This is a genomic window from Botrimarina colliarenosi, assembly GCF_007859955.1.
Taxonomy (GTDB): Bacteria; Planctomycetota; Planctomycetia; order Pirellulales; family Lacipirellulaceae; genus Botrimarina; species Botrimarina colliarenosi.
Genome location: NZ_SJPR01000001.1, coordinates 935590 through 1050932 on the forward strand (window position 1 = coordinate 935590; position 115343 = coordinate 1050932).

Consider the following 115343-nt stretch of genomic DNA (forward strand, 5'->3'; position numbering starts at 1 on the left):
GCCTCTTGGTCCGCAACGAGAAGCACGCCGAGAACTACCTCGCCCTCTTCCAACTCGGCTGCCTCCTGCTCTGGTACCGAAGGTTACGACAACTGACCGGATAAGGCACTTCTGGGATAGTTACTTAATGGGAGGCGGCCTGGCTGAGGGCGACCAGCGGGTTGTGGCCTCTGCGTTTGAGGGTGCGGAGGACGGTCATCAACACGGCCCGCGTTTCCGCGCCGCGGGGCCGGCGTTCTGGTAGGAGTTCTTCCGCATCGACAAGGCCGGCCGGACCTTGCGTTCGGCGTGATTGTTGGTCGGATCGACGTTCTCACGCCACAAGAACGTGAACAGCTCGCCGGCGTGCCTCGCGCAGCGGCCAGCGTCACGCCCGCGACGTAGTGCAGCCATGCGCTCTAGCAGCGCGTGCATAAGCCGAGCTGGCACTTGGGCAACGCGTCGAGGACGTGGAGCTCGATATGCTTCTGGCGCTTGCCGCACCAGTCGCGGTGGATCACATGCTCGATGGCGACGGGCTTCAGGTCGTCTGGCGCGTCCTCGGCATAAGTTGGGGCGGGGAGGGCTTCCCATTCCGGCGCCAACGCGGTCCCTACCGTAGCAGTTACTCCACCCGCTTCTTGTCGAGGTTTTGGGTGGGGGTGTCAGGTTCTGAGGGTCTGTCGATTCCCTACCCAAAAGGCCGCCGCACGCACTTATTTGGCGGCAAACGGGGGCTTTGCCTCGATTGCGAGCGCTTCGCCAGCTGCTGAGGCAGCACGCCATCATAAAGACTTACATCTCTCTGCAACTCCGAAATCCCCATGAGGGGTGGTAGTTTCCAGCCGCCTTGCCATAGCGGATTCCACCAGTCTTCCGTCGGTATTACACAACGCGTTAGCAGGATCGCTCCAACTTGCGCAGAGGCGCGGTAACTCGCATTCTAATCCCCCAGAAGACCAGTCACGGTTGATTGGCAAGGGCCGAAGTGCATTCACTAAGGGACGAATGGTTGGAGGGCTAGTCGCCGACGCGCCTCGATTCCCGATGCCGAAGTCGATCGTGAGTGCAAATAGTCTTCGTGGAGGATACGAACATCATGTCCGTCGAAAGAGACAAGCTGATCGCTCAGCCCAACAACGAGATCGACCAGCTGTGTGCTGTTGGCCGCATCCCAGTGGTCTTGAGCAAGGCGGATGCGGGTTACGAGATTGCGCACTGCGCGGGGTGCTTACGGACGCTATCTTGGCCTTCGCCGCGTCCCGACGCTTGGGCGGCGCCAGTCCCGTGCCCCGAATGCCAACGCATCTACTTTACGGCGGCGCGCAATCGATCGGGGATCGAGATCCCGAAGGACGAAGCCAGTCAGGTGAACGACGCGCAGCAGGCGTCGCGCACGGCCCCCGATTCTCCGCCGCTGCCGATCGCTATTCAGCTGCTCTCGAATTTCTTCGGTGCGGGGCTGGTCGTCGACGAACGCCGCCAGTCAGCCCGTTACGCCCTTTCGGCGCCGGTGGTTGTCGTGCCGTTAAGTAACGATGGAATGCCCGTCGCCGAGGCGTACAGCATGACCCTCTTGGACATATCGGCGTCCGGCATGGGACTGATGCGGACCGGTCAGGCGATCGGCAGCTATTTGCTCATCGACTTCGCTGCCGCGGGCGCGCCGGGCACTCAGTGCCTTATCAAGGTGTGCTGGCGGAACGAAGCCCATGGAATCACTAAACTGGGCGGCGAATTCATTCCCTTCGTGCGGTGAATCCTCCCCGGGCCGCACCGCGGCTGGCTGTGGGGCTGGAAGGTAGAGAGAGACGCGGGGGAATCTCGCACGACCGGGGCGTTCGACGCCGCTAACCGCCGAAGGGGGGATGGGAAGGACTCGACCGGCCCCCCGGGTATGCGGTTCCTCTGCCGGGCCCGCCACGGAGTAGGCGAAGCCCCCGATCGAGCGTCTTTTGCGCGGTCGCCCGCGCCGTGGGCAAGTAAGCAAGCGCGCCGTGGGTCCTACGTCGCCCGGCGACCGAACCACCGACAGGGAACAACGAAGAGACGTAACGGCCTTAATCACCCCGACAGCGACCAAGCGGCGCAGGAGTGAGACTCGAAGATAAGGCCACCACAGCTCCCTCTGAGCGGTGATGTCGATCGCGTACTTGACGACCTTCTCAACTTCACCGGACATCCCGACCACGGGGTTGTAGGTCGCCTGGATCCAACGGTGGCTCCCACCCCTCGCGAGTCGCTCAAAGTCACCGGAATGGAAGTCACCCTTATTGGAGACTCGCCCAGAACGCGAGATAGCCCTCGTCGTCCAGAATCTCGCCGGGCACAAACATGCGGTGCTGGCGGCCGATCACCTCGTGCCGCGAGTACCCCATCATCCGAAGGTAATTGTCGTTGACGTCGATGATGACGCCATCGGGATTGAACTCGATTCGCCCTTGGGATCGATCAATCGCGGCGAGCTGTGCGTCGAGGGCGACCGCCGCTCGTTCGGCGATCTGCTCGGCTTGCTTCTGTCGAGTGATGTCGACGGCGTACTTGACGACCTTCCATACGCGCCCGGCTTCGTCAAGGATTGGGTTGTAGTTGGCTTGAATCCATCGCCTTGAACCGTCTTTTGCGATCCGCACGAACTCGTCGCAGTGGTGCTCCCCCGAGCGGAGCTTTTCCCAGAAGCGGGCGTAAGCCTGCGACTCTCGGTAGGTGGGCTCGACGAAGCACCGGTGGTGCCGGCCGAGCACCTCGTCCCGGTGGTAGCCCATCGCCTCAAGATAGTTCTTGTTGACATCGATGATGACGCCATCGGGTGTGAATTCGATTCTCCCCTGCGATCGATCGATTGCTTCCAGTTGGGCGCCGAGGATCGTCGCGAGCGATTGCGTATCCATAGCGGGAGCTCGGTTACTCTCGGGGGAAGTCGCGGTCAAGGTCGCCGAACTCATGGCCAGGATGACGAAACGGAGGGGTGCTAGGGTCGCCCGAACGCAATTCCAAACGGCCAAGCCGGCCGGTGTCTTACGGAATGGAGCGGGGCGCCCGTGACGACCTCGCGTTGTACGGGTCGTACTGACTTGTCACGAACTGTGCGGCAGTACTGCGCGGCAGTGAAGTCTGGCAGGGAAAGCCGCGTCCTCGAGAGAGAAAAGGGAGTAGGGCGTTTCCCGTCCCCACTGTGCAATCCGTGGGAACGGACGCCTCAATCGCGCCCAGCGGGTGAATCCGACGGGCTCGCAGCTCTCGGGCCGCGCATTCCCTACAACCGCTACGCCCGCGCCGGCGTACTTGCCTTACGATGTTGCTTCAACTCAACAAAGATTGACCAAGTGCTGCTGGCATGGGGCCGCTCTTCTCGATGGTCGTTTCCGTCTAGACCGTCCTGGCTTTGTGCGATGAAGCAGCTCTCCCCCTGAGATTCGACTGCCGCCAAGCCCGGATGGCGATTCACGGCAGCGGATGGAGATCCGATTGACGCTACAGCGGCGCCACAGCGAGGCGTCCGTTTCATCGCCCTCTTGCTCAGGCCGCATCGTCGCTCAATCGAAGAGCCACAGCCCATACGCGTCGGGCGAGTCGGCCGCCGCCGCGGTGGCCGGCCAAGAGGTGGGCGTTTGGCCCGGGCGTTCGCGGCGGAGTGACACGGCCCACGCCGCCCGGGCGATGTGCTCGGGATCGGCCAACTCGGCCAGCGGAATCGCCGCTTCGGCGCGCCAAGACGATTCGTCGGCGTCGGCCGCCACCCACCAGGTTGGCCGCCAGTGGTCGTCGTTCCAGAGACCATCATGCGTCCAGCCGCGCGCGTCGATGGTGAGCTCGAACGCCGTCACATAGTCACGGTCGGTGTCGATCCGTAAGTGCAATCGGTCGTGTCCGGTAAGGTCCGCGTCGCGGGGACGGGTGGCGTTGGCGTCGATCGGCTCAATCGAATCGGACGCCGCGTCGATGGCGAGAAAGAGGAACTCCTCATCGTGGGCAATGCGGACGGTGGCGGTCGATTTGGCGGCGCCGGGGAGGGAGAGCGTGATGGCGTCGGCGCCCGACCATGCCAGATCATCGAACCGGCCATCGAGCTTGGGGCGTCGCGCGGCGTAACGGCAGTTCGCGAGCGGCTTGTCGGGGGGGAGTCCCTCGGGCTTGGCGATCCAACGCTCGGCCTGGGCGGCCCGGCGCCAGTCGTCGGCGATCGATTGCTTGGAGAGCACCAGCGCCGTGCGATCGGCGTCGGCGCCGAAGCCACGGGCGCGTTGCGTCGCCGCCTCGGCGAAGCGGATCGCCGGCTGCGCGTAGAGGGAGGGCCGTGCCTGGCCGAGGAACTGGGCGAGCGCCGCGGCGCGCTCGAGCCGTTCTTCGGAAGTGAGGACGCCCGTCTTGTCGGGCGCCGCGAGCTGGGCCACGCCGCCGGGGTTGCTGGGGACGTTCGCGAGGGTGTCGGGTCGGGCGTCTTGGCCGGCGACGGCGCGTGAGTCGGCCCGGGCCCGTTCGCCACTGGCGTAATACTGCAGCAGCCACAGCAGCGACGCGTCGGCGAGCGGGGCGTCGGGGTAGCGGCGGGCGAGCAGGTAAAGCGTGTCCGACGCCAACTCAAGCCGGCCCGCTTGGCGGTAGCCCTCCGCGAGTTGGCGGAGCAGGTCGGCGCCCGATTCGGCGTCGAGACCGCCGGTGAGATTTACGACCTGGCCCGCCCAGGCCGGGTCACCGACCGACTGGTCGAGCAACCGCTCGAGGTTGCGTCGCTTGGAGGCGAGGCGGCGGAGCTGTTCAAGCTGGCTGGCGGGAGCGACCGCGGCGGGACGGCGCGCGTCTCCGCCACGCGGATGAGCAAAGCCCGCCATCAGGTCGGGCCGGTGCGTCGATGGCGCTGGCTTTCCGGCGAGCGTCCGCCAGCGGTAAGCAGCGGGCGCTGTGGTGTCTTCCTTATCGAGCAGCCCCCGCGCCGCATGACGCCACTGCGCGGACGTCGCGCCGAGCAGCGAAGAAAAGTCGCCGGTGCTCTGCCGTGATTCGCCGGCGGCGAGGGGCGCGCCGTCGTCGATGGCGTAGCCGACGACCCGCTCGGCCCGCCACGAGGCGAGCCCCGTCTCGACCGGCGGGGTTTGGGCGGCGAGTTCCATCGCCTCGGCGGCGGCGTCGGCGAGCAGCGAAGCGGCGCCGGACAAAGCCCGTTCGGGGTCGGCGGTGACGATAACATCGGGCCGGTAGGTCACCAAGAGCTTGCGAAACTCGGCGACGAGCAGTTCGCGGGCGCGCCCATCGGTCACGCGGTTGAGCCTCTCTAGCAGGGCGTCCGGCGGGAGCGCGGCGTCGGCCGCTTCGAGGGGCGTCGACCAGCCGAGCCGCACCGCGTCGGCGCCGACTAGCGTCGCGGCGTCGGCGAGTCGGTTCGCGGTTGGGGTGGCGTCGGCGGAGCGCTCCGCCAGTAGCGGCGAGGCGACGACGGTGCGGAAACCCTCACCGGCGGCGTTGATAGCGAGCAGCTCGGTTGGCAGCTTGTCAGGCTCGGCCATCACGAAAGCGGCGGCGCTCCGGCGTTCGCCAGCCCGCTGGTCGCGCCAGGTTCTCCCGCCGTCACGCGTGGTGAGGATGCGTCCGAACTCGCCAACGGCCCAGCCGCGGGCGTCGTCGACAAACGTGATGGCGGTGATCGGTGTGGCGACTCCCGTGCGAGCGAGGCGCCAGGTGCGTCCGGCGTCGGGCGAATGGAGCACTATCGAACCCGGCGAACCGGCGATCCAGACATGCTCGCCGCGGCAGGCGACCGCCCGCCAGTCGAACCAGTCGGCGAGCGACGGCGGCAGGTCGCTTGGCGGCGGTCCCCAGGCTTGGCCGCCGTCGTCGGTGGTGCGGACCAAGGCGCCATCGCCGACTAGCCAGCCGCGAGATTCGTCGACAAGGGCGACCCCGTAACCGCCACGGCGATCACCTGCGCCGAGTGACGCCGTGACCTCACGCCCGGTGAGTCGCGCCGAGGCGCCACGGAGCCCCGCGACGACGCCGGCGAGCTCGCCAACGCGGTCGCGCGTGAAGGCGCCCGCTCGCCACTGCTGTTGAGCGGCGGCCGGGACGGGTCGCCAGTGGCGGCCGCCATCGTCGGTCGTGAAGAGGCCGGACGGCGCGAGCGCTGTTCCGTCTCCGGCGGCGACGCCGTGCTCATTGTCGAAGAACCGGACCGCCCGGAGCCGTGGCAGTTGGCCCTCGGCGATCGACTCCCAGGTGCGGCCGCCATTGGCGGTGGCGAGGACGACACCGCGCGACTCGTGCGTGTATGGCCGCGCCGAACCGCCGACGGCCCAGCCGTGGTTGGCGTCGGCGAAGGTTACCGCGTCGAGGCCGTCGTCGGTCGGGGTCGAGAGACGGCGCCAGTGGTCGCCGGCGTCGGTCGTCTGGAGCACGACGCCCCGGTCGCCCACCGCCCAGCCGTGGTCCGCATCGACAAACGCCACGCCGCGTAGCGAGGCGTCATCGGCCAGCACGTCGGCGAGCGACGGCGGGCCGTCGGCGGCCGGGGCGTGGCTAGCGACGATCGCGAACAGCAGTAGCAGGCGGCGCATCCGTGCGGCCTCAAGTCGGGGTTCAGAGCGGGGCGAGAGCAGCAGAGTCTATCCGGCCTGGGCGTGAAGACCCACATGGAATGCCCCGCTTCGGGCGCCTTGGTTGGCATTGTAGGGCCTGTGCTGGCGGCGCCGGCGCCGCACGAACCGAGGCGTGAGCTAGGTTTCAATGCCTCCAATTGCCCCCCGACTTGCCGCGGCCGCCGATGCCTCCTGCCGAGACCCCGACGCTCGCCGCGATCGCCGACCGCGCCGGGAAGTTGCACTCCCCACCCGCCGTGGCGATGGAGGTGCTCCGTCTGACCGACGAGCCGCAGATCGACGCCCGCGCCTTGTGCCGCTGCATCGAAGGGGACCCTGCCCTAGCGAGCAAGCTGCTGCGGGTTGTTAACAGCTCGCTGTACGGGCTCCCCCAAGAGGTGGCGAGCTTGTCGCAGGCGATCGCCCTGCTCGGCGTCAAACCGCTCAAGTTACTGGTGCTCGGCTTCTCGCTGCCCGAGGGGATCGCTGAGGGGCTAACCGGCGGCGCGCTGCAGCGCTACTGGACCGAGACTCTGACGACAGCGGCCGCCGCCCGCCGTTTCGCTGTAGCGGGCTGGGGGCGCCTGGGGGACGAGGCGCTTGCCGCGGGCCTGATGCAGGGGGTCGGCCAACTGGTGTTGCTGAGCCAACTCGGTGACGAGTACGCCTCGCTCATCGACGCGGTCGCGTCGAGCAAGCCTCGCGGCGGCCAACGCCCTACGCTCGCGGCGATCGAGACACAATCGCTCGGATTCGAGCATCGCGAGCTGTCGGCGGAGATGTTGCGTCGATGGAACCTGCCGTTGTCGATCGCCGAAGCGATCAACCAGCAGGCCGGCGACAACAACCTCGACCATTTGACCGGCGACACGGCTTGCTTGGCGCAGTCTTTGCGTCTGGCGAATTTGCTGACGCAGATCTTGCTACGTCGAGATCTCTCAATGCTTTCGACGCTGCTCACTTGCGGTCAGAACTACGGCGACCTCACGCTAAAGCAGATCAACACCATCGTCGGGACGCTCCAGGGCGAAGCGGCGCAACTCGGCGAGGCGATGGCGGCGCCGCTCAGCGACGGGGGCGACTATCAGCAGACGCTCATCGACGCGCACGCCCGGCTATCACTGCTCTCCGAGGAGAGCGCCGTTCGGATGATCGGCGACCCGCGGGATGGCGCCGAGATCGACGAGGACGAACAGCTTTGCCGCGACCTGTTGCTTGAGACACGACGCCTCGCCGCCGCCATGCGGGTGATGCTCGCAGGCGGGCTTGAACCACGATCGGACGAGCCGCATGCCGAGCCGCACCAGCCCGCGTCGGTCCGGCAGCCCCTATCGACCTCCGCCGACCCACTCCTGCGACCCCGGTCGTGGCTTCTCGAGCGGATCGACGCGGCGATCCTCCGAGCCCGTGAGAGCCGATCGGGGCTCACGCTTTCGATCCTCAAGGTCTCGCCGAGCAAGCCCCACGCCGAAGCGAGCGTCCTGGCGTTCCGAGACTGGGTCGCTGCATCGCCGTGGGCGAGCGACCTAACGCACGCGACTTGGGCGCCAACCACGCGGGATCAAGCCACGGTCTGGCTGCCGGGCATTGATCGCCTTGAAGCCAACCGACTCTGGTCAGCCGTGGCGATCGAACTAACGAGGACCACGCCGGTACGACTCGACGTAGGGATCGCCGGGGTCGCTCACCCGACGCCAAGCTTCGACAGTGAACCGCTGCTGGCGGCGGCGGAGCGATGTCTCGCCGGCGCCGTGAGCGCCGCTGGGCCGACGGTTAAAAGCATCGAGGTGTTTTGACCCCGACGTCACGACACAGCCGTCTTGCGGTGCGTTCGCCCAGCGAGCTCGTTGTCTAGCGGCGCCAGCCGCCGTAGTAGTGACCCGTCTCTCCATAGCGGGCGCCACCGGCCACGCTTGTGGCGGGACTGAGGTAAGTCGCCTGCTGGACCTGTCGTTGAAGCGTCTGCATCTGCGCCTGTTGAAGGCGGTTTGCCTCGTACTGGTCCTGCATCGGGCGGACGAACGTGTAGTAGTTCGGCGCCGCGGAGCTTGAGTCGGTACGGAACAGGTTCAGGTAGGGGCTGATTGTCGGCCCCGTCGAAGCCGCCGCAAACGGCTTGCCGCCCATCGCCGCCGGTCGGCCGGTGGCGGAGCCGACGCCATTACGGGCGGCGGTGCGATAGCCCGATCCGGCGCGGTGGCTGAGCACGTTCGTCTGCCCCAGTGCTGACATCGCTGTTTGAGGTCGGGAACCGATGCCGGTTTGCGCTTCGGCAATGGCGACCATTCCGAGCGAGCAGGCGAGAGCGATGAAAGTGCGGTGCATGAAGAGCCTCGAAAGCCAGAGGAGTCGGCCTCACCGGAGCGAGGGCGTACGACTCTCTTCATCGACCGCAGGGGGGCGGCATCTTCGGCGTAATCGCTAAAGTAGCTCCGGGGCTAGCAACGCCGGCGCCGCAGCGGCAGCGGTGGCGATCTCTCCGTCCAACAAGTGACGACGGATCGAGCGGAGCCGCTCGTAGCGCCACCGTCCGACGATCACCGCGACGCCGTGCGGTGGGTCGCCGACGCCGATTGCCCGTTCGATCGTCGCCAGCAACCGATCGACGCCTATGCCGTTCGGGGCGTCGGTCGCAATGACCTCGGACGGAATCGAATCGCTTCGGGGGTTGAGGTCGGCTTTGCTGGCTACTTCGATGACGGCGGCGTTGACAGTCGCCTCGGCGAGCAGTGAATCACGGAGTTCAAGAGCCTCCGGCGAAGCGAACGCCGCCGCCTCGCGGACAACCACGACGATATCGGCCGAGCGGAGTGTCGCGCGGGCGAGTTCGACGCCGGCCGCCTCGATCACATTGTCGGTTGCTCTCACACCGGCGGTGTCGGCGAGCGTCACCGGCCAGCCAGAGACGGCAGTCGTCGCCGTCACGACATCTCGGGTGGTGCCCGGCAGGTCGTAGACGATCGCCCGGTCGAAGCCGACCAACGCGTTGACAAGGCTGCTCTTGCCGACATTCGGCGCGCCGGCGATCACGATACGCCACGGCTGCGTAAGACGCCGCCCGAGCCGCTCGCGGCTGAGCAGGTCGTCGATCAGGGCGCCAGCCTGTGTGGCGTCGCCGGCGTCGAGCAAGGAAATCAGAGACCGTAACGCCGCGTCGAGTGAGCCATTCACCTGATCGAGGAGCACCCCAGCGACCCGCTCGGTGGGCGCGTTCGCCAAAGCGTCTTGCAACTCGTCGGCTAGCGAGGCGGGGCTTGGCTTGGTTTCGACGGCGCCGTCGCTCACCAGAGATGCGACAATCGCCGCCGCGGCCGCGACTCCGCCGTGGCAGTGGACCTCGACGCGGTCGGTTGCGGTGCGCACGGCGACGAGCTCTTCGCCCGGCGTGTCGGCGTGAGGGCGTCGCCAGCTGCCGAAGCGGATGGCGTTGATTGGCGCCGTTGTGAGGGGGTGTGCGCCGCCGAACCAACTATCGACCAGTCGCACCGCGTCGGCGCCGGTGACTTCGACCACGGCGATAGCGCCCCGTCCGGCGGGCGTCAGCCGACAGACCCGCGTCATCGGTCAACGCCCGCTGCGAGGGCGACGCCGGCGAGCGTCAGGTGCGGCACGCAGCGGACCGACAGGTCAGGGCCGCCAATCAGTCGGGCGACCGACGGCGCCGCCCCGCCGGTGAGGAACACCTGGGGCGCATCGGTCAGGCGGTCGCGCTGGCGGGCGATCAGCTCCCGGATCGCCCCGACTGCGCCCCAGAAAACGCCTGCAAGGATTGCCGGTTCGGTCGAACGGCCCACCGCGTCGGGCGCGTCGCCGAGGTCGCCGAACTGGATGTCGGGAAGGCGGTCGGTCTTCTCCGCCAGCGCCCGAGCGGCGAGCGTCGGGCCGGGTAGGATGGCGCCCCCTTCGAGAGCGCCGTCCGTTGCGATCAGGTCGACCGTAATCGCTGTGCCGACGTCGACGACAATTGCCGGCCGGCCATCGTGGCGCAATCGATTGGCGGCGACGGCGGCCATGACTCGGTCAACGCCGATGCGGGTCGGCTCGTCAACGCGGAGCGTGATTGGCGCCGTCTCGCTCGCCATCCTTTGAACATCGTAATGGCTGAGCAACGCGGCAAGCGCCTCTTCGGCCGGACGAGAAACGCTCGCCAGGGCGATGCGGGGACGGACATCGCCGATCGCCTGGAGCCAGTCGTGCAGGGCGCCGGCGATCAACTCGTCGAGCGTGCTCGCGAGCGTCTCCGCCGGTTCGGGGAGTCGCGGCGCGGCGATCGGCAGATCGCCCGATAGGGCCGTTGTGACGCAACCACCGTCAACCGATGTGAAGAGACCCAGCTTGACGCGGGTATTGCCAACGTCGATGGCGAGAAGGTCGGTCGTCGAGGAAGACGTGTTGCTCACGTGACTCACAATAACACAGGGGGCGGGCGGGCCGTTAGCGATACAGGCCGTGGCGGGCGATGTACTCGGCGACGGTGTCGGGAACGAGCCCTACGATCGATTCGCCGGCAGCGATCCGTCGCCGCAAATCGCTGCTGCTGACCGCCATCGGCGGCATATCGATCCGCAGGTGGGGGACTTCGGTCGCGACACCCCCCTCGCCGGGGCGCTGCACGACCATTGGCCTGGCGAGCCGCAGGACCTCGGCAGGCTCGCGCCAGCTTGAGAAATCGCGGAGCGTGTCGGCCCCCATCAGAAAGAACAGCTCCGCATCGGGCAGTTGGCCCCGCATCTGCCGGAGCGTGTCGACCGTGTAGCTGACGCCGCCGCGGTCAATCTCGATGGTCGAAACCTCCCGGCCCGCTTGGCCCTCGGTCGCGAGCCGCAGCATCGCGACCCGGTCGGCGTCGGCGGCGACGGGGCCATCGGGCTTCAGCGGCTGTACCGCGGCGGGAATCAGCCAGACCGCGTCGAGTTGGCCCTGCTCGGCGCAGCACGCGGCGAGGGCCAGATGGCCGTTGTGCACCGGGTCAAAGCTGCCGCCGAAGAGGCCGAGACGCATGGGGGGAGATCAGCGGGGGCAGATGGGGGATGATAGGGGGCCGGGCCTATCATCCCTCATCCGACATCGAACCTCTATCCTCACCCCTGTGTCCCAACGCTCTCTCTTCGACGCCGAGCCGCCCGCCTGGGAGATCGATGCGCAATCGATGGTCCTGGCGGCGACGGTCGTGCTGCCCAGCGGGCCGCCGGGGGAATTCGACTACGCGATCCCCGACACGATGGCCGACCCCCGTAAGCCCGATGTCTATGTCGAGCCGGGCCGGCGGGTGCGGGCGCCGCTCGGACGGGGCAACCGGCCGGTGGTGGGGTACTGCGTCGCGGTCGGCCCGAAGCCCTCGTCGCCATCGCGGCCGCTGAAGCCGCTGCGCGGCGTGCTCGATCCGGTGAGCCTCGTCTCGCCGTCGATGCTGAGGCTCACTCGCTGGATGGCCGACCATTACCTGACGCCGTGGGGCCAAGTCCTGGAGGGGGTGGTGCCGTCGGGCGTCCGCGGCCGGGCGGGCACACGCGACGTCACCCTATTGAGTGTTCCGACAAAAGTCGCCGCCCGGCTGACCGGCCTCGAGCTGCCGCCCAAACAGGCCGACGTGCTCCAGGCGCTCGCCGCCAGCAGCAAGCCGCTGTCGCTGAAGCAGCTCGCGATGCGTGTCGGCTGTACGACAGCGCCGATTAACGCCCTGCGAAAACGTGGCCTCATCGAGTCACGCGTCGAGCGACTCGCGACCGACGGCCTGCTCGCCGAAGACGTCGCCGTCGAACGCCAACCGGCGAAGCGACTCAACCCCGACCAGGCGAGGACGCTCGACACGATCCTCGCCGCGGTCGATGCGGGCGAGCACGAAACCATCCTCGTGCACGGCGTCACCGGCAGCGGCAAGACCGAGGTTTACCTGCAGGCGATCGAACGCGTCGTCTCATTCGGACGGCAGGCGATCGTGCTCGTGCCCGAGATCAGTCTAACGCCCCAGACCGTCGGCCGGTTCCGTGAGCGTTTCGACCGCATCGCCGTGCTGCACAGTCACCAGTCGGATGTCGAGCGTCACCGCCAATGGCGCCGCATCGCGGCCGGAGATGTCGAGGTTGTGGTCGGCGCCCGCAGCGCGGTCTTCGCGCCGACGCCGCACCTAGGGCTCGTCGTCATCGACGAAGAGCACGAGACCACCTTCAAGCAAGACACCGCGCCCCGCTACCACGCCCGCGACGTCGCCCTTGAGCGGACCCGCGCCGAGGGGGTGCCGCTCGTCTTGGCGAGCGCGACGCCGTCGCTCGAGGCGTGGCGTTGTTCACAGCCGGGGGCGCCCGAGAGGTTCCGGCTAGCGAGCATGCCGCGGCGGATCGGCGACCTGCCGATGCCGGCGGTGCGGGTCGTCGACCTGCGGGTCGACGGCGAGTCTCGTGGCGCCATTAGCCGGCCGCTCTATCAGGCGATGGACCAGGCGCTTCGCGACGACGGGCAGATTATTTTGTTGCTCAATCGCCGCGGCTACTCCACGCACGTGCAATGCCCGGCTTGTGGCTATGCGCTAAAGTGCGATCACTGCGACGTGGCGATGACGTTCCACCGGCAAGACAACGCCGTCGTTTGCCACTGGTGCGACTACCGCTCGGCGCCGCCGACGGTCTGCCCCGACTGCCGCAGCCCGCGGATCCGTTACGGCGGCATGGGGACGCAGAAACTCGAAGCGGAAGTCAACGCGCGGTTCCGCGGCGTGTCCGTCACGCGGATGGACGCCGACACGATGCGGCGACCGGGCAGCCACGAGACGGCGCTCGACGCGTTCCGCCACGGCGAGACGCGGATCCTGCTCGGCACCCAGATGATCGCCAAGGGCCTCGACTTCCCCAATGTGACCCTTGTCGGAGTGATCTCCGCCGACTCGGCGCTCAACTTGCCCGACTTCCGTGCTGCGGAACGGACCTTCCAACTCGTGACGCAAGTCGCCGGTCGCACCGGCCGTGGCGAGCGGGGTGGCCGCGTCATCGTCCAGACGTTCGACCCCGACCACCCGGCGATTCTGGCCGCGGTGCGGCACGACTACGAACGGTTTGCAAGCGAGGAGCTACCGGCCCGCCGGGCGCTGGGCTACCCCCCCTTCGGCGTCATGGCGCGCATCATTGCCCGCGGCGCTAGCGAGCCGCTGCTGACGGCTTACCTCGATCAGGTAGCGGAGACTTTGAAACGCGCCGTCCAGGAGGCGGGCGCCAAGGTCCGCCTCGTGGGCCCGGCGCCGGCGCCGATCACCAGGCTGCGGGGCGAATTCCGCCGGCACCTACAGATGCACTCCCCAAGCGGCGACGCGGTGCGGGCCGCCCTACGGGCCGGTTGGCTGCCAATCAAGCCGCCCGAGGGGGTGCGTTCGGTCGTTGATATCGACCCGACCGATATGTTGTGAGAGGGGGGTTAGGGACGAGAGATGTGTAGCCGAGCCGCGACCGTGAGGGAGCCGTCCTGACGACTCCGCTATGGTTTGGACGAATCCCTCACGGTCGCGGCTCAGAGTGATCTCCCCGCGTCCCTGCCCCCCCGTCCCCCCCACTTTCTGCCGTCTGCCGGGCGTCGGTGGCCTGCTACAATCGAAGCATGACTCCACGCGGCCTCAAACGCGTTCTCGTCGGTGAGACAAGCCTCGAGCGGAAGTGCCGCTGGTGGTTCGGCATCGCGCTGGGCGTCCTGCTGGTGCTGAGCTTCTATTGGTCGGGGCAGCAGCTACGCGACTTCCTCCGCCAGAGCGACCGCAAGCTGGGGCGCGAGCTGGTCCGCGCCGCCAACATCGAGCGGCACTTCGAGGAGTTGATGCAGCCCTCTGCCGAGGAGGAGGCGGGGCTTCGACCCGAGGAGGTCGATACCTGGAAAGAGATCATCGCCAACCTCGTCCAGGCGAGCCAAGCGAGCGGCGTGAAGTACCAGTCGTACTCGGTTAAGCCCCAAGACGCCGGCAACCCGAACGCCTACGGCCGCCCCGAGCATCCCCACGAGTGGGAGCTGCTGCGGCGGTATCTCGACGCCGAGCCCGACACAAAGGAGGCTGAGCCCGCTTCCCGCTACGACGATGACGGCACCATCTGGCGGTTCTACCAGCCCCTTTATGCCGAAAAGACCTGCGTCACCTGCCACAGCATCTGGGGCAAACCGGTCCGCGCTGGGATCGTTGAGGGCGACCTAATCGCGGTCATGCGGATCGAGGTCGATCGCAAGAGCGGCCGCAGCGACATCGCCGCCTACGACGCCACGATGTGGGGCGTCGCGGTGGTGATCTTCTTCCTGTCGATGTTCCTGCTCTGGTTCATTGTCAAGCTGCTGATTGTCAAACCAGTGACCCACCTCCGTGAGGTCGCGAACGCCGTCCGCGAGGGGGACACCAGCCAGCGCGCCGACATCCAGACGGGCGACGAGTTCGAGGAACTGGCCGCCTCGTTCAACCGGATGCTCCGCCAGCTCCTCAGCCAGCAGAACTCGCTCGAGGGGATCAACAACGAACTCGACAGCAAGGTCGACGAGCTCGCGCAGATGAACCTGCGGCTGTTCGAGATGAACCGCCTGAAGAGCGACTTCCTCGCGACCATGAGCCACGAGCTCCGCACGCCGCTCAACAGCATCCTCGGCTTTAGCGAGGTGCTCGCGACGGTCGACACGCTCGACCCCAAGCAGCAACGCTACGTCGGCAACATCCAGCGGTCAGGCAAGATGCTGCTCGAGATGATCAACGACATCCTCGACCTGGCTAAACTGGAATCAGGGCGGATGGACGCCTCGCCGGTCGAGCTGCCGCTGGCCGCGATCGTCACGGCCCAATGCGATATGGCCCGCCCGCTGGCGGAGCGCAAGAACATCGATCTCGAGGCCGAGTGCGAGGCGGGCGTGCCGCCGCTCCGCCAGGACCAAGCGAAACTGCAGCAGATCCTCAACAACCTGCTCTCGAATGCGATCAAGTTCACGCCCGAAGGGGGCCGCATCTTGGTCCGTGCGCGGCGTGAGGAGGACCACGCGCACGGCTCGCCCCATCGGCTGAGTTCCGTCGCGACGTTGGTCCTCGAGGTCGAAGACACCGGCATCGGCATCAGCGACGCCGACCAAGCGATCATCTTCGAGAAGTTCCGCCAAGGCGCGTCGGCCGTCCCCGGCGGCGACGCGATGACGCGCGAGCAGGGAGGCACCGGCCTCGGCTTATCGATCGTCCGCGAGCTGTGCCGCCTCCTCGGCGGCGACGTCACGGTCCGCAGCGTCAGCGGCAAGGGGAGCACCTTCACGGTCCGCCTGCCGTGGCGGCTGCCCGACCGGTCGGACCTCGAGGCCGAAATGAATCGCGGTGTCGCCGAGCTCACTCGCCCCGCGACCCAGGCGTTGCCAAGCCCCGCCGCTGTCTCTTCGCACTGAGCCGACAGCGGCGGCACAACAGAGTGATTTCGTCACCGCCAACGAGGCCAACGGCGTCGCCAAGAAGGCTCTCAACCCCACGTCGGCGCCGCTCTCCTCCGTCAGTTTCGAATTCTCGACAGCACTGGCGGATCCGTCATTCGACGCGGTTTGTACCGCGAGCAAACCGGCACGCAAAACGGGCCATCTCATAACACGCCTCACCGCGGCGGCAGGCTCGGCCGCGTTGCGTTTGGCGTCGGTTGGTACTCGGCGCCGCGGAGGTCGTCGATCGTTGTGCGGCCGAGTCCGACGTAGTGCGTTAGTCGCTGAGCCGACGCGGGGGCGTAGGCCTGCTGGCCGTTGGAACGGGCCCAGAGGCGGGCGAGCTGCTGGGCGTCCCCTTCGAGGATGAAGCGGTCGGCCGACTGCGAGTAACTCGCGCGGCCCGCCTCAGCGACGAGACCACCTCCGTCGGCGCCGATCGCCGCGTCGATCCGCACGCTGCGGAGCGCGACCAACTCGATCGGACCGATTGGCGCGCCGGTGGTGCTGCCACGCCGCACCGAAGCCGCCGGATCCTCGTGGACGCGGAGCTCTTCGCAACGCAGTTCGACCGAGTCGGGCGGCACGCCTTCGGGCGAGTGGAGCGGCAACTGGTGATCCCACGCCAGCACGGGGCCGTACACGGTCTGCACGCCGCCGAGGAACTGCACGCGGCGTTCGAGGTAGTTGCCGCCGATCCCTTCGCGGAAGTCGACGCGGAGGAACTTCAGGCCGTCGCCTTGCTTGCCGGCGTTCGGTTTGTCAGCGCCCGGAGCGCCGCCGAAAGGGTTGGCGCTCGCGCCGGAGAGCCGCACCGAGCGGATGGATCCCGGCCCCCGGCCGGAGATGGCGCCGCTGAGGCGATTGATGGCGAGCGAATCGGTCTTCGCGCGTTCGTGCGAGACCTGCCCCGCGGCGTCCGTGCCTCGGTAGTCGACCGTGACGCCGCCCGAGCACTCGACCTGGGCGACTTCCACCGCGCCGGCGCCGCCGAACGAGCCGTTGCGCAGGTCGATCGGGTGCGAAAGCGTGGCGGTCATCTGAGCGCAGTTGAGCCAGCCGCCGGCGCTCTCAGCGAAGACCTCGTCGGAGAGGGAGAGTCGAGCGCCGTCGAATTGCATGCCGCCGCGCCAGCGGAGGGTCCCTTCGCCAGCGAGGGGGTTCGCGCCGTCGCTAGAAGGGAGTTGCAGTCGCGCGTCGCCACGGCCTTCGGTCCACGCACGGCCGGCGGCTTGATCGACATGCAGGTCGCGGACCCAGACCCGCATCCCTTGCGAGCGGATCTCGGCGAGACCGTGGTGCTCGGCGCCCGCGACCGGGGGGGCGTCGCCGGCGCCGGAGAGCGTTAGCCGGGCGGCGCCACGGCGTTCGAGCCGGTCGATCCGCAGTTGTTGACCGATAATCTGCATCGGCTCGCCGCCATCGGGGCGGGGGTCTTCGTCGACACGGACGCCGCCGTTGCAGACGAGCGCTAGCGGCGCCGCTTGGCGGCCGGCGAGACCGATGTCGAGTTGGATCGATTGGGTCTTCAGGCGGTAGTGTCGATCCGCGGGTGAAGCGCTCGCCCCCGGGCTCGATCCGAGCGAGGCGCCCAACGCCGGTCCGCCGCCATCGACGACCGCGTCGGCCGGCAAGGGGCGCACCAGGGCGACGAGGTTGTCGGCCTGGCCCTCGAGTTGCCGGCCGACGAACTCGACGGCGCCGATCGCGTCGATGCGGTTGATCTGGACAGCGCCCTGCTGGCCATCGCCGGCGGTGAGCTCGATCGCGGGGCCGTCCTTGCCGTCGGCGGCGACCTCGCTCAGTTGGGTAACAACGCGGTCCGCCCGGAGCTTGCCAATGCCCCCGGCCGCGAATTCGGGACGACCAACGATCGACAGCACCGGCTGGCCGCGGTCGTCACGCCGCAGCGTGACGGCGGGCTCGCCGCCGGGGATCTCTTTCCAGCGCGCTTCAAAGTTGCGCTCGGGCTCGTCGGGCGATGGCGTGATCCTCAGCCAACCGGGGCCCGCAGCGAGCAGTTCGCCAACCACCTGCGGCGATCCCGCGGGGGGCGACGTGTACTCGAGCACCGGGGCCGACGCCTCGCTGAGCCCGTGGGCCAGCTGAGCGGGCGAACCCTCGATCCGCAATCGTCGGTCCGTGATCCATGCCCGCAGTCGTCGCCCCCGCACCGCGGCGCTGCGGCTAGGTGAGTCGAGCCGGACCGGCGCGCCAACCGCTTCGATCAGCCGTGGCGTGAGGTTCGAAATGAGCCGGCTTTGGCGGCGGGCCAGGTCGGGCTCGTCGACCGGATTGATCTCGGCGGCGGCGCCTTGGGCGTCGCCGAAGTGGAGTCGCAGCTCACGGCAAAAGAGTTGGTCGTCGGCGACGCCCGGATTGCGGAGCGTCGCGCGGACGTCGTCCTGTAGCGAAGCGATGAAGCGGGTGAAGTCGAAACGGAACGGCCCGGCGCAGGTGAGTTCTAGCGGCCCCGCGGTTTGGATCGGCCCCTCCGCCGAGACAAGTTGGACGTTCCGATTTGCCGTCGAATCGGACGTCACACGGCGCGACGTTTCCGCCAAGGCGCCGGTGCTGATCAGCGCCTGCACCTGTTCGCGGATCTCTAGCGATTCGACGCCGGTGATCGGCAAGGACGAGCCGCTGGCGCCGGCGTGGGGCTCGCTGAGCAGCCGGATCTCCAGCACCTTGCCGTGCGCGCGGTGCGGCCCGATCCGTAGGTCGACCGCCGCGCTGGTGGTGATCATCGCTTGGTTGAAGCGGAGGTCGCGCGTCACGAGCCGCAGGTCGTCGGCGGGGCCCGGGTCCTTCATGTCGCTGCGGACGATGACCTCGCCCATGAACTCCCCGGCGACCGGCTTGCCGACGCTGCCGCTGGTGAAGTCGATCCCGCCCCCGCCGTCCGGATTGTCGAACTGGATCACCGAGCGATTGGGGACTTCGGCGATGATCGCGTCGCGCGGCGGCGGGGCGCCATGAACGAGGGGCGTCGGGAACGCAACGAGAACGCTGCGGGCGATCTCGACCCGGCCCCCTTCAATCGGCCGAAAGTCCTCGAGCACAAGCACGAGGGGGCCGTACTCGTACACTTGCGGTGTGCCGAGGAGGGCCCAGTGGTCTGGCGGCAGGTAGCTGGCCAGCATCTTCTGGTAGCGGGCAACAGCGATACCGCCGCGCTGCCAATCGTCTTCGCTCGCCGCGTCGTACGCCCGCGTCGGCAGGGCCGGCTCAACGATTGGCACAATCGCCAAGACGTACGCCTGGTACGCTACCAGGGTGACGGCCAGGGTGACGGCGGCGTTGATGAGGCGTTGCACGGGGATGATTTACCGCGGAGCTCGCAGAGGACGCGGAGAATTTAGCCGTAGAAGGTCGAGGAGCCGCCGCGGGGCGGGGCGTCGAAGTAGACCTTGGAGTTCTTGAGAAGCGGCCGAAAGTCATCCGGCGGAGTCGGCGTTTCCCGCCTCGGAGCGACTCTCCTCCAATCAAAAATAAAGTCCTCTGAGATCAATGCGGGCTTCAGCAATTCGCGAGTGAGGGGAAATGCCTCGTCGAGAAATCCTTCTCGGAACGACGCCTGCGTCTCATCCGGTTTGTGTGGCCCAATCTCATGGGCCGATCCCAACGAAGCAGCTCCGACCATTATCGAGATGAGTAGCAACCTGAGCATTTCACCCTCCCTAGAAAGTTAAGTCCGCGTCTCCGCGGTGAAGCTCATCCGTGTAACGAGCCGGTCGCGGCGTCCCATCGCCCTGATTCTTTCAATAACTTGTCAACGATCTCCCGCAGCGCCCCGCGACCGCCGGGCGCCAAAGTGACGTAGTCCGCGGCTGCCTTCAGGTCGGCCGCTGCGTCGGCCACGGCGGCGCCGAAGCCGACCGCTTCGACGGTCGCCAGGTCGGGCAGGTCGTCGCCGATGTAAGCGATTTGGTCGAGGGCGAGCCCTTCCTCATCGGCGATCTGGCGGACGATGGCGAGTTTCTCGGCGACGCCCTGGTGGACGATCGTGATCGCCAGCTCCGTCGCCCGCTTCTCAACGACGCGCGACGTCCGGCCGGTGACGATGCCGACCTTGCCGCCGGCGCGCTGCCACAGCTTGACGCCGAGGCCGTCGTGGACGTTGAAGGTCTTGGTCTCGCGGCCTTCTTCGTCGAACGTCATGCCGCCATCGGTCAGCACGCCATCGACGTCGGTCAGCAGCAGCTGGATTTCGGGCATGCGTTAAGTAACTAGAGCGTAGATTCAGTTGGCGAGCCGGCGACGCAAGTCGTCGGAGGAATTACCCCGCCGCGTAAACATCCTCGCCCGGGAAGATCCGCACAGCCGGCTTCGGGGGCGCCTTCGGGACAACCGTGGGGGCGTCACCCGCTTCGCGGGCGACGACGTCGGTCACGTCGACGAGGCCAATCGCCTTGCCGGCCGCGTCGATCACCGGCAGTTCGCTGAACTTGCGGTCTGCGAGGAGGGCGACCGCCTCGCTCATCCGCGCCCCGGATTGAATCGTCGTCGGTCGGCGGACCATGAACTCGCTGACGGGCCGGTCGAGCGACTCCAGGTCGCGCTTCTCCAAGAGCCGGGCCAAATCGCTGTCGGTGAAGAGGCCTTCCAGCGAGCCGTCGTCGGCAATCAGCATGACGGCGCCGGTGCGCCGGCCCGGTTTGCCGGTGCCGACGAGCACCTCACGCACGGTTTGGGTCGCCTTGGCGACGCGGCACTCGGTGAGCGGGCGCATCTCGTCTTCAACGAGCGCCAACTTGCGGCCGAGCGAACCGCCGGGATGAAAGCGGGCGAAGTCCTCGGCGCGGAAGCCGCGGATCGAGCTCAGCACCAAAGCGATCGCGTCGCCGACGGCAAGCATCGCGGTGGTGCTGGTCGACGGCGCCAGGCCGAGCGAACACGCCTCGTCGAGTTGCCCGAGCGGCAGCACGACTCGGGCGGCGCGGCCGACGGTGCTTTGGGTGCTGGCGGTAATCGCGAGGATCGGCGCCCCGAACTCACGCAGGCTCGGCAAGAGCTGGGTGACCTCGGCGGTTTCGCCTGATTGCGAGAGCATCAACACGATGTCGCCGCGGCCGACACGGCCCAGGTCGCCGTGGAACGCCTCGGCAGGGTGGAGGAAGTGGCTTGGCTGGCCGGTCGAAGCGAGCGTCGCGGCGATCTTCTGGCCGATCAGCCCGGCCTTGCCCATGCCGGTGACGATCACCGACCCGTGGCACGACTCGAGCAGTTCGATCGCGGCGGCGAACTCGTCGCCCAGTTGCTGCGAGAGCTTCCAGAGGGCGATCGCCTCGAGACGCATGACCTCGCGCGCAGCGGCGATCCGTTGGGGTTTGGGGAGCGACGTGTCGTCGCTCGTTGGGTAACGCATCGTAGCGTTCATGGCTTCGTCGTCCGTGACGGCGCCGGGGTGGGACGGCTAGGGGGAGGGGCGGGAGTGTAGAGGGCGCACCCCAAACCAACAACGCCGACCCCGAGGTCTGCTAGCAGCGAGCGAAGGCGAGCCGGCCACGTCAGTGGTCGGTGGGGGCGCTATAACACCGACGACAGACGTCGCCAGCTCGCCGGTCGTGCGTCAGGCGGCGACCCGTGCGGGTTCCGAGCCGTCCGAGATTGCTAGCAACGACGTTCTACGGCGCGAGTTGTCCCGCCATACCAGGATGACGCCGATCAGGACTGGCGTCAGAAGCTGACTTGCGGCAACGGGGCTCGCCAACTGGCGAAGGCTTGCCGCGTCCATTGGGTCACAGAAGGGAACCGAGATGAGGTTCATCGCCAGCTCTGGCTTCGCCGGGTCGATGCGATAGCTATGACGAGGTAGCGAGTTTAGCAGGCCGATTCCCAGGCATGCCGTGAGGACGAGCATCCGGCTTTGGGTCGTCTGTAGCACGACACGACCATAGAACCATGCAACAACGGCGGGAACTAAGAACGAGAACACTCCTAGTGCGAGACCCCAAGATAGACGTGTGTACTCGACAGGGCTCCAGATCTCTCCGGGGGCTCCGCCGGACCAAGTCCAGATTTTGCCAACGCCGAAAAGCACGAGCACCACACCCGTCCATGCCGTTGCAAGGACGAGAGGCGGCAGAACGACGAAGCTCACTAGCGGCCAGCGGCCGAACCAGCTGCGCCGATGGTAGTCGCGGGCGATCCGCTTGGCCAGCACACGTGTCTTGCCAAGCCGCTCGTCGGCCACCGCTTCCGGGTTGGCGGCGCCCGCTGCGCGGAGGTTTGCTAGCAGGTCGACGCGGTGGTCGTCGAGTTCTTCCGCCGTCCGTTTGGCGTAGTCGGCCGGCAGGCCACGGCGGATCAGTTCGGCGTAGAGCGTCGTTTCAACCGGCTTTTCTTTCATGAACAGGAACGAGGGCATGATCGCCTCCTTGCAGGATGCCTTGAATCGAAGCGGCGATCCGTCGCCACTCCGTCGCTGTTTCCGCCAGGCGCGACTTGCCCGGCGTCGTTACGCGATAAACCACGCGGCTACGGCCGCCGAAAGCGACCCGCTGCGATGCAAGCTGGCCCCGCTCCTCAAGCTTGTGCAGCAAGGGATAGACGCACCCCTCGCCAAATCCGAGGACGCCCCCCGACTGCTCCTGGATCGCTTGTACGATCTCGTAGCCGTACATGGCGCGGCGGCTCAGTAGTTCGAGCACCACCAGCTCGGGGACGCCATTGAGGAAATCGGGATTGGTGCGTCGAGTGCTCATGCGGCGGACGCTACCTATTGGTTCGAGGTAGGCCAATACCAATACCTATCGGTTTGATGTATTTGGGCGCGAGAGCTGAAATCAGGATCAAGGAAGGAGAAAGGGCGGACATCGGCGGGCGCCGTGAGCAAACTGCCCACGGGTCAACTGCTGGCGTGCGGTTGGCTCACCTTCGACCTGCCATGCGGCGTGACGAATCACTGCGCGGTCGGAATTTCGGAGCGCGCATAAAAAAAGCTCCCAGAAAAGCACACGTCCCAGGGGGGCAAAGGACGGGTAACTCTTCCGGGAGCGATTGGACGCGTTGGTCGGTCGGGCGAAGGGGGGAGAATCGCGTCGACCGACGCGGCGTCAAGGGTTTGTACGCGAGCGGCGGCAGGCTTCCGTGCCTCGTCCGGCGCTGACGCGAGCACGCCTTTCTAGGGCGGGCCCTCCACGTGACTTGGTTGGGTTGGGTTTGCTAGCGGGTTGGCCGGCTGGTTCCTGACGGCCGGTGGGCGAACTCGCGTTCTCCCTCAGCCGTGTGGCGGGGAAGTTAGGCGGCTCGCCAAATCGCAGCAAGGCCGGTTTACGAGAAGTCGAAGATTTCTCGCGAAGTGCAGGCGCCGTCGCTCCGGTCAAAGCCCCTCGTTGAGTCCCTGCAGATCGTCCGGCACAAAGAAACCATCCTTCCGCACCAGCTCGCCGTCGAAGTACATCTCGCCGCCGCCGTAGTCGGCTCGCTGGATCAAGACGAGGTCCCAGTGGATGCGGCTGCGGTTGCCGTTGTCGGCCTCGTCGTAGGCGTTGCCGGGTGTGAGGTGGAACGAGCCCCCGATCTTCTCGTCGAACAGCGTGTCGAGCATCGGGTGTCGCACGCGGTTGTTGGTTCCGATGGCCCACTCGCCGCAGTAGCGGGCGCCCTCGTCTGAATCGAGCAGCTGGTTGATCCGTTCGGTGTCGCTGCTGGTCGCCTCGACGATCTTCCCATCCTTGAACGTGAAGGTGATGTCGGTGAAGACAATCCCTTGGTAACGGCTCGGCGTGTTGAAGCGGATCACGCCGTTGATGCTGTCGCGAACCGGGGCGGTGAAGACCTCGCCGTCGGGGATGTTCCGCTCGCCGCTGCACGGGATGACCGGGATGTCCTTAATCGAGAACTCGAGGTCGGTCCCGGGCGCCGTGATCTTGATGCGGTCGGCGGCCTGCATCCGCGCCACGAGCGGTTTCTGGGCCTCGCCCATCGCGGCGTAGTCGGCGGTGCAGACGTCAAAGAAGAAGTCGGTGAACTCGTGCGTCGGCATGTCGGCCGCTTGGGCGAACGAGTCGGTCGGGTAGCGGAGGACGACCCACTTGGTCTTCGGCACGCGGTAGTCGTTGACGTGGCGGAGCCAGTGCTCTTGGTAGAGGTCCATCCGCTCGGCGGGGATCCCCTTCAGCGCGCTGGCGTTCGCCGCGCCCCGGACGCCGATGTAGGCCTGCACTTTCTCCATCCGGGCGCGCTCGAGGCCGCCGGCGAGCTTCATCCCCTCCTCGGTAGCGTTGGCGTAGACGGCCCGCTGGATGCGTTGGTTCTTGAGCTCCACCAGCGGCGTCGCGCCGCGCTTGGCGGCGCCCTCGACCAGCGCGACAACCAGGTCGGGCTCGGGTAGATCGATCGCCTCGATGAGGATCGTCTCCCCCTTCTTGAGCTCGCAGCTGTGATCGAGCAGGACGTTAGCGAGCGTATCGATACGGGGGTCGTGCATGGTGGGGGACGCTAGGCTAAAGACCGAAGGGGGCCGGGTCGTGCTTGACCGTGGCGTCCGACGGACGGTGAATTGGCGAGTCGAATCCTAGTTATCGGACGCCCCCGGGGGTCTGAGAAGGGGCGGATCGCAGAACCTGGCCCCCCTCCGTGACGTACACTAGGTGTATCGTCGCAGTCTCTTTTCATTTGTCGCGAGGAGGCGTTCATGGCCGTCCCGGCCGAAACCCCGACGCTCGACGGTCCGCGGACCGAAGGGCCCGATGTCGATGAAACGTCCTTCGCCGAAACCGCCCTCAAGCTCGGCGGCAAAAGCGACGACGAGGCCCGCCGCACCGGCGCGATCGACCGGGCCGACGACCAGGTCGAGGCGCTTTTCGCCCCCCGGTACCAGACGGTCAACAGCCCGGCTCACCGGGCGGTGTGGGAACGCCGCGTCCCGGCGGCGGAGTTTGTCGGCGCGCCCGCCGATGTCCCCGTCGACGTCCGGCGCGTGATGGACGCCTCGCTCGACGTGGTGCGACGCCACAAGCGGGCGGGCGACGTCTACGGCGACGATGGCCGTGTCCGCGAAGAGGTGCTCGACGAGCTCGGCGAGGCGGGCTATTGGGGCTTGCTCGTCGCGAAAGAGTTCGGCGGCGTCGGCGCCCCGTTCACCGCGGTCGCAAGGTTCCTTACCGAGATGGCGACGCTCGACGGCACCATCGCCGGCCTCGCGTCGATCCACGGCTGTATCGGCGCGGTCGATCCGGTAAAGACCTTTGGGACCGAAGAACAGAAACAGAATTGGTTGCCGCGTTTGGCGTCGGGCGAACGCCTCAGCGCATTCGCGCTCACCGAGCCGGCGGCCGGCAGCGACCTCACCGCGCTAAAAACGACAGCGGTGCTCGACGGTGACGAGTATGTCATCAACGGCGAGAAACTTTTCATCTCGAACGTGCGGCCCGGAAGGACGATCGGCCTGGTGTGCCTCGTCGAGGGAAAGCCGGCGGTGATGATCGTCGATCTGCCCGACGAAGAGAGCGAGCAGTTCCAGCTCAAGAAGTACGAGATCTACGCCCTGCGGCATCTCTATAACCGCGGCATTGTCTTCAAGGACTTCCGCGTCCCCAAGGGGAATCTCTTGAGGCCGCCTAAAGGGGACGGCCTCACCATCGCTTACCACGGCCTCAACTTGGGCCGCGTCTCGCTGTGCGCCAACGCGGCGGGGACGATGCGGCTGATGCTGGGATCGATGCTCCCGTGGGCCGACTACCGTGTCACCTACAGCGAGCCGATCGTCCGCCGCGAGCTGGTGCAGCGCCGCCTCGGCGAGACGGCGGCCCTGATCGTCGGCGCCGACGCCCTGGTGACTTGGTGCGCGAATCTGCTCGACGCGGGCTACCGCGGCGAGATGGAATGCATCATCGCCAAGATCTTTGGCTCTGAGGCGCAGAAGCACGCGGCGATCGAGCTTTTCATGAAGACCCACGGCGGGCGCTCGTTCCTGGCCGGCCATCCGTTCGGCGACAACGTGCACGACTACCTGGCCCCCTGTATCTATGAGGGCGAGGGTGAGATGCTCGGCATGGCGTTCTTCAAGTCGCTTGTGAAGGACCACGGCAAACGCTATTTCGAGCCCGTCGGCAAAGCGATGGCCGCCGCCGGCATCAAGAAGCCCAACCCGTTCAATCCGCGACACGCCCTGGTGCTCGCCGGCGTCGCGGGCCCTTATGTCCGCTGGCTGCTCGGGCGGAAGCTCGGTGGCCAAGGGATGGCGGAACTGCCACTCAACCTGCCGGCGCCGCTGCACTACCACGCCAAGTACGCCTGCTACCAGCTGCCGAAGATGGCGCTCGAGATCGACGCGGCGATGCAGAAGTTCCAGCTCAAGCTGGCCGACCGGCAGTGCAAGATGGCCGAGCTCAGCCAGCGGACGCAGGACTTGATCACGATGCTGGTGACCTCGCTCTACGCGGGGCGACAGAAGGACCCGATCGTCCGCGAGGCGGCCGACATCCTCTGCCAACAGCTGCACCGCAAACTGAACGGCCACCGCACGCCCGACCGTTACTACAAGCAAGTCACTGAACTAGGCCGCCGGATCGCGGCGGGCGAAGCGAACGGACCCGAGTCGCTCGGCCTGGCGGCGATCGAGCCGCCCCCGATTCTGGAGCGTTACGACGTCTGAGGTTGAGGAGACCTATTCGAATTGTTGGAGGGGTCTCGAGACCCCTCCAACAACATCGACCCACTTCGCTCCAACACGGAACGTCTGCGCACAAGTCGCGTCTCCGCCATGTTAAAGTCGGCGTCGGTATGCCTCCCTCTTGGAACCGACAATGCGTCGCCTTATTTCCGCGGTTGTTTGTCTCGGTCTGTTGTTTGCCGGCGCGGCTGAACTGCTTGCCGAGCCATCAGCCCTACTGATCACCGGCGGCCGCGTCTGGACCGCCGACGCCGATCGTCCCTGGGCCGAGGCGGTGCTGTGTGTCGACGGCGAGATTGTCGCCGTTGGCGACCGGGCGGACATCGAGGCCAAGGCGCCCGAGGACGCTGTTATCGTTGACGCCGCGGGGGGGCTCGTTACGCCGGGGTGGTTCGATTCGCACATCCACTTGTTCGTCGGCGGACGCAACCTCACCGGCGTGCGGCTCCGCGGCGCCAAGACTCCCGAGGAGTTCACCCGACGCATCGCCGAGTTCGCCAAGCAGCTCAAGCCGGGCGAGTGGGTCCGCGGCGGCGAATGGGACCACACGATCTGGGGCGGCGAGTTGCCGTCACGTGATTGGATCGACGCGGTGACGCCGGACAACCCGGTCTGGGTCAATCGCCTCGACGGCCACATGGCGCTAGCGAACACCGCGGCCCTCCGCGCGGCGAAGGTCGACGACTCGGCTGTTGCGCCCGAGGGAGGAGCGATCGAACGCGACGCCTCAGGACGCATGACCGGGCTGCTGCGGGACAACGCCATGGACCTTGTGGGAGGGGTTGCGCCAAGCCCCTCGGCGGCCGACCTGATGAAGTCGCTCGACGCTGCGAACGATTACTTGCTTGAGCGCGGCGTCACGAGCGTCGTGCAAATGGGCTCGCTGGAAGAGCTGGCGGCGATGCGGGCGGCGCGGTCGAGTGGGCGCCTCCGCGTGCGGGTCCGGATGGCGACGCCGCTCCACCAGTGGCGGCAGCTCTTGGAAGAGATCGAGCGCAACGGACCCGGCGACAACTGGCTGGCTGTCGGCATGCTCAAGGGCTTCGTTGATGGCTCGCTAGGCTCGCACACCGCGGCCTTCCTCGACCCCTACGACGATGTCCCTTCCGACCGCGGCCTGATGGTCAACACGGCCGACGACCTCGAAGTCTGGACCCGCGCCGCCGACGCCGCGGGTCTGCAGGTCGCCGTCCACGCGATCGGCGACCGGGCGATACGGACACAGCTCGATGTGTTTAATCACGTCGCCAAAGCGAACGGCGCCCGCGACCGCCGGTTCCGCATCGAGCACGCCCAGCACATTGCTGCAGAAGACGTCGGCCGGTTCGCCTCGCAAGACGTCATCGCGAGCGTGCAGCCGTACCACTGCATCGACGACGGCCGCTGGACCGAGCCGCTGATCGGCGTTGAGCGCAGCAAGACAACGCACGCTTACCGCTCGCTGCTCGACGCCGGCGCCCGCGTGGCGTTCGGCAGCGATTGGTACGTCGCGCCGGCGACACCCATCGAAGGAATTTACGGCGCCGTCACGCGACGGACGCTCGACGACAAGAATCCGGGCGGCTGGTTCCCCGAGCAGAAGATTTCGGTCGAGGAATCGCTGCGGGCGTACACGGTCGATTCGGCCTACGCCGCTTTTGCCGAAGAGCATCGCGGCGCCTTGCGGCCCGGCATGGCGGCCGATTTGGTGGTGGTTGACGACGACTTGTTCAAGATGGCGCCCGAGTCGATCAACACCGCGACGGTGCGTTACACGATTGTCGACGGAAAGGTCGCGTACGACGCCACCGAGTGAGCCGTTTTACCCAGATGGGATGATTCGGCTCTTGGTCGCCGGTTAAGTTGGTCGCCGGTTAAGTTGGTCTCCGGTTAAGATAGTCGGGTCTTTTCAAACCGGCCGTTCGCTCCGAGAAACCCCACTCATGACCCGTCTTGTGACAGCCCTGTCGCTGCTATTCGTCACGGCGACCTCCTTTGCCGAGGAGCCGGCCGGCTCCCCGGCCACGCCAGAGCCGCTCCAGGTCTTCGACGCCGCAACCTTTGACGACGACGGCTTCGAGTTGCCCTACCGGCTGATGGCGCCGAAGCCGACCGACGACGATGAGAAGCGGCCGCTATTGGTCTTCCTGCATGGGTTTGGCGAGCGGGGCGACGACAACCGGCGGCAGCTTGACCACGGCGGTTCGTTGTTTGCTTCGGCTGATTTTCGCGATCGCCACCGGGCCTTTGTCCTCATGCCGCAGTGTCCCGCTGGCAACAAGCCCGATTCGGATGAGCCAGTTGTCTGGTCGATGAAACTGCGCCCGACCAGTGTGACGGTTCCGCTGGGAATCGACCAACCGCCGAGCAAGCCGATGCACGCCGTGCGTGCTTTGGTTGATCGATTGATCGAAACCCTGCCGATCGACACCGACCGTCTCTACGTGGCGGGCCTCTCGATGGGGGGCTACGGCACGTGGGAGATGGCGGCGCGCGAACCGGAGTTCTGGGCCGCCGCGGCGCCGATCTGCGGCGGCGGCAACCCAGAATGGGGCGAACGGCTCAAGGACCTCCCGCTCTGGGCGTTCCACGGCGACGCCGACAACGCGGTCCCCGTCGAGCGGTCGCGAGAGATGATCGCCGCGATCAACGCCGCCGGCGGCCGGGCGATCTACACCGAGTACCCCGGCGAAGGACACGGCAGCTGGAACCCCACGTTCGCCAGCCGACAGGTCTGGGACTGGATGTTCGCGCAGCACCGTTAACGCCGTGGAAAGTCGGCGCGCCATGGCGAGATCCGGCCCCACCCGCGCCGATGACCGATACATCGACCCGGTTGGGGAAGTAATCGATCTCCCACTCAAGGCCGGTCGGCAACTTAGCGCCGGCGACGTCGACCACGTCGAAGTCGCCCGGTCGACTCACGCCTCGGCGCTCACCGGCTTCCTATCGCGCCAACCGCGATACGCCGTGCCGGCCCAGCGCTCGAGGGCGCCGGCCGTGTCGCGCGGGCGGACATGCAGCGTCGTGGCGGGGCGGTGCGTGGCGCCCCAGCTCAGCTTGTACGGCTCGTCGCCGCGGAGCAGGTCGAGCCGCGTACGGCCCGACTCCAGCGCGCGACGCGCGGTGGCCGTCTGCAGCAAATGGCCGGAATCGAGTTCGAGACCGGCCCGTGAGATGCCGCCCTGGTAGACGTAAAGGGCGTTGCCGCCTTCTCCCGGGCGATCTTGCAGGGCGTAATCGATTGCGGTGGCGACGCCGTCGATCTCTAGGAGGGCCAAGCAAAGTTGCCCCTCGGCAAGCAGCCGCTCACTAGCGAGTTGGTGAAAGCGCTCGAAGCGGGGTTCGTCAAAGACGCCCGAGTGGCCCATCACCTCACGGCGTTCGCGGTGCAGGTTCACCAGCTGTGGCCACAGCTCACGCCGGTCGGCCTCCGTTTGCGCGACGCGGACCACGGCGCGGCCGGTATCAAACCATTCACGTTCCCAGCGCCGCACCCGTTTGCGACGATTTTTCGAGAGGGTCGCGAGGTAGTTGTCCCAGGTAGGATCGGCGCCGTTTTGGGTCAGTTCCGCGGGGAAGCTGCCGCAATCGGCGACCCGCTCGGTGTCGAGGCCCGCCTCGCTGAGCAGCCGCTCAAGGTGATTCATCGCCCGGTCGTCGGCGTCGATCGACTCGAGGCGGATGCGCCGCCACGCCTCGCCGGCGCTATCGACGAGCCAACGAGCGACCGCCGCAACGACCGTCGGCTCGTCCCGAGGCGAGCGGCACAGCAGCGTAGGGTGGTCGGTCGCCGCTCTGCCATCGCCGAGGAAACGCACCGTCGGGCCGACGACCGATCGATGTCTCAAGTACCAAGGCGCCAAGCCGATCAGCGCGCCTTGGTCGTCGCGTACGGCGAGCGTTGCGAGCTCGCACGCGGGGTCGTCCTCGCCGAATGCCTCCCACCAGCTTGCTAGCCAAGCTGGCGACTGCATCGGTGTCGGTACGGCGAGCGCCCGCCACTCTTCGTCGAGGCGACGCAACGAGCCGAGCGTGGTAAGGGTTTCAATCGACATGCGAGGAAAGCGTGAGGTGAATCCTCCTCCGTTTCGGGAAGGGGGAAGCGGTAGTCTCCTTACGACTCAACGGCCTCCTCAACTCCATGCGCGGTGAGCTCGGTCTCGTTTTCCGTCTTGAGCAACCGAAATCCGTCCGGTGCGGTGCGGTCGAGCTCGAACGTGATCGGATAGACCCACTGCTCCTTCTCCTTGCCCACGAGCTTGCCGATACGGCGGTCGAGCCGCGCCAATAATTGTTTGGCGTGCGCAGAGAAGCCGTCGACCTCAATGCTCTTGCAGGGGAAGCCGAAACGTTGCCGCAGGATCCCATTGGCGGTGTGGACGTTGAGGCGCCGCCGCGCGCGGGCGTTCTTATGCTCCGTCGAGAGCGATACGTTGAGCCCCTCGAGGTTCTCTACGCGGTGGGGCGCCAATTGCGGCCACGTGATGAGTTGGCCCGGCTCGGCGTCGAACACCAAAGCGTACTTGTCCCACTCGGAGTCGTAAGGAACCTCTTCCGACCACTCGCCCGAGCAGACTTTCTCCAGGACGAACGCCGACGCAAACCGCTTATCGAAGTGCGGGTAGACCCACGCCCGTTTGCGCCCACGGATATGCCACAGCATGTTGACGGGCATGTCGACGTGGTAGGGCACCCAAGCGTGGGGCGAGCTGATCAGCAGGTTGGCGGTGCGGTTCTCGGCGCGAAAGTGCGACGCATTGCTCTGCAGCGCATCGAACAGAGAATGGATCACCTCGGCGTGGGTCGGTTGGTGTTGGAGCAGCTGCCGGCAGTTGATCCAGAGGTGTCCCTCCCGGACCATCTGCACGAGCTCGTCGCCGGGGACGCCGTTGCGGGTTCCCTCGCGCCAATCGAACCGGTCCTTCCTTTTGCCCATCGTGTTGATGGAGAGGTGCTCGGCCGGGTGCGAATCGAGGATCGTCGCAAGGGCGTCGTCGGTGAAAAGGCCGGTCTCGGCGAGCCGATGGTTCGCAACGAGGACGCCGCGTTCGAGCGTTTCGAAGTCTTCAGGTTGCCAATCGGAGAGGAGCGAATCGGGCATTGCAGTCGAGGATCGGAGGTCGTCGGTCAGGCGCGATCCCGCACGCGTTGTGGGGCCACTAAAAACCTAGTCCGCGCCCACGAAAGTGCGGCCTTCCGAAGCCAAGGAGTCGCAACCCCGGAGCCGTCACAATCCCTGCAACCACGGCGCAGGGTGCGTAATCACCGCAGGCGCCGGCCGGCCGAGAGCCTCGAAGCCTCCGACGATCACTCGGTCCGGCTCGCGGCCGATCGGCTCGTTAGGCGATTTCACCTAAGCCAGCCAGTTCGCCACCTGATAAGTGACCAGCGCCGCCCCGTAAGCCAAGACGCTCATGTACCCGAGCTGTAGCAGGGCCCAATTCCAAGAGCCCGTTTCGCGCCGCGTCACCACCTGCGTCGGCAGGCACTGCATCGCCAGGACGTAGAACACCAGCAGACTCAGGCAGGTCGCTGTCGTGAAGACCGGCGTGCCGTCGGCCCGCTGGGACGACTGCATCGCTCCCAGGAGCTTTTCCTGGTCGCCGTCCTCCCCTAGGCCGTAGAGGATCGACAGTGTCGACACCACGACCTCGCGCGCCGCGAACGACGACACGACCCCGACCGAAGTCTTCCAGTCGAATCCCAGCGGGGCGAACACCGGCTGGATCGTCCTCCCGATCCGTCCGGCGAAGGAGTTTTCGAGCTGGGTCTGGGCGGCCAGCGCGTCATCGGTCGGCAGGTCGGCGGGGTCGGTTTTAGGGTACGTCGCCAACGCCCAGAGCACGATCGAGATAACCAGGATCGTTGTCCCGGCGTTCTGTACGAACTGCCACGCCTGATCGACCGTCCGCAGCAAGGCGTCGCGGATCGACGGCGCCCGGTAGTTGGGGAGCTCGATCACCAGCGGCCGGCTCTCGCCCTTCAAGAGCGTCCGCTTGAAGACAAACGCCGCCCCCAGAGCCGCGACAATCCCCAGGGCATAGGCGCCCGCGAATGTCGCCGCCGCCGCTCCCGGCCGGTCGGGGAACAGCATCGCTACAACCATCACATAGACTGGCACCCGCGCCGAACACGACAGCAGCGGGGCTACGAGAATCGTCACCAGTCGGTCGCGGCGGTCGTCGATCACGCGTGTCGACATGATCGCCGGGATCGCACAGGCATGCGCCGACAGCATCGGCACGAACGCCTTGCCGGGCAGGCCGACGCGCTGCATCAGCCGGTCCATCACCAGCGCCGCTCGCGCCAGGTAGCCCGAGTCCTCTAGCAGCGCCAGCAAGAAGAACAGCAGACAAATCTGTGGCAGAAAGACGAGCATCCCGCCGACGCCGCCGATGACGCCATCGACGAGCAGGCTCTTGAGATCGCCGTCCGGCAGCCAACCGCCAACGGTGTCGCCCGCCCAGCCGAACAGGGCGTCGATCAGGTCCATTGGCACGGTGGCGACGGAGAAGATCGTCATGAACAGGGCGAACATCACCACCGCGAACGCCACGAGGCCGCCGAAACGGTGTGTCAGCACCGTATCAAGCGAGTCGGTCAGGCGGCTCGGCGCGCCGAGGTCGCCGGTCAGCGAGTCGGCTCGCACCGATTCGGCCCAGTCGAAGCGCGACGCATAGCCACAACCGTTACAGCTGGTGCAGGCGCAAGCCGCCGCGTCGAGTTGCGGCAACGGCTTCTGGTCGGCCAGCGCGTGGACCGCCGCCACGAGTGAATCGATTCCCTCGCCCGTCCGGGCCGATACCCGCACCACCGGGCAGCCGACCCGCGAACTGAGCCTCGCCAAGTCGAGCTTCAATCCGAGCCGGTCGGCCAAGTCGCTCATGTTCAGCGCGACAATCGTCGGCTTGCCGAGCCCGAGCGCCTCGCGCGCCAGCGGTAGATTGCGTTCGAGGTTCGTGGCGTCGACGACGATCACGACCGCGTCGGGCGCGGGCTCACCGGCATGGCAGCCGCGGAGCACGGAGCAGGCGACTTCCTCCTCGGGCGACGTCGCCTCGAGGCTGTACATGCCCGGCAGATCGACCAGCGTGATCGGCTCGGTCCGCAGCGGCGCGGCGGGGGCTGGCTTGAGGACGCCACGACGGTGCTCGATCGTCGTGCCAGAGAAGTTGGCGGTGTGCGCCCGCTGCCCCGTCAAGCGGTTGAATAGCGACGTCTTGCCGGCGTTGGGATTGCCAACGAGGGCGACCGTCGCGGCGCCGCCCGGGAGGGGACGTTCGATGACAGGCAGATCGACCGAAGACTTGTCGGCTTCCACGGGGACGCCATTACTTGCAGAAGAGGCCGACTCGGCGGGGCTCACGCGGCGGTCAGCAGGACGCTCGCGGCGAGCTCGCGAGAAATCCCGATCCGCGACCCGAGTACCCGCAGGACCCAAGCGTCGCCGGTCCGAAGGACCTCGACGAGCCGCCCTTCGCAGACGCCCAACGCCCGCAGGCGGGCCGATTCGGCCGTCTCGCCCAGAACGCGCACGACGCGGCCACGGGCCCCCCGACGGAGGGCTGACATAGCGAATTCACCGGCTAAAGCCGCTTCGACGGCCGGTTGAACGACGGGAGCTAGGGGGTTTCGGGCGACCATTTCGTTTGTCTTGAGAATGAATCTCATAACCGCTAGATGAAGACTATCTGTGTTTCGGCCTCGGGACAACCCGGCAAGAAGCCTGCTTGAGCGCTTTTTGCCAAGATTCCGACATCGACCCCTGCGTAAAAGGGCCCCGCTCCCCTCCCGTCCCACTTCCCTCGTCCAAAGCCCCTGCCTAGCGGGTTGCGGCGCGCCCACGCCGCGGAGAGACTTGGCGGCTCTCAATCCGCTTACTGTCAGCGCCCCACGCCACCGTGTCCGACGCCGCCGCTACGCCGATCGCCTCGCCCCCCGGCCCGCCGCTGGTCGGCGTCGTCATGGGGTCCGACAGCGACTGGCCCACCATGCGGCTCGCGGCCGAGGCGCTCGCGTCGATGGGCATCGCGTTCGAAGCGAAGGTTGTCTCCGCCCACCGCACCCCCGAAGCGATGGTCGCCTACGCCAATGAGGCCGAAGGCCGGGGCCTGGAAGTGATCATCGCCGGCGCCGGCGGCGCGGCCCACCTGCCGGGGATGATCGCGTCGATGACCGTGCTGCCAGTGCTCGGCGTGCCGGTTCAATCGAAAGCGCTTAGCGGGCTCGATTCGCTGCTGTCGATCGTCCAGATGCCGGGCGGCGTCCCGGTCGGCACGCTCGCGATCGGCGCGGCGGGCGCCAAGAACGCCGGCCTGCTTGCCGTGCGGATCCTCGGCGCCTCGCGGCCCGAACTCCGCGAGCGGCTTCACGCCTACCGCCAGAGCGAAGCGGACCGCGTCCGCGCTCAGGAGCTGACGTGAGCGCCGCCGACCCGAGGGCCCCCCTCCGACCGGGCGCGACGCTGGGCGTCTTCGGTGGCGGCCAGCTCGGCCGAATGTTTACGCACGCCGCTCAACGGATGGGCTACCGGGTCCACGTCTTTACGCCGCACCGCGGGTCGCCGGCGGGCCTCGTCGCCGAGCACGAACACGTCGGCCTGCTCTCCGATCTGCGGAGCGTCGCTAGCTTCGCGCTCTCGGTCGACGCCGCGACGCTCGAGTTCGAGAACGTCCCGACCGAGTCGATCGCCGTCGCCGAACGCCACACGCCGGTCCGTCCCGGCAGCCACGTGCTGCACACCACCCAGCACCGCGTCCGTGAAAAGACGTTCTTGAAGGAGGCGGGCGTCCCGGTCGGCCCGTTCGCGGCGGTTGCTTCGCTCGCCGAACTGAAGAACGCCGCTGAGTTGGTGGGCCTCCCCGCTGTGCTGAAGACGGCCCAGATGGGCTACGACGGCAAAGGCCAGCGAGTCGTCCGCGACGCGTCGGAGCTCGAAGCGGCTTGGACAGCGATTGGCCCCGGCGAGTGCATCCTTGAGGCGTTCATCGACTTCACGCGCGAGGTGTCGATGCTCGTCGCCCGCGGCGTCGATGGCGAGACGGTCCTCTACGGCCCGATCGAGAACGAGCATGCCGACCACATCCTCGACGTGTCGGTGTTACCGGCCCCTGGCACGACGCCGACCGTCGCCGCCGAAGCGGCCCGGATCGCGACGCGCGTCGCCGAGGGTCTCGACGCGGTTGGCCTCATCTGCGTCGAGCTCTTCGAGAAGTCGGACGGGACGCTACTGGTCAACGAGATCGCCCCCCGCCCCCACAACTCGGGCCACCTGACGATCGAGGGCTGCCGCACCAGCCAGTTCGAGCAACAGGTCCGCGCCGTGGCGGGCCTGCCGCTCGGCTCGCCCGAGTCGCTCCGCCCCGCCGCAATGGCGAACCTGCTGGGCGACTTGTGGTACGGGAGCGACGGCGCTCCGTGCGAGCCCGACTGGCCCGCCGCGTTAGCCGCCGGCGCGAGCCTCCACCTCTACGGCAAAGAGTCCCCCCGCCCGGGCCGCAAGATGGGCCACCTCACGTTGCTCGGCGACACGTCGGAAGCGGCTCGCGAGCAGGTGCGTGCGGCGCGGGGATGCCTCAATCGATAGGGTTGCGCTTCGGAGCGAAACAAGACGCCCCGTTTACGGTTCATCCAACCGTCCGTCTTCAGCGCGGCTAGGCACGTACACCACTTCGCCGTTCGCCAAGCGATAAGCGACGCCGAGGCGTTCGCCTTCGCCGCTGAGTTGGCTCTCGCTGACGCGGTAGTGCTCGAGGGGCTCTCCGTCGGGGAGGATTGCTTCACTGCCGGGCTTGCCGCCGCTCGACGCGATCGCCTCGAGCGGCGCGATCCGGGTGATAAGCGACAGCAGGATGGCGACGGCAAAGACCATCGCCACGTCGAACAGGTTGGCGACGCCGCTGAGCGGGTCGTCGTCATGGCTTGCGAGCAAACGGCGGTGGGGGCTTGAGCCGCGATCAGCCATGCGAGTTCTCCCAGGCGCGCTGAGCGGTAACGGCCTCGGCGCGGCTCGCTCCCTCTTGCCAGGCGGCGACGGCGAGTTCGACGTCGGCCAGGTCGCTGGCGTACCACTGCCGGCGGATCAGCAGCAACGTGTAGCAGAGGCCGCCGATGAAGACGCCGATCACGGTCGTGCTGAAGACGATTACCAGATTGCCCGCCAGCGCCTCGATGTCACCCGCCGACAGCCCCACGAGCGCCGGGCCCATCGGGATGAGCGTTCCCATCAGGCCGAGCAGCGGCCCGGTGCGGACGCCGAAGCTCATCCACGCCAGGCGGCCCGACGCGGCGAGCTCGAGGTCGGTGAGCGCCTTGGCTTCGGTGACGCCGCTGCGGAGGGAGGCGGCCGCCTCGCCACGGAGGCCCCGCTGCGGCCGGTCCGGCGTTTTATTTCCTGGGGGCGCTAGCGACGCCGTCCAGTCGGCGCCGCGGCAGCGCCAACGCCATTCGCTCAGGAAGGCGCCGAACGCGAACAACGCCCAACCGAACATCGCCACCAGCGCGACGAGCACCGGCGCGAGCATCGCGGTGGCGAGTTCGTAGACGAGTTGGGCGAGGGGGTCCATCGTGTCAGCCCGTCTTGCGGTCTTGCGTGAGATAGCCTGCGCCGATCAGGGTCGCGGCAATGACAAGGCCTAGCAACCAGAGGTAACGGAAGGGGGTCTCTACTGCCGGCGTCGTTTCGGCCGCCGCTTCGACCAGCTGCTGGCCGGTGACCCGTCCGGTTGTCTGCGTTGCGGTCGTTTCCTCGGGCGCCGCGTCGGGCGGCGAGTCGTTAGCGGACGAAGTGGATGTGCTCGCGGAAGTGGCCGCGGCGCCGAAGCCGGCTGATTCTTCGAGCCGAGCCTCATACGCCGCGACCAACTCGCCCGTCGCCGCGTCGCTCGGGGCGGATAGGGCGTTGCGGACGAACTCCTCAAGCTTGGTGTTGCCGCCACCGCGCAGGCCGCCCCCTTCACCGTGACGGGCGACCGACTCGGCGTAGGCGACCGCGATCTCGCGGACCACTTCGTCGCTCGGACGCCAGTAGCCTTTGCGGATGCTTTCCAGAAGCACCTCGGTCAGGTCCTGGAACGCATAGGGGTTCTCGGCCTCGAACCACTCGCGGATCGCCAAGCTCTTGCTGTCACGCACATAGATCTCAACGATCTCTTCCCAGATGTCGTCGCTGACACTGTCGGGCCGCATGATCTTCCAGCCCATCGTGTTGGAGACATGCACCCCGATCTGGTCGGCGCCGGCGTACCCTTCGCGCATCATCCCCTCGATCCACTTGCGGTTTAACAGCCGCACGCGGTACTCGCGGCGTAGCGCCTCCTCGGCGGAGACCATGCCGGCCGAGTCGGGGTCGCGGACGTCCGACAAGAAGTACTCGGGCTCGACCCCGGTAAGGTGCTTGACCGCCATGCAGAGGCTGCCGCCGTGGTACCAGTCGTACTTGTTCGAGAGCGGGCTGCGGGTGCGGTCGGACCAACTCCGCAGGACAATTTCGGTTCCCTGGATCGATCGGTCGTACGCCTCGGGGGCGTTGTCGCCCCAGAGCCCGTCGGTGTAGACGTAGCGGGACTGGCTGAGGTAGACCTCCATCAGGTCTTCGCGGGTGTCCCACTCGCCACTCTTCTCGACGAGGTAGTAGTAGCCCGCGCTGCCGTACTGTCCCAAGGGGTGGCCGAAGATCCGCGCCTGCGACAGCTTCTCGGCGCGCGCGGCGTCGACGCCCGCTTCCTCGAGGTCTTGCCGGGTCTGCTGGCTGTTGCGCCACACCCAGTTGTCGAGCTCCTCGGTCTGGGCGACCAGCCGAATCGCTTTGTCGAGAAGCCGCATCCGGGTTGGGAGCATGTCGCGGTAATAGCTCTGCCCCGCAATGAAGACATCGATCCGCGGCCGGCCGAGTTCTTCGGCGGGGATGAGCTCGACATCGACGACCAGGTTCTGTTCGTCCCACACGGGTCGCACCCCGACAAGGCGGAGGATCTGCGACTCCATGACGCCGTAGTCCTGGAATGTGGCGAACGAGTTGAGTGTGAAGCCGATTTTCTCGGGGTAGCGCCCGGTCTCTTGGAGCTTTTGGGCCAAGAGCTGATCGACCAACTCGCCGCCGAGTTCCCATGACGGCTTGGTCGGCACTTCTTCGGGGTTCATGACATAGAGGTTCCGACCGGTCGGCAGCGCTGCAGCGTTGCGGTCGGGCCCGCCGCCGGGGCCGGGTGGGATGAACTTGCCGTCGAGCGCAGCGAGCAGGTTGTCGACCTCCTCGCCGGTCCGCGCGAAACCCTCCGCCAGCCGCCCCGCTAGGGAGAGCGACTTGGCGAGCGGCGCGGGGACGGCCGCGGCGGGGTCGGCGCCGGTCGTTGCGGCGAGCGCCTCGGCGGGCGACATCCCCTTCCGCACTACGAGCGAGACGATCTCCTCGCCGGCGCGCCGCAGGTACTTCAGGCTGTCTCCCGGCGTGAGGGCTTCGCCGGCCGGGACGTCGATTACTACGTCGAGGGCCGTCAGGTACGCCTTGCCGAGGCAGGTCGTGAGGTACGGGATCAGCAGGTCGTCGCGTGGCGGCTCGCCGAAGACGTGCAGGCTGACGGGCGTCGTCTCGTTGTGGACGTCGTGCAGGTAGGAGAGCACCTGTTCGATCTCGGCGGGCGTTAGCATCCGCCCACCCGGCAGATCGAGGCCGACATCCTTGTCGAGGTTTTCGTTGCGGACCTGCTCGCTGATCGTGCGGCGGAACTTTTCTTTGAGCGCGCCGTCGTCGAGCACGATCCAGTGGTCGATGTCGTTGTGGAGATTTTCGAGCTCGTCCCAGAGCTCGGCGTTGACGCTCGGCGGCACGAGGTGGTCGATCAGCACGGCGTACGCCCTCCGCCGGGTGGGAGACGACTCGCCGAGGTTGTTGAGAATCCACGGATTGATGTTCGGCATCGTGCCGAGCACGATGTCGGGCCAGTCCTCGTCGGAGAGGCCCACCGCCTTGCCGGGCAGCATGAACTCGGTGCCATGCGTGCCGAAGTGGACCAGGGCGTTGGCGCCGAACGACGCTTCAAGCCAGAAGTAAGTGGCGAGGTAGTTGTGTGGCGGCGGCACCAGCTTGTCGTGCACGAGCGACGTGTCTTGGGCCTCGCCCCGTAGCGGCTGAGGGAGCAGCGTCACGCCTCCCAGGTCGATCCGCGGGATGACCAGGAACGGTTCACCGGCGTCGTTCTTCCAGACGAGAAAGTCACCGGGCGGCTCGCCCCAACGCGCGATCACCTGTTGGCGGAGCGGCTCCGGGACGCGGGCCTCGAACCACGCTCGATACTGGTCGAGCGGCACGAGCACCGCGTCGCCCGACCGCGCCAACTGATCGAGCACGCCCGGCGCCCAGACGCCGATCTGCCGGCCGCGTTCCTGCATCCAGCCGATCAACTCGTCTTCGTCGGCCGGCACGTCGCTCAGGGCATAGCCACGGTCGCGCATCCGCTGCAGCACATTCACCAGACTCCGCGGTCCGTTCATAAACATGCCGGTGGCGCTGCCGCGCATCAGCTCGGCTTTGCCCATCTCGCGGTCGTAGTAGACGAACGCGATTTTCTTCTCGGCGTTGGGGAGGGTGGCGAGCCGCATCCAAGCGACGGCGCGGTCGGTGAGGTGGTCGATCCGTTCGGCGATCGGCGAGAACGCCTCGCTGCTGCCTCCGCCCTGCTCGGTGCCGGCGCCGATCTGCGGCTCGATGGCCCCGAGGAGCTCTTGGCCGATAACTTGGAATGCCATCTCGTTCGAGGCGAGCCCCTCGACGCCGGTCCGCCAGTCGTCGATCGATTGTTTGCGGAAGAAGATCGAGTGGAGGTGGGGGATCCCTAGTTCGGTCCGCAGCTCGACACTCTCGCGGCTGTGGCACGTGTGGATGACGCACTGCGGTCCGAACTCGCGCAGCGCCGCTTCGTACGCTGGTCCGCCATCGATCGCTCCAACGGCCAGCACGCCCCGCGATTCGAAGGCCCGGATCAAGGCGTCGACGACCTTCGGCTGTTGGAACACGAGGTGCGTCGTGTGGACAGCGATCAACACCCGGTGGGGGGAGTCGATCGGTCTGTCAGCGCCTCGGGCCCACTGCAGAAAGGAAGCGGCGTCGGCAAACATCCCGTCGTTGTTGGGGTGGTAGAGCCCCTGCACGGCGCCGACCTCCTCGGGCGGCGGCACAGCGCCGCCGTGGCCCAACAGTTCCGACCAGATGTAACGCAGCATCCGCCGGAGGTTCTCGGTCGAAGAACCGTAGTAGGCGGACAAGCGCTCGTCCTGCTCAATGACGCCGCTGCGGGCCAACTCGGGAAGATCGCCTTCAACGAGGCCGGAGATCGAAAAGATTCGCAACTGTGGATTGGCGGCGCGACCCGCCTCGATCATCCGCCGGTACTGTTCGCGGTCTTCCTCACGCGTGTGCTGGAAGAAGACAATCCGATACGGGGCGAGATCCGCCTTGCCGGCGGCGATGTCGTCGTCACGCAGGTAGTCGAGCTCCATGCCGGTCTCGCTCTGAAGCACCTCAAGCTGTTCGAAGACTCCGCCGTGCAGGCCGACAAAGGCGAGACGCGGCGCGGGGGCGACTTGGGCAGCGGCAGAGTCGGCGCAGCAGACGGCGCACGCCACGACCAGGGCTTGGAATCGGGAAACCAATCGAGGCTCGCTTCTCATCAATAGGAGCCCGGGATGTCTTCGGCGGCGCGGGTGCCGAGGGCTTGCATGGTGACTTCGTCGATCGAGTCGGACACGATATGCACCGAGCCATCGGCAAAGGCCAGGATCGCGACTCCCGGGTGGGCGCTGCGGGCGGCGAAGTTCGTGCAGCCGTTGCTCGGCGCCTTGCAGTCGGTGCGGGAGTCGTTCGGTGGCCGTGACGTGCTGAACATGTTGAGGTGGGGCTGCCCGCCAATCCACGCCGTAGCGCGGTCGGCCGTATTCGACTCGCCGCCGACGCAGGTGCTGATGTCGTCGGCGTTGCCGGAGCCCCTGAGGTAGATGTAATTGTCTTCGAGCGTATTGGGGTCGAGGTCGCCCTTGAGCGACTCACCGACCGCGATTGTCTGCGAGGTCCCGTCGGTGATCTGCGACATCTTGAACTTGGTGTCGTGGCCGAACATGCCGCTACACACTTTCGTTCGGCACTCGCAAACGGTGCCCTGGTTGCCGAGGTAGTTGGTCGGCGCGAAGAAGAGCGTCTCGGCGTCGTCGCGAGGGATTGCTGCCACCTCATAGGCCGCGATCGGATCGCTGGGGCAAGTGAATGTCGGGATGACGTTTCGCCCGGCCGGGACGAGTAGCACGTTGTCGTGGGCGTTGAGTGCGGGATCGATCATCGACGGCTCGATCATGTCAGCGATTGCCCGCTCTTCGACGAACGGCAGGCAGAGCGTCAACCAGCTGAGTTGGTGCCGATACGAGGGGCCGTCGTCTCCGCTCTCTTCATGCCCCGGCGGAAAGTGCCCATGCGTGTCGTGATACATCTGCAGCGCCAACCCGAGTTGCTTGACGTTGTTCGAGCACTGTGACCTCCGCGCCGCTTCGCGCGCCGCCTGGACGGCGGGCAGCAGTAGCGCCACCAGGATGCCGATAATCGCGATCACCACCAATAACTCAACCAGGGTGAAACCCCGTCGATTCCGCATGCCTTTTCTCCTGGGTCGCCTCGTCCGCGGTTCCGAATGAATCACTATCCGCGCGGTTGCTAGCGCCGCTCTACGGTTGCTAGCGGTGCTCTACGGGGGGCCTTCGTTTCCGAGGACGAGGCGGGACGGACCTTTCCCGACGCACGCTGCCAGCGAAAGGGCCGTCAAGAAGCAGATGGCGTGCCAAGAGTGCGGCGCACCGCTTTGCCGGGGGAAACAACCAGCCCGCCGTTACGCGTCGCGCGGTGATGTCGAGTCGATCGACACGTGTGTCGACCAAGGCGACACGGGCGGGGCCGCTGCCAGTGCGTCCCGGCCCGCGCCGACTAGGGACCTGCGCCGACTAAAGACCCGCGCCGATTAGGGAGAGGACGCGACCGGCGGGAAGACGCCTTTCTCCAGACGACGAAGTCCGTCTGTCGGGCCGCTGTACAAGTACACGTACGCGAGCATTGCCTCGGTCGGGTTGACGACGACCTCCGCCACGACGCGCCGATACTCGTGCGGCGTCGGGCTCACCGGGCCGCACCCCTCGTACAGGTCGAGGCGCGACAAGACCCGCTCGTCGTGCAGGCGATAGAGCTCACCGCGAACCGTGTCGCTGTCGTGGAGCGGCTCGGTGACGGCTGGGTAACGCATCGAACCGCGTGGCCCCTGCACCAGGTACATCCGCCCGCACAACACCGCCGGCCCGACGAGCGTCGCGGCGTGCCGGAGGGCGATGGCGTGCGCGTTGTCAAAACCGCTCTTCAGCGTGCCGTAAACGAAGAGGTGATCGCAGGCGTCGCTCATCTCTGGCAGGCGTTGTAGCGGCCTAGCGTTGTGATGACCTAGCGTTGTGATGACCTAGCGTTGTGACAACTCAGTAGTTCGGCGTCGGCGCCCGGAAGTCACTGAGGCTGACCGTCTTGAACCATTCGATCGTACGGTCGAGCCCTTCGTCGAGTTTCACCTTCGGCTCCCAGCCGAGACGCTGCTTGGCGAGCGTGATGTCAGGCTGACGCTGCGTCGGGTCGTCGGCCGGCAGCGCTCGGTGGACGATCTTTGACTTCGACCCCGTGCGGGCGATCACCTTCTCGGCGAGCTCGAGGATGGTGAACTCGCCCGGGTTGCCGATGTTGACCGGGCCGATGAAGTCGTCGGGCCCGTTCATCATCCGGATCATCCCTTCGATAAGGTCGTCGCGGTAGCAGAACGAGCGGGTCTGGTTCCCCTCGCCGAAGACGGTGATGTCTTCGCCCGAGATCGCCTGGCGGATGAAGTTCGAGACCACACGGCCGTCGAACGGGTGCATCCGCGGGCCGTAGGTATTGAAGATCCGCACGACACGGACGTTCACCCCGTTGTGGCGGTGGTAGTCCATGAAGAGGGTCTCGGCGGCGCGTTTTCCCTCGTCGTAGCAGGCGCGGAGGCCGATCGGGTTGACGCTGCCGCGGTACGACTCGGGCTGCGGGTGGATCTCCGGATCACCGTAGACTTCGCTGGTGCTCGCCTGGAGGATCTTGGCCCGGCAGCGCTTCGCCATGCCGAGCAAGTTGATCGACCCCATGACGGAGGTCTTCATCGTCTTGATCGGGTTGTACTGGTAGTGGCCCGGCGCGGCGGGACAGGCGAGGTTGTAGACCTCGTCCACCTCGAGCCAGAGCGGGTGGGTGATGTCGTGGCGGATCAGCTCGAAGTTGGCGTGGTCGAGCAGGTGGACGACGTTCGACTTCTGTGACGTAAAGAAGTTGTCGGCGCAAATCACGTCGTGGCCGTCGGCGACCAGTCGCTCGCAGAGGTGCGAGCCGAGGAAGCCGGCGCCGCCGGTGACGAGGATGCGTTTAAGCTGGGACATGCGGGCCGTTGCGAGGGACGTGCGGGGGGGCGGAAGAGTCGTTGGCGGGGTCCGGCGTCGCCGGCGGAGGGGGTAGCGTAGCATTTTGATTGACGCGACGCCGGAGGGCAAACAAGCGGTTATCCGCTACACTCTCGGCCTGAGCTGCCTCCTCCGCTCATCTGCCGCTTATCCGCTCGGTCCCCTTGGCGCCCAAGTCCCCCTCGCCGTCGATCGCCACGCCGCCGCGGGGGGCCGCCCTGCTGTTGGCCCTTGGACCCGCCGTTGTCTGGTGCGCCGAGTACATCGGCTCTGGAGAGGTGATCCTCGCCACCCGCACGGGCGCGATCCTCGGAACCGGCGTCCTCTGGGCGGTGGTCGTCGGCGTTTACCTGAAGTACCTGATCGGCATGGCGGGCGGATGGTACACGGTCGCCACGGGCGAAAGCATGATCGACCTGTTCGGTCGACTGCCGGGACCTCGGAACGCCTTCGTCTGGCTCGTGCTGGTGGTGCAAGTGGTCGCGTCGGTCCTGGCGATCAGCTCGATCGCCGCCACGGCCGGAGTTTTCGTCGCCGAATTGACGCCGCTGCCGGCGCGCTACGCGGGATGGGCCGTGACGCTCTTCGCCGTCGGGATCGCCTGGGTCGGCGAGTTCCGCGCGCTCAAACTGGTCATGGCGACGCTCATTTCGATGACGCTGGTCGGAGTGGTTGTCATTGCGACACGAGCGGCGCCACCACTCGGTGATCTGTTCGCGGGACTCACGCCGCACGTGCCGGTGGTCCCTGGCTGGGCGATCGGCCAGGGCGTGGCGACCAACGCCTGGGCCGAGATGCTGCCACTGTTGGGCTGGGGGGCGGGCGGTTTCGCCAGCCAGGTTTGGTACACCTACTGGGTGATGGGCGCCGGCTACGGCGCGGCGGCCGGCGGGAGGCAAGGCCAGCCTGCCGACGTCGACGCGTTGCGCAACCTTTCGGACGACGCCGCCGAGCGGCTCGTTGGCTGGCGCCGTGTCGTCACCTTCGATGCGACCGCCGCGATGCTCGTCGGCGTGGCCGTCACGGCGGGCTTTCTGATCGCCGGCGCCGGGGTGCTAGGGGCGAACCAGTTGGCGCCCGACGGCGCCCAGGTCGCGCTGACGCTCGCGACAATCTTTGGCGACCAGTGGGGCGCGGCCGGCGCGACCCTCTTCCTTGTCGGCGGGGCGGCCGCCCTCGTGTCGACGCAACTGGCGCAAGTGGCCGGTTGGCCCTACCTGATGGACGACTGTGTGCGGCTCTGTTTGCCACGCGCGGTCGCGGGGTGGACGCCGCTTGCCCGCCGCCGCGGCTGGCTCGTCTTTTACGTCCTGTTCAGCATGACGATCGTCTACACACTCGGCTATCAGCCCGTGGCGCTGGTCAAGTTCGCCGCGATCGCCGAGGGCCTGCTGCTGACGCCGCTGCAAGCGCTCGCGATGCTGGTCGGCCTCTACTGGGTGCTGCCCCGGATGTTCCGGCCCGAGGTTGCTCGTCAGCTGCGTCCCAGCCCGGCGATCGGCGTGGGCCTGGCCGTGGCGTTTCTTGTGTTCAGCTACTTCTGCGTGGTGCAGTTGCCCCGCGTGCTGCTAGGCTCGTAAGCCCAAGAAAGACGAGCAGGATGGCGCCGGGTTCGGGCGTCGCTGTGGCAAGGCCAACGGGCGGGAGCACCGCTCCGTAGTTGGCTTGCCAGCTCGCATACGCGGCGCTGTCGAGCCCCTGGTCGCGCCAGACGGTGTAGTCGGCCGCATTGACGGCGCCGTCGAAGTTGAAATCGCCCGCCAACTCCAGCATCTCCGGGTCGACGACCTCGGCCAAGGTTGGCGCCACGAACAGCGGCCCCGCGGTTTCTGAATCGACAACCAGCGATGTGGTCAGCAGGTTGAATCCGGTCGCCGCTTCCCAGACGCCGTCGTTGGCGAAGCGGACCGCGTAGCGGGGGTCGTCGTGCAGCGACGCCTCGATGTCGGGCATCCAGAGGGCGACCGTGTACTCCCCTTCGGCGAGGCTCTCGGGGAGCAGCAGGCCGGTCTCGACCGTCGCGGTCGTCCCGCCCGACCACCAGCGCGGATCGACGGCAATCGCGACCGTTGAGGTTTCGCCCGTCGTGTTGTGCCGCAGGACAACCTCGACGTTCCGCGGGTTGAACAGCTCGCCAAAGCCGACGTTGTCGATCGTCAACGAGATCGGCATCAGGCCGGCGGGCTTCACCGCCACCGGCAGCGTCGCCTCGTCGAGTTCGAAGCGGTAGCCCAGACGCCGCTGGATTTCGTCGAAAGAGCCCTCGTCGCGCCAACGCTGAATCACGTCGGGGTGATAGTCCAGGTTCAGGTAGTCGGTGTGCAAGGTCGTCATCTCGCCGATGGCGTTGCCGGACTCACAGAAGCTGCTGTTGTTGCAGGTCTCGCCGCCGTGCGGGACGAATCGGCTCTCGCCGCCGATGTACGCCAACTCGCGGCCGCGCGACCAGCCGGGCGTCACGTAGGTGCCGAAGTCGCTGCTCGAAGCAAGGAAACAGTCGTTCAGATGGCCGACGCGTGACAGGTCGCTGCCATCGAAGGCGTTCGCCGCCGTGATGACGGCCGTCTCACTGGTCGTCGAGCCGCTAAAGATCTCGCGCTTGAAGTGTGGCGTCCGGATGCCGACGGTCCGATCGACCGGGAGGGCGTCGAGGATCGCGGCGAGGATCTCCGCGCGGTCGGTCGGATTGTCGAGGCCGTTGGTCGAGCTATGCCACTCGCCCCAACCGCCGATGAAGCCGGCGTCGATGTTAAAGATCACGTCCTTGTTGGCTTCCCACAGCGGCTGGAGCTGCTGGATATGCCCGAGGATGACGCTCTTGGGGGCGTCGGCGCCGCCGTCGTTGTTGTAGTTAAACCGGAACTTGACCTTCAGCCCGCTCTCGCGGGCGGCGTCGAAGCCGGCCTGGATCTGGTTCAGAAAGCCGGTGCTGAGGGCCTGGTTGCGGAACGCGCTCGCGGTGACCCCGCCGTAGACGATCGTCGCCCCCTGAGCGCGGATGTTAGCGTAGTTCCACGGGTCCAGCAGGTTCGAGAACCGCATGAACCCCCGTTCGGGGTTCAAGAACTCCGCGGTGTTGGCCTGGTAGGCGATCGTCTGCGCGGGCCCCTGCGCCCCCGCCGGGGGCGCGGCGAGGCAGCCAATGGCCGCCACCAACAGTACCGTGGAGGAAATTCGCATCGGGGGGGCTCACCTCGCGGAGTATCAACAGCGGTCCGAGAGCTACGTCACGAGCCCGCCGGAAGCTACACCAGAAATGAGCGGATCGACCCCGTCGCCCTGCCGGCCCGCCGAAACCCCGGACCGCCAGTTATTGCAGTTCGGCGATCCGCACGTGGCGGAACTGCATGGTCATCGTATTGCCCGGGTGGAGTTGCAGCCCGATCGGACCACTCTCGATGGCGGTTTCCGACTGGTAGTGGGTGACATGCTCGCCGTTGAGCCAGACGTCGTAGTCGTCGCCGACCACAACGATCACCATCTTGTTCCAGTCGTCCTGCTTCAGCACCTCGGCGACGCCCTGCGCCTCGATCGGGTAGCCCTTGCCGCCGATGTACGGCGACGCGGTCAGGTCGCGCTTCAGCGAGCCGGAGATCCCGAGCTGGATCTGGTCGTTCTCTTGCCGCAAAAAGACGCCCGAGTCGACGACCCCCTCGCCAAACTTGAATTCCAGTTCGACGACAAAGTCTTTGTAGGACTTTTCGGTCCAAAGCGTCGAGGCTTGCTTGCTGGGGTCGTTCTCAACGGTCAGCACACCGTCGTCGAGCGTCCAGCAGTGGGCCAGCGCCGAGGCTTTCCAGCCATCGAGCGAATCAACGAGCGTCGGGGGCAAGCCCTCGGCCACGGCGGACCGCGGCGCCATGGACTGGCCGGCGGCCGCGAGGACGAAGGCGAAGAGTGGGCGGCAGAGCGGGTGCGTCATCGGGGTATTTTTCCAGGGCGAGACAAGCGGACCAGATCGCCATGATACACCAGCCGCACCGCGAAGCGGTGGGGTGGCCGCCGGCCCGACTCCTCGGGTTTTCAGCGAGGCTCTACCAGCATTTCGGGTCCGGCGAGAGTCTGGGCTACGGAGCCGCCGTCATACACGTCGGGGGCTCGCCGATCACGCCGACGCTTCGACGCGTGCAATGGCCCATACCTCGCAGCTGCCCAAGTGAGGGTCGTTGGGTTGCAGCCGGCGCATCTTGTCACGGATTTCGTTCGCTAGTGTGAGCTCGGGGAGGAGCCCGTACGGATTCACAATCGACGGTGAGAACATCTCCGGCATCGGACCGCAATTGGTCAACGGGCTGTTGTCGAAGCACTCATCCATCAGGTCATAGCCGCACAGCATATACGAGGCTGGGAGTTTTTCAGTACCGTTCGGACGCTCGCACACCGCGAGGACTTGCTGGTGGAGCGGATCAATTGGTTGCCGGTTCTCTAGGTACTCGCCATGGTAGAATAGTGTGGTCCGGTAGTCTTCTTGAACGTTCTGCTCCCAGTCGTCGGGCGATAGTGATTCGATGAGGTCGGGGCACATCATCGAATCGAGCGTGATCAACTCGGTAAGGTGGTCGAATCGGGAGAAGGCGAGGTACCTGGACCATGCCTTGCTGTCATCGGAAGTGAATCGCTCTCGGAGCGTATAGAGCCAGTCCCCCTTCATACTGCCACCTCGGCGCCCGCTTCGAGCACGCCGCGCGCCTTCGGCCAGACGAACACCGCCTCGATCGCCATCCAGATTTGCAACACCAGGATCGCGACGCCAAACGCCACCAGCGGCCAGTTCCGGGCCGGCAGGAAGTCGTTGATCACCTGCTCCGCCATCGCCCAGCCCGGGATCGCCAGCAGGGCGAGCCCCGGGATCATCGCGAAGGCGACCGGCAGGCCGCGACGCCACAGGTAGACAACGATCACGATAAACGCCAAGCCGGCGAGCAGCTGATTGGTCGCCCCAAACAGGGGCCACAGCATGAGACCCCCCGAGCCGGGGCCGGCAGGCCCCGGGATCATCGCCATCGCCCCGCCACCAACGACGCTCAGCGTGGTCGCCGTGTAGCGATTCGTGAGCGGTTGGAAGTGCAGCGTGCCGGCCAGTTCTTGGATCACGTAGCGATGGAGCCGCGTGGCGGTGTCGAGCGTCGTCGCGGCGAAGCAAGCGACCAGCACGGCGATCACCGCCACCGCCAACGGCCGCGGCAGGCCGAGCGCGCCGACGAAGTTCGCGCCCCCTTCGACGAAGGCGCCCACCTGCTGGCGGAGCCGCATCGCCTTCCAGCCGCCCGACTTGCTGACGGCGCCATCGGCGGCGGTCGTTTCGATAATCACCGCTTGGTACTTGGATCGCCACGCGTCGGCGCCGGTGAGTGGCTCGCCATCGGCGCCCGGCACGCCCATGCCGAGGCCGGCGCAACAGGCGAGGATCACCACCACGGCGAGCGCCCCTTCGAGGAGCATGCCGCCGTAGCCGACGACGCGGGCGTCCCCCTCGTTCTCGAGTTGCTTGCTCGTCGTTCCGCTGGCGACGAGGCAGTGAAAGCCGCTGCACGCGCCGCACGCCACGGTGATGAACAAGAACGGCAGGATGGCGGGGGCGTCGGCGGGCGGATCGGTGGCGACGACCGGCGCCGCGTTGAGGTCGGCCGCCCCGGTCAGACCCGCGACGACGAGACCCCCCACCAACAGGCCCATCGCCACCAGCAGCTGCAGCGCGTTCACATAGTCCCGCGGCTGCAGCAGCAGCCACACCGGCATCACCGACGCCGCGAAACAGTAGGCCAACAAGATCGCCGTCCAGACGACCACCGGCGTTCCGTAATCGCCCAGCGCTGTGATGGCGGGCAGCACGATTGGATGCTGCGTGCCGTACCAGACGCCGACGTACAGCAGCACGAGCGACACGAGCGACATTGCCGTCAGTCCCGCCCCGCCGGTGCGGCGCGTCGCTAGGCCGATCATCACCGCCAGCGGCAGCGACAGCCAGACGCTCAGCACCGACTCGGGGTACTGGTCGAAGATCGACGCGATCACCAGCCCGAAGACGGCGATCACCAGCATCAGCGCGAAAAAGAGCACGATCAAGAACAGCACCCGCGCGCGGGGCGAAATGATCTGCCCGGCCGCCTCGCCGATGGTCTGACCCCGGTGCCGCAGGCTCACCACCAGCGAGCCGAAGTCATGAACCGCCCCGACGAAGATCGACCCCAGCACGACCCACAACAACGCCGGCAGCCAGCCCCAGAAGACGGCGATCGCCGGCCCGACAATTGGCCCCGTCCCGGCGATGCTGGTGAAATGGTGCCCGAAGACGACCGAGCGCCGCGTGGGGACGAAGTCGAGGTCGTCACGCTCGGTGTAAGCGGGGGTCCGTCGCGTTGGGTCGAGCTTAAAAACCCGCCGGCTCAACCAGCCGCCGTAGACGACGTACGCCAGCCATAGTGCGGCGAACGAACCAAGAGCGACGGCGATCGTAAGCATGAGGTAGCCGCAGAGGAGTCGTTGGTGGGAGGGGTCGGCTGACCCCGATTCCGCGCCGCCAGCCGCTAGACGCAATGAGACCGCAATCGGGGTCAGGAGACCCGATCATCCCAGCGATGGACGGATCAGCCCTGTGACGCCCCCGCAGCGACTAACGAACCCCGCTCTGACGCGGGGCTTGTCACGCCACTATAATCCCGCCGGTGGCTGGGCCTAAGCCCGCCGTCGCCCCCCTCCGCCCACCGTGAACCGCTTCACAGGACGCCCCCCCGTGCCCGAACAAGTCGTCATCATCGGCAGCGGCCCCGCCGGCTGGACCGCCGCGATCTACGCCGCCCGCGCCAATCTGAAGCCCCTGGTCTTCGAGGGCGCGATTAGCGAAGAGAACCGCCAGTCGGGCACGCTCCCGCTTGGGCAGCTCGCCCTGACCACCGAAGTCGAGAACTTCCCCGGCTGGCCCGCCGGCGACGTCTCGGCGTATCTCAAGGACTCCCTCGACGAGGAGCACGCATGGCTAGCCGACATGCACCAGAAGGAGGGGATCAGCGGCCCCGAGCTGATGCACCTGATGCGGCAGCAGGCCAAGAACTTTGAGACGCGGATCGTCACCGACGACATCGCCGAGGTCGATTTCAGCCAGCGCCCCTTCAAACTGAAGAGCGCCGGCGCCTCGGGAGACGTCCAAGAGATCGAGGCCCACTCGGTCATCATCGCCACCGGCGCCAGCGCGAACTACCTCGGCCTCGAGTCGGAAGACCGCTTCAAGAACCGCGGCGTCAGCGCCTGTGCGGTCTGCGACGGCGCGCTGCCGCGGTTCCGCAACAAGCCGCTGGTGGTGGTTGGCGGCGGTGACTCGGCCGTCGAGGAGGCGGACTATCTCACCAAGCACGCGGAGAAGGTCTTCTTGGTCCACCGCCGCGACGCGCTCCGCGCCTCGCCGATCATGGCCGACCGGGCGAAGAACAATCCGAAGATCGAGATGGTCTGGAACAGCGAGGTCACCGAGGTTTACGGCGACGACGAGAAGGGAATGACCGGCGTCAAGCTGTCATCGACGACGGGCGAAGGCGACCGCGACATGGACGCCGCCGGCATGTTCGTCGCCATCGGCCACACGCCCAACACGAAGTTCCTCAAGGGCCAGCTTGAGATGAACGAGAAGGGCTACCTGAAGTGGACCGTCCCGTTCCGCACCAACACGAGTGTCGAGGGCGTCTTCGCCGCGGGCGACGTGTCGGACGACTACTACCGCCAAGCCTGCACCGCCGCCGGCACCGGCTGCATGGCGGCGCTCGACGCGGAGCGGTGGTTGGCCGGCCAAGGCATTGTCGAGGAAGCGACCGCCGGCGCCTGGAGTACGGACGCGGCGAAGAAGTAAGTCGTGCCGCGACGCCCCTCGTCTCCCTCGCTCGGATGGGAGATGAGGGACGCGGTGTCCGCTCCTACCAGACTCAGACGACTCCCATGAAGAAACTGTCGGTCAAGGAAGCCCGGCTCGAAGGCGCCATCGGCGCCGCCGCCAAGATCGAAGGTTGGGTCCGGACGCGTCGCGACTCGAAGGCGGGCTTCTCGTTCATCGAAGTGAACGACGGCTCGTGCCTCGGCAACCTACAGGTGATCGCACCGGTTGAGCTGGCGGACTACGAGAGCGAGATCAAGCACCTCACCGCCGGATGCAGCCTGACAGTCACCGGCGAGATCGTCGCCTCGGCCGGCGGCGGGCAAGCGACCGAACTCAAGGCCGATTCGGTGCTGGTGCATGGCTGGGCCGAGCCGACGACCTACCCGCTACAGAAGAAACGACACTCGCTCGAGAAGCTGCGCGAGTGGGCCCACCTGCGGCCACGGACCAACGCCATCGGCGCCGTGATGCGCGTTCGGCACCGCGTCTCGAAGTCGATCCACGACTTTTTCCACGAGGACGGCTTCCTCTATACCCACACACCGATCATCACCGCCAGCGACTGCGAAGGCGCCGGCGAGATGTTCCGCGTCACCACGCTCGACGCCGACAAGCCGCCGCGCGACGACAAGGGCGCCGTCGACCACACGCAAGACTTTTTTGGCCGCCCGGCCTACTTAACGGTTTCGGGCCAGCTCGAAGGTGAGCTTTACGCCAGCGCCCTCGGCAAGGTCTACACGTTTGGCCCGACGTTCCGCGCAGAGAACTCGAACACCTCGCGCCATCTGGCCGAGTTCTGGATGGTCGAGCCGGAGGTGGCGTTCTTCGAACTCACCGACAACATCGACCTCGCCGAGCGCTTTCTAAAACGGATCGTCGCCGACGTGTTGCGTGACTGCCAAGAAGACCTGGCGCTGTTCCAACAACACATCGACAAGACGGTGATGGAGCGGCTGGAAGGCCTGCATAACGGCTCGTTCACACGGCTGCCGTATACCGAAGCGGTCGAACTGTTGGAGGGCTCAGGCGAGCCGTTCGAGTACCCCGTCCAGTGGGGAACCGATCTGCAAGCCGAGCACGAGCGCTGGCTAACCGAGAAGCACTTTGCGGGGCCGGTGGTGCTGACCGACTACCCAGCGAGCATCAAGCCGTTCTACATGTTCGTCAACGAGCCCGACGACCAGGGCCGCCGGACGGTCCGCGCGATGGACGTGCTGGTGCCGGGCGTCGGCGAGATCATCGGCGGCAGCCAACGCGAGCACCGCCTCGACATCCTGGAAGCACGCATGGCCGAGCAGGGGCTCAACCCGGCCGACTACTGGTGGTACGCCGACCTGAGGCGTTACGGCACGGTGCCGCACGCCGGCTTCGGGCTCGGCCTCGAGCGGATGGTGCAGTACGTCACCGGCATGGCGAACATCCGCGACGTGATTCCTTTCCCGCGAACGCCCGGCTCGGCCGAGTTCTGAGCCGAAGAATCTCGTCCCCCTCCCTTTCAGGGAGGGGTTAGGGGAGGGTTGGCGTGCTCTGTTACAAAAGGCTAGAGGGGTACAACGGCAAGCTCGCTGCCTTAAGCACATCCCGAGCGACATCGGTGGGGTGCCGTCGAGACCCCTCCCCTAGCCCCTCCCCTTGAAAGGGGAGGGGGACTATTTGTTGCTCCGCTTGGCTTCGTCCAAGAGCGCCTCGAGCCGTTGGATCTGGCGGTCGCTCTGGGCGACGAGCTCTTGCAGCAGGATTAGCTTGCTGTCGATCTGTCCGTTGATTTCGCGGGCCAGCTCGTGCATCTCGACTTGCTGACGGTTGAATCGGGCGGTCGCGTCTTCGCGGGCGCCGTCCCACTGGCTGGTTGGGCGGTGCTGCTTCAACAGGGCCGGTCCCGAGCCGCCACGCGTCAATTTGCCGAAGTTGCGGAAACTCCGCCGCAGCAAGATCATCGCCAACAGCGCGCACCCGAACGCGAACAGGAGGGGGGCGTACCAAGGCGTTTCGGCGAGTAGCGGGATTGGATTCACTGTTACTGCTGTCGGCGCCACGCGGCGGCTAGGGCGACCGAAACCTCCCCGACGGTGACGCCGGCGGCGTCGGCCAAGGCCTTACAATCCTCGTACTCGGGGGTGACCCGCTCGCTGCCGTCTGGGAGCGTAGCGACGACGACCGAGCCGGCGCCCCACTCGGTCTCCAGCGAAACCTTCCGCCGCGGCAGGACGATTCGCTTCACCGTCTGGCGCCGCATGCCGAGCGCCGTCGTGTGTCGGAAGACGATCGCCGCCAGCCGATCGGCGTCGGCCGGCGCCGCTTGGAGGCTCAGCAAGACGCCCGGGCGGTGCTTCTTCATCTGCAGCGGCGACAACGCCACGTCGAGCGCCCCGGCCGCCCACAGGCGTTCGACACAGTCGCCGATCGCCTCGCCCGGCGTGTCGTCGAGGTTGGTTTCCAAGAGCACGATCGTTTGTGGCGCCCCTCCGGCCACTTGCGTGGCCGGCTCGCCTGGCACAGCGATTCGCTCGCCGACGACGAGCCGCAGCACGTTGGGATGATCGAAGTCTTTCTGGCCCGAACCCAAGCCGATGCGTTCGATCGTCATCGCCGGGAGCGGGCCGAACGACTTGACGAGCTCTTTGACGATCGCGGCGCCGGTGGGCGTTGTCAGCTCCCCGACGATCGGCCCGGCCGGTGGGTGTTCGGCGAGCGGCACGCCCGCCAGCAGCTCGGCCGTGGCCGGCGCCGGGATCGCGCAACGGCCGTGGGCGATCTGCACAAAGCCGCTCCCCGTCGGGACGGGCGAGCAGTAGACCTCCTCGACGCCCAGCAGGTCCCAACCGATCGCGGCGCCGACGATGTCGGCGATTGAGTCGATCGCGCCGACCTCGTGGAAGTGGACCTTCTCGAGCGTCGAGCCGTGGACCTTCGCCTCGGCTTCGGCGATGCGGCGGAAGATCGCGGTCGCCAGCTCGTGGGCCCGCGGCGTCAGGGCGCCGCCGTCGATCATCTTCTGGATGTGGTGCAGGTGCCGGTGGGCGTGCTCCGGTTCGTGCTGGACGACGACCTGGGTCGCCCGAAAGCCGCACTTCTTCACTTGGCTGGCAACGAGCCGGCAGTTGGGCGTCCCGTCGGGCCAAGCAAGCGAGTCGAGTCCCGCCTGGATGGCGGCGAGGTCAACGCCCGCGTCCACCAGGGCGCCGAGCGTCATGTCGCCGCTAACGCCGCTAGCACAGTCGAGGTAAGCAATCCGCATGGGGGGTTCTTCGGCCGGTTGAGTGTTCGCAGGAAGTGCCAGCAGGTTACCAAATGGCGACCCAGCCCGCTGCCATCCCCGCCGCGCCTTTAGAGTTCCGCCGATTCTCAAGTTCCGCCCTCTTAGAGCCCCGCACGAAGTAAGGGGAGCTAGCAATAGAGAGTGATACCGCTCCGCTTGCTGCGTGCGCGGATCAGTTTGCTTGCGTGACTCCGTGACTGCTCATTTTCCGTTGACCTGCGGGGGGCGATTCCGTAGCGTCCCCGTGGAATGTCTCTGCCCGTCAGCCAACCGCCGCTCCGTCTCGTCGCCGTCGCCGCCGATGTGGCCCGTGCGAGGTCGCTTGCGGCGAGCGTTGCGTCGGCTTTCGACGCGGCCGAGCCGGTGCTGGTGGCGACGGTCGCCGAGGCGTTGGCCGCACTCCGCCGCGAGCCATTTGACGCCGCCGTCGCGCTGCACGAGCCGCCGCTGGTGGATGCGCTGATGCTCGCCCGGGCGCTGCGCGGCGCGGGGGACGAAACGCCCCTCGCTATCCTTGGCGCCGAACGGGCGATCGACCTCGAAGCGGCCGCTTGGGACGCCGGAGCCGACGAGTACGCCTGTCTGGCGGAGACAACCGCCGACCAACTTGCCGGGCGGATGCGACGTGCGATCGACGCCCGCCAGCGCCTCCGCGAAACCCGCCGGGCCCTCCTGGCCGAACAGCAGCAGCTGGCCCGCGAACAAGAACAAACCCAGCGGTTGGTGCAGACGCAGCACCGGCTTCTCGCCGAACTGCGGCGCCTGCCTGACGAACCCGAGCGGGCCCCGACGCTGCGGCTCACGCACGGCGCGGCCGAGGCGTACTCCGAGCTAGCGCGGCGGGCGTTGCTGGCCGACGGGCCGCGTGGCGACGAGCTTGGCCGGTTGGCCGACGAGCTCGCCGCCGAAGGAATCACCGGTCCGCGGCTGTTGGAATTGCACCTCACGGCGGTGAACGAAACCGTCGCGGGCTTAGAGCCGCGGGCCGCCCAAGCGGTCCGCGAAGGGGCCGATCGGCTCCTCTTCGAAGCGGTCGTTCACTTGGCCGAGGCTTACCGGCGCCGTTATCTTCGGACAGCCCCTGCTGCCCAAGAAACGCCCGCCGCCCGAGCCGCTTAATGCCTGCCGACCCTTCCGACCGCGGCGACGATCCCCGTGACGATCCCGGCGACCAAGCCACGACGGTCGCCGAACTCCGCCAGTTGGTCGAGGACTTTGTCGCCGAGCGCGACTGGTCCCGTTACCACTCGCCGAAGAACCTCGCGATGTCGATCGCCATCGAGGCGGCCGAGCTGATGGAGCACTTCCAGTGGCTCGAACCGGCCGAGGCGCAGCGCGCGATGGACGACCCCGTGAAACGCGCCGCTGCCGCCGAAGAGCTCGCCGACGTCGTGGGCTACTGCTTCGCGATGGCCGGTGCGATGGGGGTCGACCTGTCGCAGGCGGTGCGTGCGAAGATGCTCCGCAACCATGAGAAGTACCCGGCGGCGGTCTTCCGCGGCAAGCCGAGCTACGAGCGGCCAGCGGATGAGAACCTCGGATGACACCAGATTCCCCCTCCCCCAAGGGGGAGGGGAGCCAGCTCTCCTGAGACCTGTGGTTAGAGACCAACCTACGACCCGTCTCGCGATCGTAGGCGCAAGCGTCCGCGCCGCGGCCCAATCGGCGTTGCGGGCCGGTTTCGAGGTAGTCGGCGCCGACCTCTTCGCCGACTCCGATCTCGATGGCGTTTGTCCGGTCACTAAGATCGACCGCTACCCGGACGGCCTCTCCGACTGGCTCGCCGCGCAGGACGTCGACGCTTGGATGTACACGGGGGCGTTAGAGAACTACCCAGACCTCGTCGAAAAGATGACGACGATTGCGCCGCTGTGGGGCGTCCACGGCGAGACATTACGGCGTTGCCGCGACCCGCTGGTTTTGCAGGATGTCTTTGCCGCGGAGGGGATCGCGTTTCCTGAAACGCTGCCTCGTAACACGCCGCCGACCGACGACACGCTCTGGCTTGCGAAGACCTACCGCCACAGCGCGGGCGCCGGCGTGTGGCGGTACGGTGAACAGCCAACCGGCGCCGATGTTTACGCGCAGCGATTTGCCGAAGGGACGCCGGAGTCCGTTTTGTTCACGGTGTCGTCCGCCGGTGTGACCTTGCTGGGGAAGAGTGAACAACAACTGCGAAGTGGCTTTGGATACGCCGGGTCGATTGTTTCGACCGAACACCAGGGAGTGGACGCCGAAAGGTTCGCGGCGTTGGGGCGTGTTCTCTCGGAACGGCTAGCGCTCAGAGGATTGGTCGGCGTTGACTACGTCGCTCAAGGCCAGCGATTTTGCGTAATCGAGATCAATCCCCGCTACACCGCGTCGGTGGAAGTCCTTGAGCGAGCGACAGGCGTCTCGGCAGTCGCCGCCCACGCGGGTTGCTTTGCTCGGGCATGCCAATCGAAGCCGTCGGGAGAACGCGTTCCGGTTGTTGGCAAGCGAGTGCTCTACGCCCCGAGGCGGATCGATATCGATCAAGAGCTTGCGATGAAGCTGCTCGATCTAAGCAAGGCGGGACGCGTCGCCGATGTCCCGCGGGTGGGGGCGACGATCGGCGCGGGCGAGCCTTTCTGTACGATACTTGAAGACGCGGCGTCGCTTTCCGAGGTGAGGGCGAAGCTCGACCTCTCGATGGAATCCTTGCTCAGTCTGGGCGCCGCCCCGGGCTAATAATCATGGCTTAACGGGTCTGCATCATGCGTATCGGCGTCGTTAGCGACACCCACGGTTCGATCGATCACACGCGTCCCGCGATCCGGATGCTCGAGTCGCTCGAAGTCGAGGCCGTGCTGCATTGCGGCGACATCGGCTCGGCGGCCGTGGTGGAATTGTTTGCCGCGTGGCCGACGCACTTCGTCTTCGGCAACTGCGACTACGACCACGCCGACTTGCGGGAGGCGATCGAGGGGGCCGGGCAGACGTGCCACGGCCTGTTCGGCGAAATCGAGCTCGCGGGCGTGCCGATCGCCCTGCTGCACAGTCACGACCGGCGACGCTTTCAAGAAGTCATCACGGGTGGCGCGTATCGCCTCGTCTGCTACGGCCATACGCACGTCGCGGCCGAAGACCGGCACGGCGAGACGCTGGTGCTCAACCCGGGGGCGCTGTACCGCGCCGACCGGCACACGATCGCGGTCGTGGAGCTGCCGACGGTGGAGAGCACGCTTGTCAGCGTGTGAGGCTTGAGACGTGAGGGTTGCGCTGCGGACAGTGAGGGATAGGCATAGCAACCCTCAAGTCGGCGGCCTCAAGCCTCACCGCTAGCCCGCCATCCGGTGGATCGAATCCTCGACCGGAAGGAACTCGATCTCAGCGGCGCGGTGGTAGTACTGCATCAGGTAGGCGTCTTCCGGCGAGTCGTCGTAGAAGTCGCGGAGGACCGAGGTGGCGCGGAAGCCGGAACCCTTGAAGAAGAGTTGGGCGTCGAGGTTCGTCTCGCGGACCTCGAGCGACAGCCGGGTGCGGCGTTGGCTGCTGAGCTTGGCGACGAGCTTCTCGACCATTTGCGAGCCGACGCCGCGGCGGCGGGTGTCGCGGGCGACGGCGAAGTTGAGCAGGTGCAGCCGGGTCTTGTGCAGTTCGTAGATCATGAAGCCGACGACGCGGTCGCCCCGCTCGGCGACCATACCGATGCAATTACGGCGGCGGAGGCAAGCGACAAAGTCCTCTTCCGACCAAGGGAACTCAAACGCGGTCTGCTCGATGTCGAGCACCTGCTCCATATCGCGACGGATCATCCAGCGGATGTGGACGTCCAACCGCGTGAAGCTCTCGGTCATCGCCATCGGGGGCTCTCCTTGCTCGCTTAACCGGCGCGGGTCGTAAGAGACGCGGCCGGTGGTGGTTTCATCCTTGATTAGCGCCCCGCATCCTGGCGGTGGCAACCCGTCTGTGGGGGCCCTCGCCGTCTGAGGCAGGGGGAAACTATCAGAACCTCCCGGCGCGTGCCAAGGCGAATGAAGGACTTCGGTGTGATTGCCCCAAAGTGTTGTGCGGGTTGGACTTGACGCCGGTTGTTTCCAGGCTTCGCGGGACGAAGTGGGACTGTGCAGGCGGCGCCGCGTTGGGGGTTTGGGGCGTTGGCGCCGGCGCCGGAGTGGCGGGATTTGTCGGCTGCGGCCGCTTTGCCGGCTGAGAGCGTCGTACGCTTGTGCGCCGCGTTGTGCCCCGCCTGCAGAAGGGCGGCTTGCGCCGCGGCGTACGCTCTCCTTCAGGCCCCCGTGATGAACCCGTCGGACGCCGCCGCGTCGCCGAACCTGCTCAGCCCCGCCCGCCGCGACTACCAGGTCTTTCGGCGGCTGGTGATTGCGCTGTTGGTGGTCGCTTGCGCGGGGCCGTTGTCGCTGAACGTCGTCGATCCCGACCTGTGGGGGCATGTCCGCTACGCCGAAGAGTGGATCGCCCAGGGAGAACTCCCCCGGACAGCAACCCACACCTTCACCGCCCAGGGCCATCCTTGGGTGAACCACGAGAATCTTGCTGAGCTGGCGCTCGCTTACGGCTTCCGTACGCTGGGCGTCCAGGGGATGCTCGCGGCGAAGGTGCTGCTGGGGATGTCGATCTTGCTGCTTATGTCGCTGGCCGCGCGGCGGCAAGGCGTGCGGCCGATCGCCGCCTGGGCGACATTCTTGCTGGTGGCGCACAACCTGCAAGCCTTCTTCCCGCTGCGGCCTCAGCTGCTGAGCTTTCTGTGGTGTGCGGTGATGCTGCTGGCGCTCGACCGGGCCTTCGCCGGGTGGGGGAACCGTCGCAGCGACTTTCAAAACAACCGCCGGAAGGCGGACCTGACGGCGATCGATTGGCGATGGCTGGCGGGGATGCCGCTGCTTTTCGTCGTGTGGGCCAACTCGCACGCGGGTTTCGCCGCGGGGCTGGGGATCTTCACGGTGGTCCTCGTCGGACGGGCGGTCGAATTGTTGATCCGGACGGGGCGCGAGGCCTGGCGGCCTGTCGTCGGTCTCGCCGTCGTGGCGGCCGCATGTGGGCTGGCGACGCTGGCGACGCCTTACGGCTATAGCCTCCACCTGTGGCTCATCGAATCGCTAGGCTCCCCGCGCCCCGAGATCACCGAGTGGGCCGCTCCGACGTCCGACAACCCGGTCTTCTGGCCCTTGGTGTTGCTGATCGCGGTCGCCCTAGCGGCTTACGCGTTCACCGACCGCCGACGCGACCTCGTGAAGATGCTGGTGCTCGCGCTGGTCGGCTGGCAGGCCGTGTCGCACTTGCGGCATATCGCTTTCTTCGCGTTGCTGTGCGGCTTCTGGTTGCCGCCGCACTTGCAATCGATCGCCAGCCGCCTGCGGTCAAAGGCGGCGCAAGGCTTGCCGACGGCGTCGCTTTCGCCCTGGATGCGAACGGGGATCGCCGCGGCGCTCGCCGGCGCGATTGCTCTGCAGGCGACGTTCCTCGGCCAGCGGCTGGCGAGCTTGCCGGTCTACCGCTCGCGCTATCCGGTCGACGCCCTCCAGTGGATGGCGGAGCAGCATGTCCGGGGCGACTTGGTGGTCTGCTTCAATTGGGCCCAGTACGCCTTGGCGGCGTTGGCGCCCGACGTGAAGGTGTCGTTCGATGGCCGTTTTCGCACCTGCTATCCACAGCAAGTTATCGACCGGCACTTCGACTTTCTCGTTGGCGGCCGCATCGCCCGCCATCGGAGCGGCGATTCGGGTCCGATCGACGGCTTGCGGACGCTCGAGGTCGATCGGCCCGACTGGGTGCTGGTTGATCGCAAGTACGCGAATGCGGTTGAAGTGATGGCCGACGCGGGCCGTGCGAACGGCGGCGCCTGGACGCTTGTGTATCAAGACGCCGTCGCCCAGCTGTGGGGGCCGACCGCCGTGGTCGACGACGTGTCCTCGCCCAACTTCGTACCGGCCGAACGGCGTTTCGTGTCGGATCATTTCTCGCTGACCGCCTTCGAGTGGCCCGCGTTGCCGCGTCGCAGAGTGTTGGCGCCCGTTGAGAATTCCTCCCGCGAGGTGGCGAAGCGTGACGCTAGCGCCCCCGCTGTTCCCTATAATGAAGGCTGACACGGATCCCCCTCCTATGAGCACGATCGACCAACTCGAGACCGAAGATCGCATGACCGTTGCGTCGCCCAAGGCGCCGTTGCGGGACGGCGCAATCCACGGCCGCATCGAGAAAACGCTCGCCGAGGCCGAGGCGGCCCTGGAAGAGGCCCGGCTCTACGGCGACCTCGCTAGCGCGGCGCCCGCTGGGCCGGCCGCCGGCAGCGCGACGCCGGTGCGACTCAAAGTGTCGATCTTGATGCCGGTCTTCAATGAGATCGCCACGATCCGCGAGATCGTCGCCCGCGTCCGCGCCCAAGCTCAGCATGACGAGTTGCTGATCGTCGACGACTGCAGCACGGATGGCACACGCGACCTGCTCATCGAGATCGACCGCGACTGCCCCGACGTGCGGGTCGTCTTACACGGCTACAACAAGGGCAAGGGCGCCGCGCTGCGGACCGCCCTATCGCACGCCCGCGGCGACATCGTCCTGGTGCAGGACGCCGACCTTGAGTACGACCCGGCCGACTACGCCAAGTTGCTCGAGCCGATCCAGCGCCGCGAAGCCGATGTCGTGTACGGTTCGCGGTTCCTCGAGAACGCCGAGCAAGACCCGTCGCGGCTCCACCGCTTGGGCAACCGCCTGCTGACCGCCGCGTCGAACCTGACGACCGGCCTGCGGCTCACCGATATGGAGACCTGCTACAAGGCGTTCCGCCGCGACGCGTTGCGTGGCGTGTGGTTGCGGGAGAATCGCTTCGGCTTCGAGCCCGAGCTAACGGCCAAGTTGGCCCGCCGCGGCTGCCGTTTCCTTGAAGTGCCAGTCGCCTACAACAGCCGCGGCTGGGAAGAAGGCAAGAAGATCGGCCCCCGCGACGCGGTGCGGGCGCTATGGTGCATCGCCCGCTACGCGTTCTGGGACTGAGCTTTAATTCCTCCGCAGCTAACTCTCTCCCCCTTCGGGCGAGGGGATTCACGCTACCACGCGCCGGTCGCTTCGCTCAGCTCGAGCCACTCAGCCTCGAGCGTCTCGCATTCGTCAACGATCTCGGCAAGCTGGGTCTGGAGCTTCTTGATCTTGTCGACGTCGGTCGCGGCCTTCGTTAGCTCTTCGTTGAGTTGCTTCTTTTCATCGTCGAGCTTGGCGATCCGCCGCTCGACCGCCTTGAGGCGTTTCTGTGCGTCGCGGTCGGCCTTGCCGCCCGGCTTGGGGCTGTTGGAGCTGTCGTCAGCGGCGGCGTCCTTCGCTTTGACGCCGGGGGCGACCCGGAGTCCGGCGTCGATCTCCTTCCCGATGCGATAGACATAGTCGTCGTAGCTCGACGGGTAGGCGACGACGCGGCCGCCACCCACCTCGATGACGGACGTTGCCACCTCGTGCATAAAGTGGCGGTCGTGGCTGGTGAAGATCACCGTACCGACATAGCGCTTTAGCGCCTCGGCGAGCGCTTCGACCGTTTCGACATCGAGGTGGTTGCCCGGTTCGTCGAGGACTAGCACGTTGTGCTTCTCGAGCAGCAAGCCGGCGAGCACGAGGCGGGCCCGCTCGCCGCCGCTGAGGACCTTGATCTTCTTCTCAGCGGTCTCGCCCGAGAAGAGAAAGCTGCCGGCGATGGTCTTGATCTGCTGGGTCGTGGTGCCCGGCGTGGCCTGATACTCCAAGTATTCCAGCACCGACTGGTCGGGCCGCAACGTTGTGTAGACGTGCTGGGCGTAGACGCCCAATTGGCAACCGAAGCCCCACTTCATCTGCCCTTCCTTCACCGGAAGCGATTCGCAGATCGTCCGCAGGAAGGTGGTCTTGCCCTGGCCGTTGTCGCCGACGATGCCGACGCGCTCGCCATGCTCGATCTCTAACTGGATGTCGGAGGCGATGTCACGGTCTTCGTAGCCGATTGTCAGGTTCTCGGCCCGCATCGCGGGTCCCTTACGGGCCTCGACCGCCGGGAACGAGAAGTGGACCCGGGCCTCCTCGCCGGCGACCTCGATCATCTCGAGCTTCTCGAGCTGCTTCGCCTTGCTACGGGCTTGGCTGGCCGTATTGGCGTTCGCCCGGTTGCTGGCGATGAACTGCTCAAGCTGTTTCCGTTTGGTGGCGGTCGCCGTGTTGAGCCGTCGGTCGTGCTCGCGGCGTTCTTCGAGGTTCGTGAGGTAGCTCTCGACGTCGCCCGGGAACATGGTGAGCGAGCCGCGCGTCAGCTCAAGGGTGTGGTTGCAGGTTGCGCCGAGGAACGACCGGTCGTGCGAAACCACCAGGACGCCCGCCTTGAAGTCCTTGAGGAAGTGTTCCAGGAGGATCTGGGTCCGCAGGTCGAGAAAGTTGGTCGGCTCGTCGAGGATCAGCAGGTTGGGGTCGTGGAGCAAGAGCGCCGCCAGCTTGACGCGGGTCTGCCAGCCGCCCGACAGCTCGCGGACGGGGCGCAGCAGCATGTCATCGCCGAGGGCGAAGCGCCACGCCACTTGGCCGCACTTCCAGTCGGGCTGGCCCGAGTCCCGTTGGAGGAACTCCATGCCGGTCTCGCCGTCGCGGAACGGGTCGTGCTGCCGCAGGTAGCCGAGGCGGAGCTTTTTGCTGCGGACGACGTCGCCCGCGTCGAGGTCCTCGTCCCCCAGCAGGATGCGGCAGAGCGTGCTCTTGCCGGCCCCGTTGCGGCCGATCAGGCCGACTTTCTGATCGTCCGTCAGGGCGCAGGCGGCGCCGTCTAGCAGGACTTGGTGGCCGTAACGCTTGTGGGCGTCTTGGAGACTGAGAACGACGGGCACGGCGGGCGGCAGGCTGGAGGCGGGGTGTATCGATTGGGACCCACCAGTTTCCCCGCCCTGCGGTTTGCAATCAACGGCGCCGGCAGGGGCCCTGGGCGAGGCGGCAGAGCGATTCCGTGGAGAACGCCTTTGCGCACGCACTCCGACGACTTGCGTCGCCCACTCATCTGGCCCCTTCGGTCGGTTAGGCTGCTGGGGAAACCCTGACTCCCCGGAACCCAACGATGCTCCGAATCCACGTCCTGTGCGCCGTGTCGCTTGCTTTGTTTCTGCTCACGCCGGTGTCGGCGGCCCCCCCTGTGTTGCTCGGGGTCGATGTCCTGCAGCGGGACGGCTTCGCCCCCCTCCTCGGCAAACGCATCGGCCTGATCACCAACCACACCGGCCTCGACGCCGCGGGACGGACGACGATCGACGTGCTGAACGACGCCGACGAGGTGAATCTCGTGCGGCTCTTCGGCCCCGAACATGGCATCCGGGGCGAGCTCGATCAGTCGCAGATCAGCGACGGCACGGACGGGCCAACCGGCCTGCCGATCGTGAGCCTCTACGGGCCACGCCGCACGCCGGAGCCGGAGCATATGGAGGACCTCGACGCCCTGGTGTTCGACATCCAGGACATCGGCTGCCGTTTTTACACGTACCCCTCGACGATGAAGCTGGCGATGCGGGCGGCGGCCGACGCGGGGATCACGTTCGTGGTGCTTGATCGGCCCAACCCGATCGATGGCGCCACGATCGAGGGGCCGATGCGCGACGCCGACGGGGAGTCGTTCGTCGGCTTCCACACGGTCCCGCTGCGTCACGGCCTGACGCTCGGCGAGTTGGCCAAGCTGTTCAAGAGCGAGGGGGACGAGCGCGGGCCGATCGAGGTCAATCTAGTCGTCGTTCCCTGCGAGGGGTGGAAGCGGGCCGAGACCTGGGACCGCACCGGGCTGGTCTGGACCGACCCGTCGCCCAACATGCGGCGGCTGACGCAAGCGTTGCTCTACCCCGGCGTCGGCATCATGGAGACGACGAACATCTCGGTAGGGCGCGGGACCGATACGCCTTTCGAGGTTTTTGGGGCGCCGTGGATTGAGGACCCGCGTGAATTGGCCGCCGTTCTCAACAACGCCAACACGCCCGGCGTACGGTTTGTGCCGCGGTACTTCACGCCGACGGCGAGCAAGTTCGAGGGCGAGCGTTGCGGCGGGGTCGATGTCGTGTTGACCAACGCCAAGAAACTCAATGCGGTCGATGCCGGCATGGCGATCGCCGCGACGCTGCGGCGGCTCTACCCCGACGCGTGGGAGACCAAGAATTACAACCGCCTCTTGATCAACCAGGAGGTCTACCAAGCGGTGGTCGCCGGCGCGTCGGTGGACGAACTGCAAGGGCTCGCCCGCAAGGGGCTCGACGCCTACCGTCAACGACGCGCGGCGGTGCTTTTGTATCCCTGAACGCCTTTTCGTGGCGCTGCCCGAGGCTAGCGCCTACGGCTCATTCTTGCGTGCTTAGGCACGACGGCTTGAGCATTCATTAGGCGTCATTGGCACGCGTTGTTCCTAGAGGACAGCTAGGCGACGCGGGAAGACCGCAAGGCGGAACCAGCCAACATCGCCAACACCATCAGGACTCCCATCGGCTCTGGAACACTGAGGCTCGGCGGGGTAGTGGCGCCGTAGTTGGCGGCCCAGACATCGTAGTCACCGGCGTCGATCTCGTTGCTGTTGTCGCCATCGGCGGCGAGGTTCTCGGTCGATCCGAACGAGTCGCGATAGACCGTGTAGTCGGCGGCGTCGACTCGGCCGTCGTCGTTGTAGTCGCCGGCGAGGCCTGCGGCGAGGACTTCACCGATCAGGGTGAGCGAGAGCGTCTGCTGCTGATCTCCGGGGAGGTCTTCGCCGGAAAGGTCGAGCAGGTAGGTCGCCTCGAACAGGCCGGCGTTGCTGGTGTCCAGGAACACGTTCATCAGCCCAATCATTCCCTGCTCGATACCCGTGGGGAGCATACTGAGGAAGGAAAAGACGCCGAGGTCTCCAGCAACCGCCGAGACGCTATCCAGGTCCAAATCGGAGGCGTTGGTGGGACCTCCGAGCCCGTCGAAGTTCGTGATGGCAAAAACTTCTTGTACGATCGTGCTCCCCTCTAATTCAAACGCGCTGCTACCGACATCGACCTGGCCAAAGTCGATCGTAATGTCCGTCACAATCTCATTGCTCGCAAATGAAGCAACGGGGTGGCTGAGCACGCTGAACGAGAGATCGACCACATCGTTGCCGTCGTTCGCCCCGCGGCCGCCGCCGCCGCCGCTCGTGATGTCGAGATTGTCAATGACGACCGTCCCGGTGAAGTCCCCCGCCGTCGAGGTCGAGACGTTGAGGCCCGCGTTGAAGGTGTCGACAACGCCGGTCGCGACATTCATGGCGACCGGCCGGGCGTACTCGCCCGCATCGGTGAAGGCGGTGCCCGTCGCGGTGACCTGGTAGTAGGTGCCGTCGAGGCCGGCCTTGTTCAGGCCGATCGCCACTTGGCTCGGCGCCGAGCCGCCGACGTAGACGCGGCCCAGGTCGAGCGACTGCGTCGAGACCCCCGACGACAAAGCCGTCGTCCCGGCGATCGATAGGCGGGTGTCATTCGACTGATCAACGAAGAGGCTCCAGACGTACTCGGGATGATCGATAAACGGATTCCGGTTGTGCTGGTAGCTGTCGAAGATGATGTCGTTGCGGCGGCGTTCGAAGTCGTCCGGCGCGGCGCGGTAGTGCCAGTCGAGCAGGCTGGCGAGGTTGCCGAGCGATCCGGACGAGGTCGAGGGGTTTCCGTTCGAGAGCTCGAGGTCGGTCGTGGACGAGTCCGACCCGTCGTACCGCACGGCCATATAGAACTCGGCCCGGGCGATCATGCCGGCGTCGGCGTCGCCGGGGTACCAGTAGTCCCCTTGATACCCGTAGGGGTTGCCGTAGTTTCCGCCGAAGTTTGCGTTGCTGCGCTGGCTGTTGATCGAGTTGTCGGAAGGACGCAAATGGTGCATGTCGCTTGTGTCGGGCCCCGATGAACCGACGCCGCGGCTTTGCGGCCAGGTGTGTTCACGGTTCCAGGAATTGCCGCTGTCCCAACCGGGGATGCTGCCATTGGGGTTGATCGCCGCGACGTTGAGCGACGTCCGATCGTAGACCAGGAGCATCCGTCCCGGGTTGTTGGGGTCGGCGTCGGTGACCTGGAGGATCGACCGCAAGGAGTCGTACGAATAGACCGTGTGCCCATCGATGATGTCGTGCAGGTTCGACTTGAGCGTCGCCCCCGTGCCCGTGGCGCTGCTGTAGTACCCGGCCGGGGCGTCCCAGGGCCCCGCCACGGCCAGCGCCGCCCACAAGACGATCGCGTGCGCGAAAACGAGGGTGCGGGCAGTTACAGTGGGCATAGAGGGCGGGGCGTTTAGGGCGGGAGTCCAAACCTCCCATTGTCGCAGGACGCCCAAGTCTTGCAACGCTCTCGCAATACAAATGCGCCAAGACGTAACAAAGAAGTGGAAGGGAGATTTCCTTGCGCACGGTAGTTATCGGCCTGCTCAGCCTCTTGGGAATCGCCGCCCCGAATGGTTCTCCTTCGGCCCTCGCCGCGACGCCCGGCGAGCCACTCCCCCGCACCGGGGACGAAATCGTCGTCTGCGGACAGCTGTTCCACACGACCGCGCCGGTCGTCACCTGGATGGACCCGGGTGGCTACGACGCCTACCGCGTCGAGCGGCGGTTCGCCCCCTACGAAGAGTCCGACTGGCGAGCCAGTGAAACCGCCGCCAAGCTCGACAGCCCCAATCGCTACGGCCTCCGTAAAGAGAAGCTGACGCCCGAGCAGATCGAGAAGGTCCGGGGCGGCGGCTGGTCGCTCGACGAGTTGCAGGACGTCGTCGATCAATTCGTCATGCACTACGACGTCTGCGGCGTGAGCCGGCAGTGCTTCAAAATCTTGCACGACCACCGCTGTCTGAGCGTCCATTTCATGCTCGATGTCGACGGCACGATCTATCAGACGCTCGACCTGAAGGAGCGCGCCTGGCACGCTACCACCAGCAACGGCCGTTCGATCGGCATCGAGATCGCCCAGATCGGCGCCTACACGGCCAAGTCGCGCGGGACGCTCGACCAGTGGTACACCAAGGACGCCGAGGGGTTGATGCGGCTCACCTTCCCCCAGTGGCTGCAGACCGGCCTGCGGACCGAAAACTTCGTCGGTCATCCCGCCCGGCCCGAGATCGTTGTTGGCGAGATCCAGAACACCCTGCTGTATCAGTACGACTTCACGCCGCAGCAGTATGACTCGCTTACGAAGCTCACCGCCACGCTCTGTCGGGTCTTCCCGAAGCTGACTTGCGAGTACCCGTCCGACGAAGCGGGCCAGGTCATCCCGCACGTCCTTCCCGAGGCGCAGCTACGCGACTACCAAGGGCTGTTGGGTCACTACCACATCCAAGAGAACAAGACCGACCCCGGCCCGGCGTTCGACTGGCCCCGGGTTGCGGACGGCGCGAAGAAACTGATGGCTGACGCCGAGTGACCCGGCCCCCAGCGCCCTGGCCCCCGGCGCAGTCTTCGGCCGAGACTCCACGCGGTTGAGTGATATCGCGCGCAGGCGTGGGCAAGTCGTTGCCCGCGATGGCGGCCGCGATGACGGGGAGTTCTCGGACGAGTGCTACTCGAGTGCTACTCGACGGCGGCGACGTTTTGCCACGAGCCCGCGGCGACAGACGCCTCGACCGCTTCGAGGACGGCGACACACTGGGCGCCGTCGCGGAAGTCGGGCGCCACGTCATCGCCGCTGGCGATCGCTTGGAGCAGGTCGTAGACCCCGTGGACGAAGCTGTGCTCGTAGCCGAGCAGATGCCCGGGCGGCCACCACGCGCCGACATAGGGATGGTCCGACTCGGTCGCCATGATCCGGCGAAACCCCTGGCGGGCGGTCGGGTCGTCGGTGGAATAGTACTCCAGGACGTTCATGTCCTCGAAGTTCCACACCAGCGAGCCACGGCTCCCCGACACCTCGAATCGGTTGAAGTTCTTGCGGCCGGGGGCCATGCGCGTCGCTTCGAACGTGCCGATGGCGCCCCCCGCGAAGCGGGCGAGGAAGATCGACGCGTCGTCGACGGTGACCTTCCCTTTGCCCTTGGCGCCCGCCGCGCCCGAGGCGCCGACGCCCGACCCCGAACCGTCCGGGTAGGGGCGTTCCTCGACGAAGGTCTTCATGTCGCCGACCACCTGCGTGATCTCGTCGCCGGTGATGAAGCGTGCGAGGTCGATTGCGTGGGCGTTGAGGTCGCCGTGGGCGCCCGAGCCGGCGATCGACTTGTCCATCCGCCAGCTGTAGGGGCTCTCGGGATCGACGAGCCAGTCTTGCAGGTAAGTGGCGCGCCACTGGCGGACCTCGCCGATCTCGCCCGCCTCGACCATCTGCCGGGCCAGCGACACGGCGGGGCAGCGTCGGTAATTGAAGTTCACCATGTGCCGAACGCCTGCTTCGCGGACCGCGGCGAGCATCTTGAGGGCGTCGGCGAGCGAGTTAGCCAGCGGCTTCTCGCAAAAGACGTGCTTGCCCGCCTTGGCGGCGGCGATCGATATCAACGCGTGGGTGTCGCCCGGCGTGCAGACGTCCACGAGGCCGATGTCATCGGCGGCGACGACGTCTTGCCAATCGGTCTCGGCCCGTTCCCAGCCGAACTGCTCGGCGAAGGCCTGGGTGCCGGCCAGGTCGCGCGAGCAGACCGCCTTCATGACGGGCCGGACGGCCGGATCAAAGAACTTGCCGACCTGGAGGTAGGCGTTCGAGTGCGCCTTGCCCATGAAGCGGGCGCCGATCATCGCGACGTTGATTGTGCTTGCCATGTCGCTGCGGGATGAGGTGAAGGTCGTGGTACGGCTGAAAGGGGCATCCATCGTACCAGACCGCTCCCCGCTGGGCAGGTAGCCGATAGCGGCGTAGCGACCTCGCAGTTAGAGACGGCTCACTCTCGGCCCGTTCTGCCCCCTATCGGGGCCAGTTCTAATCGGGGCCAGTTCTAAGAGGGCGCCGAAGCGAGCCTTACGACCTCGACTTCCATTCGCAGCAGATCGACCGGATCGCCGAACTGGTTGTAGACCGCCACGTCAGCCGCGTCGCGGCCGTAGGCGATGGCGACCCGCCCCCCCTCAAGATTCGGCTGGGTCGGGTCGAACGTGTACCACCGCCCGCCGACGTAGGCCTCGAACCAGGCGTGCAGGTCCATCGGCTGCAGCGATTCGAGATACCCCACCACCATCCGGGCCGGGATCGCCAGCGCCCGGCAGAGGGCGATCCCGAGGTGCGCCATATCACGGCAGACCGCCTCGGTCCGCTGGTTCACTTCCGTGGCGCTGATGATCTGCTGCCCCGATCCCGGGACGTATTGCAGGGCGCCGCGGATGTAGTCGACGATCGCCGCGCACTGGTTGTAGCCCGGCGCCCACCCCATGGCGAGCGAAGCGGCCATCATGGTGAAGCGGTCCGATTCGCAGTACCGGCTCGGTAGCAAGAACGGCAGCGTCTCGTCGGGCAGCGATTGCACTTCGATGAACGGCAAGCCGTAGCCCGTGTCGGCGGCGTCGGCCGCCTCGATATCGGCCGAGGTGCGGATCGAGAACCGACCCATCGGAGCAACCAGACGCTGGCACAGATTGCCAAACGGGTCGGTGAACTCGACCGCCGGGACGCTGGGCGTCAGGACGTACTGCTCGCGGGCGACCCACTGCTGGGCGCCGCTCCGAGGGCGCAGCATCAGGATGAAGGGCGTCGGGGTCGAGGAGTCAAACTCGAGCAGGCAGGAAGCGTGCAGCCACATGGCGGGGTCGGTTTGGGAGGACGCAGAACGAGAGAGACCGTCGCTTTAGTTTAGTGGCGGGGAAGAGGCGCCGCCCCTTCGCCCCCCCGATGAATCGGAAATTCCCTTCGGAATCTCCGTCGGAGGCGCCTCCATTCAGAGGGGTTCTCCCCCGCCCCCGGCGGGAATTGCTATCTTCTGCGGTCATGACCGAAGAACCGACCCCCGCCGCCTCCGCCAAGCCCGATCGCTTGTTGTCGCTCGACGTCATGCGGGGCGTGACGATCCTGGCGATGATCCTCGTGAACAACCCGGGGGACTGGGGCGCGCTTTACTGGCCGCTGGGCCACGCCAAGTGGCACGGCTGGACCCCGACCGACCTGATCTTCCCGTTCTTCCTGTTCATGGTCGGCGTGGCGATGGCGTACAGCTTCGCCAAGTACACCGACGGCGCGGGCCAAGCGACTCGGGCGGTGTGGCTGCGGATCATCCGGCGCACCGTTGTGCTGATTCTGTTGGGCCTGGCGCTCAACGGCTCTGGCAGGATTCTTGGTGTGCCGTTTGGATTACAAGAGGGCTGGAATCTCGAGACGCTCCGCTGGCCGGGAGTGCTGCAACGAATCGCCTTGGGGTACTTCGGTGCGTCGGTGGTAGTTCTGACTCTTGGCCAGCGCGGCCGCTGGATCGCGGCGATCGCGCTGCTGGTGGGCTACACCGTGCTGCTGAAGACACTGCCGACCGACGTAGCGTTCGCTCAGCGGCTCGAGCCCGAGAGCAACGTGGTGCTGCGTGTCGATGAAGCAACGATCGGCCGGCAGCACATGTGGTCCGGCGCGGTGACCGATCCCGAGGGACTCCTCAGCACACTGCCAGCGATCGTGACGCCGTTGATTGGCTTTGCGGTGGGCCGACGGCTGAAGACGCGGCCGCTTACCGCCGCCGGGGCGGGCAAGCTGCTCGTCGCGGGACTCGCCATTGCGGCGTTGGGGCAGGGCTGGCACGAGCTGTGGCGGAGCGACGCGGCGCCGCTGCTAGGTATGCCGATCAACAAAGCGATGTGGACGCCGAGCTTCGTGCTGCTTGCCGGCGGCCTTGGCATGGCGATGCTCGCTGGCTGCCTGTTCGTTTTCGATCTTGCGGGGAAGAATTCGCCTGCCGTCCGGCGGGTGGCGACCGCCTTCCAGATGGTGGGGGTCAACGCGATTTTCGTGTTTGTCGCCTCCGGCTTCGTGGCGCGGGCGATGTCGCTGTTTAAGATCGGCGACCAGACCGTTAAGGGTTGGGTCTACCAGAATCTGATCGTGAGCCCGCTCGGCGCGATCGGCCTGGGCGACCCACGGCTGGCGTCGCTCGCGTTTGCGGTCGCCTTCGTCGCTTGCTGGTGGTTGGTGCTGTGGGGGATGTGGCGTCGAGGTTGGTCGATCCGCGTCTAACCATTTTTTTGCTATTCATATAAAGGGAGCCCTAAGCGCCAGCGCCGGGAGTAGCGCCACGGCCGAGTCGCTTGGTATTCCGACTCCCGGCGCTGGCGCTTAGGGCTCCCCTCTCTCTTGCTCAGGGTGCGTGTCGGATGGCGCGTCTTCTCGAAATCGAACTGGTCGTCCCGCCGCTAATGCTGCCGCAGCGGATGCGTGACCTGCTGGACGACGCGGACGACCGCATCGAAAGGTTCCACCACCGGCGCCGCGATAATCCGGCGCCGGCGTTCGTGCCGAGCGACTTTGTCGAGAGCTACCGGGCCCTGTCCCAGGTGACGGCGTTAAGCCTCGCCCCCGGCAGCCGGTTCGTCGAATGGGGGAGCGGTGTCGGCGTCGTCACCTGCCAGGCGAGCCTGCTGGGGTTCGACGCGATCGGCATCGAGATCGAGAGCGAGCTCGTCGACGAGGCCCGCGCCCTCGCCGAGGATCACAACATTGAGACCGAGTTTATCCACGGCAGCTTCGTCCCCGACGGCGGCGACGAGGTGCTCGAAGCCAATGCTTACAATTTGGCCCGTACCGTGACGTGGCTCAGCAACGACGCCCCCAGCGCGTACGACGAACTTGGCCTCGACCCCGATGACTTCGACCTCGTATTCGCGTACCCCTGGCCCGGCGAGGAAGAGACCGTCTTTGAACTCTTTGCCGAGTTCGCCGCCGTCGGCGCGCTGCTGCTGACCCATCACGGCGAAGAAGGGATGCGGTTGCAGCGGAAGCGACGGTGAGGGATTTCGGATTGCGGATTTCGGATTGGTCGGTAGGGCAGCGCGTGGCCTGCTTCGGCGTTCACCGGTTATTCGATAGACATGGCCTGCTCTAGGATACGAGTCACCGCTGCCGAATCCGCAATCCGAATTCCCCAATCCGCAATCGAATGCTCCGCTCCTCCCTCCTCGACCTCGAGCGTTACGGCCATCTACGGCGCATCGACGCGCCGGTCGACGCGTACTTGGAGGCGGCGGCCATCCATCGGCGGGTCTTTCAGGCGGGCGGGCCGGCGCTGTGGTTCACCAACGTGGCGGGCTGCCGATTCTCGATGGCGAGCAATCTGTTTGGGACGCTCGAGCGGTCGAAGTTCCTGTTCCGCCACACCTACGAGTCGGTGCAGCGCCTGATCGAGTTGAAGATCGACCCGACCCGGGCGTTGAAATCGCCGCTACGCTACGCCGGCGCGCCGCTGACGGCTTTGCGGATGCTCCCCCGCTCGGTCCGTTCGGGCCCCGTCCTGGCGAACGAGACGACGATCAGCTCGCTGCCGAACCTGACGAGCTGGCCCCGCGACGGCGGCCCGTTCGTCACGCTGCCGCAGGTCTACACCGAAGACCCCCACGCGCCGGGGCTGATGAAGTCGAACCTCGGCATGTACCGCATCCAGCTGGCGGGGAACGACTACGAGCGCGACAGCGAGATCGGATTGCACTATCAGTTGCACCGCTCGATCGGCGTCCATCAGGCGGCGGCCCGGCGACTCGGCAAGCCGTTCCGCGTCAACACGTTTATCGGCGGCCATCCGGCGATGACCCTCGCCGCGGTGATGCCGCTCCCCGAGGGGATGAGCGAGCTGACCTTTGCCGGAGCGCTGGCGGGCAGACGGATCCGCATGGCGCGGCGCCGCGACGGGCTGCCGGTCTACGCCGACGCCGACTTCGCGATCTGCGGCACGGTGATCCCGGGCGACGACGGCGAGAGCGGCCTTCCGCGGATGAGGCCCGAGGGGCCGTTTGGCGATCACCTCGGTTACTACTCGCTGCAGCACCCGTTCCCCGTGATGCGTGTCGAGCGCGTTTATCACCGCAACGACGCGGTCTGGGCTTTCACGGTGGTGGGCCGCCCGCCGCAAGAAGACACCGCCTTCGGGGAATTGATTCACGACCTCACCGGCCCCGTGATCCCGACGGTGCTCCCCGGTGTGCTCGGCGTCAATGCGGTCGACGCCGCCGGCGTTCACCCGCTGCTGTTGGCCGTGGGGAGTGAACGATACATGCCATTCTACGGCGAACCGCGTCCCCAAGAGATCCTCACGCAAGCGTCGGCGATCCTCGGCCAGGGTCAGCTGTCGCTCGCCAAGTTCTTGTTCATCGTCGACGCCGGCTGTTGGCCGCAACGGGACGACGCCCTGCACGATCTGCATGCGATCAGGCCGTTCCTCGAAGCGGTGCTCCGCCGCGCCAACTGGACGCGCGACCTGCACTTCCAGACCCAGACGACGATCGACACGCTCGACTACTCGGGTGACTCGATCAACGCCGGCTCAAAGCTCGTCGTCGCGGCGGCGGGGCCGGCCAAGTTCGACCTCGCGACCGAGCTGTCCGCTGGCGGAACGCTGCCCGACGGCTTTGGCGACGCCCGCGTCGTCATGCCGGGGGTCGTCGCGGTGCGTGGGCCGCGGCTGCCGGCGCCGTCGTTCGACTACGACGCGTCGCGTCGCGGCGACCAGTCGGGCGAGGCGGTCGAGGTCGCGGGGCTGGCGGACTCCCACGCCGGCGCCCGGGCCGAGATCGATCGGCTCTGCCGCGGCCTGCCGCTCGACCACCCGCTCTGCCGGTTCCGGCTGATCGTCGTCGCGGACGACCCCGACTTCGTCGCGGCGACGAGTGGGCGGGAGGGGATCGGCAATTTCCTCTGGGCCGTTTTCACCCGGGCGAACCCGGCCGCCGACGTGTGGGGCGTCAAACCGTTTGTCCGTCAGAAGCACTGGGGGTGTCTCGGCCCGCTAGTGATCGACGCCCGGGTGAAGCCCCACCACGCCCCCCTGATGGAGGAAGACCCCGCCATCACGGCGAAAATCGAGGCGATGGCGGCCTCGGGCGGCCCGCTCCAGGGGCTTTTTTAGACCGACTCCGCTGGGGGAACGGCTTTGCTCCGGCCTACGGGCGGCGTAGGCTTTTGGGGCCCGGTACGGGTTTTCCTTCCGTTGTCTCCAGGTCTTGTCGCCATGCGCGTCTCGCTTTTCTTGTTGGTCGGCCTCGCCTACGCGGGCAACGCCGGGTGCGAAGGTCTCGCGACCGAGGTCGAACAGGTGGAGGCCCGTAGCGAGGCGGCGTCGCCCGCAGCCGACGGCGAGGGCGCGGTGGCCTCTGCCGCCGAAGACGACGAGTTGCTGTCGATCGGCTCGAAGGCGCCGGCGCTCGACATCGCGAACTGGTACAGCGGCGACGCGCCCGAAGGTCCCGTCACGTTCGAGTCGGGCAACGTCTATGTGGTCGAGTTCTGGGCAACGTGGTGCGGCCCCTGCGTGATGAGCATGCCGCACCTCGCCGAGCTACAAAAGGAGTACGCCGACAAGGACGTCACCATCATCAGCGTCAGCGACGAGGACGCCGAGACGGTCAACGCGTTCCTCGAACTCCCCGTCCGCGGTTCGAAGGCCGAGGAGCCCCCGACCTACGGCGAACTGACCAGCGCTTACCGGCTCACGTCGGACCCCGATGGCTCGACGAGCGCCGACTACATGGAAGCCGCCGCCCAGGCGGGAATCCCCACCGCGTTCCTCGTCGGCAAGACAGGTCTCGTCGAATGGATCGGCCACCCCATGCAGATGGACCGCGTTCTCGACGCGATCGTCAGCGACGCCTGGGACCGCGCGGCGTTCGCGAAAGAGTTCCGCGAGCAGCAACGGCTGGACAAGCTGCAGACCGACGCGATCGCCGCCTTGCGGAGTGGCGACTTCGCGGCGGCCAGAGAGCTCGCCAAGGATATGGCGGAAAGCACCGAGGACCCGGCGAAGAAGCAGCTCGCCAGCCGCCTGTTGGAGTTCGCCGACCAAGCCGAGTCGCAACAGATCATGATGACCGACCCCGAGCGCGCCGTCGGCGAGTTCGATAAGATGCTCGTACGGCTCGACAACGACCCGCGGGCGGTCAACCAACTCGCCTGGGGCGTCTACAAGATGGCCGCGTCGGGCGCGCCGCTCCGCAACGACCTGTTGCAGGCCGCCGCCGACGCCACCGAAGGGTTGCTGACCGACGACGACCCGCAAGCAAACCTGCTCGACACCATCTCTCACCTCTACCACCAGATGGGCGAGCTTGACCAAGCCATCGCCTACCAAGAGCGCGCCCTGACCGCGTCGCAAGAAGCCGACGCCGACGCCCCGCAGCCCGAGATCGAGGCGTTCCTCGAACAACTCAAGGCCGAGAAAGCCGGCGAGTCGTCCGACGACGCGGAGGACGACGCCGCCGCGGGCATCTGAGCCGTTCCCCCGAACTCCCACGGCTCATCGCGAACGGACGCATGGAAGACTGGCTCCCCAACCTGTTCGAGGGCTTCAAACGCACGCCATGGTGGCTCGAGCTGGCGCCGTGGTGGGCGGCCGCCGTTTGGTTCGCCGCGGTCGGCGGTTGCATCGGCAGCTTCTTGAATGTCGTCGCATTGCGGAGCCCGCGCGGCGAGGACATCGTCGCTCAGCCAAGCGCCTGCCCCGTCTGTGGCCATAAGATCCGCCCGTGGCATAACCTGCCGATCGTTGGCTACCTGCTGCTCGGCGGCCGCTGCCGCGACTGCCACACGCCAATCCCGATCCGCTACTTCCTCTGGGAGGTGGCGTTTGCGCTACTCTTCGCGGTGGCGGGGATGTGGAGTGTCGGCCGTTTTTTCCGCTAACCGCACCTCGAGTTGAGCCGTCGGCGCTAGCCGCGGGTAGCGCCACGTTCGACACACCGTCCAAAGGGCATTCGCCCCATCAGCTATGCTGAACGGGTTGCCCCTCCCCCCTGCCCCCCTTTCTGAAACGGAGGGGGGTGATCGGCCACTCTAATTTTCCTGCAGCCTCCAGCCACCCCTCATCATATGCGACTCACCTTCCACGGCGCCGCCGGCACCGTTACTGGCAGCAAGTACCTGCTCGAAACCGACGGCGCAACGGTGCTGATCGACTGCGGGCTCTTCCAAGGCGTCAAGAAGCTCCGCGAGATGAATTGGGAAGACACCCCGTTCAAAGTGGGGGAGGTCGACGCCGTGCTGCTGACGCACGCCCACCTCGACCACGTCGGCTACCTGCCGCGGATCGTTAAGGAAGGCTTCAACGGGCCGATCTATTGCACCGCCGCGACGGTGAAGCTGGCCGAGCTGATCCTGCTCGACTCGGCGAAGATCCAAGAGGCGGACGCCGCCTACGCCAACAAGAAGGGCTTCAGCAAGCACAATCCGGCGCTGCCGCTCTACACGGGCCGCGACGTCATCGAGACCGTCAAGCTCTTCCACGAAACGCCGATCGAGGACTGGCGCCACATCGCCGGGCCGGTCTGGGCCAAGTGGCGCGACGCGGGTCACCTGCTCGGCTCGTGCCTCATCGAGATCGAGGTCCGCGAAGAGAAAAAGACGACTCGCCTCGTCTTCTCGGGCGACGTCGGCCGCTACGACGGGCCGCTCTACTTCGACCCAGCGCCGCCGCCCGAGTGCGACTACCTCGTCTGTGAGAGCACCTACGGCAACCGCGACCATCCCGACGCCAGCCTGCTCGACGGTCTCGATGAGGTCGTGCAGCGTGGCATTGGGCGAGGCGGCGTGATGCTGATGGCGTCGTTCGCGGTGGGCCGCGCGCAGCAGTTGATCTACTTGCTGCAAGTGCTCAAGTGCGAGGGACGGATCCCCGACCTGCCGATCTATCTCGACAGCCCGATGAGCGTCAACGCGACGAAGATCTATCGCGAGCACTGCGACGAGCACGACCTCACCGAGGCGCAGCTCTGCGGCGTCGCGGGGAGTTGCCAGGTCGGCGACCGCCCGGTCCTCGGCGGCGACGCGGTCCATCTCTGCAAGACCGTCGAGGAGTCGAAGGCGCTGAACAGCGTCCCCGGCCCGGCGATCATCATCAGCTCGAGCGGCATGATGACGGCCGGCCGGATTGTGCATCACCTCAAGAAGCGGCTCCCCGACCCGAAGACCACGGTCATCCTCGGCGGTTACATGGCGGTCGGCACCCGTGGCCGGCGGCTCGAAGAGGGCGAGCCAACCATCCGCATGCACGGCGAGGACATCCCGGTGCGGGCCGCGATCGAAAAAGTCCCCGGCCTCTCGGGCCACGCCGACCGTTCGGGCCTGCTGCGGTGGCTGAGCCATATCAAAACGGCGCCGAAGCAGACCTTCCTCACCCACGGCGAGCCCGACAGCGCCGCGGCCCTCGCCGCGACGCTCCGCAAAGAGCGGGGTTGGGAAGTGACCGTCCCGGCGATGGCGGAGTCGGCTGAACTAAAGTGAGTGATAGAGACTCGCGCAGAGATGCAGAGGATTGCACAACACTTTCGGTGTCGGATGATCTCCTCTGCGTCTCCGCGTCTCTGCGCGATATCCTATCCCCCGCCGCGGTCGAGGACGACGCGGCTCACGCCCACCCGATTGCTAGCACCGCCTAGCGCCTGACCACTAGCGACGAGCGCCCCCTCCCAATGCCCAATAAGCCCTCCAAAGACATCGGCTCGGCCGCCCGCAAGCCGCCGGAGCCGATGGACGTCGCGCCCGACTTCTCGCTCGACGCCCACCGGGTCGCGCTGCCGCCCGAGGTCGAGGCCAACCGCCAGGCGATCCTGGCGTCGCCCACCTACGTCCTGGCGGAGAAGGACACCAACTGGCTCCGCGACGCGGCGATGCGGCCCGTGCGGATGCAGCTCGAGCTGCAGAAGACCGAGCTGCTGCTTTCCCGGGCGGGCGTCAAGAGCACGGTGGTCGTCTTCGGCGGCACGCAGATCGTCCCCCACGAGGAGGCTGAGCAGAAGCTCGCCGCCGCCCAGGCGGAGCTCGACGCCAACCCCGACAGCCACCTAGCAAAGCGCGGCGTGGTGCGGGCCGAGGCGCGGCTGAAGAAGAGCCGCTTCTACAACGAGTGCCGCGAATTCGCGAAGCTGGTCAGCGGCCGCTGCCAGATCGACGGCAAGTGCGAGTTTGTCGTCACCACCGGCGGCGGCCCCGGCGTGATGGAGGCGGGCAACCGCGGCGCGTTCGAGATTGGCGCCAAGTCGATCGGCCTCAACATCGAGCTGCCGCACGAGCAAGAGCCCAACCCGTACATCACGCCGGAGCTCTGCTTCGAGTTCCACTACTTCGCGATGCGGAAGTTCCACTTTATCTTGCGCGCCGCGGCGTTGGTCGTCTTCCCCGGCGGCTTCGGCACGCTCGACGAGTTGTTCAACTGCCTCTGCCTCCGCCAGACCGGCCGCATGCAGGCGATCCCGATCATCCTCTACGGCAAGGAGTACTGGGACTCGGTGATCAACTTCCAGTCGCTCGCCGACGAAGGCGTCATCGCCGACGAACACCTCGACCTGATCAGCTACGCCGAGACGCCCGAAGAGGCTTGGGGAATCATCGCGAAGTTTCACAGTATCGAGTGACGGCCGCGAGGAACTTGCGTAGCGCGTAGGCAACGCCCTCGGCGGCGTTCCGAGCGCCAGGTTCTCGCCCCGCAGCGTAATGCTCCAAGCGCCTACCGGGTACCGCCGGATGCCGACAACGCTCTTTAAGCGGTGGTGGCTCATCGCGATTGCCCTCTACGCGACGCCGGCGGACGCCACTACCCGCAACGTGACGAGCACGGCGGAGTTCGCCACGGCGCTGGCGGCTGCTCAGCCGGGCGACACCATTTCGCTGCGGCCGGGCGTCTACAACGGCGGCCACTTCCGGGCCGGCCTTACCGACGTGACGATCCGCGGCGCCACCGGCGACCCCCACGCGCCCGAGGAGATCGTGTTCCGAGGGGGCGTCAACGGCATCCAGCTCTCCGACGCCAGCGGCGTCACGCTCGAGGGGCTTACCTTTGAGCAGCAATCCGGCAATGGAATCAACATCGATGACGGCGGTACGTTCGCCACGCCATCGACCAACATCACCTTGCGGAATGTGACGGTCCGCGACATGGCGGCCTCCGGCAACAACGATGGCGTCAAGCTCTCGGGCGTCACCGGCTTCTTGCTCGACCGAGTGAAGGTCTTTAACTGGGGGGCCAGCGGTAGCGCAATCGATCCGGTGGGGTCGCACAACGGCGTGATCCAGAACTCGCACTTCCGCAGTGTCACGCTTACCGACAACGGCAGCGGGGTGAGGCCCAAGGGGGGCAGAAAGAATATCTCGGTCCGCAGCAGCCTGTTCGAGTTGCCCGCCGGCGCGGGCCGCGCCCTGCAAGCGGGCGGCTCGACCGGCAGCGAGTTCTTCCGCTTCATCGACGGAGACAGCGGCTACGAAGCGGACGAGATCACGTTCGTTGGCAACCGGGTGATCGGCGGCTCAAGCTCGATGAACTGGGTCAATATCGACGGGGGCGTCGCCCGCTACAACGACTTCCGACAGCCGTCGCGCTGGGCGATGCGGATCCTCAACGAGAACCCGGGCGCGACGATCATCGACACCAGCAACGGCGTCTTCACCGACAACTACGTCGAGTACGACGGCGCCGCCTGGAGCCAAGCTGTGAATGTCGGTTCGGAGGTCAACGCCTCTTCGTTCACGTTCGCCCGCAACAAATGGCGGAACACGGCTAACCCCACTTCGACCGGTTCGATCGTGACGCTCCCCGTTCCCGAGACGGACGGCGAGTACGGCGTCGGAGCGCCTTGGGGTGTTGGGTTCGCGATGCGATGGGAGCTCGATTGGGGTGTCTGGGTCGTCGGCGTCGATGCCGATTCGGCCACAACGGCCGCCTTTACGGTTCCCCATTTCCGTGAGTATCTGATCGCCGCCAAGGCTGACGGGAGCGAGTTCGATCCGCTGTCAAATGATCCGCTGTCGGGCGATTGGCTGGTGAGGCCAGCCGAACTCGGGCTCGAAGTCGGGGCATTCCGAGACTTTGTGCTAATCCGCCCCGAGGACTGTTCGATCTGCTCGACGCTAAGCGGCGACTACGACCGCAGCGGTGTGGTGGACCCAGGCGACCGACTGCTGTGGGCGGAAAGCTATGGCTACACGGGAGACGCCCCGCTGGCCGATGGCAATGGCGACGGTGTCGTCGACGCCGCCGACTACACCGTGTGGCGCGACGCCTACGCGGCGTCGCTCGCGACGGCCGCCGTACCGGAGCCGACTTCCGCCACGCTACTCTTGTTCGGACTCGCCTGGCGGCAAATGCGGCGCCGTCGGGGGTAGAATTGCGGCTCGCGGGCAGGTCACGATAGGAGGACAATCCACCCCCCCCGAGGTTGACCGACGTGTTCCGCCCGCTGTTGCTTGCCGCTTTCTGTTTCGGTTTGGCCCTACCGTCCGTCGCCGCCGAGCGCGTGATGGTGGGCTACTTCGCCACCTTCGGTGACTTGCCGGTCGAGCAGATCCCTTGGAAGTCGCTGACGCACGTCTGCCACGCCTTCCTGCGGGTCGACGCCCAGGGGAAGCTCGTCACGACCGAGGCGATGCCCAACGCGGCCCTTACCGCCGACGGGCGGAAGAACGGCGTTCCGGTGATCGTCACCATTGGCGGGGGCGTCACGGTCTCGGGGCTCGAGAAGGCAACCGTTGACGCCGCCTCGATGCAGGCGTTCGTGGGCGAAGTCCTCAAGGTGGTGCGCGACGGCAAGTACGACGGGGTCGATCTTGATTGGGAATGGCCACGCGACGAGGCGACCGGGGCGGCGCACGGGCGGCTGATCCGCGAACTCCGCCGCCAACTCGACGCCGAGGCGAAGAAGTCATCACGCCCGACCCGCTACCTGCTGACGGCGACGGTCAACCCGACGGAGTTTTTCGGGCAATGGGTCGACGCCGAGACGGTGGCGACGCAGGTCGATTGGCTGAGCGTCATGGCGTACGACATGGCGGGGCCCTGGTCGCCGCACGCGGCGCATCACGCCCCCCTCTTCCCGTCGTCGAAGGACCCCGAGCAGGCGACCCGGAGCGTCGCCGCCGCGATGCGTTACTGGGAGTCCGATCGGGGCGTACCGAAGTCGAAGCTCGTTGTTGGCGTCCCGTTGTATGCGCGGTCAATGCCGGCCCAGTCGCCGTTCGAGCCGCTCGATACGGAGTTGGCGCGCCACCACCGCGCGCTGCCGTTCGCCGCGGTGCGGAAGCTTGTGGGCGAAGGGTGGCGAGCCGAGTGGGACAACGAGAGCCGCGCCCCGTGGCTCAGCCGCCCCGAAGCAGAGAAGCCCGCCGCGGCGGCCTCGCCCCTGACGCCGGTCGACCCCGACGTCTACGACGGCCCCGTGTTGATCAGCTACGACGACCGCAACTCGGTCTTCGGCAAGGCGACCTGGGCGCGCGAGCAGGGTTACCGGGGCCTGTTCTTCTGGGCGCTCCATCAGGACCGGATGCCGGACGATCGCCACTGGTTGCTGGAGGCGGCGGACAAGGCCTGGCCGGCGGAGTGACCCGGCCCTTCGCGATCAGCAGACCCGTCGCGATCAGCGGTCGAGTTCAACAACGACCGACGTCACCGACTCGGGCGGCGCTGTGAAACGGAGCGATTCGTCCTGCTCGACGGCGACGACGGTCCGGGCCTCATCGACCGACGAGCTCGACCCCTCGGCGGTTCCGATGACGGGCGTGGCGCCGCGGACCCCAACGCGACACGGTCGTGGGGCGTCATCGTCGTTGACGACGACTACCATGAGACGCTGGTCGTTTGACGACACCGCGGCGACGACCGCGGCGTCGGCCGTTGGCACGATGCGGTCTCCCGGTCGGATCCGCCGTGTGAATTGTGAGTAGAGCCCGTAGTTGGAGTTCGGCCGGAAGGTCTCGGTTGGATCGTCGAGATGGAAGCAACTCCACTGCGAGGAGACGTCGACGACCTGCCACATGACCCAGGCGGTGGGCCGCAGTTCATTGAGGTCAAGGGCGACACGACGCATCATTGCGAGCAGAACGCCGCCACCCCGTTTGCGAAGTCCCATCGGTCCCGACTCGGACTGCCAAAGCCGTTTGCCCTCAGTCGCGGCGAAGTCGCTCAACTCGCGCCGCTGTGAGCCGCGGTAGGTGTGGGTGTTGATTTGTCCGACCGTAGCGAGCGCCGCGGGCGTCAGCCGCTGGGCGTTGTGGAGCGCCAGGTCGATCGAGTGGGCGTCGGTGGCGGCGAGGGTGGTTGTTTTGTCGAGCCCGCGCTCAGCAAGGGCCTGCGACACGGCGAGGAGGACGGCCGACTGCTGCCCCTCGGGGACGTGGCAACCCTCTTGGTTGCCGGAGGTGTTCCACCACGGCTGGTTGGGTTCGTTAAACGGGTCGAGCGAGCGGAACACCAGGCCGTGGCGGTCGCGGTAGGCGGCGAGCACGTTGGTGAGGTACGCGGCGAAATCGTCCACCCGGTCGTCGGCCAGGTTGGGCTGGCCCAGGACCCCACCCGCCGCACAGCCGCTGCGCGTCATCCAGTAGGGGGGGCTGTTGCTGAAGGCTTCAAGGACCGCGTCGGGAACGCGGCTCACGAGCATTTCCAGGACGCGGCGTTGCCGCTCGTCGGCGTTGGGGTCGAGCGGCGCGTCGGGGCCGGCCTGGAAGCCGGGCAAGTCGGCGTACCGCCGGAAGTGATTGTGGTCGGGCGCCTCGCCACCGCCGATGTTGTAGCGGAAGACCGAGAGCCCCAAGCCGTCGACCGGGTCGGTGATCGCGTCGAGCAGCGGCCCAAGCGATTCGTCACGCCACCCGCCGACACGATGGGCCCACCAGCAGAGGCTCGTCCCCCAACCCTCGAAGGCGTACGCCTCGGGGGAGTCCACGTCGATCGTCAGCGCAACCTCGGCGCGCGTCGATTGAAATGCGATCAAGACCAACATCAAGATCGGCAGAGACTTCATGCGGAAATCCACGGGATGCGGAACGCCACGGGGGACTTAGGAACGCGTCGCACTATTCTGTCCCGCCGTTGAGGCGATTGCGACCGTCCCGGACGATCAGCGTCGCCGACGCCGGCCGAACGCGGCTGCGGCGAGGAGCAAAACGCCGGTCGGTTCGGGGACCGCAACGGCAGCCGTCCCGCCGCGGACGGCGCCGTAGTTAGCTTGCCACACCGTGTAATCCGCTTGGGTGAGGGTCTTGCCGAGGCCGTCTCGCCAGACGGTGTAATCGGCGGCGTCGACCACGTCGTCGAAGTTGAAGTCGCCCGGCAGGTTGGCGAGTCCGTCGATACGGGTTGGCACGCCGACGTCGATGTGAAGGTGATTGAGGTGGCCGTTCGACGCGTCGAGAACCGCGACGCCGGGCGCCTGGGCGTTGATGGCGTTGCGGATGTCGTTGTTCGACGTCAGGACCCGCGTGACGCCGGTCGTGCCGGGGGCGTTGATGAACGCCAATGCGTGCTGCACGACCTGCGATTCGGCGAAACTGAGGGAGCCGTTGCCAACGTTCCAGGTCGAGCTGTCGACGTGGACATCGATATCAAGGCCGACGCGGTGCGACGAATGGAACGCGCCTGACCCGTAACCATCGAGCGTCGAGATTCCGTTGGTCATCTGAGTGACGCCGGTCGTCTGCTTCGCCAGGGCGGAGCCTTTGGTGAAGACGTCGAGCGCCCAGCTGGCGCCGAACCGCTCGGGCTGCGGTGTGGTTCCACTTCGGTCGCCACCGGGGAGGATGTCGAAATCGCCGATCAGGTTGCTGAGGCTGAACGTGCCGGGGACTTGCGGGTCGGGGTCGATCAGTTCGTCCCACGTTGGGGCGTTGGCCGCGTTGAGCCAGGCGGCGGTGGTCGGCCCGACGATGCCGTCGGCCTGCGAGGACGACGACTGGGTCGCGTTGACGCCGCCATCGAACACGGCCTGAAAGGTCTGCATCGCCGTGTCGGTGGCGGTGTTGAACGCGCCGCTCACCGCGACGGGCGAACCCCCTTCCGCGACGAAGCCGAAGTAGCGGAGCCGCTGTTGTTGCTGGGCGACGTAGAGCGGGTTGTTGGCTGTGCGGTTGACCCGCTCGAAGCTTTGCAGGACCGCCCCGTCGCCGGCGCCTGTGTAGCCGGGCTGTACGGTGACGGCGAAGGTCTTCGTCTGGCCGCCGATGACCAGGCTCCCCTCGAGACGACCCTGGAAGCCGCGGGCGGTCGAATTGACATCCCCTTGGCCGGGGGTGTCGAAACGCGGGTTGGCGAGAACCCACAGGCGGCCGTCGGTCGCGAACGATCCCTGGCTGAGCTGGCTGCTGGTATAGACCGAGTGCCCCAAGAAGCCACCGGTGGAGAGCCCGCCAAAGGTTGCGCCGGCGGCCACGCCTGGTAACGCCCCGAAGTCGAGCTCGATGGCGTCACCTGCCCGGCCGTAAAACTCGAAGTCAGCTGCCGACGCGCCCGACGACGCTAGCAAGAACAAGAGGGCGAGCGTGGTGGCAGCGCTACGAAATGGCATGGCGGAGCGTTTAGAGAGCGTTTGGCAAGTCGCAAACAGGGGAACATTCATTCTAGGCGCTGCGGTCGCGGTAGCCCCTGCGAATTGCGCAGACGAGGCGCCGCATACCCCCCGATGGGGTGTGACTCAAAGGTGGCTATCAGGGTCCGGCTTAGACAGGTACGTTACCCGGCTGCTTGTCGTCTGCGCTGCCCGAAAGGGAGTGCACGAAACCCACCCAAAAGCCCCCGCCGCCCCGTCGACGTGGACAAGTTTCATTTTCCGCCCTGGGTCAATACCTTCACCTTAATGGTGCTAGGTGGCATCGCCGCAGGCGGCGCCTACGCCGGCGCCGTGCTGTTTTACGGCACGATGCCCCGGGTGATGTACACCGGCTACCAGCCGGAGCAGCCGGTCCCGTACAGCCACAAGCTGCACGCGGGCGAGTTGAAGATCGACTGCCGCTATTGCCACACGACGGTCGACAAGGCGGGTCACGCGGCGATCCCGGCGACCAACACCTGCGGCAACTGTCACAACGCCACACAGAACCCGGACGGCACGCTCGCCAAGACGGCGATCCACACGACCAGCCTCAAGCTCACCAAAGTGCGTGAGAGCCTGGCGACCGACAAATCGATCTATTGGGAAAAGGTCCACGACCTGGCCGACTACGTCTACTTCAACCACTCGGCCCACGTGAACAAGGGTGTCGGTTGCGTCGAGTGCCACGGCCGCATCGACAAGATGGAGGTCGTCTATCAGCACGAGCCGCTGTCGATGAGCTGGTGTCTCGATTGCCACCGCAATCCCGAGCCGCGGCTCCGCCCGCTGGATCAGATCACCAACATGGAGTGGGACCCAGAGGTCAGCGGCGAGGGCTCCCGCGCCGAGGTTGGCGCCGCCGTCGCCGACAAGCTGGGGGTCCACCCCAACACGAACTGCACAACGTGCCACCGCTAACCGCGGCCGGCGCGGGCTGATCCCCGAGGGCGCCTCGCCCGAGCGGGTCGGCGCCAGCGAAGCATTCAATCCAAGCACTGCCGCGTCCCTTCCCGACCGCAGCGATGACCCAAGCGACCGAAAATCCCGTCAGCTCTCGTGCCGCCTCTAGCGAGGGCCCCGCTTCCAGTCGGGTGAGCCCCTACTGGCGGAGCCTCGACGAACTGCAGAGCACCGACGCGTTCCAGGAGTTCCTGGCGCGGGAGTTTCCGCAGTCGGCGTCCGAGTTTCCCGAGGGAGTTTCGCGCCGTCGCTGGATGCAGCTGATGAGCGCGTCGTTCGCCCTGGCGGGCGCCGCCGGCTGCCGCTGGGAGACGGACGAGATCACGCCGTTCGCCAACCGGCCGGAGGGTTACATCCCCGGGACGCACCAGCACTACGCCACCAATATCCATTGGGCCGGCGCCCCGCGTCACCTGCTGGTCACGAAGTTCGACGAGCGCCCCGTCAAGATCGAGGGCAACCCCGATCACCCCGCGTCGCGTGGCGCCGCCGACTCGTTCACCCAAGCGGCGACGCTTGCCCTCTACGACCCCGACCGCGCGACGGCCGTCCAGCTTCGCGACGGCTCGCAGAAGTTTGGCAAGAACTGGAACGACTTCGAGAGCTTCCTCGACGAGCGGCTTGGTGAGCTGGGCGACGGCGCCGAGCTGGCGATCCTCACCCCTTCGATCGATTCGCACACCTTCTACGCGGCCCTCGACCGTGTGAAGGACAAGTACCCTGCGGCCAAGTTCTATCGGCACGACGCCATCTCCCGTGAGAACGAGCTGGCGGGCGCCGAGCTCGCCTTCGGCCAACGCGTGCGGTCGAACTACCGTTTATCGGACGCCAAAGTCATCGCGACGTTCGACGCCGATCTGCTGACGGCGATGCCCGACTCGATGCGGGCGGCCCGCGACTACGCCGAGAAGCGGGACCCCGATGGCGAGATGAACCGTCTCTGGTCGGTCGAGAGCTTTTTTAGCCCGACCGGCGCCGCGGCCGACCACCGGTTGCCGCTCAAGTCGTCCGCCATCGGCGGCTACCTCGCTCAGCTCCGCGACAAGGTGAAGGAGCTCGCGGCGGGCGATCACGATCACGGCGACGCCGTCGAGGGGGAGCCGACCCCCGAGCAGTTCCTCGCCGCGCTTGCCGATGATTTGGTGCACAACCAGGGGACGAGCGTCGTCGTGGTTGGCCCCGGCCAGCCGGCCGCGGTCCACGCGATTGGCCACGAGATCAACGGCCTGCTCGGCAACGTCGGCAAGACGGTCGTCTTCACCGAAGAGCCCAAGCCCCGCGTCGAAGTGGCGGGCATCGACGCCCTCCTCACGGCGATGAAGGACGAGCAGGTCAACACGCTGCTCGTGCTCGACGGCAACCCCGGCTACGACGCCCCCGGCTTTGCCGAAGCGGTTGAAAAGGTCCCCCACACGGTGCGGCTCGGCGTTTACGACGACGAGACTTCGCGGGCCTGCAAATGGTCGCTGCCGCAGACCCATCCGCTCGAAGAGTGGGGCGACGTTATCGCCTGGGACGGCACGGTCGGCGTTTGCCAGCCGATGATCGAACCGCTGCTGGATGGCCGCTCGGTCGTAGAGCTGCTGGCCCTGGTGGCCGGCGACCGCTCGCCGAACGCCCGCCAGATGGTCGCCGACGCCCTCGGCGAAGCGGCCGATGTCCCCGGCGAAGCCGCCTGGAACAAGATGCTGTACGACGGGCTGCTCGCCGACTCGGCGGCCGAGCCAGTCGATGTTGGTCAAGCCAAGGCAGCCCCTGAGCTCCCGGCGTCAGCCGGGGGAGACGACGCCATCGAGCTCGTCTTCGTCCCCAGCAGCAGCACCTACGACGGCCGACTCGCGAACAGCGGCTGGCTGCAAGAGACGCCCGACTTCCTCACCAAGCTGACGTGGGACAACGCCGCTTTGGTGTCGCCCGCGACGGCCGAGAAGCTCGGCCTGCAGCACGGCAAGACGGCAACGCTGTCGGTCGGCGAGACGAGCGTCACGGCGCCGGTCTACGTCATGCCGGGCCAAGCGGCTGGCTCGATCGCGATCGCTCTTGGGTATGGCCGCACCGCGGCGGGCCGCGTTGGTGGTCTGGTTGACCCCGAATCGGGCAAGGCGGCCGAAGGCCTTTACGCCAACGACCTCGCCGCGCTCTGGATCCCCGCCCCGGCCGATCCGGTCGGCGTCGACATCTACCCGCTCCGCGGCGCCGCGATGACCGGCTTTATCGCCGAAGGCGTTGAGATCAAGTCGCTCGGCAAGGACTACCTGCTGGCGACCACGCAGGACCACCACGCGATCGACGCGTTGGGCCTCGAGGCGATCGGCAGGCGGACCAGCGAGCTGATCCGCACCGCGTCGCTCGACCACTACGAGGAGCACCCGAAGTTCGCTCCGGAGATGAGCCACGAGGTGATGGTCCACGTCGATGGCGAGCACCGTCCGACGGAACCCCTCTGGAAGCTCAAAGAATACAAGGGCGACTACGCCTGGGGCATGTCGATCGATCTCGGCAAGTGCATCGGCTGCAACGCCTGCATGGTCGCGTGCCAGGCGGAGAACAACGTCCCGGTGGTCGGCAAGGACCAGGTGTCCAAGGGCCGCGAGATGCACTGGATCCGCATCGACCGCTACTTCAAGGGAACGGCGAATCTCAAGCAGGCGGACGACCCTGAGAACTTCGTCAACCCGCAGGTCGCCCACCAGCCGCTCACCTGCCAGCAGTGCGAGACGGCGCCGTGCGAAGAGGTCTGCCCCGTCGCGGCGACGGTGCACGACGCCGAGGGCCTCAACGGCATGGTCTACAACCGCTGCATCGGCACGCGGTACTGTTCGAACAACTGCCCCTACAAGGTCCGCCGCTTCAACTACTTCCGTTACACGAAGAAGCTGTACGAGGCGTCCAACGAGCTGCAGAAGCTCGTGATCAACCCCGAGGTGACCGTCCGCAGCCGCGGCGTGATGGAGAAGTGCACCTTCTGCGTGCAGCGGATCTCCGCCGCCCGGATCACCGCCAAGAACGAGGGCCGCTCGATTCAGGACGGCGAAGTCGTCTCGGCCTGTGCCCAGGCGTGCCCGACCCGGGCGATCGAGTTCGGCGACCTCCGCGACGAGTCGTCGAAGGTCAGCAAGGCCCACGCGTCGGACCGGGCGTACGGCATCCTCACCGAGCTGATGACTAACCCGCGGAACCTGTTCCTCGCGAAAGTCCGAAACCCGCACCCGATGCTCGCCCGCCCCGACCTCGACCCCGCGGTTCATGGCCATGGCCACGACGAGCACGAGGGCCACGAGGAAGGTCACAGCGACGAACACGACCACGAAGAAGCCCACGCTTGAGAAGAGTTCACCGCGGAGACGCGGAGATCGCGGAAGAAAACGCTGAGAATTCTTCGCTCGCTCGTTCAAAGAAAGACAACCACCAATCACTTTGCGACTGTCTCCGCGTCCTCCGCGACTCCGCGGTGAATCAAGAGAACCAAGAGCAGAGACGACCCTATGGCAACCGCCGATATTCCCGCCGGCTACGTCCCCGGAAAGCTCGGTTCCGTCCCGGAACCGTGGATCGATCCGCCATGGATTGAGGGGGACAACGACTTCCGCAGCGTGACCGACAAGGTCTGCCGGATCGCGGAGAACCCGCGCCCGCCGGTGGCGTGGTTCATCGGTTTCGTCTTCGCCGCGTCGCTGGCCGGCATGCTCGGGGCGATGATCGGCTACCTGATCATCACCGGCGTCGGCGTCTGGGGTAACCAGAACTCGGTGAGCTGGGGCTTCCCGATCGTTAACTTCGTGTTCTGGGTCGGCATCGGCCACGCCGGGACGCTGATCTCCGCCATTCTGTTCCTGTTCCGCCAGCACTGGCGCACCAGCATCAACCGCTTCGCCGAGGCGATGACGATCTTCGCGGTCGTCTGCGCAGGCACGTTCCCCGGCATCCATATCGGCCGGGTCTGGTTCGCTTACTACCTGTTCCCCATCCCCGATACGCGGCTCTACATGTGGCCGCAGTTCCGCAGCCCGCTGCTGTGGGACGTCTTCGCGGTCGGCACCTACGCGACGGTGTCGCTGCTGTTCTGGTACATGGGAATGATCCCCGACCTGGCGACCCTGCGAGACCGGGCCCGCCACCCGATCCGCCGGATGGCTTACGGCATCCTGTCGGTCGGCTGGATCGGTTCGGCCACGCAGTGGCGGATCTACGAGAAGGCCTACGCCCTGCTCGCCGCCTTGGCGACGCCGCTGGTTCTCTCGGTGCACACGATCGTTTCGTTCGACTTCGCGGTGAGCCAGCTCCCGGGCTGGCACACGACGATCTTCCCGCCGTACTTCGTCGCCGGCGCCGTGTTTAGCGGGTTCGGCATGGTGCTGACACTGATGATCCCGGCCCGCGAGTGGTTTGGGCTGAAGGACATCGTGACGATGCGGCACATCGACTGCATGTGCAAGATCATCATCGCCACCGGCTCGATGGTCGGTTTCGCCTACCTGACCGAGTTCTTCATCGCCTGGTACGGCGGCAACCCGTACGAGCAGTTCGCCTTCATCAACCGGGCGTTCGGCCCGACCTGGTGGGCGTACTGGACGATGGTCACGTGCAACGTGATCTCGCCGCAGCTGTTCTGGTTCGGCTTCGTCCGCCGCAACCCGATGCTGATTTTCATCATCTCGATCTTCGTGAACATCGGGATGTGGTTCGAGCGGTACGTGATCATCCTCTCGCTGGAGCGGACGTTCATCCCCGGCAGCTGGCAGTCGTTCGTCCCGACGTGGATCGACCTCGGGATGCTGGTTGGCAGCTTCGGGCTGTTCTTCACGCTGTTCCTGTTGTTCTGCCGGTTCTTGCCGATCGTGGCGATGAGCGAGGTGAAGCAGGTGATGGCGCACGTCGATGGCAACCCCCACCTGCCGGGCAAAGCAGCGGCGGCCCACTGAGCCTTTTTCCGCATTTATCCCCCGGTGAATGGCCGCGGGCTAACTACGACAAACATGACCGATACCGCCACCACCGACGTCACGCCCCAGCCGAAGCGGCTCGGTCTGCTCGCGCAGTTCGCGGGGCCGGATGAGCTGATCGCCGCCGCCGAGAAGGTCACCGACGCCGGCTACCAAAAGGTCGAGGCCTACTCGCCGTTCGCCGTCATCGGCATCGACGAGGCGCTGAAGGCGAAGAAGACGCAGCTGCCGTGGCTCGTGTTCTGCATGGGCCTCACGGGGTGCCTCGTCGGCATCACGATGCAGTGCTACATGAACGGCGTCGAGGGCTCTTGGTGGCTCTCGGGTTACGACTACCTGATTAGCGGCAAACCTTCGTTCAGCATCCCGGCGTTCATCCCCGTGACGTTCGAGCTGACGATCCTGCTGAGCGCCTTCGGCGCGTTCTTCGGCATGTTGGCTTTCAATCAACTGCCGAAGCTGTTCAACCCGCTGCTGCGGAGTGACCGCTTCGCCGAGGTGACGACCGACGGGTTCTTCCTGCTGGTCGACGCCAAGGACGGCAAGTACGCCGAGGCCGAGACCGAGGCGTTCCTCACCTCGGTTGGCGCCACCGCGGTCGAGACTGTCGATGAGGTTGTGACCGGCTACGCGCTGCCGGCCGGCATCCACCTGGTGGGCGCCTCGGTGGCGACCGCCGCGTTGCTCGTGCCGCTTTACCTGTGGATGACGTCGTCGACGACGACCTCGTTGCCGCGGATCACCCTGTTCAAGGACATGGAGAACCAGGCCAAGTACAAGGCCCAGCGTCCGAGCACGTTGTTCGCCGACGGCCGTGCGGCCCGCCCGCCGATCGATGGAACCGTCGCCCGCGGCAGCGGCAAGGACGACGTCGAGCTGTACTACGGCGTGAAGCCCGAGTCGAATCTCGTCGGCGCCTTCGGCGGGGGCGACTTGCAGTTCGCCTCGTTCAACGGCGACGGCCCGGTCAAAGCGACGCTCGTGGCCGAGGGCGATGAGGCCGATTCCGCCGCCGAGCCCGCGGAAGCCGCCGCCGACGCGGCGCCGGCCGAAATGGAAGAGAAGGACTGGGTCACCGAGTTCCCCAAGTCGCTGAAGATCAGCAGCCAGTTGATGGACCGCGGCCAGCAGCGCTTCAACATCCACTGCGCCGCGTGCCACGGCCTGACGGGCGCCGGCGACGGCCTCGTGACGCAGCGAGCCCTCGGCCTGCAGCAGGGCACCTGGGTCCAGCCAACCAGCCTCCACGCCGAGGCGGTCGTCACCCAACCGGTGGGACGGATCTTCAACACGATCACCAACGGCATCCGCAAGATGCCGGGCTACAAGGAGCACATCACCCCCGAAGACCGGTGGGCGATCGTACTGTACCTCCAAGCGCTGCAGCGCTCGCAGAACGCCTCGGCCGACGACCTGCCGGCCGACAAGCGTCGCGAGCTGAGCACCCTGAAGTAAGCAATTAACCACTGAGATCACAGAGAACGCAGAGAGTAAGCACCGAGTCGATTCTTTGACAGAATCGCCAGGATCAGCGGAACGGAATTGATCCTGTCGATCCTGTAAATCCTGTCAAAGAAACTCGGTGTTCTCTGTGCTCTCCGTGGTGAAACCGAACCCGCGATTTTCGATGGCTAGCTTGGTCAACGCCGACATCACCGAGATCCGCCAAGCCTCCGCCGGGCTCGCCGGCGCCGGCTTCTTGCCTGGCGCTTTGGGTGCCGCCCTGTTGGGGGGCGCCGCCGCGATCGGATTCGCGATGGGGTCGTGGGAGCAGTTCGTCCACGCCTATCTGCTCGCCGTGATGTATGTCACGTCGCTCGGCGTCGGCGGGTTGTTCTTCGTGCTGGCCCACCACCTGACCGGGGGCCGCTGGGGGACCACGGTCCGCCGTCTCGCGGAGATCACCGCCGGGACGCTCGCCGTCTCGTTCGCGATGTACTTGTTGATTCTGGTCCTCGGCGTGCTGGCGGGGAGCGATGCGCTCTACCCGTGGGTCAATCCCGACATGTTCGTCGGCGACCAGATCATGGAGTCGAAGCGGCCGTACCTCGACCCGACCTGGTTCACGATCCGTTCGTGCGTTTACTACGTCATCTGGATCGCGATGGCGTGGACGATGCTTGGCCTCTCGACGCGGCAAGACAGCAGCGAGCCGACCAAGCGGGCCCGGGCGATGCAGTGGTACGCCGGCCCGATGATGCCGATCTTCGCCTTGAGCCTGAACTTTGCTTCGTTCGACTGGATGATGACGCTCGAGCCGCACTGGTTCAGCACGATGTTTGGCGTCTACTTCTTCGCCGGCTCGTTCGAGGGCTTCCTCGCCTGGCTGATCTTGCTGTGCGTTGTGCTGCAGGGCCGCGGCGTGCTGACCCAGTCGGTCACCACCGAGCACTACCACGACTTGGCGAAGCTGATGTTCGCGTTCGTTGTCTTCTGGGGCTACATCGCGTTCAGCCAGTACATGTTGATCTGGTACGCGGCGATCCCCGAAGAAACCCTCTGGTACGATATCCGCCAGCATGGCGTGTGGCCCTTCTGGGGCCTCGCTCTGGCGGCAGGTCACCTGCTGGTTCCGTTCCTCGGTTTCATGTCCAAAGCGGTCCGACGGAACAAGCAGCTGATGCTGTTCTGGGCCTGCTGGATGCTAGCGATGCACTGGATCGATTTGGCGTACGTCATTTTGCCGCAGGTCCGTGCCGAGGGGTCGGTAGCCGTTACGATCGTCTTGGGGCTGATCGCCACCGCGGGCGCGCTCGGCGTGTTCCTGTGGGCTTGGATGAGCGGCGCCGCTGGCAAGTGGCTGTTGCCGGTCCAAGACCCCCGGTTGCCGATCGCCCTCAGCTATCACAATCACTGAGGCCCAACCGCCGAGGCGGTCTACCGATCGCCTGACCGGCGAAAACCGACCAAACCGCGGCCGTAGCGGTTTCCCGTCACGGCCGCCGCGACGAAAATCAGTTGATCCCGCCCTGCCTGAGCGGTTAGCACTAACTGGCGAACCAAAGCGATGAGCCACACCCCCGTTACCATTCCTGCCGGCCAGCCGATCCCCGAGCCGGGCGTCGAGCCCGAGGGCATCGAGAGCCTGACGATGCTCATTTGGGGCTTCGTTTCGGTCGCCATCGTCCTAGGAATGATATTCGGGTCGTCGGCCCTATACTTCGCGGCGCAGCGACAACTCGACGCGAAGCGGGTAATCGCTCCCCCCTACTTCAGCTCCGACAAGGTGATTACCGACCAGCAAGGGGTTCTCGCGAGCTACGCCCCCCCCGCCTCGGAAGGGAAGCCCTTCACGATCCCCATCGACCGCGCCAAGCAACTCGTGCTCGCCGACCTCCAGAGCAAAGCGTCCGAGTAACCCAGCCGCCGAATAGCCGAACCGCTGACTAGCCAAGCCGCTGACTAGCCGGTTGGACCGTCTCCCGACCTCAGCACGAAGCCCATGACCACTCGCTTGAACCCGACCCGCCTCAGCGGGGCCTTTGTGGCCCTGGCGCTGGCGGCGTGCGCGGTTCCGGCGTCGGCCCAGCTGCTTGAGAAGCTCCCCGAGGAGATGGAGGGCGTCGGCATCGACGACAACTCGGGCCAGCAGATCCCGCTTGACCTGCGGTTTCGCGACGAGAACGGCCGCGCCCTGTCGCTGGTCGAGGTCTTCTCGGGCCAGCGGCCCGTGCTGTTGTCGCTCAACTACAGCGACTGCCCGATGCTGTGCGGCGTGCAGCTCAACGGCTTGGTCGACACGCTCCAGCAGATCGAGGGTTGGACCCCCGGCCGAGAGTTTGACGTCGTGAGCGTCAGCGTCGATCCGCTCGAAACAACCCAGCGCGCCAAGCTCACCGAGCAGAAGTACCTCGACCGGTACGGCCGCGGCGGCGCCGCGAGCGGATTCCGTTTCTTGACCGGCAACCAGCAGAACATCCGCGCGCTCGCCGACGCGGTCGGGTTCCGTTACAAGTACGTCCCCGACACGAAAGAGTACGCCCACACCGCGGCGGAAATCGTCGTGTCGCCCAAGGGGATGATTTCCCGCTACCTGTACGGCGTCGCGTACGACCCGCAGACGGTGCGGCTCTCGCTGGTCGAGGCGGCCGACGGCAAGATCGGTTCGCCGCTCGACCAGATCATCCTGTTCTGCTTCCATTACGACGAGACCAAGGGCCGCTACGGTCCGGTCGCCCGCCGGGTGATGAGCCTCGGCGCCGGCGTGACGGTTTGCGCCCTGACGCTCGGTCTGATCCCCTTCTGGATGCGGCGGACGCCGACCGGCGACGCCGAAGCCTCTCTCGAAACCAACCCCGCTACGCCGCAAGCGGCCCCGCACGATGCGGCCGAGCGGGAGCCCATTGAAGTCTGAGACCGATGATTTCTGTTCCTAACTTCGCACCGCTACTAGCCGGTTTTTGGTTCCGCGACGCCGCCTCGACCGGCGCCGCGGACGTCGACTGGCTGTACTTCTTCATCCTCTGGCTGAGCGTCTTTTTCTTCTTCTTGATCACGGCGCTAACGGTGGCGTTTGTCGCCCGTTACTACGCGCGGCCGGGTCATGCCGCAGAGCACACCCCGCACCACAACAATGCGTTGGAAGCGGCCTGGTCGATCTTCCCCGGGTTCTTGGTCGTCGCGATTTTCTACTGGGGTTTCACCGGCTACCTCGACCTGCGGACGCCGCCCGAGAACGCCTATGAAATCCGTGTCGTCGCGAAGAAGTGGAACTGGTCGTTCATGTACCCCAACGGGGTCGTCGACCCCAACCTGCACGTCCCGGCCGACCAGCCCGTGAAGCTCGTGATGTCTTCGGACGACGTGCTGCACAGCCTCTACATCCCGGCGTTCCGGGTGAAGATGGACGTCGTGCCCGGTCGCTACAGCACCCTGTGGTTCGAGGCCACGAAGCCGAACGACGAGTCTTATGACCAAGCGATCGACGCGACGACCACCGGCTCCGACGAAAATGGCTACGACCTGTTCTGCACCGAGTACTGCGGCCAGGGCCACTCGGCGATGCTCGCCAAGGTGATCGTCCACAAGTCGGGGACGTTCGAGACGTGGCTCGAGGACGCCGCAAAGATCGACCCGGCCAGCTCGCCCGTCGAGCTTGGCAAAGACATCTGGAAGTACCGCGGCTGCGCCCAGTGCCACTCGGTCGACGGAGCCAAGGGGACCGGCCCGACTTGGAAGGACACCTACGGCACCGAGCAGGCGACCGACAAAGGCGAAGTCACGGTCGATGAGAATTACATCCGCGAATCGATCCTCAACCCGATGGCGAAGATCCGCGACGGCTACAAGGGCGTGATGCCTAGCTACCAGGGGCAGCTCAAAGACGCCGAGATCGCCTCGGTGATCTGGTACATCAAGAGTCTCAAGGAAGGCGAGGAGGTCGCCGCCTCGTGGGACGAGATTGGTGGCGTGCCTGGTCAGGAAGAGACGCCTGCCGAGGAAGGCGCCGACGGCGACGAACCTGCGGACGCCGAAGAGCCTGCCGAGCCGGCCGATGCCGCGCCCGCTGACGAACAATAACCCGCCGCCTGACCGCGTCGGAGACGACGCGGCCCGCTGACACGCAATCAACCACCAGTCGACGGCCACCAGCCACCAGCCTGTCATGATCTCCCAATCTCGCGAACACTCGCTGCTCGAAGCGATCACCGCGGACCCCAGTCGCAAGGTGTACATCCCGCAGGGCCGCAGCTACCTGCAGAACCCGCCCGGGACCACCTTCTGGCAGGGCGTGGCGTCGTGGGTCTTTACGCTCGACCACAAGCGGATCGGCGTGATGTACCTGTGCGGCGTGATGTTCTCGTTCCTGCTCGGGGGCCTCTTTGCGGGCGCCGTCCGGATGGAACTGTGGAACGGCACGCCCGACCTGTTGGGCGACACGCTCCAAACCGCGCAAGACAACTACAACCAGATGTTCACGCTGCACGGCGCGGTGATGACGTTCCTGTTCATCATCCCGAGTATCCCCGCTGCGCTAGGAAATATCTTCTTGCCGATGATGCTGGGGGCGAAAGACGTCGCCTTTCCGCGGATGAACCTCGCCAGCTTCTACCTCTGGTGCAGCGGCGCGATCTTCTTCATCGCGACGCTGCTCACTTCGGGCCTCGACACCGGCTGGACGTTCTACACGCCCTACAGCACGACCACGTCGACAAGCGTCATACTGGCGACGATGGGCGTCTTCATCCTTGGCTTCAGCTCGATCTTCACCGGCCTGAACTTCGTCGTGACGGTCAACACGATGCGTCCCAAGGGGATGACGTGGTTCAAGATGCCGCTGTTCCTGTGGGGCATCTACGCCACGGCGATCATCCAGGTCCTCGCGACCCCCGTGCTGGCGATCACGCTGGTGCTGCTGATGTGCGAGCGGCTGATGGGGATCGGCATCTTCGACCCTCTGCTGGGCGGCGACCCGGTGCTGTACCAGCACTTCTTCTGGTTCTACTCGCACCCGGCCGTCTACATCATGATCCTGCCGGGCATGGCGATCATCTCGGAGGTGATCCCGGTCTACAGCCGCAAGCATATCTTCGGCTACACGTTCATCGCGTACAGCTCGATCGCGATCGCCCTGCTGGGCTTCCTGGTCTGGGGCCACCACATGTTCACCAGCACCGAGAGCAAGCTCGCGGCGGTGATCTTCAGCGCGTTGACGTTCACGGTCTCGATCCCGTCGGCGATCAAGGTCTTCAATTGGCTAGCGACCATGTACAAGGGGTCGATCCACCTCAACACGGCGATGCTCTACGCCCTGGCGTTCATCATCCAGTTCACCATCGGCGGCTTGACGGGCCTGTTCCTCGGCGCCCTGGCGGTCGATGTCCACCTGCACGACACCTACTTCGTCGTGGCCCACTTCCACTACGTGATGATGGGGAGCACGCTGATCGCCTTCCTCGCCGGCATCCACCACTGGTGGCCGAAGATGTTCGGCAAGATGTACAACGAGCGGTTGGCGCAGATCGCCAGCGGCCTCGTCTTCATCGGCTTCAACCTGACGTTCTTCCCGCAGTTCATCCTCGGCACCCAAGGCATGCCGCGACGCTACGCGGCTTACAAGCCGGAGTTCCAGTTCCTGCACCAGCTGTCGACCAGCGGCTACTTCGTGTTAGGCGCGGGTCTGGTGATGGCCGCGGCGGTGTTGATCTACTCGTTATTCCGCGGCAAGAAGGCGCCGAACAACCCGTGGGGCGCCGCAACGCTGGAGTGGAAGTGCTGCAGCCCGCCGACAACGGCGAACTTCGAGATTCAACCCTGGACCGGCAGCCCCTACGTCTACGACGACTTCGTCTTCGACCCCGACGAGGGGGGCTATGTCGAAGTGCTCCCCGACCTGCACCGCAGCGCCGCGGTCCCCGCCGAAAGGCCGGCCGTCCCTGCGACCCACTAGTTTAATAGCGTCACCGCGGAGACGCGGAGGTCGCGGAGCGAGCTGGTAGACGTCTTGGCGTCCTCCGCGTCTCCGCGGTGATTTCAAAAAACCTGACAGACAGAAGCGACGATGGCCGACGCCGCCACGCTAGACGCCCCAGAAACCGAACCGCACGGCGCGGGTCACGATCACGGGCATGACGATCATGGGCACGGGCACCCGTCGCTCGCGCACCACTTCGAGGACCTCGAACAGCAGTTCCAGGCCGGCAAGCTCGGCATGTGGCTGTTCTTGGCCCAGGAGGTGCTCTTCTTCTCGGGGCTCTTCGCCGCGTACACCGTGTACCGCTGGCACTACCCCGAGGTGTTCGTCGACGCGCACCACCACCTCAACAAGACGCTCGGTGCGGTCAATACGATCGTGCTGCTAGCGAGCAGCCTGGCGATCGCCTGGGGGGTGCGGGCCGCGATGCGGAACGACCGCCGGACGATCCTCAACACGCATGTCTTCACGCTTGGCTGCGCAGCGCTGTTCCTCGGCGTTAAGGCGATCGAGTACACGCACAAGTGGGACGAGGGGATCGGCGCCGGCAACTTTTACAAGTTCACCGGCGGCCACGTCTCGGCCGACTGGTACTTCGGCGATTACATGCCCGGGATCGCGATTTGGTCGATCGTCATCGGCGCGCTCGTCTGCTGGGGCGGCGCTATCTGGGCGAGCAACGCAAAGGTGGTGAAGGGCTGGGTGACCGGCTCCATCGGCGTCTGCATCCTTTCGTTCGGTCTCGGGATCGTGCTCGCCAAGTGCGTCATGCCGACCGAGGCCGAGCTCGCCCGGGCCGAAGGGCACGGCGGCCCCCACGCCGCGTCCCACGACGCCCCCGCGACCGGCAAGCCGATGCCCGCCCCCGCGCACGGCGAGTTAGTGCAGACCTCGATGTCGGCGGAGACCACCACCGACGGCCAGACCGCCCCCGCCGCCGAAGGCGTCGCGACGACGGAAGACGCCGCCAAGGCCGACCAGCCCCCGAGCGAAGTGGTCAATCCCGAGGGCGCGAACGTCGAAATCGCCAAAGCCGAAGTGGTCCAGGGCGAAGCCCCCGGGGGCGAGCCCGCCGCCAGCGAGACGCTCGGCCAAGCCGCCCCGCGCGAGCCGCGATTCGGCGCCGCTAACTTCTTCAGCATCTACTTCGTCATGACCGGCGTGCACGCGGTGCACATCATCGCCGGCATCATCGCGATTACCTGGGTCGTCGCCAAAGCGGCCGCCGACGAGTTCTCTGCCGAGTACTTCCTCCCAGTTGAGAACGTTGGTCTCTACTGGCACTTGGTGGACCTCGTGTGGATCTACCTGTTCCCGCTGATGTACCTCATTCATTAAGCCCATCAGCTATCAGCAACCCGATTCGAACGGGTCGCTGGCTGACCGTCGACCGCTGACCGTTCCTAGACCTATGTCGCACGAAGCCCCCGGCCACCACATCTCGAGCCCGCAATTGCTGTGGGCGACCTTCGCCGCGTTGGTGGCGTTGACGCTGCTGACGGTCGCCGTATCGACCGTCTCGCTGAAAGACTTCCCCGTCCAGTATGTCCTGCCGATGGTCTACGACCATCCGATGGACGTGTCGTGGCTCGACATGCCGATCACGCTTGGCATCGCGACCGTCAAGGCGCTGCTCGTGGCGGTGATCTTCATGCACCTGCAGCACGACAAGCTGTTCAACAGCGCGATCCTCATCGGCGCGATGGTCTTCCTGGTGCTGTTCCTCGGGATGACGGTGCTCGACAGCCACGAGTACGACCCCCAGATCGACAGCTACCAGCAAGACCGGGCGGCCGAGGCCAATCCGTAGGACTGGCTTAACCCGCGCCGACGGCCCCCACCCCGGTCGGGGCCCGCCGGTCTTTACCGGAAATGTGGCGCCGCTCACGCAGCGAGGCCGAGCGCCCCGCCGATCAGGAAAGACAGATCGCCTGTCCTTTCCCCGATCGTCGGAGTCGCTGCCGTGTCTCGCCTGGTCCTCCCGCTCATTGTGGTTGTCTGCGTCCTCGCCGGCGCAGTCGCTCAGGCCGAATGGCCGTTCTTCGGCGCCAAGAAAGCGCCCGCCGAGATCGCCTGGGTCGACGGGACGGCCGACGCCTTCGTCGCCGCCCGCCAGACGGGGCGCCCGATCTTGGTCTACGTCACCGCCGAACAATGCGGCTTCTGCCGGAAGATGGAGCGCGAGACCTGGAGCGACCCCGCTGTCGCGGAGTTGGTCGCGGCCGGGTTCGTGCCGCTGAAGCTGAACGCCGATCACCACCCCGACGAGGTGGCTGCCCTCCGCATCAAGGCGTACCCGACAACGGTGCTGGTCTCGCCGCAAGGCAAGCCGTTCGCCGGCCGGGCCGGCTTCCTCGGGCCCGAGAAGCTCGCCGAGCTGCTGCAGCCGGCGGTCGCGACGAACGAGATCCGCCAGCCGCTGAACTAAGCCTTCAAGCGCGCGTAATCCTCCTCCCTTTCAGGGAGGGGCTAGGGGAGGGTGGATCCGTTCAGGACAGGACAGCCTTCCTGTGAGGAACGCCCCGACCCTCCCCAGACCCCTCCCTGAAAGGGAGGGGGAAAGCTGTTTCACTTGCCGCCTTCGCTCGAAAGCCGGCCGACGCTCGATTCGAAGTACTTGCCACGACGGCGAGGCGTCTCGACGTCCTCGGCGCGCTCGTGCCGTTCGCGGAGGTCGTCGACGCTCGCGGTGCACCAACGGCACCCGACCACCTCGAGGTGGAACGTGACGTAGTCGCCGAGTCCCTCGGGCAAAACGCCGAGCAGGTGGCTGCCGAGCTGTTCGCGCGACGGGCAGGTGAGCCGGTTGCGGCGCCAGACCTCGCCGAGCGAGTGAAGCCCCGCGTCGCGCCCGGCGACGAGCGTGGCGAGCCGCTCGCGCAGCTCGTCATCCGCGCGGAGCGCCGCTTCGATCGCCGCGATCCGCTCCGGTGCGATGGCTTCGTCGAGGTAGGCGTGCAGGTCGGCGTCGGAGAACATGCTGTAGGGTCCGCTGTGCGGTCCGTGCGATGGATTCGGTTTTGTCTTGTCAGTTTCCACTTCGAACCGCCAGCCACGGTCCGCACGGCGGACCCTACACCAGCTCGGGAAACACGCCTTCGTCGAGCCCCTGTTTCTTGAGTCGTTTCTTCAGGTTGGCGAGGAAGTCGAACTTGAAGTTGGCGACCTGCTGCTCGGTGAGGCCGACCGCCTCGGCGACTTCCTTGTTGCCCATGCCCCGGACAAACAACAACTCCATCGCCTTGATCTTGGGCCAGTCGTCGCGGTCGCGCCAGATCGCAACCTGTTCGGCGAGCGCTTCGGCGAGGGCCTCGGCCTCGAGGGCGCGGCGTTCGCCGCTGCGGGCGATCGTGCTCGCCTTGCGGTCCGAGCCGGGCAGGTCCCAGGCGCCGCCGTCGTCCGAACCGTCGCCGTCGGTGCTGCTGAGCGTGACGGCTGGCCGCCGGCCTTCGCGCCGCAGGTGGTCGGTGAGCTTGTGGGCGGCGATCGAGAAGAGCCACCCTTCGAGCGGCCGGCGGGCGTCATAGTTGGGGAGGCTCGTCAGGAAACCGATAAAGGTCTCTTGGACGACATCCTCGCTCGCGGCCGAGCGGCCGTACCCCAGCCGGCTGCGGACGAACGCCAGCAGACGCCCCTCGAACTCGTCAATCAACCGCCGCCACGCGTCGGGCTTGCCACGCCGGATCTCGACCACGAGCAGCGACTCGGGCGACGGCGCCGCGTCGTTCGTGTCAACGCAGCGGTCGGGCATTGGCGAGAGAGGTCGGCTCGGCGAGGGAACGGATGGGGCTCACAAAGAGTATCGGCCGGCAGGCGTCGCGATGCAAACCAAGCAAGCGAATCGCCCTCTCAAATTTTTCTAGGGAGCCCTAAGCGCCAGCGCCGGGAGTTGAATCGGGTACTCGCTCGACAATCTGTGTACCCGGGGTCACTCCCGGCGCTGGCGCTTAGGGCTCCTGACTTCTCATTGCGAGGATTTGTTCGCGGCGCCACTCCCGCCCGCTCGGAGCAGCATGTGGGCGAACGCCACTAGCGTGAGGACGCCGGCGCCGCCGAAGGCGACGCCCGTCACGCCCCGGCGGCGTTGCAATTCGGCTCGGAGTTTCGCGGTGGCTTCGGAAAGCACTGCTCGTTGTTCACCATTTACTTCGGCGAGGACGTACCTCAGATGGACTTCGCCGACCGACGTGTCTCGTGACTCGTTGTGGACGGCGACGACGTACTGCGCCGGGTCGGCGGCCCCGTTGGGAAGGCCATTGGCGCCGGGGGCGATTTCCTCGAGCCAATCACGGACCGCTTTGTCGGCGGCGTGACGGCACGCGTCGGGGGTGGTGAAGGGGCCGACGGCGATCATCCGCTGATGGGACGCGACATCGCCGTTGACCCACCCGGGCCTCTGCTGGTCGTCATCGGGCTCGACGGCGTCGCTCGTCACCTTGCCCAAGTCAATCTTTGGCGCCGCCGCGGCTACCTCTTCGAGTTCGGCGTCGGTCGCGACCTCGGGCAACGGCGGTATCGGCGCCTGTGGCGTATCGGGCGTATCGGGCGTTGAGTCGATCCGAACCAGGGCGGGCGTGCCGCCGAAGTCCTTTCTTATCTCGGCAGCTCGGTAGCTCACCAAGAGCGTCAAGAGAAAGCCCGCTAGCAATAGCAACACGGGAATCGCCAGGAGGACGCCCCAGCGTTTATGTCTTGCCGCGGCGACAAGACCGACCAGCAAACTTCCCACGATGGCCATCGCCACGAGGCTGGCGATCACGATTGTGATCACGGTTAACCAGCTGGGTTCAATTGTTTCATGCATCGTAAATCCCTCCTCCCTCGCCACGGGCCAGCGCGGCGCGGCGGCTGGGGGGACACCAGGGGCTGCTGACCTGTACCGCCAGGGCGATCATGCCGGCGAGCACCAAGCCGGTCGGTTGCGGGAACCAAGTCACAAGCGTGACGAGCCACGCCCCCAAGCTGGTAAGGGCGATCGACCACAGGCTGACGCGGCTCCGCCGGATGTAGTCGGTCGAACGCCACCATCGCACCAAAGCGAAGAGGCCGCCGAAGAAAGCGAGCGATGCGACGGCCGGGACCGCGACAGCGTGGCCTTCGACGGCCACGCCGCTGTAGAGATCGATATTGAAGAACCCGTTGAGCGCAACCTCTCGAGGGCTGAACCCCCAGTCGCCCGCGTAAGGGAGCTGCACACCAAGAAAGCTCGCCAAGCCGAACCCGACGGCGCCGAGCGCCATGCCGGCGAGCAGGTTCATACCGCGGCGCGGCAGGTGGTCCTCGACGTGCGTCTCGGCGACGCCGCTGGCGATCAGCACGCCCCACGAACCGAGCGTCCCCATGACGGCAAGCCAGGCGCCGAGCCCGACCGGGTCGGCGGGCGTCCCTTTTGCGAGCAACGGCGCCGCGATCGCGGCTGCGATCGTCGCCACCAGCGCCGAGCCGAGCATCGAGCCGGTCAGGCTTGTGGCCTTCTGCCGCAAGGAACGCGCCGAACGGAGCTGCATCGCCGCGAGACGCCAGTTGTAACGGGTCCGCCGCGGCGCCGAGGGTTTGACCGGGCGGTCGAAGTGAGTCGTCTCATGAAGACTTGCCGCCGCTTGGGGGGCGCCCGACTCTTTGAGGAACGCCGACCAGATGACGTAATAAACCAAGTAGAACGGAAGCACCGCCGCGGGGAGAGCGATCGCCGCTCCCGAGAAGACGAGCAGCGTCACCGCGCCGAACAAAATCAGCGCCTTGCCAAGCGGCGGGACCGCGAGCGCGCCCCACCAACTGCGGATGCGGTGCGACTCGTCGACGAGCGCCTGCCAAAGCGGCTCACGCTGCGGCGTGGGAAAGTTGGTGTGCGGCGGAGAGCTCACCGGCACCCAGTGCCGGATCGGACCGTACACCAACTCGTCGCTAATCCCCCCGGAGCGTTTATTGTGGGGCGGGCCCTGCGCGGCGCCTGGTTGAGCGCTCGCCGCATTGGTCTCGGTTGCGCTAGGCAGCATCGCCAGCATCTCTTCGACGCTCGATAGCCGCAGCTCGGGGTCCTTGGCCAACGTGCGCGCGACGATCGTCCGGTAGGGCTCGCCGACGCGCGACAGCTCGGGCTCGGCCGTCAGGTGCTTCATCAGCACCTCGCCGACGCTCTCCCCCTCGAAGGGCACGCTGCCGGTGAGCATCTCGTAGAGGACGATCCCGAGGGCGTAGGTGTCGATCTCGCGGCCGTAGCGTCCGCCGGCGATCTCGGGCGCCATGTAGTGGACGGTGCCGACCGACTCGGTCTGGCCGCTGCGGCGGCTGGTCGAGATGAACTTTGAGAGGCCGTAGTCGCCGATTTTGACGCGCTGTTCGATTGGCCCGGCGGCGCGCTCGAGGTAGATGTTGGCCGGCTTGAGGTCGCGGTGGACGATGCCGCTGGCGTGCAGGTAGCCGACACCCGCCGCGATGCCGCGGAGCCACGCGATCGCTTCCTCGATCGGCATGCCGTCGGGAGAGCGGTTGATGGCGTCCTCGAGCGACTCGCCGGCGACGTACTCCATGACGACCCACTGGTCGTCGGCCGAGTCGCTCCGCAGGTCGTACAACGCGACGAGGTTCGGGTGCTTCAGGTTGAGGCACTGCCGGACGCCGCGGAGTTCGATATCGAGGTTGCGGCGGATGAGCTTGAGGGCGACCTCTTTGCCGGCGTCGCTAGTGGCGAAATAGACCTCGCCGAAGCCGCCACGGCCGACCCCGCGTTTGATCGTGTAGCCGTCGAGCGGCTGGTCGCCTGTCGCGTACTGGAACTTCGCCGCGCGGCGCCCCCGGCTGCCGTCAGTCGACCCGTCTTGGCCACTCGGACCATCGGCCTGGTCGTTCGCGGCGGGCGCTTCGCGGTGCATGGCGTGCCGTCGGCGGAGAAGGGTGGGGGCGAACATTTAGTTTAACCGGTGAGGCGTCTCAATTTCCCCCTCCCTTTCAGGGAGGGGTCGGGGGAGGGTGAATCCGCTCAGGACAGGGGCTTTCCTGTGATGAACGCCTTGACCCTCCCCTAGCCCCTCCCTGCAAGGGAGGGGGATTTTATGGCAGGTGGTGTAGCTCCTTCACGCCTCTAGCACCTGTTCGACGGTGAACGCGAAATCTTGCCCCTCGATTCGACTTCCCGGCACGATATTCACGGGGCCCGCCGCTGTTCGGCAGACCAGCCCCGCGGGGCTGCGGAAAAGGATCGCCTCTTCCCGCCAGTCGGAGCAGCGGATGTGGCTGTGCGGCTTGGGGCCCAGAATGCAACTCTCGGCCATCAGCAGCACCGCGTCGGAAGCGGGGACGGTGCGGTGCCCGCTCTCGACGGTGAGCAGCGCCGATGCGCTGAGCGCATGAGGACGCCGGAAGCGCACGGCAACCGCCCCGAACTCGAGGAGAGCGCCGTCCTCGATAACGGCGGGGCCATCCAGTTCTCGGCCATCGAGCCGGGTGGGGCCGTAAGGCGTGAGCACGTAGCGGCCACCGCTGCGGGCGAGCCGGGCGTGGCGACGCGACAGGTCGGCGAGGATCGGCAGGTCGGGGCCGTCGCTCGCTCCGATCCCCGGTTGGCCGATCACCAGCTGCTCGGCGAGCGTCACCAGGTAACCGCCGACGCCATCGACCCACAGCATCTGCTGGTCACGTCGCGGCGATGCCGAGGGTTGGCCGGTCACGGTTTGATCCTCGGGGGCGCCGCCGGCGCGGGTGGTGTCGCGAAGTCGCAAGGAGATTTCCGCGACACTGCTCGCCGGCCGCGATGCGGCGTACCACTGGGTCGGCTTGTCGTCGGCGGCCAGAGGCATGGTACGCGGTGCGGGAGGTGAGAGGGGGGCGGGAGAATCAAAGAACTCCGGGAGCTGACGCTTCCCGGCTAGCTAGACAGCGAGCCGGAGAGCGTCAGCTCCCGGAGCAACCAGTCACAATCAGTCCAACTGAATCGTCGCCGAGACGGCCGCGACCTTGCCCCCCTTAGCCGCGGAGACGGTTACGGTCGGGTCACCGAGCCCGAAGTAAGCGGCGACCTGTTCACGCACGTCGTGCGATTCGGCCGGGTCGAGCTGGATCTCGCCAGGGAACGTCGTGTCGGCGTTCGCCAGCCGCGACGCCACGTCGAGCCGCGAGCGGATATCGGCGATCAGACCCTTGGCCCGCGACAGTTGGCTCTCGTCGAGGGCCACGACATCGTTCGACGCCTGGGCCACCTCGACCAGCTGGCGTTTGGCCTCGAGGTTCATGATGTCGGTCTCGAGCTCCTTCTGGGCGGCGATCATGGCCGTCAGTTTCTGGCGGGCCGCGTCGAGGTTCGCCGTACGGGCCTGCTGCATGTCGCGCAGGTGCTCGAGCGTCTCGTCGGCCACCTTGTGGCGGGTGAACCGCCGCGACAGGTCCTCGACCACTTCGCAGCGGTCGTAGTTGTGGCCGGCGTAGCGGAAGACGTCGCGGTCCTCGGTGAGGTCCGACTGCAGCCGCATGATCTCGTTCTTGCTGCGGTCGGCCTTCTCGGCGGCGGTTTCGATCTTCTCGCCGAGCCGTTCGAGCTCGATCTCTTCCTTGGCGATCACTTCCATCGAGTGACGCACCTCGGGGGCCAGGTTGCGGACCATCTGGCGGGCGCGGTCGAGTTGGAACTCAACTGGGACGGCCCGCTCGACGGTTGCGCTGGCTCGGCCGAAAGCGGTGCTGAGGTAGCTGAAGGCGTCACCGCCAACCGTGAGGCCCCCGAGGAGGCCGAGGAGCAGCGTCGAAACAACAATTTTCTTGAGCATGGTTGGGTTCCCCTTCGCGGTGGGACGGAGTAGGTCGGGCCCCGGGGCGGGGTCTCGGATGGCTGAAAGGCCGCAAAACACGGCCCACAATCAGCACTTCGCGGCCGCGGCGGGCATCTTGCCGCTACGGAGCCAAAAAAAGCGGCCTGCGGAAACCAACCGGGCTGAGGGCGCCCTCTGGCGGGTGGGGCGATAGAATAGGAGCCGTCGCTACCGGACGGACTCCGAACCCCGACCCCTCCGCAATCCATGCCCCACGCTCGCTTGTTGCTGTCGTTGCTGTTGTTCGCCCCGCTCGGTCTGGCCGGCTGCGCCGATGGGCCCGTGAAGCCCGACCCGGCGGCGGTGAAGACGCTCCGCGAGACTTTTGTTCTCTCCGACGAACCGGCCGCCGCGGTGACACCCCTCGCTTGGCGGGAGGCTCAGGAGGCCGACCAGGAGGCGGAAGAGTCGCCTTCGGACCGGGTCGTTCTGACCGGTATGGTGGGCGGCATGCCGAACCCCTGGGGCGCCGAGAACGAGCTGGAATTCCCTTGGAAAGCGGGGGAGGCGACCTTCTTCCTGGTCGATCCGGCAACAGCCGAGGAGTTTTCATCGCACGCGACGGAAGAGGGGATCGAGCACGCTGAAGACTGCCCCTTCTGCTCCCGCGAGGCCGCCACGAAGACCACCTCGATCGCCGTGGTGACCTTCCCTTCGACCGACGATCCGTCGAAACCGGCGGCGGTCGACGCCCGCGACCTGTTCGGGCTTAAAGAGGGCGACACCGTCGTCGTTCAGGGGATCGCCAGCGTGAAAGGGGGCGTCCTGATGGTCGCTGCCGATGGCCTCTACCGCCAGCCGTAGGCCTCCCAGCCAGACCTCTGGGATGAGGTAGTTTTGAACGTACCCTCCGCGGCCCACGCCCCCCCGCCTGCCTTGCCCGCAACGCCCCCGCCGCCGACCGACGCCTGGGTCGATCTGTCGGACTACACGCCGGGGGACTACCGCCCCGGGCGGGGGAAGCTGACGCAGCTCGTCTGGTACTTCCTCAGCGTCCTGTTGTTCGAGTCGGGCTGGCTCCCGGCGAGCGGCCCCAAACGGGCGCTGCTGCGGGCGTTTGGGGCGACGATCGGCCGGAATGTGACGATCAAGCCGAATGTGCGGATCAAGTACCCCTGGCGGCTGAAGGTGGGGGACCACGTCTGGATCGGCCAGGAGGCGTGGATCGACAACCTGGGCGATGTCCGGCTGGGGAGCCACGTCTGTCTCTCGCAGCGGGCCTATCTCTGCACCGGGGGGCATGACCACCGCCGGAGGGGTTTTGGCCTGCTGGTCGGCGATATCACCGTGGGGGAGGGCTCCTGGATCGGCGCGGCGGCTACCGTCCTAGGCGGGGTCACCATCGGCCCCAATGCTCTGATCGCCGCCGGCAGCGTCGTGACGAAGGACGTCGCGGGCGCCCAAGTCGTCGGAGGCGTCCCCGCCCGCGTGCTCGGTGACCGCGAGCCCCCGACCGCCTAGACCCCACTGGCGGTTGTCTGCTGGCAACGCCTGTGGCGTTTCGGCGACATCGGGAGTGGATGAACTTGTCGATTTTTCAGGCAGGCGTGCAACTCCGAACCGCTCGACAGCGTCTAATAGCCGGAATCTGCCGGGGATTTCCCCCTCGAAGTAGAGTTTGGCCCCATCGAAGGGGGTTTGGCCCGGCAGTTGCCCAGAGGTCTGCCCCGGGAAGCGGCGGAGTCCGCGTCCCGAACTATCGACCAGAAGGTGGCGTCGCGCAATAATCGCGGACCGCTACGAGAGCTCGCATCAAGGACGCACCCCGTGACGTTGTCGTCGTTAGTCTTCTCCGAATACCGCATCGCCACCTACGCCATCGCGTTGGTGGTTGGGTGGTTGGTGTCGCTGGTGATGACGTCGATTGTCCGTCGCGCTAGCATCAAGCTTGGCTTTGTCGACAACCCGGGCGGCCGCAAGACCCAGGCGAAACCGGTGGCGTTGGGGGGCGGCGTCGCCGTTCTCGGCGGCGCCTTGGCGGCGGCGGCGGTTGCGTTTCTGTTCGCCGACTTCGCCCTCACGGTGACCTTCTTCGGCCAAGACGCCCGGCAGCTAGCGGGCCTCGCCCTAGCGGCTTTCGCGACCCTCGTGCTGGGTCTCTACGACGACGCCCGCGACCTCCGCGGGCTCTACAAGCTGATTGGCCAGGTCGGCATCGCCGGCGTGCTGGTCTACTTGGGCTTGAAGATCCCGATGCTTTCGATCTTCGGCTCAGACGTCGAACTTGGGTGGGTCTCGATTCCGCTGTCGATCTTCTGGCTGGTCGGGTCGACCAACGCGATCAACCTGCTCGACGGCATCGACGGGCTCGCCTCGAGCATCGGCATGGTGCTCTGCCTGACGCTGGCCGCGATCAACGCCTACTTCGGCCAGTTCCCCGAGGCGGTGGTGACCCTCGCGATGGCGGGCGCCCTGTTCGGCTTCCTGCGGTTCAACTTCGCCCCGGCGAGCATCTATCTCGGCGACGCCGGCAGCATGGTGATCGGCCTCGTGATCGGAGCGATCGCCCTCCAGACGAACCTCAAGACCCCCGCCTTCGTGGCGATGGTCGTGCCGCTCGCGGTCTGGGCCGTGCCGATCCTCGATTCGGGCGCCGCGATCGTCCGTCGCCGGCTGACCGGCCGCAGCATCTTCGCCCCCGACCGCGGCCACCTGCACCACGCCCTGTTGTCACGGGGCTGGACCGTCAGCCAGGCGTCGCTCTTCATCACGCTCATCTGCTCGGTGACGTGCCTTAGCGCCGTGTTGGGCGTGATCTGGCAAAACGAGCTCATTGTCGTCGTGACGGTGGCGATCGTCGTCGTCTTCCTGATCAGCAGCCGCACCTTCGGCCACGTTGAGTTTGAGCTGCTCCGTAATCGCCTGCGAGAGAGCGGGATATCACTCCGCTCGAAAGAAACCCGCGAAGACCGCGCGCAGCACGGTACGGTCCGCCTACAGGGCTCGCACGAGTGGGGGGTAATGTGGGACTCGCTCGTCGAGTCGGCGCCGGGCTACGGGCTCACCAAGCTTCAACTGACGATCCATATGCCCGCCGTCCACGAGGCGTTCTACGCCAGTTGGCGGGCGCCCAAGACCTCCAAGCACACCGCCGACTCGGTCTGGCGTCTGTCGCACCCGCTGCTGGTGGACGGGGTACCGGTCGGCAAGCTCGAGGTCGCCGGCGTGGCCGACGACCCCGATCGCTCGACGCTTTCCCAGATCACCCAGGTGCTCGACTTCCTCGAACCGATCGAGGACGACATCCGCCAAGTCAAAGAGTCGCTCACCCATGCCGCCGCTGCGAAGCGGGCCCAACCCGCCCCGCCCGTCGCCCACCTCGAAACCTCGCTAGCCGGTCGTTAACACCGCCCGGTCGCCCAACGCTCCCCCCGCCGGCCCGCTATCATGAGGGCCCCGTTCGCGGCCTCCGCGCCGCCCTCTCCTCCCGCTCTCCCCCATCCTTCCGCTCGCCATGATCGATCGTACGCGCCCGGTGTTTCTCTCCGGCCATCGTGGGATGGTTGGATCGGCGTTGGTGCGCCGCTTCGAAGCCGCCGGCTTCGAGCGGGTCCTCACCGCCACTCGCCGTGACATGGACCTCCGCGACCAGCACCAAGTCGACGCCTGGTTCGAAGAGAACCGTCCCGCCTACGTCGTCCACGCGGCCGGCACCGTCGGCGGCATTCACGCCAACCGCAGCCGCCCGGCCGACTTCCTCTACGACAACCTGATGATTCACGCGACGGTGCTCCACGCCGCGCACCGCACAGGCGTCGACAAGCTTCTTTACCTAGGGAGCAGCTGCATCTACCCGCGTGATTGCCCCCAGCCGATTCGTGAAGAGTATTTGCTGACCGGCCCGCTCGAGGCGACCAACGAGGCGTACGCCATCGCCAAGATCGCTGGGCTCAAGTCGTGCTCAGCGTACCGCCAGCAGCACGGCAGCAACTTCATCTCGGCGATGCCGACCAATCTCTACGGGACGAACGACAATTTCGACCTCGCCAACTCCCACGTGCTGCCGGCCCTGATCCGCAAGTTCCACGACTGCCGCTTGGCGGCCGAAGCGAGCGGCGCCCCGGGCGAGGTGACCGTCTGGGGGAGCGGCCGCCCGCGGCGTGAGTTCCTCCACGTCGACGACCTGGCCGACGCGTGTCTCTACCTGATGGATCACTACGACGGCGAATCGACGATCAACGTCGGCACGGGCGAGGACCTCACCATCGCCGATCTGGTCGACCTCGTCCGCCAGGCGGTCTACCCCGAGGCGACCGTGTCCTACGACGCCTCGATGCCCGACGGCACGCCCCGCAAGCTGCTCGACGTCTCCAAGTTGACGAGCCTGGGCTGGAAGGCGCAAACCGCGCTTTCTGCGGGCATCCCCGCGACCTATGCTTGGTTTCTTGACCACGTTGAAAACGCCGACGCCGTCCGCGGCGTGGCCGCCACCTGATGGTGAATTGAAGAAAGGGGATGTCGGAGATAAGGGGAGATTAAAGGGATGGTGGCGACCGACGGTCGCCGGCTTCTGTATCCAGAACTCAGAATTCAGCAGCTTCCCGTCTTTTCTAATTCCTTAACCGACTTAGTTCTTTAGGCTTCCATCTGTCTTCGAGTCAACCTTTCGAACCGCCATCCCCCTGCCCCCACCCGTCCCCCCGTCTCCCTTCCTATAGCGTCCTTCTAATAGAAGCGTCCTACCGAGGTCCCTCATGGCTCGCGATCCGAAGCAGAAAGTCGCCCTCATCACCGGCATCACCGGCCAGGACGGCTCGTACCTCGCCGAGTTGCTCCTCGAGAAGGGCTACGAGGTCTGGGGCGTCATTCGCCGCAGCTCGTCCTTCAACACCGGTCGCATCGACCACCTTTACGAAGACCCGCACGTCGAGGACCGCAAGCTCAAGCTCTGTTACGGCGACCTCGCCGACAGCTCGTCGCTGCAGCGGGTCCTCAGCCAGTCGCAGCCCGACGAGGTTTACAACCTCGGCGCCCAGTCGCACGTGAAGGTCTCGTTCGACATCCCCGAGTACACGGGCGACGTCACCGGCCTTGGCACCGCGCGTCTACTCGGCGCGATCTACGAACTCGGACTTCACAACTGCCGCTTCTACCAAGCCTCCAGCAGCGAGCTGTACGGCAAGGTGCTCGAGACGCCGCAGACCGAGTCCACCCCATTCTGGCCTCGCAGCCCCTACGCGGTCGCCAAGGCCTACGCCTTCCACATGACCCGCAATTACCGCGAGTCGTACGGCCTGTTCGCGGTCAACGGCATCCTCTTCAACCACGAGTCGCCCCGTCGCGGCGAGACGTTCGTCACGCGCAAGATCAGCCGCGCCGCGGCCCGCATCAAGGTTGGCCTGCAAGAGCGGCTCTACTTAGGAAATCTCGACGCCAAGCGTGACTGGGGCTTCGCCGGCGACTACGTCGAAGGGATGTGGCGGATGCTGCAGTCCGACACGCCGGACGACTACGTCCTGGCGACCGGCGAGACGCATTCGGTCCGCGACTTCTGCGACTTCTGTTTCAACGACATCGGCCTGCCGCTCGAGTGGCGTGGCGAAGGCGTCGATGAAGTCGGCGTCGGTCCTGACGGCCAGGTCTTGGTGCAGGTCGACCCCAACTACTTCCGTCCCGCCGAGGTTGACTTGCTGTTGGGCGACCCGTCGAAGGCGAAACGTGAGCTCGGCTGGGAGCCGACCGTGACGGTCGAAGAGCTCGCCCGCATGATGGTCGAGCACGACTTGGTGCTTGCCGGCAAAGAGGCCGCCTCCAGCAGCGCGAGCCCCGTGACGTGAGCCGCGAAGCGTCGTCGCTAGCCAAGCGTCCGCGTGTCCTGATCCTCAGCCAGGTCTACGTCCCCGACCCGACCGCTGTCGGCCAGTACCTGGCCGACGCGGCCGAGGCGCTTGTCGCGCGGGGTAATGACGTGCGTGTCATCACTTCGGCGCGCGGCTTCGACGATCCGACGCAGAAGTACCCGCTCCGCGAGACGCTGGGCGGCGTCGAGATCGTGCGGATGCCCTTCGCATCGTTTGGCAAGAAGACGATCGCCCACCGGTTGGCCGGGATGGTGGTCTTCCTTGCGCAGGCGCTCGTGCGGGGGCTCTTCACGCCGCGACTCGGCGCAATTCTGGTCAGCACGTCGCCGCCGCTGGCGTCGTTCGTGGCGGTGATTATCGGCTTCGTGCGACGGGCCCCCATCACCTACTGGGCGATGGACCTCAACCCCGATCAGATGATCCAGCTCGGCAGGATCAAGGAGACGGCGCTCTCGGCGCGCGTCTTCGACTGGTTCAACCGACGCATCTTGCGGAACGCCGCCCACATCGTCGCGCTCGATCGCTTTATGGGCGAGCGGCTCTGCCGCAAGCACGACGTCTCCGACAAGCTGACGGTGATGCCCCCCTGGCCGCACGCCGAGCACGACGGCGGCGTCCCCCACGACGAGAACCCCTTCCGCCGTGAGCACGGACTCGAAGGCAAGTTCGTCGTTATGTACAGCGGCAACCATGCGCTCACCAATCCGATCGAGACGCTCCTCGACGCGGCCGTGCGGATGCAGGACCGCGAGGACCTGGTCTTCATGTTCATCGGCGGCGGCGTGCGGAAGAAGTCGGTCGAAGCGACGATCGCCCAGCACAAGCCGACGAACCTGATCAGCCTGCCGTACCAGCCGCTCGAGTCGATCCGCTGCTCGCTGTCGGCGGCCGACGTCCACCTGGTGACGCTGGGCGACGCGGTCGTTGGCTGCGTCCATCCCTGCAAGGTGTACGGCGCGCTGGCGCTCGGACGGCCGATCCTCTACGCCGGCCCGTGGCCGAGCCATGTCACCGACCTGTTGAGCGAAGACGACCCGGCCGCGCGGATCGGGTGGAGCGTCGAGCACGGCGACGTGGACGGCGCCATCCGCGTGATTGACGAGATCCGCGCCCTGCCGCCGGCAGAACTCGCCGCCATGGGCGAGCGGGCCGCGGCCTTGGTGCGAGAGCGGTTCGACACCGGGCGGATGATTAACCAGTTCTGCGACACCATGGATGCGACGATTAAGAAGTAGCAGCGAGACATCGTAGGCGCTCCTGGCGTCTTGGCGGTTCCTGTACAATCGCCCCATGGACGCACTCCATTGGCGGATCGGCATCGACGAAGCGGGCTACGGCCCGAACCTGGGGCCGCTGGTGGTCGCCGCGACGGCGTGGCGGACGCTTTCAAAGGACGACCTCTACGAGAGTCTTGTCGACGCGGTCACGCCGACGACGCCGCGTGGCGACGAACGCCTTTTCATCGCGGATTCGAAGGCTGTTTACGCCCCCAAAGCGGGTCTAGCGCAGCTCGAGCGGGCTGTCTACGCCGCCTTTGGCCAGCCGCATTGTTGGAAGGAACTCATTACCTGTCTGGGCGCCGACCCTAACAAAGAAATGGCCAAAGCGCCGTGGCGGGAGGGATTCGACCCGCCGCTGCCGTGCCACGCCGATCCGACCGACATCGCCGCTGGCGCCCGGCGGCTGCGCGAAGTCAGCGAGTACGCCGGGGTCGCGACGCCGCGGGCCGCCGCCCGACTCATTTTCCCGTCCGAGTTCAACCGCCTCGTCGCCGAGCACGGCACGAAGGGCGCCGCGCTGTCGCACGTCTCGATCGGCCTGGCGCGGCGGCTCTACGACATGGTTATCGAGGAGGGCGTCTCCTGTGCGTTCACCTTCGACA

General features: G+C 66.5%; 91 protein-coding genes (1 of these 91 running past the window's edge). 48 read left to right on the forward strand and 43 right to left on the reverse strand.

Going from position 1 to position 115343, the window contains the following annotated elements:
* Positions 1-198 precede the first annotated feature (198 nt).
* Both Pla108_RS03620 and Pla108_RS20805 read right to left on the reverse strand, forming a co-directional pair.
* A complete protein-coding gene (locus tag Pla108_RS03620; RefSeq protein WP_231934277.1) occupies positions 199-414 on the reverse strand; it encodes an IS66 family transposase in 216 nt (71 codons plus the stop codon).
* Positions 399-584 carry a hypothetical protein gene (locus Pla108_RS20805; protein WP_197526383.1) on the reverse strand — a complete coding sequence of 62 codons (186 nt, stop codon included), beginning with the start codon at positions 582-584 and terminating at the stop codon, positions 399-401. Before Pla108_RS20805 ends, Pla108_RS03620 begins: the two co-directional genes overlap by 16 nt.
* A 494-nt stretch (positions 585-1078) precedes the next feature.
* On the opposite strand from Pla108_RS20805, the gene Pla108_RS03625 reads away from it, so the two are divergent.
* Entirely contained in the window at positions 1079-1738 is a 660-nt protein-coding gene (locus Pla108_RS03625) for a PilZ domain-containing protein (RefSeq protein ID WP_146443098.1), read from the forward strand.
* 511 nt (positions 1739-2249) lie between these two features.
* On the opposite strand, the gene Pla108_RS03630 is transcribed toward Pla108_RS03625, so the two are convergent.
* The gene (locus tag Pla108_RS03630) at positions 2250-2870 is read right to left on the reverse strand and encodes a PAS domain-containing protein (protein ID WP_197526213.1); all 621 of its coding nucleotides are present in this window, start codon (positions 2868-2870) and stop codon (positions 2250-2252) included.
* A 645-nt stretch (positions 2871-3515) separates the two neighbouring features.
* A complete protein-coding gene (locus Pla108_RS03635) occupies positions 3516-6527 on the reverse strand; it encodes a YCF48-related protein (RefSeq protein WP_146443102.1) in 3012 nt (1003 codons plus the stop codon).
* Between the two features lie 206 nt (positions 6528-6733).
* Between Pla108_RS03635 and Pla108_RS03640 the strand changes: the two genes are divergently transcribed.
* Positions 6734-8344 carry an HDOD domain-containing protein gene (locus Pla108_RS03640; protein ID WP_146443104.1) on the forward strand — a complete coding sequence of 537 codons (1611 nt, stop codon included), beginning with the start codon at positions 6734-6736 and terminating at the stop codon, positions 8342-8344.
* A gap of 55 nt (positions 8345-8399) precedes the next feature.
* On the opposite strand, the gene Pla108_RS03645 is transcribed toward Pla108_RS03640, so the two are convergent.
* The 4 genes from Pla108_RS03645 to nadD form a co-directional block, all read right to left on the reverse strand.
* Complete coding sequence (locus Pla108_RS03645) at positions 8400-8873, reverse strand: hypothetical protein (protein ID WP_146443107.1); 474 nt, start codon at positions 8871-8873, stop codon at positions 8400-8402.
* Between the two features lie 96 nt (positions 8874-8969).
* Complete coding sequence (locus Pla108_RS03650) at positions 8970-10109, reverse strand: GTPase (RefSeq protein WP_146443109.1); 1140 nt, start codon at positions 10107-10109, stop codon at positions 8970-8972.
* Positions 10106-10948, reverse strand: coding sequence for a type III pantothenate kinase (locus Pla108_RS03655; protein WP_197526214.1), 843 nt, complete (start codon positions 10946-10948; stop codon positions 10106-10108). The genes Pla108_RS03650 and Pla108_RS03655 overlap by 4 nt, the downstream gene beginning before the upstream one ends.
* Positions 10949-10982: 34 nt before the next feature.
* Positions 10983-11549, reverse strand: a complete 567-nt coding sequence (gene nadD, locus Pla108_RS03660; protein ID WP_146443114.1) for a nicotinate-nucleotide adenylyltransferase — start codon at positions 11547-11549, stop codon at positions 10983-10985.
* Between the two features lie 88 nt (positions 11550-11637).
* Between nadD and priA the strand changes: the two genes are divergently transcribed.
* Both priA and Pla108_RS03670 read left to right on the forward strand, forming a co-directional pair.
* Entirely contained in the window at positions 11638-13944 is a 2307-nt protein-coding gene (gene priA / locus Pla108_RS03665) for a replication restart helicase PriA (RefSeq protein WP_146443117.1), read from the forward strand.
* Positions 13945-14132: 188 nt separating this feature from the next.
* Positions 14133-15926 (forward strand): ATP-binding protein, encoded by a 1794-nt coding sequence (locus tag Pla108_RS03670; protein ID WP_146443119.1) that lies wholly within the window; start codon positions 14133-14135, stop codon positions 15924-15926.
* 200 nt (positions 15927-16126) lie between these two features.
* On the opposite strand, the gene Pla108_RS03675 is transcribed toward Pla108_RS03670, so the two are convergent.
* The 6 genes from Pla108_RS03675 to Pla108_RS03700 form a co-directional block, all read right to left on the reverse strand.
* Positions 16127-19267 (reverse strand): DUF2125 domain-containing protein, encoded by a 3141-nt coding sequence (locus Pla108_RS03675; protein WP_146443121.1) that lies wholly within the window; start codon positions 19265-19267, stop codon positions 16127-16129.
* Between the two features lie 397 nt (positions 19268-19664).
* Positions 19665-20168 carry a KdsC family phosphatase gene (locus tag Pla108_RS03680; RefSeq protein WP_146443123.1) on the reverse strand — a complete coding sequence of 168 codons (504 nt, stop codon included), beginning with the start codon at positions 20166-20168 and terminating at the stop codon, positions 19665-19667.
* Between the two features lie 61 nt (positions 20169-20229).
* Positions 20230-21330: a KpsF/GutQ family sugar-phosphate isomerase gene (locus Pla108_RS03685; protein WP_231934278.1), complete on the reverse strand. Its 1101-nt coding sequence runs from the start codon at positions 21328-21330 to the stop codon at positions 20230-20232.
* Positions 21331-21522: 192 nt separating this feature from the next.
* The gene (locus Pla108_RS03690; RefSeq protein WP_146443125.1) at positions 21523-22320 is read right to left on the reverse strand and encodes a hypothetical protein; all 798 of its coding nucleotides are present in this window, start codon (positions 22318-22320) and stop codon (positions 21523-21525) included.
* Positions 22283-22657 carry a PadR family transcriptional regulator gene (locus Pla108_RS03695; RefSeq protein WP_146443127.1) on the reverse strand — a complete coding sequence of 125 codons (375 nt, stop codon included), beginning with the start codon at positions 22655-22657 and terminating at the stop codon, positions 22283-22285. The genes Pla108_RS03690 and Pla108_RS03695 overlap by 38 nt, the downstream gene beginning before the upstream one ends.
* Before the next feature lie 617 nt (positions 22658-23274).
* Entirely contained in the window at positions 23275-24384 is a 1110-nt protein-coding gene (locus tag Pla108_RS03700) for an aminopeptidase (protein WP_146443129.1), read from the reverse strand.
* A 207-nt stretch (positions 24385-24591) separates the two neighbouring features.
* Here Pla108_RS03700 and Pla108_RS03705 point away from each other — a divergent pair, with 207 nt between their 5' ends.
* From Pla108_RS03705 to Pla108_RS03715, 3 genes are all read left to right on the forward strand, one after another.
* Entirely contained in the window at positions 24592-26553 is a 1962-nt protein-coding gene (locus Pla108_RS03705; protein ID WP_146443131.1) for an acyl-CoA dehydrogenase family protein, read from the forward strand.
* A 151-nt stretch (positions 26554-26704) separates the two neighbouring features.
* Entirely contained in the window at positions 26705-28366 is a 1662-nt protein-coding gene (locus tag Pla108_RS03710) for an amidohydrolase (RefSeq protein ID WP_146443133.1), read from the forward strand.
* Between the two features lie 127 nt (positions 28367-28493).
* Positions 28494-29315, forward strand: coding sequence for a carboxylesterase family protein (locus Pla108_RS03715; RefSeq protein WP_146443135.1), 822 nt, complete (start codon positions 28494-28496; stop codon positions 29313-29315).
* A gap of 156 nt (positions 29316-29471) precedes the next feature.
* Here the strand turns inward: Pla108_RS03715 and Pla108_RS03720 are convergent, their stop codons facing one another.
* The 4 genes from Pla108_RS03720 to Pla108_RS03735 form a co-directional block, all read right to left on the reverse strand.
* The gene (locus Pla108_RS03720; RefSeq protein WP_146443137.1) at positions 29472-30608 is read right to left on the reverse strand and encodes a GNAT family N-acetyltransferase; all 1137 of its coding nucleotides are present in this window, start codon (positions 30606-30608) and stop codon (positions 29472-29474) included.
* Between the two features lie 59 nt (positions 30609-30667).
* The gene (locus Pla108_RS03725; protein ID WP_146443139.1) at positions 30668-31654 is read right to left on the reverse strand and encodes a cupin-like domain-containing protein; all 987 of its coding nucleotides are present in this window, start codon (positions 31652-31654) and stop codon (positions 30668-30670) included.
* Positions 31655-31906: 252 nt separating this feature from the next.
* The gene (gene feoB / locus Pla108_RS03730) at positions 31907-33874 is read right to left on the reverse strand and encodes a ferrous iron transport protein B (protein ID WP_146443141.1); all 1968 of its coding nucleotides are present in this window, start codon (positions 33872-33874) and stop codon (positions 31907-31909) included.
* Positions 33875-33915: 41 nt separating this feature from the next.
* Positions 33916-34125, reverse strand: a complete 210-nt coding sequence (locus tag Pla108_RS03735; RefSeq protein WP_197526215.1) for a FeoA domain-containing protein — start codon at positions 34123-34125, stop codon at positions 33916-33918.
* Between the two features lie 329 nt (positions 34126-34454).
* Between Pla108_RS03735 and purE the strand changes: the two genes are divergently transcribed.
* Positions 34455-34976, forward strand: coding sequence for a 5-(carboxyamino)imidazole ribonucleotide mutase (gene purE / locus Pla108_RS03740; RefSeq protein WP_449240197.1), 522 nt, complete (start codon positions 34455-34457; stop codon positions 34974-34976).
* Positions 34973-36139 carry a 5-(carboxyamino)imidazole ribonucleotide synthase gene (locus tag Pla108_RS03745; RefSeq protein WP_146443144.1) on the forward strand — a complete coding sequence of 389 codons (1167 nt, stop codon included), beginning with the start codon at positions 34973-34975 and terminating at the stop codon, positions 36137-36139. The genes purE and Pla108_RS03745 overlap by 4 nt, the downstream gene beginning before the upstream one ends.
* A 33-nt stretch (positions 36140-36172) precedes the next feature.
* Here Pla108_RS03745 and Pla108_RS03750 read toward each other — a convergent pair whose 3' ends face one another.
* The 6 genes from Pla108_RS03750 to Pla108_RS03775 all read right to left on the reverse strand — a co-directional run bounded on the left by Pla108_RS03750 (position 36173) and on the right by Pla108_RS03775 (position 44028).
* Positions 36173-36517: a DUF2149 domain-containing protein gene (locus Pla108_RS03750; RefSeq protein WP_146443146.1), complete on the reverse strand. Its 345-nt coding sequence runs from the start codon at positions 36515-36517 to the stop codon at positions 36173-36175.
* Positions 36510-37118, reverse strand: a complete 609-nt coding sequence (locus Pla108_RS03755; RefSeq protein ID WP_146443148.1) for a MotA/TolQ/ExbB proton channel family protein — start codon at positions 37116-37118, stop codon at positions 36510-36512. The genes Pla108_RS03750 and Pla108_RS03755 overlap by 8 nt, the downstream gene beginning before the upstream one ends.
* Positions 37119-37122: 4 nt before the next feature.
* The gene (locus Pla108_RS03760; RefSeq protein ID WP_231934279.1) at positions 37123-41202 is read right to left on the reverse strand and encodes a cobaltochelatase subunit CobN; all 4080 of its coding nucleotides are present in this window, start codon (positions 41200-41202) and stop codon (positions 37123-37125) included.
* A 17-nt stretch (positions 41203-41219) separates the two neighbouring features.
* Positions 41220-42191 carry a DUF1559 domain-containing protein gene (locus tag Pla108_RS03765; protein ID WP_146443152.1) on the reverse strand — a complete coding sequence of 324 codons (972 nt, stop codon included), beginning with the start codon at positions 42189-42191 and terminating at the stop codon, positions 41220-41222.
* A gap of 360 nt (positions 42192-42551) precedes the next feature.
* Positions 42552-42983 carry a gamma-glutamylcyclotransferase family protein gene (locus tag Pla108_RS03770; RefSeq protein ID WP_146443154.1) on the reverse strand — a complete coding sequence of 144 codons (432 nt, stop codon included), beginning with the start codon at positions 42981-42983 and terminating at the stop codon, positions 42552-42554.
* Positions 42984-43053: 70 nt separating this feature from the next.
* On the reverse strand, positions 43054-44028 hold the full coding sequence (locus Pla108_RS03775; protein ID WP_146443156.1) for a UDP-glucuronic acid decarboxylase family protein: 975 nt from the start codon (positions 44026-44028) through the stop codon (positions 43054-43056).
* Positions 44029-44213: 185 nt separating this feature from the next.
* Here Pla108_RS03775 and Pla108_RS03780 point away from each other — a divergent pair, with 185 nt between their 5' ends.
* A complete protein-coding gene (locus tag Pla108_RS03780; protein ID WP_146443158.1) occupies positions 44214-45629 on the forward strand; it encodes an Nramp family divalent metal transporter in 1416 nt (471 codons plus the stop codon).
* On the opposite strand, the gene Pla108_RS03785 is transcribed toward Pla108_RS03780, so the two are convergent.
* The 4 genes from Pla108_RS03785 to Pla108_RS03800 form a co-directional block, all read right to left on the reverse strand.
* Positions 45580-47229: a DUF4832 domain-containing protein gene (locus Pla108_RS03785; RefSeq protein WP_146443160.1), complete on the reverse strand. Its 1650-nt coding sequence runs from the start codon at positions 47227-47229 to the stop codon at positions 45580-45582. The genes Pla108_RS03780 and Pla108_RS03785 overlap by 50 nt on opposite strands.
* Before the next feature lie 130 nt (positions 47230-47359).
* On the reverse strand, positions 47360-47971 hold the full coding sequence (locus Pla108_RS03790; RefSeq protein ID WP_146443162.1) for a 3-keto-disaccharide hydrolase: 612 nt from the start codon (positions 47969-47971) through the stop codon (positions 47360-47362).
* Between the two features lie 183 nt (positions 47972-48154).
* Complete coding sequence (locus Pla108_RS03795) at positions 48155-48700, reverse strand: hypothetical protein (protein WP_146443164.1); 546 nt, start codon at positions 48698-48700, stop codon at positions 48155-48157.
* Positions 48697-50511: a carbon starvation CstA family protein gene (locus Pla108_RS03800; protein WP_146443166.1), complete on the reverse strand. Its 1815-nt coding sequence runs from the start codon at positions 50509-50511 to the stop codon at positions 48697-48699. The genes Pla108_RS03795 and Pla108_RS03800 overlap by 4 nt, the downstream gene beginning before the upstream one ends.
* A 271-nt stretch (positions 50512-50782) precedes the next feature.
* On the opposite strand from Pla108_RS03800, the gene Pla108_RS03805 reads away from it, so the two are divergent.
* Complete coding sequence (locus Pla108_RS03805) at positions 50783-51889, forward strand: thioredoxin-disulfide reductase (RefSeq protein WP_146443169.1); 1107 nt, start codon at positions 50783-50785, stop codon at positions 51887-51889.
* A gap of 86 nt (positions 51890-51975) precedes the next feature.
* Positions 51976-53382, forward strand: a complete 1407-nt coding sequence (gene asnS, locus Pla108_RS03810; protein WP_146443171.1) for an asparagine--tRNA ligase — start codon at positions 51976-51978, stop codon at positions 53380-53382.
* 180 nt (positions 53383-53562) lie between these two features.
* On the opposite strand, the gene Pla108_RS03815 is transcribed toward asnS, so the two are convergent.
* Positions 53563-53928: a hypothetical protein gene (locus Pla108_RS03815; protein ID WP_146443174.1), complete on the reverse strand. Its 366-nt coding sequence runs from the start codon at positions 53926-53928 to the stop codon at positions 53563-53565.
* 2 nt (positions 53929-53930) lie between these two features.
* Positions 53931-55151, reverse strand: coding sequence for a nickel pincer cofactor biosynthesis protein LarC (larC, locus tag Pla108_RS03820; protein WP_146443176.1), 1221 nt, complete (start codon positions 55149-55151; stop codon positions 53931-53933).
* A 270-nt stretch (positions 55152-55421) separates the two neighbouring features.
* On the opposite strand from larC, the gene Pla108_RS03825 reads away from it, so the two are divergent.
* The 4 genes from Pla108_RS03825 (at position 55422) to Pla108_RS03840 (ending at position 58390) form a co-directional block, all read left to right on the forward strand.
* A complete protein-coding gene (locus Pla108_RS03825; protein WP_146443178.1) occupies positions 55422-56291 on the forward strand; it encodes a hypothetical protein in 870 nt (289 codons plus the stop codon).
* Entirely contained in the window at positions 56291-56716 is a 426-nt protein-coding gene (locus Pla108_RS03830) for a nucleotide pyrophosphohydrolase (RefSeq protein WP_146443181.1), read from the forward strand. The genes Pla108_RS03825 and Pla108_RS03830 overlap by 1 nt, the downstream gene beginning before the upstream one ends.
* Positions 56717-56840: 124 nt before the next feature.
* Positions 56841-57881, forward strand: coding sequence for an ATP-grasp domain-containing protein (locus Pla108_RS03835; protein WP_197526216.1), 1041 nt, complete (start codon positions 56841-56843; stop codon positions 57879-57881).
* Between the two features lie 26 nt (positions 57882-57907).
* The gene (locus tag Pla108_RS03840; protein WP_146443186.1) at positions 57908-58390 is read left to right on the forward strand and encodes a YfcE family phosphodiesterase; all 483 of its coding nucleotides are present in this window, start codon (positions 57908-57910) and stop codon (positions 58388-58390) included.
* An 81-nt stretch (positions 58391-58471) separates the two neighbouring features.
* Here Pla108_RS03840 and rimI read toward each other — a convergent pair whose 3' ends face one another.
* The gene (rimI, locus tag Pla108_RS21200) at positions 58472-59095 is read right to left on the reverse strand and encodes a ribosomal protein S18-alanine N-acetyltransferase (RefSeq protein WP_261342505.1); all 624 of its coding nucleotides are present in this window, start codon (positions 59093-59095) and stop codon (positions 58472-58474) included.
* Positions 59096-59434: 339 nt separating this feature from the next.
* On the opposite strand from rimI, the gene Pla108_RS03850 reads away from it, so the two are divergent.
* Positions 59435-61240: a hypothetical protein gene (locus Pla108_RS03850; protein WP_146443190.1), complete on the forward strand. Its 1806-nt coding sequence runs from the start codon at positions 59435-59437 to the stop codon at positions 61238-61240.
* A 16-nt stretch (positions 61241-61256) separates the two neighbouring features.
* Positions 61257-62147: a glycosyltransferase family 2 protein gene (locus tag Pla108_RS03855; RefSeq protein WP_231934280.1), complete on the forward strand. Its 891-nt coding sequence runs from the start codon at positions 61257-61259 to the stop codon at positions 62145-62147.
* 53 nt (positions 62148-62200) lie between these two features.
* Here Pla108_RS03855 and Pla108_RS03860 read toward each other — a convergent pair whose 3' ends face one another.
* Complete coding sequence (locus Pla108_RS03860; RefSeq protein WP_146443192.1) at positions 62201-63985, reverse strand: ABC-F family ATP-binding cassette domain-containing protein; 1785 nt, start codon at positions 63983-63985, stop codon at positions 62201-62203.
* Positions 63986-64209: 224 nt separating this feature from the next.
* Here Pla108_RS03860 and Pla108_RS03865 point away from each other — a divergent pair, with 224 nt between their 5' ends.
* The gene (locus tag Pla108_RS03865) at positions 64210-65427 is read left to right on the forward strand and encodes an exo-beta-N-acetylmuramidase NamZ family protein (protein WP_146443194.1); all 1218 of its coding nucleotides are present in this window, start codon (positions 64210-64212) and stop codon (positions 65425-65427) included.
* Positions 65428-65543: 116 nt separating this feature from the next.
* Here Pla108_RS03865 and Pla108_RS03870 read toward each other — a convergent pair whose 3' ends face one another.
* Entirely contained in the window at positions 65544-67391 is a 1848-nt protein-coding gene (locus Pla108_RS03870; RefSeq protein WP_146443196.1) for an endonuclease, read from the reverse strand.
* A 122-nt stretch (positions 67392-67513) separates the two neighbouring features.
* Between Pla108_RS03870 and Pla108_RS03875 the strand changes: the two genes are divergently transcribed.
* Complete coding sequence (locus Pla108_RS03875; RefSeq protein ID WP_197526219.1) at positions 67514-68524, forward strand: N-acetylmuramoyl-L-alanine amidase; 1011 nt, start codon at positions 67514-67516, stop codon at positions 68522-68524.
* Between the two features lie 146 nt (positions 68525-68670).
* Here Pla108_RS03875 and Pla108_RS03880 read toward each other — a convergent pair whose 3' ends face one another.
* Both Pla108_RS03880 and Pla108_RS03885 read right to left on the reverse strand, forming a co-directional pair.
* Complete coding sequence (locus tag Pla108_RS03880) at positions 68671-69846, reverse strand: Gfo/Idh/MocA family protein (RefSeq protein WP_146443198.1); 1176 nt, start codon at positions 69844-69846, stop codon at positions 68671-68673.
* A 173-nt stretch (positions 69847-70019) separates the two neighbouring features.
* Positions 70020-70817, reverse strand: coding sequence for a transglutaminase domain-containing protein (locus Pla108_RS03885; protein WP_146443201.1), 798 nt, complete (start codon positions 70815-70817; stop codon positions 70020-70022).
* A gap of 185 nt (positions 70818-71002) precedes the next feature.
* Here Pla108_RS03885 and Pla108_RS03890 point away from each other — a divergent pair, with 185 nt between their 5' ends.
* The 9 genes from Pla108_RS03890 to Pla108_RS03930 all read left to right on the forward strand — a co-directional run bounded on the left by Pla108_RS03890 (position 71003) and on the right by Pla108_RS03930 (position 82560).
* On the forward strand, positions 71003-72229 hold the full coding sequence (locus Pla108_RS03890) for an acyltransferase family protein (RefSeq protein ID WP_197526220.1): 1227 nt from the start codon (positions 71003-71005) through the stop codon (positions 72227-72229).
* A gap of 137 nt (positions 72230-72366) precedes the next feature.
* Complete coding sequence (locus Pla108_RS03895) at positions 72367-72999, forward strand: hypothetical protein (RefSeq protein WP_146443204.1); 633 nt, start codon at positions 72367-72369, stop codon at positions 72997-72999.
* 149 nt (positions 73000-73148) lie between these two features.
* Entirely contained in the window at positions 73149-75107 is a 1959-nt protein-coding gene (locus Pla108_RS03900; protein WP_197526221.1) for a UbiD family decarboxylase, read from the forward strand.
* Between the two features lie 102 nt (positions 75108-75209).
* Entirely contained in the window at positions 75210-76466 is a 1257-nt protein-coding gene (locus Pla108_RS03905) for a TlpA disulfide reductase family protein (RefSeq protein ID WP_146443208.1), read from the forward strand.
* 41 nt (positions 76467-76507) lie between these two features.
* Positions 76508-76876 carry a prepilin peptidase gene (locus Pla108_RS03910; protein WP_146443211.1) on the forward strand — a complete coding sequence of 123 codons (369 nt, stop codon included), beginning with the start codon at positions 76508-76510 and terminating at the stop codon, positions 76874-76876.
* 186 nt (positions 76877-77062) lie between these two features.
* Positions 77063-78472: an MBL fold metallo-hydrolase RNA specificity domain-containing protein gene (locus tag Pla108_RS03915; protein WP_146443213.1), complete on the forward strand. Its 1410-nt coding sequence runs from the start codon at positions 77063-77065 to the stop codon at positions 78470-78472.
* 188 nt (positions 78473-78660) lie between these two features.
* On the forward strand, positions 78661-79602 hold the full coding sequence (locus tag Pla108_RS03920; RefSeq protein WP_231934281.1) for an LOG family protein: 942 nt from the start codon (positions 78661-78663) through the stop codon (positions 79600-79602).
* 79 nt (positions 79603-79681) lie between these two features.
* Entirely contained in the window at positions 79682-81346 is a 1665-nt protein-coding gene (locus Pla108_RS03925) for a right-handed parallel beta-helix repeat-containing protein (RefSeq protein ID WP_146443215.1), read from the forward strand.
* 62 nt (positions 81347-81408) lie between these two features.
* Positions 81409-82560, forward strand: a complete 1152-nt coding sequence (locus Pla108_RS03930; protein ID WP_146443218.1) for a glycoside hydrolase family 18 protein — start codon at positions 81409-81411, stop codon at positions 82558-82560.
* Positions 82561-82593: 33 nt separating this feature from the next.
* On the opposite strand, the gene Pla108_RS03935 is transcribed toward Pla108_RS03930, so the two are convergent.
* The gene (locus Pla108_RS03935; RefSeq protein WP_146443220.1) at positions 82594-83979 is read right to left on the reverse strand and encodes a glycoside hydrolase; all 1386 of its coding nucleotides are present in this window, start codon (positions 83977-83979) and stop codon (positions 82594-82596) included.
* A 96-nt stretch (positions 83980-84075) separates the two neighbouring features.
* The gene (locus tag Pla108_RS03940) at positions 84076-85518 is read right to left on the reverse strand and encodes a peptidoglycan-binding domain-containing protein (protein WP_146443222.1); all 1443 of its coding nucleotides are present in this window, start codon (positions 85516-85518) and stop codon (positions 84076-84078) included.
* Positions 85519-85761: 243 nt separating this feature from the next.
* Between Pla108_RS03940 and Pla108_RS03945 the strand changes: the two genes are divergently transcribed.
* From Pla108_RS03945 to Pla108_RS04005, 12 genes are all read left to right on the forward strand, one after another.
* Positions 85762-86460, forward strand: coding sequence for a cytochrome c3 family protein (locus Pla108_RS03945; protein WP_146443224.1), 699 nt, complete (start codon positions 85762-85764; stop codon positions 86458-86460).
* Positions 86461-86564: 104 nt separating this feature from the next.
* The gene (locus tag Pla108_RS03950; RefSeq protein WP_146443226.1) at positions 86565-89828 is read left to right on the forward strand and encodes a TAT-variant-translocated molybdopterin oxidoreductase; all 3264 of its coding nucleotides are present in this window, start codon (positions 86565-86567) and stop codon (positions 89826-89828) included.
* Between the two features lie 159 nt (positions 89829-89987).
* Positions 89988-91424, forward strand: coding sequence for an NrfD/PsrC family molybdoenzyme membrane anchor subunit (gene nrfD / locus Pla108_RS03955; protein WP_146443228.1), 1437 nt, complete (start codon positions 89988-89990; stop codon positions 91422-91424).
* A 54-nt stretch (positions 91425-91478) separates the two neighbouring features.
* The gene (locus Pla108_RS03960; protein ID WP_146443230.1) at positions 91479-92900 is read left to right on the forward strand and encodes a quinol:electron acceptor oxidoreductase subunit ActD; all 1422 of its coding nucleotides are present in this window, start codon (positions 91479-91481) and stop codon (positions 92898-92900) included.
* Between the two features lie 172 nt (positions 92901-93072).
* On the forward strand, positions 93073-94302 hold the full coding sequence (locus tag Pla108_RS03965; protein WP_146443232.1) for a quinol:cytochrome C oxidoreductase: 1230 nt from the start codon (positions 93073-93075) through the stop codon (positions 94300-94302).
* Between the two features lie 150 nt (positions 94303-94452).
* A complete protein-coding gene (locus Pla108_RS03970) occupies positions 94453-94803 on the forward strand; it encodes a hypothetical protein (RefSeq protein WP_146443234.1) in 351 nt (116 codons plus the stop codon).
* An 84-nt stretch (positions 94804-94887) separates the two neighbouring features.
* Positions 94888-95799: an SCO family protein gene (locus tag Pla108_RS03975; RefSeq protein WP_146443236.1), complete on the forward strand. Its 912-nt coding sequence runs from the start codon at positions 94888-94890 to the stop codon at positions 95797-95799.
* 5 nt (positions 95800-95804) lie between these two features.
* Complete coding sequence (locus tag Pla108_RS03980) at positions 95805-96965, forward strand: cytochrome c oxidase subunit II (protein WP_197526222.1); 1161 nt, start codon at positions 95805-95807, stop codon at positions 96963-96965.
* A gap of 85 nt (positions 96966-97050) precedes the next feature.
* Entirely contained in the window at positions 97051-98835 is a 1785-nt protein-coding gene (locus Pla108_RS03985; protein WP_146443238.1) for a cytochrome c oxidase subunit I, read from the forward strand.
* 111 nt (positions 98836-98946) lie between these two features.
* Positions 98947-100197, forward strand: coding sequence for a cytochrome c oxidase subunit 3 (locus Pla108_RS20815; protein ID WP_197526223.1), 1251 nt, complete (start codon positions 98947-98949; stop codon positions 100195-100197).
* A 73-nt stretch (positions 100198-100270) separates the two neighbouring features.
* Complete coding sequence (locus tag Pla108_RS04000) at positions 100271-100669, forward strand: cytochrome C oxidase subunit IV family protein (protein ID WP_146443240.1); 399 nt, start codon at positions 100271-100273, stop codon at positions 100667-100669.
* A gap of 153 nt (positions 100670-100822) precedes the next feature.
* The gene (locus Pla108_RS04005; RefSeq protein WP_197526224.1) at positions 100823-101287 is read left to right on the forward strand and encodes a thioredoxin family protein; all 465 of its coding nucleotides are present in this window, start codon (positions 100823-100825) and stop codon (positions 101285-101287) included.
* A gap of 140 nt (positions 101288-101427) precedes the next feature.
* On the opposite strand, the gene Pla108_RS04010 is transcribed toward Pla108_RS04005, so the two are convergent.
* The 6 genes from Pla108_RS04010 to Pla108_RS04035 form a co-directional block, all read right to left on the reverse strand.
* Complete coding sequence (locus Pla108_RS04010; protein ID WP_146443243.1) at positions 101428-101838, reverse strand: anti-sigma factor family protein; 411 nt, start codon at positions 101836-101838, stop codon at positions 101428-101430.
* A 94-nt stretch (positions 101839-101932) separates the two neighbouring features.
* Complete coding sequence (locus tag Pla108_RS04015) at positions 101933-102610, reverse strand: RNA polymerase sigma factor (protein ID WP_146443245.1); 678 nt, start codon at positions 102608-102610, stop codon at positions 101933-101935.
* A gap of 213 nt (positions 102611-102823) precedes the next feature.
* Positions 102824-103663, reverse strand: a complete 840-nt coding sequence (locus tag Pla108_RS04020) for a hypothetical protein (protein WP_146443247.1) — start codon at positions 103661-103663, stop codon at positions 102824-102826.
* A complete protein-coding gene (locus Pla108_RS04025; protein WP_146443249.1) occupies positions 103656-105767 on the reverse strand; it encodes a serine/threonine-protein kinase in 2112 nt (703 codons plus the stop codon). The genes Pla108_RS04020 and Pla108_RS04025 overlap by 8 nt, the downstream gene beginning before the upstream one ends.
* 165 nt (positions 105768-105932) lie before the next feature.
* Complete coding sequence (locus tag Pla108_RS04030; RefSeq protein WP_146443251.1) at positions 105933-106655, reverse strand: FHA domain-containing protein; 723 nt, start codon at positions 106653-106655, stop codon at positions 105933-105935.
* A gap of 120 nt (positions 106656-106775) precedes the next feature.
* Positions 106776-107618 carry a hypothetical protein gene (locus Pla108_RS04035; protein ID WP_146443253.1) on the reverse strand — a complete coding sequence of 281 codons (843 nt, stop codon included), beginning with the start codon at positions 107616-107618 and terminating at the stop codon, positions 106776-106778.
* Positions 107619-107867: 249 nt separating this feature from the next.
* Here Pla108_RS04035 and Pla108_RS04040 point away from each other — a divergent pair, with 249 nt between their 5' ends.
* The 7 genes from Pla108_RS04040 to Pla108_RS04070 form a co-directional block, all read left to right on the forward strand.
* Positions 107868-108464: a hypothetical protein gene (locus tag Pla108_RS04040; RefSeq protein WP_146443255.1), complete on the forward strand. Its 597-nt coding sequence runs from the start codon at positions 107868-107870 to the stop codon at positions 108462-108464.
* A gap of 33 nt (positions 108465-108497) precedes the next feature.
* Positions 108498-109121 (forward strand): WcaF family extracellular polysaccharide biosynthesis acetyltransferase, encoded by a 624-nt coding sequence (locus Pla108_RS04045; RefSeq protein ID WP_231934282.1) that lies wholly within the window; start codon positions 108498-108500, stop codon positions 109119-109121.
* A 306-nt stretch (positions 109122-109427) separates the two neighbouring features.
* The gene (locus Pla108_RS04050; protein ID WP_146443257.1) at positions 109428-111005 is read left to right on the forward strand and encodes an MraY family glycosyltransferase; all 1578 of its coding nucleotides are present in this window, start codon (positions 109428-109430) and stop codon (positions 111003-111005) included.
* 109 nt (positions 111006-111114) lie between these two features.
* Positions 111115-112095: a GDP-L-fucose synthase family protein gene (locus Pla108_RS04055; protein ID WP_261342506.1), complete on the forward strand. Its 981-nt coding sequence runs from the start codon at positions 111115-111117 to the stop codon at positions 112093-112095.
* Between the two features lie 259 nt (positions 112096-112354).
* The gene (gene gmd, locus Pla108_RS04060; protein ID WP_146443259.1) at positions 112355-113437 is read left to right on the forward strand and encodes a GDP-mannose 4,6-dehydratase; all 1083 of its coding nucleotides are present in this window, start codon (positions 112355-112357) and stop codon (positions 113435-113437) included.
* Positions 113434-114696 carry a glycosyltransferase family 4 protein gene (locus tag Pla108_RS04065; protein WP_197526225.1) on the forward strand — a complete coding sequence of 421 codons (1263 nt, stop codon included), beginning with the start codon at positions 113434-113436 and terminating at the stop codon, positions 114694-114696. The genes gmd and Pla108_RS04065 overlap by 4 nt, the downstream gene beginning before the upstream one ends.
* Positions 114697-114751: 55 nt before the next feature.
* Positions 114752-115343, forward strand: partial view of a hypothetical protein gene (locus Pla108_RS04070; RefSeq protein ID WP_146443263.1) — the 5' portion only. 353 nt of this gene lie beyond the right edge of the window; the window shows 592 of its 945 coding nt (coding positions 1-592); the start codon lies at positions 114752-114754; its stop codon lies beyond the right edge, outside the window.

Coding starts and splice junctions, on each gene's coding strand:
- Pla108_RS03775 (WP_146443156.1), bottom strand. CDS start 44,028: ATGTCCCAGCTTAAACGCATCCTCGTCACCGGCGGCGCCGGCTTCCTC.
- Pla108_RS03695 (WP_146443127.1), bottom strand. CDS start 22,657: ATGAGCACTCGACGCACCAATCCCGATTTCCTCAATGGCGTCCCCGAG.
- Pla108_RS04035 (WP_146443253.1), bottom strand. CDS start 107,618: ATGCTCAAGAAAATTGTTGTTTCGACGCTGCTCCTCGGCCTCCTCGGG.
- Pla108_RS03735 (WP_197526215.1), bottom strand. CDS start 34,125: ATGTCAGCCCTCCGTCGGGGGGCCCGTGGCCGCGTCGTGCGCGTTCTG.
- Pla108_RS03905 (WP_146443208.1), top strand. CDS start 75,210: ATGCGCGTCTCGCTTTTCTTGTTGGTCGGCCTCGCCTACGCGGGCAAC.
- Pla108_RS03620 (WP_231934277.1), bottom strand. CDS start 414: ATGCACGCGCTGCTAGAGCGCATGGCTGCACTACGTCGCGGGCGTGAC.
- Pla108_RS03720 (WP_146443137.1), bottom strand. CDS start 30,608: ATGTCGATTGAAACCCTTACCACGCTCGGCTCGTTGCGTCGCCTCGAC.
- Pla108_RS04025 (WP_146443249.1), bottom strand. CDS start 105,767: ATGTTCGCCCCCACCCTTCTCCGCCGACGGCACGCCATGCACCGCGAA.
- Pla108_RS03640 (WP_146443104.1), top strand. CDS start 6,734: ATGCCTCCTGCCGAGACCCCGACGCTCGCCGCGATCGCCGACCGCGCC.
- Pla108_RS03865 (WP_146443194.1), top strand. CDS start 64,210: ATGCTCCGAATCCACGTCCTGTGCGCCGTGTCGCTTGCTTTGTTTCTG.
- Pla108_RS03765 (WP_146443152.1), bottom strand. CDS start 42,191: ATGCGGAATCGACGGGGTTTCACCCTGGTTGAGTTATTGGTGGTGATC.
- Pla108_RS03925 (WP_146443215.1), top strand. CDS start 79,682: ATGCTCCAAGCGCCTACCGGGTACCGCCGGATGCCGACAACGCTCTTT.
- Pla108_RS04055 (WP_261342506.1), top strand. CDS start 111,115: ATGATCGATCGTACGCGCCCGGTGTTTCTCTCCGGCCATCGTGGGATG.
- Pla108_RS03680 (WP_146443123.1), bottom strand. CDS start 20,168: ATGCCCGAAATCCAGCTGCTGCTGACCGACGTCGATGGCGTGCTGACC.
- Pla108_RS04000 (WP_146443240.1), top strand. CDS start 100,271: ATGTCGCACGAAGCCCCCGGCCACCACATCTCGAGCCCGCAATTGCTG.
- Pla108_RS03725 (WP_146443139.1), bottom strand. CDS start 31,654: ATGCCCGATTCGCTCCTCTCCGATTGGCAACCTGAAGACTTCGAAACG.
- Pla108_RS20815 (WP_197526223.1), top strand. CDS start 98,947: ATGGCCGACGCCGCCACGCTAGACGCCCCAGAAACCGAACCGCACGGC.
- Pla108_RS04040 (WP_146443255.1), top strand. CDS start 107,868: ATGCCCCACGCTCGCTTGTTGCTGTCGTTGCTGTTGTTCGCCCCGCTC.
- Pla108_RS03895 (WP_146443204.1), top strand. CDS start 72,367: ATGGCGCGTCTTCTCGAAATCGAACTGGTCGTCCCGCCGCTAATGCTG.
- Pla108_RS03700 (WP_146443129.1), bottom strand. CDS start 24,384: ATGCACGACCCCCGTATCGATACGCTCGCTAACGTCCTGCTCGATCAC.
- Pla108_RS03795 (WP_146443164.1), bottom strand. CDS start 48,700: ATGAAGGGGGACTGGCTCTATACGCTCCGAGAGCGATTCACTTCCGAT.
- Pla108_RS03635 (WP_146443102.1), bottom strand. CDS start 6,527: ATGCGCCGCCTGCTACTGCTGTTCGCGATCGTCGCTAGCCACGCCCCG.
- Pla108_RS03880 (WP_146443198.1), bottom strand. CDS start 69,846: ATGGCAAGCACAATCAACGTCGCGATGATCGGCGCCCGCTTCATGGGC.
- Pla108_RS03670 (WP_146443119.1), top strand. CDS start 14,133: ATGACTCCACGCGGCCTCAAACGCGTTCTCGTCGGTGAGACAAGCCTC.
- nrfD (WP_146443228.1), top strand. CDS start 89,988: ATGGCAACCGCCGATATTCCCGCCGGCTACGTCCCCGGAAAGCTCGGT.
- Pla108_RS03750 (WP_146443146.1), bottom strand. CDS start 36,517: ATGGCTGATCGCGGCTCAAGCCCCCACCGCCGTTTGCTCGCAAGCCAT.
- Pla108_RS03790 (WP_146443162.1), bottom strand. CDS start 47,971: ATGACGCACCCGCTCTGCCGCCCACTCTTCGCCTTCGTCCTCGCGGCC.
- Pla108_RS03885 (WP_146443201.1), bottom strand. CDS start 70,817: ATGTGGCTGCACGCTTCCTGCCTGCTCGAGTTTGACTCCTCGACCCCG.
- Pla108_RS03985 (WP_146443238.1), top strand. CDS start 97,051: ATGATCTCCCAATCTCGCGAACACTCGCTGCTCGAAGCGATCACCGCG.
- Pla108_RS03830 (WP_146443181.1), top strand. CDS start 56,291: ATGCCTGCCGACCCTTCCGACCGCGGCGACGATCCCCGTGACGATCCC.
- Pla108_RS03625 (WP_146443098.1), top strand. CDS start 1,079: ATGTCCGTCGAAAGAGACAAGCTGATCGCTCAGCCCAACAACGAGATC.
- Pla108_RS03980 (WP_197526222.1), top strand. CDS start 95,805: ATGATTTCTGTTCCTAACTTCGCACCGCTACTAGCCGGTTTTTGGTTC.
- Pla108_RS04030 (WP_146443251.1), bottom strand. CDS start 106,655: ATGCCTCTGGCCGCCGACGACAAGCCGACCCAGTGGTACGCCGCATCG.
- Pla108_RS03870 (WP_146443196.1), bottom strand. CDS start 67,391: ATGCCCACTGTAACTGCCCGCACCCTCGTTTTCGCGCACGCGATCGTC.
- Pla108_RS03800 (WP_146443166.1), bottom strand. CDS start 50,511: ATGCTTACGATCGCCGTCGCTCTTGGTTCGTTCGCCGCACTATGGCTG.
- Pla108_RS03710 (WP_146443133.1), top strand. CDS start 26,705: ATGCGTCGCCTTATTTCCGCGGTTGTTTGTCTCGGTCTGTTGTTTGCC.
- Pla108_RS03825 (WP_146443178.1), top strand. CDS start 55,422: ATGTCTCTGCCCGTCAGCCAACCGCCGCTCCGTCTCGTCGCCGTCGCC.
- Pla108_RS03840 (WP_146443186.1), top strand. CDS start 57,908: ATGCGTATCGGCGTCGTTAGCGACACCCACGGTTCGATCGATCACACG.
- nadD (WP_146443114.1), bottom strand. CDS start 11,549: ATGCGTCTCGGCCTCTTCGGCGGCAGCTTTGACCCGGTGCACAACGGC.
- Pla108_RS03910 (WP_146443211.1), top strand. CDS start 76,508: ATGGAAGACTGGCTCCCCAACCTGTTCGAGGGCTTCAAACGCACGCCA.
- Pla108_RS03645 (WP_146443107.1), bottom strand. CDS start 8,873: ATGCACCGCACTTTCATCGCTCTCGCCTGCTCGCTCGGAATGGTCGCC.
- Pla108_RS03890 (WP_197526220.1), top strand. CDS start 71,003: ATGACCGAAGAACCGACCCCCGCCGCCTCCGCCAAGCCCGATCGCTTG.
- Pla108_RS04010 (WP_146443243.1), bottom strand. CDS start 101,838: ATGTTCTCCGACGCCGACCTGCACGCCTACCTCGACGAAGCCATCGCA.
- gmd (WP_146443259.1), top strand. CDS start 112,355: ATGGCTCGCGATCCGAAGCAGAAAGTCGCCCTCATCACCGGCATCACC.
- Pla108_RS03705 (WP_146443131.1), top strand. CDS start 24,592: ATGGCCGTCCCGGCCGAAACCCCGACGCTCGACGGTCCGCGGACCGAA.
- larC (WP_146443176.1), bottom strand. CDS start 55,151: ATGCGGATTGCTTACCTCGACTGTGCTAGCGGCGTTAGCGGCGACATG.
- Pla108_RS03915 (WP_146443213.1), top strand. CDS start 77,063: ATGCGACTCACCTTCCACGGCGCCGCCGGCACCGTTACTGGCAGCAAG.
- Pla108_RS03970 (WP_146443234.1), top strand. CDS start 94,453: ATGAGCCACACCCCCGTTACCATTCCTGCCGGCCAGCCGATCCCCGAG.
- Pla108_RS03690 (WP_146443125.1), bottom strand. CDS start 22,320: ATGCCCTCGTTCCTGTTCATGAAAGAAAAGCCGGTTGAAACGACGCTC.
- Pla108_RS03950 (WP_146443226.1), top strand. CDS start 86,565: ATGACCCAAGCGACCGAAAATCCCGTCAGCTCTCGTGCCGCCTCTAGC.
- Pla108_RS03785 (WP_146443160.1), bottom strand. CDS start 47,229: ATGCGAATTTCCTCCACGGTACTGTTGGTGGCGGCCATTGGCTGCCTC.
- Pla108_RS03755 (WP_146443148.1), bottom strand. CDS start 37,118: ATGGACCCCCTCGCCCAACTCGTCTACGAACTCGCCACCGCGATGCTC.
- Pla108_RS04020 (WP_146443247.1), bottom strand. CDS start 103,663: ATGCATGAAACAATTGAACCCAGCTGGTTAACCGTGATCACAATCGTG.
- Pla108_RS03770 (WP_146443154.1), bottom strand. CDS start 42,983: ATGAGCGACGCCTGCGATCACCTCTTCGTTTACGGCACGCTGAAGAGC.
- Pla108_RS04015 (WP_146443245.1), bottom strand. CDS start 102,610: ATGCCCGACCGCTGCGTTGACACGAACGACGCGGCGCCGTCGCCCGAG.
- Pla108_RS03920 (WP_231934281.1), top strand. CDS start 78,661: ATGCCCAATAAGCCCTCCAAAGACATCGGCTCGGCCGCCCGCAAGCCG.
- Pla108_RS03630 (WP_197526213.1), bottom strand. CDS start 2,870: ATGGATACGCAATCGCTCGCGACGATCCTCGGCGCCCAACTGGAAGCA.
- Pla108_RS03935 (WP_146443220.1), bottom strand. CDS start 83,979: ATGAAGTCTCTGCCGATCTTGATGTTGGTCTTGATCGCATTTCAATCG.
- Pla108_RS03975 (WP_146443236.1), top strand. CDS start 94,888: ATGACCACTCGCTTGAACCCGACCCGCCTCAGCGGGGCCTTTGTGGCC.
- Pla108_RS03855 (WP_231934280.1), top strand. CDS start 61,257: ATGAGCACGATCGACCAACTCGAGACCGAAGATCGCATGACCGTTGCG.
- Pla108_RS03650 (WP_146443109.1), bottom strand. CDS start 10,109: ATGACGCGGGTCTGTCGGCTGACGCCCGCCGGACGGGGCGCTATCGCC.
- Pla108_RS03940 (WP_146443222.1), bottom strand. CDS start 85,518: ATGCCATTTCGTAGCGCTGCCACCACGCTCGCCCTCTTGTTCTTGCTA.
- Pla108_RS03850 (WP_146443190.1), top strand. CDS start 59,435: ATGAACCCGTCGGACGCCGCCGCGTCGCCGAACCTGCTCAGCCCCGCC.
- asnS (WP_146443171.1), top strand. CDS start 51,976: ATGAAGAAACTGTCGGTCAAGGAAGCCCGGCTCGAAGGCGCCATCGGC.
- Pla108_RS03965 (WP_146443232.1), top strand. CDS start 93,073: ATGGCTAGCTTGGTCAACGCCGACATCACCGAGATCCGCCAAGCCTCC.
- Pla108_RS03715 (WP_146443135.1), top strand. CDS start 28,494: ATGACCCGTCTTGTGACAGCCCTGTCGCTGCTATTCGTCACGGCGACC.
- Pla108_RS03900 (WP_197526221.1), top strand. CDS start 73,149: ATGCTCCGCTCCTCCCTCCTCGACCTCGAGCGTTACGGCCATCTACGG.
- Pla108_RS03685 (WP_231934278.1), bottom strand. CDS start 21,330: ATGAACGCTACGATGCGTTACCCAACGAGCGACGACACGTCGCTCCCC.
- Pla108_RS03960 (WP_146443230.1), top strand. CDS start 91,479: ATGACCGATACCGCCACCACCGACGTCACGCCCCAGCCGAAGCGGCTC.